The organism is uncultured Clostridium sp., assembly GCF_963527835.1.
Taxonomy (GTDB): domain Bacteria; phylum Bacillota; class Clostridia; order Clostridiales; family Clostridiaceae; genus Clostridium.
Map to the genome: position 1 here is coordinate 1 of NZ_CAURTC010000011.1, position 91,191 is coordinate 91,191.

Sequence of the window (91,191 nt, forward strand, 5' to 3'; positions counted from 1 at the left end):
TCTTTCTTGATGCATTTTCATAAAATAATATCCAGGTGCATTCATTATTGGATAATGTGTTGCTACCACTATATTATTTGCAGTTATATTTCCTCTATTTGTAATTACCAGATTTTCTTTAATTTCCAATGCCATAGTATTTTCATAGATAATTAAATCCTTTGAAATATTTTTTAAAAATTTAAGTGGATTAAACTGTGCCTGATTATTAAATTTAACAGCTCCGTTAATTTCAAAGGGAAGATTAGCCTTTTCTACAAACTCTGCATTAATACCTACTCTATTAGCTGCTTCTACTTCTTCTTTAAGGTTGCCTATTTCATTTAGAGAATAGATATATGCTGGCTTCTCTTCAAAATCACAGTCTATTTTTCTTTCTTCAATAATTTCTTTGTACCTCTTTATAGCAAGTTCATTTGCCTTTGCATATTGCCTAGCCTTTTCTTCTCCAAATTCTGATATTAATTTATGGTAAATTAAGTCATGTTGAGATGTTATCTTTGCAGTAGTATTTTTTGTATTTCCGCTTGCTATTTCAGCTGCATCAATTAAAACTACATCTTTACCATTTTGCTTTAACATATATGCTGTTAATATTCCTGATATTCCAGCTCCAATAATTAAAATATCAGTTTTTATATCTTTATTTAAAACTTCTCTTTTTCTGAATTTACAACTTTCACTCCATACCGATTTCACAAAATCACCTCACTTTTAGTATTCCATTTTAAAAAAAATATATACAATTATATATTTTGCACACTTTCATGAATATACCTAAAAGTTCATAAAACAATTAATGTTACAAATCTTTTATGAGGATTAATTCAACTCATATTATGGTAGTGGTATGAATCATTAAAAATCCAAACATACATATTTCATATGCTATTCTTGGATTATGTCTTCGTATATATTCTTCTATAATTTTTTTATTTCATATGTTGTCACAATTGCACTTATTGTGCCTAGTGTTCCTAAAGCTAATAACACTTTTGATGAAGAAATTCCCCCTATTGTTAGACCTCCCACACCTAGTGTTGTCGATAAAACTCTACTTAATTTTAATCCTGATTTTGTAGGTTTAGGAATATCAATCTCAATACCAACTGCATCATTAACTTTACTAAGTATTGAATTCAATTTTTTAATCATAATTATATCTCCTTCCCAAATAAATTAATTAAAAACCAAATTTATCATTGGGTTAATAAGCAGTAAAAAACTTAAACAAAAAATTCTAATACCATATTTTCTCCTTTTATAAGTTAGATACAATCCAGCAAAAAACAAACCTACAGAAACTATAATTGAAACATAACTTAGAATTCTTAGAATATTATCACTCAAAAGAATAATAGGAATTTGTATTGAAATAGAAAATAGAAAATTGTTTAATAAAGATTTCATTACTAATCTCCTCCAAAATTAATTTATATTAAAAATTTTATTGATTGAACTGTCTAATAAAAATTCAAAAACTTCATATTTGTTATATCCAAAGTCTTTTTCCATAGTCGCTGTAAATAATAATGTACTAAAAACTCCATATGCTTTTTCTTTTGGAATTTTTAACCTTAATCTTGAATTTTCTAAGGCATCACTAAAGAAATTCTCATTATTTTCTTTAAGATACTCAATATTTTCTTTAGGTAATTTATTTAAAAATAAAATATAATCCGTGTTATTAAAATCATATAGTCTAGGATGTTTAGCATATTCTCTGAAGAGCCATTTAAGTGCTTCTTTAAATCCCTTAATCCCTAGATTAGATTGAATAATTTGATTCCACTCCTTTTTTAATTCATCTTGAATCATAGAAAATACTTCAAAAAATAGTTCTTCTTTTGTTTCATATAAACGGTAAAATGAACCTGTGGAAATTCCTACTTCTTTTGTTAGAGAAGCAATACTTGTCATTTTGTAACCATTTGTTCTCCAACTATATTCACAGGTTTTTCTTAAATTATTTTTTAACTGTTTAATATCTTCGTCTGAAAAATTTTTAGCCATTATATATCCCCTTTCATAGTTATGAATATATTTTTATTGCATTCATGAATATAATAAAAATATATTCATGAATAAATATTATATTATATTCACATATATGTCAAGATATTAAAATCCATTAGAAAATTATTCTCTTAAATTTAACTCCCACTTAAAATACATTTAATTAGTATTCAATGTAACGTAGCTTTGATTATCACAACTTTATTCTTGTCACATAAAATTAATTAAATTCTAAGCTTTTTTGAGGTTGAAATTAACATAGGTGCTAAATGTTTCAAACTAAAATTTAAAACAAATGAAAAAAGCACTCCATCCCAGCAAGAATAGTTATGCTTTTTCATAATTAAAATTCTTTAATTAAATATTTCTAGAAAAGTTTTTTAGTCCAGTCCTCACTACCTTTTTCATATTCAAGTTAATATCTTAATTTCATAATTTTAAGACAATAAACTATTTTTTATTAAAATAATTTAACATTATTAAATTCACTCCTAAAGTTAATACTCCTGCAACAAAAAGACCACTTGCTAAATTAGAAACATTCATTATATATAATATACCAGAAATTAGTATGAAAATTGCTCCACAAGTACTTCCTAACTTCCCCCTTTTTATTTTAACTTCTAAAGGTGCTTTAAATATATTATTGTTCTGTGAAATTCTTTCAGAAAACATCATAGCATTTCTTCTCTTTTCTAAGGCAACATTATTCATTGATTTCATTTATTCCAACTCCTTTAAGATTATTTTCAATTTTACCTAATAATTCATTATCTATAACATCAACACCCAATTGTTTCATTGTAAATTGAATAAATTTAAATCTATTTATAGTATCTTCATAGGTCCTATTAAACAAAATAGGATTAAGCCATACATTGCACAATAGAAGTAATATCTCTGCACATTCTTTTGGAAAATCTGTTTTTATTGAGCCATCTTCTATCCCTTCTTTAATTAAAATATAAAATTTAAAAGAATCATAATTTACTGTTTGAATAATACTTTCTATAATAGCTTTGCTATTATTTGATTGATTAATTAGAAACTTATTTGCAATATTTATATCTTCATTACCTGCTAACTGAACCAAGATGTATTTAAGTTTCTCTTTTGCTGTGCATCCATTTGCCTCAATAATTATCTTTTCTAAATATAAATTAGCTTTCTCTTTTTCCTTATTTAAAACTGCATATAATATTTCCTCTTTAGACTTGAAATAATGATAAATTGCTCCTTTAGATAAACCCAATTCATTGATAATATCTTGTACACTTGTTTTTTCATATCCTTTTTGAATAAAAAGATTATATGAAACTTCTATTATTTTATTATATGTTTGTTCTAAAAACTTTTTTCTACTCATGATTATCGCCTCCTCACAAACCAACCGTTGGTATGTTTATTTTAGCATTAATATATTTAAATGTCAATATGCACACTAATGCTATAATTATTCTTTATGACGCTGTTCCTAAAATATCTACTGGATTTAATGGTGAACCAAACATAGAAATGTACGCTTTAATTCCTATCTTAGATCCACCAACTTTTATTGTAACTATTGTTTTTTTATGATTAAACTTCTTACATACATCTATAAATGCTTCTGGACTATCTAATCCTTCAATATATACAGATAAGCATTTAGTATCTTCATCTATTCCTGCATAACTTATAAACTCACAAAAATCTACGTCAGCCTTATTTCCAAGTCCAACAAAGAAACTCATTCCAAAGTGATCATTTTGAGAAGTTCCAAGTGCCGCTAAAAGGTTAGCACCTGATTGTGAAATCATAGCCACTGGCCCCTTGATTGGTAAATAAGATATAACTCAACAATTAAAATTCAAATAAGGACTTCCCATTCCAACAAGATTTGGACATATTAATGGAAGTTCATTATCTCTACAATATTGAGTTAATTCATTTTTAAGATCTCCTTTTCCAATCTATTCAAATTTTTATATTAATATGCTTAAAAAAAGGAATTCAATTCTTATTTAGATTGAATTCCTTTTTTTCATTTACCAATGTGTATCAAAATTGTTTTGATGCAACTCTTTCAATATTCATTACATTAAAAGCACAATTATCAATTTAAAACATAATTTTAAACTAATTAGCCTTTTCTATTGCTTTCTCTGTAATACTTTCCTTTGGTTGTTGATTTTCATCAATTTTTTTATTTTCTTTTACTTCTTGCTTATTATCGTCTTTGTTAATTAAATCGACTTTTTCAACAGATGATTTTGTTGAATCTATATTTTCCTCTACATTTGTTTTTTTATTATCTTGTTTTTCCGAATCTAATTTGTCTGATAATTTTATAGCATTCATATTTTCTTGTGAAACATTTGATTCTTCTTTTTTATTTACATCATCTACTTTTGAATTTGTTACTTCTTTAACTTTTTCTTCATTTAACTTATTTTCATTTACTGTCTTTTCGATTTTAGGTTCTTCCATTAAAATACTTCTAGCTCTCACAACTTTAACATTTAATGTATCTTCTACTACTTTTTCTATTTCTGATTTTGTTAAATTATTTTTCTTTTCTTTTTTAGCTGCTAATATTGCAGTTTTTACTGCTGATGCATTATTTGAATTTACTGTTTTTATTCCTAGTGCTTCATAATAACTTACAGTTGTAGTGCCACTATTTATATAATTAAGCGCATTTTTTATTGTATTTATATTTTCTTGTAATTTCTTTAATGTGCTATTATCTTTTCCTTTTACATACCAATTTACATCTACTAAATTTATATCTGTTACATATGATGCTCCTACTAATTGATAATCTTCTAATGTTCCTTGTCCTGCATTTATTTTTACATATGAACTACTTACATCATTTAATGCTTCTGATACTACTTTTTCTATTTCTACCTTTGTTAAGTTATTTCCTTTTGCTTTTTTAGCTGCTAATATTCTAGCCTTTACTGCTAATGAATTATTTGCATTTACTGTTTTTATTCCTAGTGCTTCATAATAACTCGCAGTTGTAGTACCACCATTTATATAATTAAGCGCATTTTTTATTGTATTTATATTTCCTTGTAATTTGCTTAATGTACTATTATCTTTTCCTTTTACATACCAATTTACATCTACTAAATTTATATCTGTTACATATGATGCTCCTACTAATTGATAATCTTCTAATGTTCCTTGGCCTGCATTTATTTTTACATATGAATTACTTACATTATTTAATGCTTCTAACACTACTTTTTCTATTTCTGCTTTTGTTAAGTTATTTCCTTTTGCTTTTTTAGCTGCTAATATTCCAGTCTTTACTGCTGATTCATTATTTGCGTTTACTGTTGTTATTCCTAATATTTTATAATAACTTGTGTTTGTACTACCATTATTTATATATTTTAATGCGTTAGAAATTGTATTTATATTTCCTTGTAATTTACTTAATGTACTATTGTCTTTTCCATTTACATACCAATTTACATCTACTAAAGTTATGTCTGTTACATTAGATGATCCTACTACTTTGTAGTCATCTAATGTTCCTTGACCTGCATTTATTTTTACATATGAACTACTTACATCATTTAAAGCATCCGATACTACTTTCTCTATTTCTGCTTTTGTTAAATTATTTCCTTTTGCTTTTTTAGCTATTAATATTCCATTTTTTACTGCTGGTGCATTATTTGCGTTTATTGTTGTTATTTCTAATATTTTATAATAGCTTGCACTTGTGTCTCCACCATTTATATATTTTAGTGCATTAAAAATTGTATTTATGTTTCCTTGTAATTTCTTTAATGTACTATTGTCTTTTCCCTTTACGTACCAATTTACATCTATTAAATTTATATCTGTTACATTAGATGCTCCTACTAATTGATAATCTTCTAATGTTCCTTGTCCTGCATTTATTCTTACATATGAACTACTTACATTATTTAAAGCTTCTAATACTACTTTTTCTATCTCTGCCTTTGTTAAATTATTTCCTTTTGCTTTTTTAGCTATTAATATTCCATTTTTCACTGCTGGTGCATTATTTTCATTTACTGTTGTTATTTCTAATGTTTTATAATAACTTGTATTTGTGTTACCATCGTTTATATAATTAAGCGCATTTTTTATTGTATTTATATTTCCTTGTAATTTGCTTAATGTATTATTATCTTTTCCATTTACATACCAATTTACATCTACTAAATTTATGTCTGTTACATATAATGATCCTACTAATTGATAATCTTCTAATGTTCCTTGACCTGCATTTATTTCTTTAAATGCTCCACTTATTATATCAGGTAGTTTAATTATAATATTGTTAATTTCTTCTTTTGTTAAGTCTTGTCCTTTTTTATTCTTTTTTGCCACTATAACTTTACTTAACTCATTAATATTTTTAGAGCTTACTGATGTTATACCTAATATATTATAATTGCTTAAACTAGTATTACCCTCATTTATATATTTTAATGCATTAAAAATTTTATTTATGTTTCCTTGTAATTTATTTAATGTAGTATTGTCTTTTCCTTTTACTCCATCATTTATATCAAGTAAGTTTACCTCTGTTACATTAACTGCTCCAACTAAAAGATAGTCATTTAATTTAGCTTGTCCTTGATTTATTCTTTCATTAGCTTCATCTATATTCTTTAAAGTTGTATTAACAACATTTATTATTTCATCCACAGTTAAATCAGCATTTTTGTTATTTTTTGATTTTATTATTTCAGAATTAATTGATTTTAGAACATCTGATTTTATCTCAATTCCTATTGTTTTGTATGAATTTAAAGTTCCATTTCCTGAATTTATAGTTTTACAAGCATCATTTTCATTTAATTCTTTTTTTATTGAATTTAATATATCAATAGTGGTTTGTTGTACATTTCCTGCATTTAAGTCTTTATCTTTAATCTTGACATTTAATAAATTTAAATTACCAATGCTATCCTTATCAACACCTACAATTGTATAATCACTTAATTTGGCATTACCATTTTTTATTTGTTCAATAGAGTTCTTTATTTTTTCATCTTCAACTACTGGAATATTTACATAAAGAAAATCTTCCTTTTGAATTGGACCCCCAGATATGTTAAAAGGTTTATCTGATTTAACAGAAATTTTATGTTTTCCAGGAGTTAAATTTTTAATTATGATTGTAGTATAATTGCTTTTACCACTTTCTGTATTTTTGTAAAAAATATCTTGATCACTTGATTCTCCAATGAATCTTCCATCCACATTTACATAATAACTACTATAAAAATCACTTGTAAGTTTAGTTATAAGAGCAACTTCTTTAGTTTTCATATCATATGTCTTTCCTGAACCTGACACATCTTGTTTTTGATCAGGGTCACATGTAAATGTATTATTACTTAAGTACATTCTTTTTGCATTTCCTACTGTCATAATTCCAAATCCCCAATTTGATGAATTATCTACAAATGCATATGCATTTTCATATTTTGTAAAGGTTAATCCTATTACAAAAAATAAAATTAATGATATTAATTTTTTTGTATTCTTTTTCATTTTTTCAAATCCTTTCTTATATGCAAAGTATAAATTATTTTTTTGTATTTTATACTTTTTTTTACTTTTTAAATATTAAACTACTAATAATAAAAATTCAAGATAATTATTTATTTTTTTACTATTGAGTTTTTTATTTCCTTTCCGATAATAGTACTATAAATTACTTTTAAAGGAGATTCTTATGGAAATAAATAATAATTTAAACTACAAAAATATAATTAATTCTAATTTTTATAAAAATGATTTATCTGCTTCTGATAATAAAAGTACTGTTAATAATACTACTGATTCAATTGAAATTAATGAAACCAATTTTGATATTATTAACACCAAAAAAGCTCATGATGCTTTTTTGGAGGCTAATCAAGGAGAATTTGGTGATAATTCCTTTTTATATGCTATAATAAAAGATATTATGAAAGATGATGGAATAGATGTACCAGACTTTACTCCAAATAATACAACTGCTTTTCTTCCATTCATAGACAAAATGAAAGAGTATGCTAAAAACTTAATGACTGATCCAAATTTTCATGAAGTAGGTGGAAGTCCCCTTACAGATGAATTTTTAGATTTTTGTGATTTATATAAAGAAAAACTTATTCAATATGATTGTAAATAATAAATATTGGAAATAAAAATAAAGGTTGCAACAAAATCTGTTGCAACCTTTTCTTTATCATTATCAAAGTTTAAATAAGCTATCTATAATTAATCCATTTCCATTTACATCACTACTCATAATCAATGTTTTCTAAATACATATTATAAAATCTAAATTCATGTTTATTTTTTACTATTAAGTTTTTTATTTCCTTATCGATTATAATATCTATAAATTACTTTTAAAGGAGATTCTTATGGAAATAAATGATAATTTAAACTACAAAAATATAATTAATTCTAACTTTTCTAAAAATTACTTACCTGCTTCAGATAATAAAAGTACTGCTAATACTACTACTTATTCAATTGAAATTAATGAAACCAATTTTAACGTTATTAATACTAAAAAAGCTTATGATGCTTTTAAAGAGGCTAATCAAGGAGAAGTTGGTGATAACTCAGTTCTATATGCCATAATAAAAGATATGATGAAAGATGATGGAATAGATGTACCAGACTTCACTCCAAATAATGCAACTGCTTTTCTTCCATTCATAGATAAAATGAAAGAATATTCTAAGAATCTAATGACTGATCCAAATTATCATCAAGTAGGAGCAATGCCTCTTACAGATGAATTTTTAGATTTTTGTGATTTATATAAAGAAAAACTTATTCAATACGATTGTAAATAATTCATATATATAACTAAAGAAAAGGTTACAGCAAAATCTGTTGGAACCTTTTCTTTATCATTATCAAAGTTTAAATAAATATAATTAATTTATCTTATTTACATAACTATTGATAATCGATATTTTTTAATACATATTATAAGCTCTAAATTCATGCTTATTTTTTACTATTAAGTTTTTTATTTCCTTTCCGATAATAGTACTATAAATTACTTTTAAAGGAGATTCTTATGGAAATAAGTAATAATTTAAACTATAAAAATATAATTAATTCTGACTTTTATAAAAATGATTTATCTGCTTCTAATAATAAAAGTACTATTAATGCTACTACTGATTCAATTGAAATTAATGAAACTAATTTTGATATTATTAACACAAAAAAAGCTCATGATGCTTTTTTGGAAGCTAATGAAGGGGAATTTGGTGACATGTCTTTACAATATGTTATAATAAAAGATATTATGAAAAATGATGGGATAGATGTACCAGACTTTACTCCAAATAATACAAATGCTTTTCTTCCATTCATAGACAAGATAAAAGAGTATGCTAAAAACTTAATGACTGATCCAAATTTTCATGAAGTAGGTGGAAGTCCCCTTACAGATGAATTTTTAGATTTTTGTGATTTATATAAAGAAAAACTTATTCAATATGATTGCAAATAATGCATATATTTATTTAATATAAAACAAAGGAGCTATTTTGAAACAGCTCCTTTTTTCTTTACTTTTATAAAATTATTTACTTATAAATTCCTATATCTTTTCTACAATAAGCCCCTTTAAACGTAACTCTATTAATATTAGAATAAGCTTCTTTTCTAGCTTCTTCTACATTTTCTCCGCAACCAATAACTGATAAAACTCTGCCACCACTTGTCTTTAGAATTCCATCTTCGTATTTTGCTCCGGCTAAGAATACCTTATCCTTAACTTTTTCATCTATCTTTATTTCATATCCTTTATTAAATTTATTAGGATATCCATGAGAAGCTAAAACTACATTTATACATACGCCTTTATTCCACTTAATTTCAACTTTATCCAGCTCTTCATTTAGTGCTGCTTCAATAATTTCTAAAAGATCACTTTCCATTAAATAAAGAACTGATTGAGTTTCTGGATCACCCATTCTAACATTGTATTCTAGAAGATATGTTCCTTTTTTAGTTATCATAAGACCAAAGAATATAATCCCCTTAAAGTCAAAGCCTTCTTCTTTTATCCCAACTAATGTTTTGTTCATTATGTTTTCTTTAAAGTCATCTAAAACCCCTTCTGTCACATATGGATTAGGTGCTAAAACGCCCATTCCGCCAGTATTAGGTCCTTTTCCATCATCAAATATTTGCTTATGATCTTTAGCTGATAAAAATGGAATTATAGTTTTCCCATCAGTTATTGAAAGTATAGACGCTTCAACGCCTTCTAAAAATTCTTCAATAACAATCTTTTGCCCTGCACCATTAAATGCATCATCTACCATACATGTATTAACAGCTTCTATTGCTTCTTCTTTATTTTCACAAATTATAACACCTTTTCCTGCCGCAAGACCATCTGCTTTTACAACAGTTGGATAATTACAAGTTTCTAAATATTTTAATGCTTCATTAACGCTAGTGAATGTAGCATACTCTGCTGTTTTTACACCATACTTTTTCATAAAATCTTTTGAAAAACTTTTGCTACCTTCAAGCATTGCTCCATCTTTAGCTGGCCCAAAAATCTTTAAATTTTCTTTCTTAAATTCATCAACTATTCCTTTAGTCAATGGCTCTTCTGGTCCTACTATTGTTATATCAATAGATTCTTTTTTAGCAAAAGCTATTAATTCATCTATATCACTTATATTTACATTTTCACATTTATCATGAGTTGCAGTACCGCCATTACCTGGTGCTACAAATATTTTTTCAACCTTTTGACTCTTTCCAAGCTTCCAAGCTAAAGCATGTTCTCTTCCACCAGATCCAATTAAAAGTAGTTTCATATAACCTTCCTCCCAAACTCTAAATCATATTTGACTATTCTTTATAACAATTGATATTGTAGTATAATTGCGAATTGGCATTTAAATTTACTTTTTAGAACTCTTAATAAAGATTTGTCAAATTATCTGCTTGTCGCAATCTTTGATTGGAGCATGCATTAATTGGACTAAGCTTTATTCTAGAGTTCTTAAAGCAAATTTCTTAGTCCATGGAGCTTTATACTACACTATCAATCCAATTTTAAAATATAATCTAGTGTTTAAAGTGTCTAAATCCTGTAAACACCATTGCTATTCCATGTTCATTGCAAGCATCTATAGACTCTTGATCTCTCATAGAACCACCTGGTTGAATTATTGCTTTAATTCCACCTTCAGCTGCTTTATCAACAACATCCCTGAATGGGAAGAAAGCATCTGAAGCTAATATAGTAGCTCCTTTACCTCTTCTTAATGCATCTTCTGTTGGCCAAATTCTATTTACTTGACCTCCGCCAATACCTAATGCTATTCCATTATGTGCAACAACAATTGCATTAGATTTAACATATTTAACTACCTTCATTCCGAATAATAAATCTTTCATTTCTTCATCACTTGGCTTCTTTTCAGTTACTACTTTAATTTCATCAATAAGTTTATTGTCTTCATCTTGTACAAGCATTGCCCCATCAACTGTTACCATGCACTTCTCAGCCTTTGGAGTATTGTGAAACTTAAGTACTCTTAAATTCTTCTTAGTTTTTAATACTTCTAAAGCATCCTCATCATAATCTGGAGCTGCTATAACTTCTAAGAATATTTTAACCATTTCTTCTGCTGTTTTCTTATCCACTTTTCTATTAAATCCAATAATTCCACCAAATATTGAAGTTGGATCTACTTCATATGCTTTCATATAAGCTTCATAAGAATTTTCACCAGTTGCTACCCCACATGGTGTATTATGTTTTAATGCACAGCATGCTGGTTCATCAAATTCATTGGCACATTTCCATGCTATATCAACATCTTTAAAATTATTGTATGATAATTCCTTACCATTTAAAGTTTCAAAAGTATTCATAGCTCCATCAACCATTGTTGATGAATAAACAGCAGCACTTTGATGAGAGTTTTCACCATATCTTAAGTTTTGCATTTTCTTATATGAAACTGAAAGATATTCTGGATATTCTTCTTCATCAGCTAACATAAAATTTGCAATTGCACCATCATATGCGCTCATAAGATTAAATACTTTACCAGCTAATTTTTTCTTTGTCTTTAAAGATACTTGCCCATCATTTTCTATCTCACTTTTAACAACTTCATAATCATCTATGTTTGAAATTACAACTACATCTTGAAAATTCTTAGCTGCAGCTCTAAGCATTGTAGGACCACCAATATCTATAAATTCAACTTTTTCTTCGAAAGTTAAATCTTCTTTCACTTTTTCAAAGAATGGATAAAGATTAACAACAACATAATCTATTGTGCGAATTTCTCTTTCCTCTAATACTTTCATATGTTCTTTATTATCTCTTATTGCTAAAATTCCAGCATGAACTAATGGATGAAGTGTTTTAACTCTACCATCTAACATTTCTGGGAAATTAGTAACTTCATTAATTTCAATTACATCAATACCATTTTCTTTTAAATATTTATAAGTACCACCAGTTGATACTATTTCAACATCCTTAGAAACTAAAAACTTAGCAAAATCTAAAACTCCATCTTTGTTAAATACACTTATTAAAGCTCTCTTTTTCATAAAAAACCTCCACTTATTAAGTTATATTTGTTGATATATGTACTAGGTAAAGTGACCTAATTACTCAGTCTACCTTTGCTTATACATATAACAACCATATTTTTAAATACAGCCTATTTTTATATCTCAATTACCTTTGTTCTACCATTAATAATTTCTACCCTATCTTCACTGATTAACTTAATTGCTTTTGGCAATAATATATGTTCTTTTTCTAATATTCTTTTTTGAAGAGATTCGGCATCATCTTCAAAATAAACTGGTACAATATCTTGAAGTAGTATTGCACCCCCATCAACTTCAGAATTCACATAATGAACTGTACACCCTGAAAATTTAACTCCACTTTTTATAACTGCCTCATGAACCTTTAATCCATACATTCCTGATCCACAAAAAGCTGGAATTAATGATGGATGAATATTAATTATTTTGTTGTTAAATTCTTTTAATATGTCTCCATCTAATATTGATAAATATCCTGCAAGAACAATTAAATCAACTTTTCCTTTAGTTAATTCTAAAATTTTATTGGAGGATTTATCTTTGTACTCTTTTTTGCTTACAACATAAGTAGGTATATTATGATTTTTAGCTCTTTCTAGCGCATATATTCCATCTTTACTTCCAATGACCATTTTTATGCTACATTCTATTTCTTTATTTTCTACTGCATCGATTATAGATTGAAGGTCTGTTCCACCGCCTGAAACCAAAACTGCTATTTTAAACAAACACCTTCACCTCCAGATGTTACATGACCTATTTCATAAGCTTTTTCACCCATGATAGTTAAAGCTTTTATTATATGCTCAACATCCTCTTCATTTACTGCAAGAACAAATCCAATTCCCATATTAAAAGTATTATACATATGTTCTTTATCTACGCCTTTTTCAATGATTCTTTCAAATATAGCTGGAAGTGGATATGAAGTTTTATTAATTACAGCAGTTAATTCTCTACCATTAAACAGTCTTGGAACATTTTCAATAAATCCTCCACCAGTAACATGTGCCATACCTTTAATATCAAAGTTTTCAAGTAAATTAAGTATAGGCTTAACATAAATCTTAGTTGGAGTAATTAATGTTTTCCAAACTTCCTCACCATTAAAATCTTCATTTAAATCCGTGAAAATTTTTCTTACTAATGAATAACCATTAGAATGTATTCCTGAAGAAGCAATTCCAATTAATTTATCTCCTTCTTTAATATTACTACCATTTATTATCTTGTCTTTATCAACTATTCCTACTGCAAAACCTGCTATATCATATTCGCCTTCATCATAAAATCCTGGCATTTCTGCTGTTTCTCCACCAATTAAAGCACAATCAGATTGAATACATCCATCTGAAATTCCTTTAACTAAATCTGAAGCGACTTCTGCTTCAAGTCTTCCACAAGCTATATAATCTAAGAAAAATAATGGCTTTGCTCCATGACATAAAATATCATTTACACACATAGCGACACAGTCAATTCCAACAGTATCATACTTTTTATTTTTAAAAGCTATTTCTAATTTTGTTCCAACACCATCTGTTCCTGAAACTAGCACTGGTTTTTCATATCCTGATGGAAGTTCAACCATTCCTGCAAAGCTTCCAAGACCATTTAAAACATATTCACTCATAGTCTTAGCTGCATATTCTTTTATTAACTTTACCGATCTATAACCCTCTTCTATGTTAACTCCTGCTTCTTTGTAAGTAATCATATATTAATCCTACCTTTCAAACTCATTTGGCGTTTCAATTGGTGTAGAAACTGGATAAATTCCATTAAAGCATCCCATACAGAATCCTTTTTTACCTCTACAACTTTCTTTTACACCATCTTCACTTAAATATCCTAAGTAATCAGCTCCAATAATATCTCTTATTTCCCCTACCGAATTATTTGCTGCAATAAGTTCACTTCTATAAGGTGTATCTATTCCAAAATAACATGGGTATTTAACACTTGGTGATGCAATCAAAAAGTTTATTTCCTTAACTCCAGCACGCTTAAGTGATTCTATCAAATGCTTTGAAGTTGTCCCTCTTACAATAGAATCATCAATTAAAATCACCTTTTTGCCTTCAATATTTACTTTTAATGGATTTAATTTAACAGCAACGGCTCTCTCTCTAATTTCTTGAGAAGGTGATATAAATGTTCTACCTACGTATCTATTTTTAATAAATCCTGTATCATAAGGAATTCCTGAAGCTCTAGCATATCCTATAGCAGCAGGTATTCCTGAATCTGGAACTGCAATTACTAAATCTGCATCTAGTGGATGTTCTTTATATAATTGTTCACCAGCTCTAACTCTTGAAGTATGAACCTCTAATCCATCAATCTTAGAGTCAGGTCTTGCAAAATAAATATATTCAAAAGCACAAGTTTGACATACTGTGTTTTCAGAATATTTATAAGAATGAATTCCCTCGTCATCTATAATAATAATTTCCCCTGGTTCAATATCTCTTACAAGTTCAGCACCTATTGCATCTAAAGCACAACTTTCTGATGTTAATACATATCCTTCATCAATTTTCCCAAGCGAAAGTGGTCTAATTCCATGAGGATCTCTAGCCCCTATTAATTTATCTTTTGACATAATGGTTAATGCAAATGACCCTCTTATAGCAGATATTGCATCAACTACAGCTTTAGTAAGTCCTTTTTTTGCACTTCTTGCTATAAGGCAAGCTATTACTTCAGAGTCACTTGATGTATGAAAAATTTGCCCAGCATCCTCAAGTAATTCTTTTATAACATCATCATTAACTAAATTACCATTATGAGCCATTGCAATTGAGCCTATTTTAGAAGTAGTAAGTATTGGTTGAGCATTTTCTATTCCTTTGCCGCCAGCTGTTGAATATCTTACATGACCTATAGCTATATGACCTTTTAACTTTTCTAAATCTTCATGCTTAAATGCATCTGTAATTAATCCTAGCCCCTTATGCATTTCTATTTTTTCTCCATCAGCTACTGCAATTCCTGCACTTTCTTGTCCCCTATGTTGAAGTGCATAAAGACCATAATAAGTCATTGAAGCAACATCTAATGGCTTATTGGTATAAACTCCAAAAACTCCACATTCATCTTTAAATTTGTCTAAGCTTGGATCCATAATTAATTCAAACTCTGAATTCGTCATCTACATATTCCTTTCTTAACTTAATTTAAGGCTTTTAATGTAAAATTTATATTACGTTCTAAATAATTTATTTTTATATCAGCATATTTTTAAAGCATTTTTTATTATATGATTTAAGTCTCTATTTTAAATATGTGTTGATATATACAATAAGTAAAGTGGCATTGTAATTGGACTTTGAGAATCCTTAATGAGTATTGTCACATTTACTGCTTGTCTTAATTTTATATTTGGAGCAAGCTAAAATGGGACTATAGTCATTTTAGCATTCCTAAGTTTAATTACTCAGTCCATTTTACTTATGTATATATAAACACGCTGCCAAAACATAGACTAATTTAATAATATTATTTAGATATTCTCTTTAAGATTTCAATATAGGCATCTTCTACATTACCTAAATCTCTTCTAAATCTATCTTTATCTAATTTTTCTCCTGTAGTAGCATCCCAAAATCTACAAGTATCAGGTGAAATCTCATCAGCTAAAACGATAGTTCCACCTGCACATTTACCAAATTCTATTTTAAAATCAATTAAGTTAATATTTTCCTTTGCAAATGCTTCTTTTAATATGTTGTTAATTTTAGCTGTCATCTCTAAAATAGTATCTATTTCTTCAAAAGTTGCAGCTCCAATTGCTACTGCATGGTAACTATTAATTAATGGATCTCCTAATTCATCATCCTTGTAAGAAAATTCAAACACTGTAGTCTTAAGTTCAGTTCCTTCTTCAAGACCTAATCTTTTAGCCATGCTACCTGCTGCAACATTTCTTACAATTACTTCAAGAGGCACTATACTAACTTTTTTACATAATTGTTCTCTATCATTTAATTTCTTAATGAAGTGAGTTTTTATTCCTTGTTTTTCTAATTGTTCAAATAAGATTGAAGTAATCTTATTATTCATTACACCTTTATCTGCAATTTGTCCCTTTTTCTCTCCGTTAAATGCTGTTGCATCATCTTTGTAGTAAATTACTACTTCATCTGCCTTATCTGTTCCATATATTTGTTTTGCTTTTCCCTCATATAACATCTCTAATTTTTCCATTATAGTTCTACCCCTTCCCCATTTTCATCTATAAAATTCTTTTTCATATGATCTCTAAATTCAATTAATTTCTCTTTTAAATTCTCATCTTTTAAAGCTAACATTTGTAATGCTAACATTCCTGCATTATAACTATTATTTATTCCAACAGTTGCAACTGGAATTGATTTAGGCATTTGCACTATTGAATATAGTGCATCTAATCCATTAAGTGCTGCATTAATGGGAACTCCGATTACTGGAAGTATTGTTTTTGATGCAATAACTCCTGGTAGATGTGCTGCAAGTCCTGCTCCTGCAATTATTACTTCACAGCCTTTACTTTCAACCATTTTTATAGTTTCTTCTAATTTTTCTGGAACTCTATGTGCTGAAAGAATAAATGCTTTATAATCAACATTAAATTCTTTTAATGCATTTGCAGCTCCTCTCATAACTTCTGTGTCTGATTTGCTTCCAAAAAATATTGCTACCTTCATAGTTAATCCTCCTAAAATTCTCAATTTTTAATTCTTAAATTCTTAAATTCTTAAATTCTTAAATTCTTAAATTCTTAAATTCTTAAATTCTGGGCATTTTACAATATCAATTTAAATAATGATTAAAATATTAAGCTCTGTTTTAAATGTGTGTTGATATATGCAATGGGTGAAGTGGCATTGTAAATGGACTTTTAGAACTCTTAATGAGTATTGTCACATTTACTGCTTGTCTCAATTTTATATTGGGAGCAAGCTAAAATGGGACTATACTCATTTTAGTGTTCTTAAGTTCAATTACTCCGCCCACTTTGCTTATGCATATATCAACACTCTGCTAAAACATAGCCAAATATTAAAATCAAATTCGCTCTCTTATTTAAAATAATTAACTCCTGATTTAAATATCTTTTGATCAAAGTTTCCTGAAATGTTTCTATATAAATTCTCACCTATTCTTTCTGAGTGAGCCATTTTACCAAGTACTCTTCCATCAGGACTTGTTATTCCTTCAATTCCATACATTGATCCATTTGGATTATATGGCATATTAAGTGCCACTTCACCTTCAAGGTCAACATATTGAGTTGCTACTTGTCCATTTTTTATTAGTTCTTTTATTAAACTTTCTGGTGCAACAAATCTTCCTTCCCCATGTGAAATTGCTATTGAATGTACATCTCCAACATTCACTTCATTAAACCATGGTGATTTATTAGAAACCACTTTAGTTCTAACAATTGAAGACATATGTCTATTTATATTATTGTAAGTTAATGTAGGCATATCTTCTTTTATATCAACAATTTCACCATAAGGTACTAATCCTAATTTGATTAAAGCTTGGAAGCCATTGCAAATTCCTAAGGCTAATCCATCCCTATTCTTTAATAATTCCATTACTGATTCTTTAATCTTCTCATTTCTAAGCACAGTTGCTATAAATTTACCTGATCCATCTGGTTCATCTCCCGCTGAGAATCCTCCTGGAATCATGATTATTTGAGATTTATCTATCTCAGATTTAAGTCTTTCTATGGATTCTACTAATGCTTCTTTTGTAATATTTCTAAATACTACTTCAGATACTTCCGCACCCTCTTTTTCAAAAGCTCTTCTACAGTCATATTCACAATTATTTCCTGGAAATACTGGAATTACAACTCTTGGTTTAGCTAATTTAATAGTTGGCGATGAAATTTCTTTTTTCTCATATAAAACAGTTTCTATCTTTTTCTCTTGTGAAATATCATCAGTTTTTATCTTAAATACACCATTTAACTTTTCTTCATATGCATCTTCTAATTCTTCAATTGCTAATTCAAAATCATATTCTTTAGATCTTATAATTGAAGAATATATTGTATTTCCTACTTCCTTGTATAAGCATTCTTCAAATTCCTTAGCTATATCAATATCTGATTTAACTTCTAATAATACGCTTCCATAGTTAAATCCAAATAGTTCGTCTTTAGTTAAATTATTAAACTCTGCACCGATTCTATTTCCAAGTGACATCTTCGTTAAACATTCAGAAACTCCTCCAAATTTAACTGCAGATGCTGAAATAACTTTTTCTTCTCCTATTAATTTATAAAGAACCTCTAAATTCTTTTTAAACTTATTCATATCTATAGTGCCATCTTCTAACTTTTTAGTTTTAAGTAACACTAATTTTGAATTTACGCCCTTAAATTCTGGAGATATTATTTTGCTAGCCTTTTCAACTCCAACAGTAAATGAAACTAATGTTGGAGGTACATCTAAATCTCCAAAGCTTCCTGACATTGAATCTTTTCCTCCGATTGCTGCAATTCCAAGTTGCATCTGAGCTTCATAAGCTCCAAGTAGCGCTGCAAATGGTTTACCCCATCTTGTTTCATCTTTCCCTAACCTTTCAAAATATTCTTGAAAAGTTAATCTAGCTTTTCTATAATCTCCACCCATAGCTGAAAGTTTTGTTATTGATTCTATTCCTGAGTAATACGCCATATGATATTGACTCCAAGTTCCTAGATATGGATTAAACCCAAAAGTCATTATTGTAGCATCTTTACTTTCTCCACCAAGCACTGGAATTTTAGCTGCCATTCCTTCTGCTGGTGTATTTGAATATTTACCACCAAAAGGCATTAACACTGTTCCTGCTCCAATAGTTGAATCAAATCTTTCAACCAACCCTTTTTGTGATGCTATATTTAAATCTTTTAATTTATTTATCCATGTATCTTTTACATTCACATCTGAAACTTCGTATGGATATTCAGTAGGACCATTAACTTTAACTGATACTCTTTGACTTGCTCCATTTGTATCTAAAAAGCTTCTATCTAAATCTACTATTTTTTTGCCTCTCCAGAATAATCTTAGCTTATCAGTGTCTGTAACATGAGCTACTAATTTTGCTTCTAAATTTTCTTCATTTGAAAGTCTGATGAATTCATCAGCATTTTCTTTTGTTACAACTACTGCCATTCTTTCTTGTGATTCTGAAACTGCAAGCTCTGTTCCGTCTAGCCCCTCATATTTCTTTGTTACTTTATCTAAATTTATATCTAATCCTCTGCATAATTCTCCAATAGCAACTGATACTCCACCTGCTCCAAAATCATTACATCTTTTAATCATCCTAGCTACTTTTGAATTTCTGAATAATCTTTGAATTTTTCTTTCAGTAGGAGCATTACCCTTTTGAACTTCTGCTCCACATTCACTAAGTGAATCTACTGTATGTTCTTTTGATGACCCTGTAGCACCACCAACTCCATCTCTACCAGTTCTTCCACCAAGTAAGATGATTACATCACCTAATTTTGGTTCTTCACGAACAACATTTTCTTTTGGTGCTGCTGCAATAACTGCTCCGACTTCCATTCTTTTAGCTACATAATTAGGATGATATACTTCTTGAACTTGTCCAGTTGCAAGACCTATTTGATTACCATAAGAGCTATATCCATGAGCTGCTCCTAAAGTAATAGTTCTTTGAGGAAGTTTTCCTTTTAAAGTTCTTTCAATTGGAACTGTTGGATCTGATGCACCTGTAACTCTCATTGCTTGATACACATAAGTTCTACCTGATAATGGATCTCTTATTGCTCCACCTAAACAAGTTGCTGCGCCACCAAAAGGTTCAATTTCAGTTGGATGGTTATGTGTTTCATTTTTAAACATAACTAGATAATCTTCTAATCCTTTGTCAGTTTCAACTTTTACATTAATAGAACATGCATTTATCTCTTCTGATATATCTAGATCATCAAGTTTTCCTCTTTTTCTAAGTTCTTTCATTGCTATAACTGCAATATCCATAAGAGTTTTATTTTTTTGTTTTTCTCCATATACATATTCTCTTGATTTTATATAATTTTCATAACTTTTCTTAATTGGTGAAGTGTACTTATTATCTTCAAATTCTATATTTTCTAATATTGTAGAAAATGTAGTATGTCTACAGTGATCTGACCAATAAGTATCTATAACTCTGATTTCAGTGATTGATGGATTTCTATTTTCTTTTTTAAAATAGTCTTTTATCATAACAAGATCTTCAATACTCATGGCAAGACCATAATCTGAATGAAATTCTTGTAACTCTTCTAAATTTTTATCTATAAATCCATTTAATATAAGAACATCTTTAGGTATGTTTGAAGTTGATGTAATGTCTTTACTATTTATATCCACTTCTCTTGAATCGACTGGGTTTATATAATATGATTTTATTTTATTAATTTCTTCTTTCGTAACATTTCCATTTAAAATAATTATTTTAACTGATTTTATATAAGTTTTATCTTCTTCAGTTAATAACGATACGCATTCTGAAGCTGAATCTGCTCTTTGATCATATTGTCCTGGTAAAAATTCTACTGCGAATGCTATTTCATCTTCATTAATAGGCAATTCTGATTCATACACATTATCAACTGTTAACTCTGAAAAAATAGTATGTAGTGCTTTGTTATAGTACTCTTCACTTATATCCGAAATAATATATTTATTTATAAGCCTTACACTTTCTAAATTAGCTACTCCTAAATTTTCTTTAAAATCTCTTAGTAAGCCTTGTGCTTCTACATCAAATCCGCTTTTCTTTTCAACGAATATACTCTTAATATTTAACATTAAAAATTCCTCCAAAATATTAATTTGAGATTTATAATTTTATTAATTGTTATAATTACGAATATTTTTAATTAATTTAAGTTTAACTTTCGTGTCGTTAATTAAAGATTACCATTTAAAATTATCAATGTCAACTTTTATTGTATAAAATCAACACATATTTTTGTTTTTAAGAATATTATTAAAAAAAGAGGTTGATTTTTAATTAATCAACCTCTTTTTTACGTATATTTTATCTTTTTATAATACGAATATTTGTTAATTGATTTCTTTTCCAGTAGAGCTTTGCCATATTTCATACCAATCTTCTCGAGTTAATTTCATCTTTAATGAATCTACCGCTAATTTAACCCTTTCAATTTTTCCCGAACCAACAACTGGAATTATATTTGAAGGATGGTGTAGAAGCCAAGCATATATAACTTCGTCTATAGATGAAATCTTATTTTTTTCTTTTATTTTATTTAAAGTATTCTTTAATCTAACACATCTATCATCTTCTAAATTAAATATCTTACCACCAGCTAAAGGCGACCATGCCATGGGAGTCATTCTATTCTTCAAACAATTATCTAATGTTCCATCTGTAAATGAATCTAAATGCATTGGCGATATTTCAACTTGATTAGTAACAAGAGGAAAATCTAAATATGCTTGAAGCATATCAACTTGTGATGGTTTAAAATTAGATACTCCAAAATTTAATACTTTTCCTTCATTATGTAATTCATTAAAAGCCTCTGCCATTTCTTCTGGATTCATTAAATAATCTGGTCTATGAATTAATAGCAAATCCACATAATCTGTTTGCAATCTTTTCAGCGAACTTTCAACTGAAAATTTTATATGCTCTTTAGTAGAATCATAATGATGGACTTTACAATCCACCAATCTTCCTGGCAACTTTATTCCGCACTTAGTTATTATTTCAACTTTATATCTTAATGACTTCTTTAAATTCATAGCATTTCCTTGTAACTCTTCAGTCATATATATATCTGCAGTATCAAAAGATGTAATTCCAAGCTCAACGCATTCTTGCATAAACTTAAGTAATTCTTTTGGACTTTTATCCCATTTATTTGCTCTCCACATACCTTGAACAATCCTCGAAAGTTCAAAGTTATCATTTAATTTAATTCTATTCACAATATCAACTCCTCAATTTTTCCCTAATGTATATGATAGTTCACTAAATTTTTTATTATAATCTAATTTTTAATAGTATATCATAACATTTGGTCATAATACTACAATCTTAAAAATACATAAAAAAGTGCTAGTAATATAAAATATTACTCAGCACTTCTATTTATAAATTCAGCTTTAAGTTTTGAATAAACTATCTTTTGACTACTATAAAGACTAAAATATCCTGATAGCATATAACTAACACCACAAGCAATAGCAAATAAAATAAGGGCACCAGAACCAAAAAGTTCTATACTTAATATCACAGATGTAATAAGCGTATTAACCACCCCACAAAATAAAGCAACAAGTCCAATTGCAGCTCCCAAGCCTGGATCTAAACCAATTAATTTTCCTACTACGCATCCAAAGGTGGCACCAACAAAGAAAGTAGGAACTATTTCTCCGCCTTTGTATCCAACACTTATAGTAATAGCCGTGAAAATAATCTTTAAAATAAATGCTTCTGGTTTTGCTTGTCCATTAATTGCGTTAGCTATAATGTCCATCCCTGCTCCATTATAATCTCTACATCCTACAATAAATGTAAGTGCAACTATAGCCAATCCACCACAAACTATTCTAAGATAATCATTTTTTATTATATTGCTTAAAAATTTATTAGTTTTGTGTAGAGTTTCGCAAAATACAATACTCACTAAAGCACATAAAGCACCTAATATTGCAACTTTTATTATATTCTCTGTTGAAATATTCGGAATAACGTTTATATTAAAACGAACTGGTTCAAGACCAAAAAACAATGATACTTTATAAGCAACAATTGATGAAACTATACATGGAATAAAACTAGAATAATAAATAACCCCCACACTTATAACTTCCATAGCAAAAAATGTTGCTGTTAATGGTGTACCAAATAATGCAGAAAAAACACCACTCATTCCACACAAAGTAATTAAATGCATATCCTTTTCATCAAGATGCAAAATTTTTCCCACTTGTGAACCAATACTACCTCCAAGTTGCAAAGCTGCCCCTTCTCTACCAGCTGATCCTCCAAAAAGATGAGTTATTACGGTACTTATAAATATAAGAGGAGACATAGAAAAAGGTACTTTTCCGTCTGTTCGAATAGAGTCTATGACTAAATTTGTGCCTATATCACTTCCCAATTTGAATATTTTATATAAACATATTATAAGAGTACCACCAAGTGGTAACATAAATATTATCCAATCATTTTGTATTCTAAAATTAGTAGCATATTCAACACTAAGATGAAAAAGACTTCCTATAAAACCACCTAATAGACCTGTAATTCCAGCAACAACAACCCATAGAAAAAAAGTGCTTATATATCTTTTTATAGATTTGAATTTTGCAATAATTATATTCAATTTTATCCTCCATTTTATTTTATTTAAATAAACATCAAAAAAGCTACTAAAAAATGAATTAAAATCATTTTTTAGTAGCTGCTAATTTCTACTATCTGCTGTTTCTTTGTTGTTTTCTTGCTCTTCTACAATCAGGACATCTTACTGGTTCGTTGTCAAATCCTTTTTCTTTGTAGAATTCTTGTTCCCCAACTGTGAACACAAATTCGTTACCGCAATCTTTACAAAGTATTTTCTTATCTTCCATTATAAAATCCTCCTCTTCATAGATTATAACCTGAATACTAGACTAATCTCTGAAAAAGAGGTAATGTATAGTACTGATTAAATCTTGAATTATATTACTACTTAATAATATCATATAAACTACAATATTTCAAGTAAATTTATTTTATTATTCAAATATTAATCCATCTATAAGTTTTCCTTCATTCATTGAAACTATCCTATCTGAGACTCTTTTTGCAAATTCCATATCATGAGTTATTATCATCATCGCCATTCCATTTTCACTTAAACTTTTTATTAAATTTGCAACCTCTTCTGTAAGTCCTGGATCCAGCGCTGAAGTCGGTTCATCAAAACACATAACTTTTGGTTCTAATGCTAAAGCTCTTCCTATTGCAACTCTTTGCTTTTGTCCTCCTGATAATTCAAAAGGATAATTTTTCGCCTTTTCTTCTAATCCTAAAAAACCTAAAATCTCTTCTGCTTTTTTAATAGCATCTTCTTTACTTAATCCAAGTACTTTTCTAGGTGCTTCTATTAAATTTTCTAACACAGTCATATGTGGAAATAAATTAAAGTTTTGAAATACTAGTCCTATATCTTTTCTTATCTCAGACATAGTTTTCTTATCAACATATTTTCCATTTTCACAAATTGCTCGTCCATTAATTTCAATCTTTCCGTTATCACATTGTTCCAGAGCATTAACACATCTAAGAAGTGTTGTTTTTCCGCCACCTGATGGACCAACAATGACTAATATTTCTCCCGATGCAATATTAAGATTAATTCCCTTTAATACTTCTGTATCTCCAAATTTCTTTTCAACCCCACTAATTCTTAGCATTAAAATCAATCCTCCCTAGTTATAATACTCAAATTTCTTTTCCACTTTTTCCAGTACTTTGCTAAGTATTCCCATTACTATTAAATATACAACCCCAGCTAATATTAACGGAATTAATGTAACATCCCTATTTGATGCTATCTTAGCTATTTTTAGTAACTCATCTAAACCTATTATATAAACTAAAGATGTATCTTTTACTAGAGTTGTAATTTCATTTGCTACTGGTGGAATAACCCTCTTAACTGCTTGTGGTAATATTATTCTGAAGAAAGTATCTTTTGGTGTTAATCCCAACATTTCCGCTGCTTCATATTGACCTTTGTCTATTGATATTATCCCAGCTCTAAATATTTCACCAAAATACGCTGCATAATTTAAAACAAATGCTAATATTGCCGCTGTAAACCTATCAAAAGTTATTCCCATGGTTGGTAAACCAAAAAATATTATTACTATTTGCAATAACAATGGAGTTCCTCTCATTATAAGCACATAAATGCCAGTTAACTTTCTTAGTATCAGAAATTTTGATGTTCTAGCTAGTGCTACAACAATCCCAAGAGGAATAGATAATATTAATGTCAATGCAAAAACTTCTAATGTAACTTTTAAGCCTTCCAATATTTGAGGCATTAGTGATAATATATAATTCAAGGTAACTCCTCCTTCTTATCTAGCTATTATGTCTTCACCAAACCATTTTTCTGATATTTTTGCTCCTGTACCATCTTCTATTACAGAATTTAAAGCATCATTAAATTCTTGAACAAATGATGTATCTCCTTTTCTTATTCCAACAGCATAATCTTCTACCCCAAAATCATCATTTAATATTTTATATTTTTCTTTTCCTCTTTCATTTGTATAATATTTAGCTAATATCTCATCAGCTACAACTACATCTATTCTGCCTGCTTCTAAGTCCATCAATGCATCATTATTAGTCTCAAATGTAATTACATTTTCACCATTAAACTTACTCATCATATCACCATCTGCTTTTATAGCATCCACCGCACTTGATTGATTTTGAGCTCCAACTTTAGCATTAATCAAATCATTTTTACTATTAATTTTAGAATCTGCTAACGTTATAATAACTTGTCTATTATTTAAATAAACTTTAGAAAATTCTACATTCTCTTTTCTTTCATCAGTTATTGAGTATCCATTCCAAATTAAATCTATATTTCCATTATTAAGTTCTGATTCTTTCATACTCCAATCAATTGATTGAAATTTAACTTCTTTATTAAGTTTTTCTCCTACTGCCTTAGCAATATCTACGTCAAAACCTACTGTTTCTCCACTTCCATCTTTAAATCCCATCGGAACAAAAGTATCATCCATTCCGATTATTATTTCATTTTTACTAGACGCACTTTCTTGTTTATTGCTTTTGCATGCTACTAAATTCACCCCAATAGTAGCAACACATGATACTATTAATAATTTTTTTAATAATTTATTCATCATTATAATTCTCCCCCTTGATTGCTTCTCTTATTTATTACTTTATCATAGTAAAGTGATAAAATCAACCCCCTTCTTTCAATTTAATTCTTGATTACAAATTAAATAAATTCTAATAATTATTTAACTTAATAATAGCAGAATTTATTTTTAGCGTTATAAAAAAGTTCATGTCTCAAATTTTACATTTTGAAACATGAACTTTCACACAGTACATTTTATATTTTTATCCTTAAACTTACTTAACACTATCTAAGAAGCGAGTTTCCTTTAAAATTCTACTAACTAATCTCTCCTTATATAAATCTTCTGAATAAAACATAGTATTATTTTACTAAGTATTATAATTTCTATTTTTTCTTAACTTGAACTTGTAAAGTTGTTATAAATTCTTTAATTTCGTTAGTTTCATATATATCAACTTTATATATCTCCATAGGATCTCCTATAATTTCATAATCTTGCTCTTCTGCATATTTAAAAATTTCAGGTAAATATATTTGGTTATTATCATAACTTCCCTTATAAGTACATGTTAAATAAATCCCCTCTGATAATGCAAAATTAAATCTATCACTTTCATCATCTAAAAAAGCTACAACATGCTTATATTTATTTAGTATCCCCTTTTTTAAACTTTCAAAATCAAATATAGAACCTATGTTGTTATTCCCTAACATATAAAAACCTTCTTTTAATTCTTTTCTTAATTTTTGAATTAAAAAATCTATATTTTCATTAACATTTACGTTTCCATCTAAGATTAAAGCTTTTCTTGTTTTATGATGTTCTACTTTTATAACACCAAAATCTTTTTTAGCTATTCCTTTCTCTATAACACATAATCTGTTTTCTATACTTTTCTTTTGTTTTAATAAATCATCTATTTTTTCATTCACTATTTTAATCTCTTCTACTAACATTTCTTGTGTAGACTTTAGATTTCTTTCTTTTAAATATTCCTTTATTTCTTTCATAGGTATATTTAGATTTCTAAGCTCTCTTATTAGGTTTAACTTATATACATCATCTATACTATAATTTCTATAACCATTACTATCTCTTGTAGGTAATAAAATATTAAGCTCTTCATAATATTTAATTGCATCTCTTCCAATATCATATAATTTTGATAATTCCCCAATTCTATAATAACGCTTCACAAACATTCCCCCCTATTTTTTCTAAAAAGCGTTTGACCTGTGTATTATACCATAGCTTATAGTATTGTTTGAACAAGGAGGTAAAATGAGTGAATTTAATATTATCAAAAAACAATAACACTACTTTAAACAAAGATTTTTTTAAGTATGTAATCCCTTCAATTGCTTCTATGTGGATTTCTGCTTTATATATAATGGTAGATGCTATATTCGTAAGTAAAGGGGTAAGCTCTGAAGCATTAGCCGCTGTAAATTTAGCTATGCCATATACAAATTTTATTTTTGGATTATCTGTATTGTTTTCAATCGGATCTTCTACTGTAATTTCTATAGCTTTAGGTAAAGGTGAAAATAAAAAGGCTAAACAGTATTTTTCAATTACAATTGCATTACTCACAATAATATCCAGCATCATTTGCATACTTAGTCTTATATTTTTAGATGAAATATGTTTGTTTCTAGGAGCAACTAATTCTATACTGCCAATGGTTAAAAGCTATTTAGGTGTAATTATACTTTTTATAGTTTTTTACATAGTATCTTACGCCCTAGAAGTGCTTATAAAGACAGATGGTTATCCTCATTTATCTACAATAGGAGTTATCATATCTGCTTTAACTAATATAGTATTAGACTATGTCTTTGTCATGCAATTTAACTGGGGACTTGAAGGTGCCGCTTTAGCAACTGGACTAGCACGTTTATTTTCTTTTGTGTTTTTTATGGTTCACTTTTTAGGGAAAAACTCTAAATTAAAATTTTGTAAGTTTAAATTTGAAATGCCATTTATAAAAAAAATAATGTCAATAGGTTTTTCTGACTGTGCCACTGAGCTTAGTCTTGGAATTATAATATTATTATTTAATCAATGCATATTAATATTTTTAAAAGAAGATGCTTTAATAACTTATAGTGTTATTTCTTATGTAAATACCATGGTTTTATCTACTATGCTAGGAATATCGCAAGGTCTTCAACCATTATGTAGTTATTATTATGGAACACGCGATAAAAAAACTATTAAATATTTATTTTCTCTATCTTTAAAAGTAGTTTTAGTGTCTTCTATATCTATATTTTTAATATGTATATTTTTCACTGAACCTATAGTACTTATGTTTATCGATAAATCAGATATAAGTCTATTTAACTACACCACTCATACTTTTAAGATTTTTTCTATATCATTTTTAATACTAGGTTTTAATGTTGTTACATCCGGATTTTTAGCATCCTTAGAAAAAAGTATTGATGCATGTAAGATTTCTTTAGGAAGAGGATTATTTATTCTTTCTATGTCTTTATTTCTTATGATATTTTTATTTGGCGGAAATGGAATTTGGATTAGCACAATAGTTTCTGAAATTGTAGTTTTAATATTTTCATTATTACTTTTGAGAAAAAATTTAAATGTTTTAGAAAATATTAATCATAAAAATAAGTATGAATTAAATAAAATAGGAGCATAATATAATTAATCCTTACTTATATATGATAAAAATTTAGTCTCTTAAATTAGTACTATTTACTAATTAATTTTTAAAAATACCTATGAAAACAGGGTGTAAGGAAATAATATATATCTATTCCTTATACCCTATTTTTGATAGCATATTTTTTGATTATTAGTTCTGTTTTAAACATGTTTTTATATATATTAACACGCTACTAAAACATATTATAATTTTTATTTCTTTCCAAATCTATCAAGTGCATTTTGTAAATTTTCAACTTGTAATTCAAATTGATCTTTTAAATCTGTTATATCTGTTTTATCAACAATATCCTCATCTTTTTTGTCTTCAATTTTATCTTTAACTTCATCAACATTTTCTTTAAGTTCATCTAATTTATCAGTTATTTCATCGAATTTATCTTTTAGATCTTCACTCTTACCTTCTAGATCAGCTTGATTTAATTTATCTGTTAATTCATCAGCCTTATCTGCGAATTCTTTCATCATTCTTTCTTTATCCTCGTCAAACTCGTCCATTTTATCTGCTATTTTAGATGGACTATCTCTTAATTTGTCTTTTAATTCTTGAATATCATCTGAATCAAATATGTCATCAACTTTTTCAGCAGATGGTGTTTCATCTTCCGATTGCTTTACAGTTAAAACATAATCATCTTGTAAATCACACCCGATTAAACCAAATCCTAAAATAAAAATTAAACCTATTGATATTATTAAACTTCTCTTTTTCATTTATTCACCTCAAACAAAAACTTATAACTTTCATTGTATTTTACTTATGTATCATATTTTAATACTTTTAGATGTTTTATTCAATCTTTTTAGACTAATCAGTACTAATAAATTTAAAGTCAATTCTTTATTTCATAATATTAATTCATAATAATAGTTAATTATTATAAATATTACTATAATCTAAAGTTTTCATTCTTAATTATTCTATATACCATATGACTAAAAATAAGTACCTTGAAATGATTTTGTTATCATTTCAAGGTACTTTATTTCAATATTCGTTTATAAAACTTCTATAATACTTTCATCTATTTCTTCATCTTGACTTTCAAATATTTTTTCATTGAATTCGCCTTCTTGTTTTGCTACTATAGTTGTACAAACAGCATCACCTGTAATATTAACAGCAGTTCTAGTCATATCTAAAATTCTATCTATCCCCATTATTAATGCTATACCTTCTACAGGTAAATTTACTGAATTAAATACCATTGATAATGTAATAAGTCCAACACCTGGTACTCCTGCTGTCCCTATAGATGCCAATGTTGCAGTAAGTATTACTGTTATATAATCACTCACGCCAAGATTTATTCCAAATGCTTGCGCTACAAACACAACAGCAACTCCTTGCATTATTGCGGTTCCATCCATATTTATAGTTGCTCCTAACGGTATAGTAAAAGATGAAATTTTCTTAGATACCCCCATCTTCTTACTTAACGTATCTATTGATAAAGGAATAGTTGCATTTGATGTTGCTGTAGAAAATGCAAAACTCATTACAGGTGCAAATTTCTTAAGGAATGTCAACGGATTAAGATTCGAAAATCCTTTTAGCATTATCATATATGTTCCTAAACACTGTATTGCTAAAGCTAAGAAAACAGCACCCATATATTTTAACATCGGAGTGAATGCATCCCATCCAATAGTTGCAAATGTAGTTGCTATTAAACAAAAAACTCCTATAGGCGCAACTTCCATAACAATCATTGTCATTTTCATCATTATTTCATTACATGCCTTAAAGAAATCAGCTACTATTTCTGTTTTCTTTCCTAAAGTAGCTAAAATAATTCCTACCATCATCGCAAAAAATATTATTTGAAGCATATTCCCTTCTGCTAATGAATTTATTGGGTTTATTGGAATTATATCTAAAATCACATCAGAAAATGCTTTACTTTCAGCTATAGTTGGTTCAGCTATTTGAACGCTAGACATATCAAGACCTATTCCAGGATTTATAAGTTTTCCAACACTAATAGCTATAGTTACAGCAATTGCTGTAGTAGCTATATAAAATACCATTGTCTTTATACCAACTTTTCCAAGCTTCTTAGTATCACCTATTGCCAAACTTCCACATACTAGTGAACAAAATACTAAAGGCACTACAAGCATTTGCATTGCTCTTAAGAATCCTTTTCCTAATATCTTAAATACCCCATCAATTAAAATAACGTCTCTAATAGTTCCTTTTGGAACAAAGTTATATAAAATTATGCCACAAATTGCTCCTAGTATTAATGCAATAAACACCTTCGTAGTCAAGCCTAATTTAACTTTTTTTTCTTTTTTATCTTTCATAAAATCCCCCAATTATATTTAAATGAATTATTTTTTATCATTTCCTGCATTATCTATATTTATATTATATTCTATGCAGTTGCAACTTGTCCACATATTTCTTTATAATTGCTTATTTTGTGTTAATTTGCCACAATAACCTATTTATTCTCTATTACTTTTTATGCATAAATAGTATATAATTTATTCATTTTACATATTTTTTACACAATTGAATTTTACAACAAAAAATAATTCACATCAAAATTGAAAAGATATAAATAGACTTTAAAAATTAAAAATCTAATCTTTCTATTTGCACTTTTAATACCAACTTACCTTCCTCTAAATTTATTCTTACTTAAATTTAAAGATTTATAATTTCATACACACTAAAAAGGCATATTAGGTAACAAACCTAATATGCCTAAAATTAATTTTATAAGTTTTTAGTCATTCTTCTTTTTTGAAAAATCTTTTAATGTGTCTGCAATCGCTGCTATACTTCCAAGTGATGATAAAGTTTCATTTGGTAATATAAGCTTATTTGCTGGATTTAACGCCATTTCTTTAAGAGCTTCAACTTGCTTTAAAGCAATAACTGTTTCATTAGTACCAGATTCAATAATCGCAGTATTAACTTTTCTTATAGCCTCTGATTCTGCAATAGCTATTTGTTCAATAGCTTTAGCTTTACCTTCTGCTTCAAGTAATTGAGATTCCTTTAATCCTTCTGCTCTTCTAATGTTAGCTTCTTTTTCCGCTTCAGCTTTAAGTATTTGAGATTGTTTCTCTCCTTCAGCCTTTTCTATTTGTGATTGTCTAAGACCTTCTGCTTGAAGTATCATAGCTCTCTTATCTCTTTCAGCTCTCATTTGTTTTTCCATAGCTTGTTGAATTTCAGCAGGTGGTATAATATTCTTTATTTCAACACTTAAAATCTTTATACCATATGCATCAGTAACTTCATCTATTATACTTAAAAGGTTTTGATTTATTGAATCTCTACCACTTAAGACTTCATCTAAACTCATATTACCTAGAATATTTCTTATGTTTGTTGTTGCTGAATAAACTATACCAGATGTGTAATCCTCTATGTTGTACACCGCATCTTTAGCATTTAGCATTTTGAAGAATATTACATTATCAACTGAAATTTTTACATTATCTTTAGTAATAACTGATTGTGGTGGTACATCTAAAATTTGTTGTTTTGTTGAAACCTTTTTTCTAGCAAAGTCAACAAAAGGTATTAAGAAATGCCATCCCGGTTCTAGTACTCTACTGAATTGTCCAAATCTTTCTACAACACATAAATACCCTGTATTTACTATTTTTATTGACGAAAATATTGTAAATATTATAAATATTAATATTAGTGGTAATCCTATAAGTCTAAACATTTTTGTTTTCCCCCTCTAATTTTTTAATTCTAAATTTTGCGCCATCAATGCTTGTAATAATGAATCTTTCGCCTGCCTGAATAGTTTCCCCTTCATTAACTACAGTCCAATATATACCATTGATTTTTAAGGTTGCTTTTTGGTCTATATTTTCTTCTGCTGTTATGACTTTACCTATATAAGTTTCTTCCATAAGCGGTACCCTATGTTCTGAATTTTTATATTTCTTTCTTATCCATGGATATCCTATTGATATTGATATTATTCCTACTATTAAAAATATTATTACTTGAAGCAAAAAAGTAGCTTTTAATCCTGCTGCAAAAATTGCCGTAAGCGCTCCTATGGAAAACCATACAAATAAAAAACTGCTAGTAAAAATATCAATCACAAATGCTGCAACTGCAACTATAATCCAGAAGATTATACTTCCCATCACCTTCACCCCCTTTTCTTTTATTTCCTAAACTCTTTAATATTAGTATACCATATAATTAATATGCAATAATTATTTTTTTAATATAACTCTATTATACAGTATTAATTACTTTATTACAATATATATTTTATCTTTTAAAATATTATTTATCATCCCTCATTTTTCTTTAAAATACCATATATACTATTATCGGACATATTCCAATTGATTTTATATAATTTTCAGCATATTATGATTATATATACAAATGCTATTTGGTTATACTAAAAGCATATACTAAAAAATTGGAGTTGATTTAATATGGATTTTATAAAAGTTGCATCTGCATGTCCAAAAACTAAAGTTGGAGATATTGGCTATAATATATCTAATATTTTGAAATGTATAGATGATGCTAAAAATAACAATAGTAAGTTTATAGTTTTTCCAGAACTTTGTGTAACTTCATATACCTGTGGAGATTTATTCTTAAATGATACTTTATTAAACAAATCAATAACTGGAATAAATCAAATATTAAATGCTACAGAAGATTGCGATATGTTGATTGCACTAGGAGCACCATTACTTATAAATAGTGTGCTTTATAATTGTGCTTATTTACTTTTCAAAGGTAAAATATTAGGAATAGTCCCTAAATCATATATACCTAACTATAGTGAATTTTATGAAAAAAGATGGTTTACAGAGGGACTTTCTTTAGAAACACAAGAAATAGATTTACCTATTCAAAAAAATGTACCTTTTGGAATAAATCTTATTTTCTCTTCTCAAATAGCTAATTTTGGAGTTGAAATTTGTGAAGATTTATGGGTAACTATACCACCTAGTTCATACCTTTCTCTACTAGGAGCACATATAATAGGAAATTTATCTGCTTCAAATGAATTGGTAAGCAAAAAAGATTATAGAAAAAGTCTTGTTTCAAACCAAAGTGCTAGATGTCTTTGCAGTTATATATATGCTTCTGCTGGAGTACATGAATCATCTACAGATTTACTATTCAGCGGACATTTAATGATAAGTGAAAATGGTTCTATTTTAAAAGAAAATGAAAGATTCCAAAGAGAAAATGAAGTTATTTACTCTTGTGTAGATATATTTAGACTTAAATCTGAAAGACTAAAAAATCTTAGTTTTAGAGATGCCACTAAATTCACAGGAAAAAAACCGCATATAATAAACTTTAAATTTGGTTGTACTAATATCGACCACTTTGATAGATTTATAAATAAACATCCTTTTGTGCCTTCATCTAAATGTGAACGTGAAGAGAGATGTAAAGAAATATTCAATATCCAAAGTGCTGCTTTAGCAAAAAGATTTGAACATACTGGCTCTAAAAAAGCCGTAATTGGAATCTCTGGAGGACTAGATTCTACCCTTGCTCTTCTTGTTGTAGTTAAAACTTTTGAATTACTTAATTTAGATAAGCATAATATAGTTACTATAACAATGCCTGGGTTTGGTACAACAGATAGAACTTATAATAACGCATTAACTTTATGCAAAGAATTAAATTGTGATTTAAGGGAAATAAATATAGTAGATGCTTCTCTTCAACATTTTAAAGATATAGGGCATGATAAAAATATTCATGACGTTACTTATGAAAATGTTCAAGCAAGAGAAAGAACTCAAATTCTAATGGATTTAGCTAATAAAGAACAAGGTCTTTTAATAGGAACTGGTGATTTATCTGAGCTAGCTCTTGGATGGTGTACTTATAACGGTGATCATATGTCAATGTATTCAGTAAATCCATCTATACCAAAAACATTAGTTAGATATTTGGTTAGATATGTTGCGGAAAAGGAATCTAATTCAGAAGTTAGTAAAACACTTATTGATATCTTAGATACTCCTGTAAGTCCAGAATTACTTCCTAATGATGCAAATGGAGAAATAACACAAAAAACTGAAGATATAGTAGGACCTTATGAATTACATGATTTCTTCTTATATCACTTTATTAAAAATGGATCATCAAAAGATAGAATTTTATTTTTAGCTAAGGAAGCCTTTAAAGATGATTATAGTTATGAAGAAATTGAAAAATGGCTTAATAAATTTATGTGGAGATTTTTCACTCAACAATTTAAAAGAAGCGCCTTACCAGATGGCCCCAAAGTAGGAAGTATCTCTTTAAGCCCCAGAGGTGATTGGAGAATGCCTTCAGATGCAGAGCCTTGGAAATAATTATAAATTTATCAATATTTTTATAATTTTGTTATTGATTCAGTAATAAATATATACTTTTTATGCTCAACTATAGAATTTTTGTTTTAGTAGTGTTAGAATAAAAGGTATTAAGTAAAGGCAATAAGCCTATAGATATGGAGGAATGTAAAATGGGGAAAAAAGTTGATATGGATTGGGGTAAACTAGGATTTAGTTACATAAAAACGGATTATCGTTATATTTCAACTTGGAAAGATGGTAAATGGGATGATGGTAAGCTTGTAGAAGATAATATGCTTAAAATGAGTGAAGCTTCTACTGTTCTTCATTATGGTCAAAGCTCTTTTGAAGGATTAAAAGCTTATACAACAAAAGAAGGAAAAATACAATTATTCAGACCGAATAGAAACGCTGCTCGTATGAATGAAAGTTGTGATAAACTTCTTATGCCAAATATTCCTGAAGAAAAATTTATAGACGCATGTATGCAAGTTGTTAAAGCTAATGAACATTTTGTTCCACCATACGGTACTGGTGCAACTTTATATATTAGACCTGTTATAATGGGAGTTGGAGATAATATAGGCGTAAAACCAGCATCTGAATATATTTTTACAGTATTTTGTATGCCAGTAGGACCTTACTTCTCTGGCGAATTAAAACCTTGCAACTTTATCGTTCAAGCTGAATTTGATAGAGCTGCTCCACACGGTACTGGAAAACAAAAAGTTGGTGGTAATTATGCAGCCTCTCTTGAAGCTCATAAAAAAGCTACTGATGCTGGATATGCAGATTGTATTTATTTAGATCCTACTACCCACACAAAAATTGATGAAGTTGGAGCTGCAAACTTTATAGGAATAACTAAAAAAGGTGAATTTGTAACACCTAAGTCTTCATCAATATTACCTAGTATAACAAAATATTCTTTACTTTATATAGCTGAACATTATTTAAATATGCCAGTATATGAAAGAGAAGTTTTTGTTGATCAATTAGATGAATTTGCAGAAGCTGGTGCTTGTGGTACTGCTGCTGTAATAACTCCAATTGGAGCTATAGATTACAACGGAAAGAGATTTGTGTTCCATAGCGAAACTGAAGTTGGAGCTACAATAAAGAAATTATATGAAATACTTTCTGGAATCCAAATGGGTGATGTAGAAGCTCCTGAAGGATGGATATACGAAGTTAAATAGATTTTTAATTTATACTATATTTTAAACAAGTTTTGATATTATAGTATAAAACTCTTAAAATAAAGAAGCTTATTTTAAGAATAATAAAATACAATTAAAACAAAAAGCAAGGTAGTATAAAAAATATTAATTAAAATTTTTTTATCTACCTTGCTTTTTATAATGTTCAATTTATATTATCCAGTATTTATCATCATGTTTTAAATATGTGTTGATATATGCAATAGGTAAAGTGGCATTGTAATTGGAATTTGAGAATTCTTAATGAGTATTGTCTCATTTACTGCTTGTCTCAATTTTATATTGGGAGCAAGCTAAAATGGGACTATAGTCATTTTAGTATTCCTAAGTTCAATTACTTAGTCCACTTTACTTATGCATATATCAACGCACTTCTAAAACACAGTCTATTATTTAAATATATCCACCATCAGCTCTTATAATTTGACCTGTTATATAAGAAGAATCATCACTACATAAAAATGAAACTATTTTTCCAATTTCATTTGGATTTCCAAATCTCATCATTGGAATTTCTTCTTCTAATGCTTTTTTATCATCGTCTTGTAAAAAAGCATTCATTTGTGTATCTATAACTCCTGGTGCAACACAATTTACTCTTATATTAGATGCTGCTACTTCTTTTGCTAATGATTTTGTAAATAGATTTAATCCACCTTTTGTAGTAGAATAAACCACTTCACACGAAGCCCCTACTTCTCCCCACATAGATGAAATATTCACGATTGATCCACATTGCCTTGATATCATATCTTTAATAACGTGCTTCGTTAAATACATAGCTCCTATTAAATTTGTATTTAATAAATTATCAATATCTTCTTTAGTTAAATCTATGAATAATCCTATATTACTTCTTCCTGCATTATTAATTAAGATATCTACCTTTCCAAACTTGTCTATAGTATGTTGTACTAATTTTTCACTTTCTTCATAAGAAGATATGTTGCACTTATACAGTGCACCATATCCACCAACATCTTTTATTTCTTTCAGTGTTTCATTTGCGCCATCATCATCTTTAGAATAATTTATAATAACGCTTGCTCCTTCTTTTGCTAATTCTATAGCAATTCCTCTTCCAATTCCTCTTGAAGAACCAGTTACAATTGCTATTTTCCCAACTAATTTTCCCACTTTTTTTCTCCTCATCTTATCTATTATCTATTTTAATACTCAGTATCTTATTTTTAAAATTATCAATTTATTCAATCATGTTTTAATTATAGCCCTATATTTTTAGTATGTGTAATACAATCAGTAAGTAAAATAGTTTTGCAATTTTAATATTCTTAGATTTAATCACTATAATCTACTCAATTTTACTTATACATCTATTAACACTTTCCCAAAACATCTCCTAATATAAAGTCTATTTTAACACATCATTAAAAACTCTTTTAACATTTTTGTAGAAGATTTTTTCTACATCATTTTCTGTGAATCCATTTTTCTTAAGAACATCATATAGCTTATAAAACTCTGAGCAATTTTGTATTTCAACCTCATTATCTATTCCATCAAAATCACTACCAAGAGCTATAACATCGATTCCACCAATATTTCTTATATGCTTTATATGCGTTAGCATTTCTTCTATAGATGATATTTCTTCATTTCCTAAAAAGCTAGAACAAAAATTTATTCCCATTACTCCACCTTTATCTGATAATAATTTTATCATTTCATCAGTAAGATTTCTAGGATGGTTAGTTATTTCACGTGCATTGGAATGTGAGGCTATAAATGGCTTTTTGCATAACTTAACTAAATCATAAAATCCACCATCAGATAAGTGTGATACATCTGGTATAATTCCTAAGTTTTCAATTTCTCTTAATATTTCTTTTCCTAAATCAGTTAATCCATTTTCTTTAAAAATATAGTTTGCATTTGGAAATCCTAATTTATTTTCATAATTCCAAGTAAGAGTAATTATTCTAATTCCAAGTTTATAAACCTCTTTTAATTTTTCAACACTACCTTCTATAACCTCTCCTTCTTCTATAGATAAAAATGCTCCTATTTTGTTATTCTTATTGCACTCTTCTAGCTGTTTTATATTAGTTACAATCTCTATTTCACTAAAATTATTATCTAATTCTTCCTTAAAATTATTATAAAGCTTTAAAAATTCTTCAAAGGGAGTTTTAGTGCTATCTTGATCTATAAAAAAAGCAAATACTTGCGCTAAAGCCTCTCCTTTTTTTAATTTATCTAAAGTAACCTTGCAAACATCATTTTTTATGTTTAATTTATCATAGTATATTTTACTTGCAGTATCACAATGCAAATCTATAAAATTCATTTATTTTTCCTCCAAATAATATCTTTCATTTTACAATCTTTTTGCATAATCTAGATATTTTCCAATTTTCTCAGGTCCACCTATTATACTCCTTTTTATATATAAACTGTTTTTTTCATCAACTTCTACACTCCATTTTATCAAATATATTTCTCCATTCACTATTTCAATTGTAGTTATTGTTGACGGAAATACACAACATCCATCATTAAAATAAAGGCCCTTTCCCGCTTCTGGAAAAACATCATGATGGGTATGCCCACAAATAAGCATTCTTTTTTCTTTTCTTGCGGTCATCTCTAAAATTTCATCAATTTTACTTCCTTTTCCATAGTTATTAGCTGGACTCACTGGAGCCTTGAATCCTGCAAAACCTTCTAAAATTCTCCAAACATATCTAACTAAAAACCTACTTATTTTCCATAACTCACAATTCATAAAATCTACTTGATGACCATGGAAAACTAATATATCTTTGTTCATTGGAGTATATCTCAAAACAAGACCTTCATGAAATTGTATATTATTATAAAGTTTAACTAACTCTTTACCAAAATTATATCCTATTTGAGCAAGTAATTTTTCTTGTTTAGGTATAAAATTAGGTTTAGCTTTTACCATATCATGATTACCATAAAGTAAGTATAATCTTTTTTTATCATTAAATTTATTTAATATTTTAAATATATCATCATAATTGTAAGCTATATCTATGCAATTCTTATTTTTCCATAATTCATCCCCATCACCTATTTCAATTAAGTTAAATTCTTCCTTTAAATAATATCCAAGAGCTGCTTTGTATATATTTTTATTAGGCCTTAATGAATCCGCATTTCCACCATCACCTCTATGCATATCGCTTATAAGAACTATTTTAGAATTTTTATCGAATTCTAATACTGGACTATCTTTTGATATTCTCTTAATAAATTTACTATTCATTATAAAACCCTATTTAAAATTAATTCTATCTATTATATGCATACATTAAAACTCTGGTTAATTATATAAGGTTCTGTTTTAAATATGTGTTGATATATACAATAGGTAAAGTGGTATGTATATATCAATACTCTACTAAAACACATCCTTATATAAAAAAGAAAGCTGTTCAAAACAGAAATTATATTTCTATTTTGAGACAGCTTATCTTAAATAATTAAATTCAACTATTATTTATATAAAGGATAGTTTTTACATAAAGCTTCTACTCTTTGCTTATATTGTTCTAAATCTTTATCTCTATTAATGATTGTTTCATTGATTATATCTGCTATTTCTTCCATGTCTTTTCTTTCAAATCCTCTAGTTGTAATAGCAGCTGTACCTATTCTAACTCCTGAAGTTACAAAAGGACTTCTAGTTTCATTTGGTACTGTATTTTTATTAAGAGTAATTCCTACTTCATCTAATAATTTTTCAGCATCTTTTCCTGTAATATCTTTGTTATTTAAATCTACAAGAATTAAATGATTGTCTGTTCCATTAGATACTAGCTTAAATCCTCTTTTTACTAGTTGTTCACCTAGCTCTTTACAGTTTTCTACAACTCTTGCCATATATTCTTTAAAACTTGGATCTAAAGCTTCCTTAAAGCATACTGCTTTCGCTGCTATAATATGCATTAATGGACCGCCTTGCATTCCTGGGAATATATTTTTATCTAAATCCTTAGCGTATTTTTCCTTACAAAGTATTAATCCACCTCTTGGACCTCTTAAAGTTTTGTGTGTTGTAGATGTAACGAAATCTGCATATGGTACTGGTGATGGATGTAATCCTGCTGCTACAAGTCCAGCAATATGAGCCATATCAACCATTAAGTATGCTCCAATTTCATCACAAATTTCTCTAAACTTTTTAAAATCTATTATTCTTGAATATGCACTTGCACCTGCAACTATTAACTTAGGTTTGTGCTTTATAGCTAATTCTCTTACTACATCATAATTTATTTCTTCTGTTTCCTTATCTACTCCATATGATACAAAGTTAAATAATTTTCCTGAAAAATTAACTGGTGAACCATGAGTTAAATGACCGCCATGGCTTAAATCCATACCTAACACAGTATCTCCATGTTCTAAAATTGTAAAATAAACAGCCATATTAGCTTGTGAGCCAGAATGTGGTTGAACATTTGCATGTTCTGCACCAAATAACTCCTTAGCTCTTTCACGTGCTATTTCCTCAACGCCATCTACTACATAACATCCACCATAGTATCTCTTACCTGGATATCCTTCAGCATATTTATTTGTTAAATAGGAACCCATAGCCTCCATTACAGCTTCACTTGCGACATTTTCTGAAGCTATTAGCTCAATTCCATTTTGTTGTCTTTCTAATTCCTTTTCAATTAAAGCATAAATTTCATTATCTTCTCTGCTTATGTGTTCAAAATTCATTTTATCACCCCAATATTTTTTTACAAAGTTTTCTTATAATTTAACATATTTTAGTATGTTAAATTATTATTATATTAAATTATAAGTTCTCCGACCAAATTTATCAACTATTTTTTTCTTTTAATTATAAATTACTTCAAATTCTTCACAAACTACCAACATATCTTCTGAGAATTCTTTATTAAAATTTTTTAATCCTCTATTAAAAAAATCAATATGTCCTGTTCTCCAATATTCTAAAGATTTATCTCCTTCTCCTTCTTTAAATGCAAATTCAGCTTTAACCTTAGAAAAAGGTAATACATTAACATGTTTAGTTTCTATTATACATTTTGCATTGCCAGAAAAATCTGTAACAATTGCTAACTGTTCTTCTTTAGGCAACACTTCATTTTCTAGTTCATATAAACAATAAAGTGATGTAGTTGCTGTTTTTTCTCCGCTTAAAACTAGTTCTACTAATTCATTTGCTAAATATTTATTATCACCAAAGCTCAATGAATTATATTCTAATTTTGTAGTAAACTCATCTTCTCCAATTAAATTTAAATAATTTTTCCACATTTTATTTATGCTACTATGTTCATTACTCATAATTCTTCCCCCAAACAATACATATTATTTAAATACTATTATATAACTATATTTAATATAAAATTAAATATCATATTTTATTTTTATATCTTGAGCATATCATAGCATTCAATCTAATTCCTTACTCTAAGAGACCTCCTTAACTTCCAAGTCATAATATGACATTATTCTACTTTGACATCGCATATTAATAAAGGTATACTAAGTACATAAGTTAGCTAAGGCAACTTGCAAAACATAATATCGCGGGATGGAGCAGCTGGTAGCTCGTTGGGCTCATAACCCAAAGGTCGTAGGTTCAAGTCCTGCTCCCGCAACCATAAAAACAAACTCTTATAGTTATTATAAGAGTTTGTTTTTTTATATACAATTTCTTTATTTTATAATCTCATATTCATTATTTAGTAATATTTTTATTACTTTGTTAATCTACATACTCCATATTTTTCTTTTAATAATTATGCTGTTTAGGGTTCTTAACATTTATATTCCATAGATAGTTAGTTTTTATGATTCTTTAACACTCTTATATAGTGATTAGCTTCTCTTAGCACATGATCAGCAAGAAGTGGTAATATTATAGATTTTATTTTACATTCAATTATCCCTTCAGTACCTGCTTTCTTAAAATCTCTTAATTTAATTGTTTCTAATAATGTATCATTTATGCATGTGCTCATTGACGTATCAGTTATATTTCCTGACTTTTTAATTAAATCACTATATTCTTTTGCAAACTTATTTGAAGTGTTTATTAATTCATCCTCACTAGGATCAAGTAATCCTCTAATAAACAAAGCATGTTCCATCATAATCTGATCCCAAAACAATTGGACTTCTCCAATATCCTCTTTACCAATATCCTCTTCATTCTCAAGCGCATATATATATGAATGATACAACTTAGCTTCATGTATTATATGTTCAATAAGCAGAGGATAATTTAATGTAAACAATTCACAACTCAACATTTTTTCTAATATTTTCATTTTAAAGTCTATAAGGCCATTAAGTAACTTTATAGCCCTATTATTAAGTTTTTTCACACAATTTACTGTTCTACTATCAATATGTTTTTTATTTTCACACTCCAACTCCTTCTCCATTTCGGTTATCTTAGAATTTATATTTATTCCTGTATAATACTGTGTCTTTTTTTCTGTGCTTAAAGTATAATCGGTAAAAATTTCTCCAGAATCTATTACAAATTGTCTAACTCTTCCATTGCTTAACTTAACTGTATCTAATAAAAGCTTTTCAAACTCCATTTTATAATTTTCGGCTTCCTTAGAAAGTTTAGTGTTTTTAGGCGTAAATCCTGCCTCTAAAAACAAAGAATGTTCCTTCATAATTCGTCCAAAAAAAAGATGTAATTCTAATGATAAAGTGACATACTTTTGACTACTTAGCATAGTTCTCCTCCAAAAAAAATTTTATTATATTATACTCTTAAAGAAACCTTTTTGTTCATCTTATCCTAATTACTTTTCCATAGAATAGTTTTCTTTTATATACTCAATCCATTTATTTTCTAAATCTTTTTCTGTAATACCAAAAATATTTTCATAGTCACTAGGTGACTTTGCCTCTTTGGAATAAGTCTCTAAATTATAAGCACAACTTTGCACTTAAAATATGTTATAATTCATAATACAAACTAATACTTTATTAGTACTAACTCAAGGAGATAAACTATGCGAATAATACTAGAAAACAACTTATGTGAAAATAGACCTTACATTAATTTAAAGAAGTTATCAGTAAAAACTTCACTAAGAGTAGCTTCAGCTAATGGACTTGGCTTTAAAGGTACTTATATAATAAATCAAAATACTCAATCTTTATCTAAAAATAATAATTACACTTCAGAATATAATAAAGGCATTGAAAAAATAACATTTTATACGGAAGATTTACATGAAATGTTATTAGTTGATGTTAATTATTCATTTAGAAGTGATGCTTCTTCTGCTAAATTTAAAGTTTATGTTATTTTAAATAATATTAAATATGCTCTACCATTTAATTATTTTGAAGATGTTTATGTAAATTGTATGGCTATATTAAATAGAGAATTAAGTTATAATGAAAATTTACCTTACATAAAAGAAGGTTTTAACAATTTAAAAAAGGAAGAAATTTCAATAGATCTCAATTTAAATTTAGAAAGATTATCAGAATTTAAAGATAATGTGAATTATAAAAGAAATGTTAATTATTTTGTAATTAATAATATAACTTCATCCATTTCAAAATATGATATAAATAATAAAAATAATAAAATAGAAATAACCGATAGAGTAAAGGTTCTTAGACATGATTATAAGACTAGACTTTACAAATTTGTAAATCCTAGTGATAATGATAATACAGTATTTTTAAATGAAACTGATATTATTTGTGATTTAGGTGATGAAAATAATTTTCCAACTGTTAATATATATACTAAATATGGCCTTGGAAAATTATTAGACATTAAAAACAATGTTATTCCAACAACTAATACCTTATCATTATTTGCTAATATATTAGATTTAGGCTTAAATGTTCTTAATTAGTTTCAATAATTTATGTCTACAAAACACCTGCACTTTTTAGTAAGTGCAGGTGTTTCATTTATCCATCCCATTAAATATAAACAGGTCACAATTCCCAATTATCTCCCCATTATGATAACAAATATAAGAATTCACACACCCATCCTAGATAACTCCACCTCAGAATTAAAGCTAGTTATTTTAGACACATTAATCATAGGGCCTAAAATTATATGTGACTATTTGAACATCATTATCTAAGGTTGTTAATGTTAAATATTTAGATAATGATGCTAATCTTTGTCCTTGTTCCGTCTCTAACACTCTCCCCTACTAACTTATAATTTTATGAAATTCTTCTCATTAAAATTACTGATTAAATTGCTAATAATACCTCCCATTATTGCTGGTATAACCCAATTGAATCCTAAGCTAGCAAAAGGAAGACTATGTACAAAACTTATGTTAACACCTAAACTATCAATAACAGTAATAATACTTATAACTAAAGTTGCATATGCTGCACCCTTATAAGTAGAATCCTTAGTAAATATCTTTTTAAATGATACCATTAAAACCAATACAAGAGTCACCGGATAAAGTACAGTTAGTATAGGCGCAGCTATAGAAATTATTTTATCAACACCTAAATTAGAAATAATAGCACTAAACAGGCAAATGAATATAACTATATTTTCATATTTAACCTTTTTGTTAGTGACATCCTCAAAATACCTAGCAGTAACAGACGTTAGTCCTATTGATGTAGTAAGGCAAGCAAAAGCAACAACTAAACTTAATATAATTGCACCTTTGTCTCCTAATAATTGCTTTGTTATACTAATTAATAATGTAGTTTGAGATATATTTGCATCATACATATTAGATACAGTAGCTCCTAAGTATGTTAAACCACCATATACTATTATAAGTCCAATCCCTGCAACTAGAGAGGCTTTTGCAGTAAGCTTTACAACTTCACTTTTATCTTTATAACCTTTTGCTAAAAATGTGGCCATAATAAGTGTAGCAATTCCTCCTGCCCCAAGAGCATCCATAGTTTGGTATCCTTGAGCAAGTCCATTTGCAAATAATAATTCTGAGTCAATGTCATTACTTAACTCACCTAAAGGTGAAACCACTCCTTTTATTATTAATATAGCTAAAGCAATTAAAAGTATAGGAGTTAAAAATTTTCCTATAACATCCACAACCTTAGTTGGCTTTATTGTTAAAATAAATGTCAAACCAAAAAATAAAATTGAGAATATAATGGGATTAACCGAATGAACTAATGGATTAATACTCATTTCTAAAGTTGTTGCACCAGTTCTTGGAATAATAAGAATTGGACCTAAACAAAGCATTATAATAAACTCCAACCAAAACCCAAATTTCTTACCTGCTCTCCCTAAAATTGCTTGATAAGAACCAGCCTTTGCAATAGCATTAATTGATAATAGTATCATACCTACATCTGAAATAATAAATCCCAAGAAACTTGTCAACCATCCATTCCCCGAAGTCATTCCTATATATGGTGGAAATATTAAATTCCCTGCTCCAAAAAACATTGAAAATATTGCAAAACCAATAATAATAATTTCTGTATTTTTCTTCATAAACATCCCTCTTTCATTTTTGATATATAAAAAAGCCACATAATATCTCTACGTGACTTTTCTTTATCTAGAATAAAAAAGCCACATAGCATCAATCTATGTGGCTCAAATAACGAATTGATTTACAACAAGTTAAACTTAGCCATCATAGATACAAAACCTACGGTTCGTATCTATGATGATTATCTTATCATACATACAAACCTAACTAAAATAGCTAAACTCAAAATAGATATTTAATTTTAAACCATTAGTTACGTTTATATTAGTTGTCATAAAAAACTCCTTGTAATTCATGTTTATATTATCTTGTATTATATATACATAATACAGCTTTGTCAACTACAGATATAATCCTTTAAATTCTTGAACTACTATACAATTTTAGTAGTCCAGTCCTCACATATAGTTCCATAATCATAATTATCTTTATGCTCGTAAATACTATCTACTCACTATCAATATCGCTATTATCATGCTCTGAAACATAAAAACAAATAGGAACATGCCTTTCATAACAACTTTCGCACATTTCCTTTAAACATTCTGGACATTCTGTCATATCCTCTTCATTGAAATACTCTTCACATAACTGACATTCTATCATGTATTTTAACCTCCAACATACATTATAAAATTATACCATATCTCTGTGGAAAAATTTACTTTCTTTGTACTACAAAAATTTAATATTAACTTTTTTATGGAACTACTATATAATTTTCAGAGTCCAATCCTCACAATTCCAAACTTCAGTAATAACATCTCTATAGAATTCTGGTTCATGGGATACTAATAGTATTGAACCTTTATATTCTTTTAATGCTCTCTTTAATTCTTCTTTAGCTTCTACATCTAAGTGGTTTGTAGGTTCGTCTAATATTAATATATTTGTTTCATTATTTAATATTTTACAAAGTCTAACCTTGGCAGCTTCTCCACCTGATAAAACTCTTATTTGAGATTCTAATTGTTTTGTTGTAAGTCCACACTTAGCAAGTGCTGCTCTTATTTCATATTGAGTAAATCCAGGGAACTCTTGCCAAACTTCGTCTATACATGTATTTCTATTATCAGTTCTATCTTCTTGTTCAAAGTATCCTATGTATTGATAATCTCCTAAATTAGCTTCACCACTTAATGGTTTCACAATTCCAAGTAAGCTCTTTAGAAGTGTTGATTTTCCAAGTCCATTAGCTCCAACTAGTGCAACTTTTTGTCCTCTTTCCATATATAAGTTTAATGGTTTTGTAAGAGGTGAATCATATCCTATAACTAAATCTTTAGTTTCAAAAATAACTTTACCTGAAGCTCTAGCAGCTTTAAAGTTAAATTCTGGCTTTGGTTTTTCTTTTGATAATTCAATTACATCCATTTTATCTAATTTCTTTTGTCTAGATTTAGCCATATTGGCTGTAGCAACATTAGCTTTATTTCTAGCAACAAAATCTTCTAATCGCGCTATTTCTTTTTGTTGTTTTTCATATGCAGCTTCTAACTTTCTCTTATTTTCTTCATAAAGTCTTTGGAATTCATCATAATCTCCAACGTATCTAGTTAATTTTCTATCTTCTACATGATAAATTAAATTAACTACAGAATTTAAGAATGGAATATCATGTGAAATTAATATAAAAGCATTTTCATAGTTTAACAGGTATCTCTTAAGCCATGCTATATGTTCCTCATCAAGATAGTTAGTAGGCTCATCTAAAAGTAAGATATCAGGAGTTTCTAATAATAATTTACCTAAAAGTATCTTAGTTCTTTGTCCTCCAGATAAATCATCTACATCTCTATCAAGACCTAAATCTAAAAGACCAAGACCTTTTGCAACTTCTTCTACTTTTGGATCAATAACATAGAATCCATTATGATCAAGCATATCTTGAATTACAGCAGTTCTTTCAAGCATTTTATTTAATTCATCTTCAGTACAATCACCCATTTTTTCATATAATGAATTCATTTCTGCTTCTAAATCAAAAAGATATTTAAATGCATCTCTTAATGCATCTCTTATACTTTGACCTTTAGTTAATGCCGCATGTTGATCCATATATCCAACTCTAACATTATTTGACCAGCTCACTTTACCTTCATCTGGTTGAAGTTTTCCTGTTACTATATTCATGAAAGTTGATTTACCTTCACCATTAGCACCAATAAGTCCAACGTGCTCTCCTTTTAATAATCTAAATGATACATCTTCAAATATAGCTCTATCTCCAAAGCCATGATTCATCTCTTTTACAATAAGTACGCTCATTTATCTTTAATTACTGAAAACTTATAAAAGCTTTTGCCTATGTTTTAAATATGTATTAGTATATAAAATATGTAAAGTAAAATTAAAACATAACCTTTATTTTCATTTGTTCTTTTATAATGTTACCTGCTTTTCAGTAACTTTCTCCTTCCTTATTTATTAAGTATTCAATTTATACTTAACGCTGTAACTTGCGTTTTATTTTAGTTATCCAAATTAACATCTTTAAATAGTTTAAGTGATACAAACCCTCTATGTCAAAGGAAATTATATTTATTATATAAATATAACTTTTTATATAACTAAAAACAGTGTGTATTTTAACAAAATTTTTATGTATTTAAAAGCTATAAAAAAATAAAATATTGATATATAAATAATACATGTATTACAATATAACTATTTATATGAAGAGAAAGGAACAAAAGAATGAATTATATTATATTGTTAATTGGCTTTGCCTTATTAATAAAAGGCGCTGATATTTTTGTAGATGGAGCCTCGGTAATAGCTAAAAAATTAGGAATACCAGCAGTTATAGTAGGACTTACTATTGTATCATTAGGGACAAGTGCTCCAGAACTTGCAGTAAGCTTAATTTCAAGTCTTAATGGCAGTAATGAAATTGCAATTGGAAATGTTATTGGATCTAATATTTTTAATACTCTTATGGTACTAGGGATTACTGCTATAGTTTTACCTCTTATAATTAAGAAATCAACAGTAAAAAATGACTTTTTAGTAAATACTTCAGTGACTATATTACTATTTCTATTTACATTTGATAGTTTGTTTATATCTGACACTAATATAATCTCTAGATTAGATGGATTTATCTTAATTTTAATATGTATATTTTATGTTGTAGTTTTAATAAAGAAAGCTAAAAAAATACCTAATGAAGAGCTAAAAAAAGACAATGATAAACCAGAAAATTCTTTAGTAGATTCCTATGTTGATGTTAATATTTTACATAAAATAATATTTATGATAATAGGTGTTGCTGGTATAATTAGTGGAGGGAATTTAGTTGTAGAGTCAGCTACTAATATTGCTTATTCACTTGGAATGAGTGAAAAATTAGTTGGATTAACTATAGTAGCTGCTGGTACATCACTTCCTGAACTTGTAACCTCTATTGTAGCAGCATTAAAAGGTGAAAATGATATAGCATTAGGTAATGTATTAGGTTCAAATATATTTAATATATTACTTATACTAGGTTTATCATCATTAATAAGCCCTATTCATGTTTCACAAGTCTTAATGACAGATTTTATTTACTTAATAGTTATTAATTTATTACTGATAGGATTAGTTTTCTTTAGCAAAGCAAAAGAAAAAAAATTAACAAGAATTGAAGGATTTTTATTAGTAGGATTATACCTAAGTTATATGGCTTACATAATAATAAGAAATTAAAATAAAAAGTTCATGTTTTCTAAATGTTATCTTAGAATCATAAACTTTATTTTTTATAAACTCTGTTTTAAATATGTGTTAATATATGAAATATGTAAAGTGGCATTGTAATTGGATTTTGAGAATACTTAATAAGTATAGTCCCATTTACTGCTTGTCTCAATTTTATATTTGGAACAAGCTAAAATGGGACTATACTTGTTTTAGTATTCCTAAGTTCAATTACTCAGTCCACTTTGCTTATACATCTATTAACATACTACTAAAACATAACTTTTTATAAAACTTTCTTTTCTATAAATGGATTAACGTGAACCATGCAGTGTTTCACGTCTTTATTTTCTTCAATTATGTTATGAACATTCATAGCAATCTTATGACCTTCTTCAACTGAAATATCTGATTCTACAGAAATTTCAACATCTACGTAAACTTTATTAGCATGAAGTCTAGTTTTTAAATTATCTATATTTTTAACTCCATCAATTGAATGTATTGCTACATTCATTTTTTTTATTGCATTATCACCAACAGATGTATCCATTAACTGATTTATACTTTGTTTTAAAATATCATAACTTACTTTTATTATTATAATACTTATTACTAATGCTATTGCCGGATCTAACATAGGAAATCCCATTCTAGCACCAATTATTCCTATCAAAGCTCCAATTGAAGAGAATGAATCACTTCTATGATGCCAAGCATCTGCTTTTAATGATGTACTATTTATCTTTTCTGCATATTTTAATGTATACCAGTACATTGCTTCCTTTGATACAATAGATATTACTGCAGCAAATATAGCTAAACTTCCCGGAATTGAGTAATTACCATATATTAAATTTTTTATTCCTGAAAATCCAATTCCTAATGAAACTAACAAAAGCATAATTCCTAAGAAAACAGAAGTTAAACTTTCAAATTTTTCATGACCATAAGGATGTTCTTTGTCAGCTTTTTTACTTGATAATTTTAAACCTATTATAACGCCTATAGTACTAAATACATCAGACAAAGAATGGACACCATCAGCAATCATTGCCTTACTAGAAGCAATAATTCCAATTCCTATCTTTATAATAGATAAAAAAATATTTCCTACTATCGTCACTGTACTTACTCTGTATCCAATCTTTAAGCGTTCATTACTATTTAATTCTTTCATTTAAATATCCTCCACTTATTTTCAATTGAAAATAAAATAAATGTCTTATTTATTCGAATTAATATATAGTACGCTAAAATTTAAGTAAATGTTAATTATTTAAACAAATATTTTTTAATTTTTATCAATTGATAATCACTTCCATAATTATATTTTATTACAAAACAACTCAAAGCATGAAATATAAAAAATATATGTATAATACATAAAAATTTATTTTAGTTAATATATAATAAACATATAAACTTATAGTTAAATCTATTATTATAGGAGGATTAGTATATGAGAATTTGCCCAAATTGTAAAAAAGAATTCCACTATCCACTAAAAGCTAGAATCTTTACAGGTAAAGTTTATAAATTAAGGTGTGATAAATGCAATACAGTAATTAAAGAAAGTAAAAAAACAACAGGAATCAATAGTATTATATCTTCAATACCATTAATTCCTGTTATATTATATTTTGATGAATTATTTAATTTTTTAGATAATTTAACTTCCAATCATAGTATCAGCATTTTTTATCAGTTATTACTTTAATTATATGGAACTTTTTCATATTTAATTTTAATTTTCCATGGACTAAATATGAAATAGATGATTCAATTTAACAATTATTAATTATTTTTTTATTTTCTAAACGCATTTTTTTTATTCTTCTAAAATTAGTAATTTGGCGAGTTATAGTTGACACAAAAATCACACCTAGTGCTAACATTCCTGCACTAGCTAAAGTACTCATTCCCACTTCTAGCGCCCCCATAATATTACCAGTTATTGTTTCATACATTGTATAATACATTCCTGCACCTGGAACCAATGGGATTAACGCACAAATAACTATTGTTGTAACTGGTGTTTTTAATATTCTTGCACAAATTTCAGAATAAATACTAAAAACAACTGATGAGATAAACAATGATAAAACATTACTTACATTTAATTTTAAAAATAAAGAATAAACAAACCAACTTAAACCGCCACCAATTGCGGCAAAAACTAATTTCTTACCTTTTATATTAAACATAATCCCAAACCCAAATGAAGCTACAAATGAAACTAAGGTTTCTTTAATCATCTACATTCCTCCCAATGCATTTATAAAAATGCTTAGAATACCACCTGTACCAACTGCTATTGAAACAGCTACTAAAAATGCTTCAAGAGCTTTTGTCATACCAGATAGTAAATCTCCTGCAATTGTATCTCTAATAGCATTGGTAATAGTTAATCCAGGTACAAGTAACATTATAGAACCTATTATTATTTTATCTAAATTAGATCCTATATTAATTTTAATAAATATTAGCGCTAAAAATGCACATATTGCACCACATAATGAATTTATAAAAAATTCGTTAATACTAAGCTTTTGACAAATAGTAATTACTATTTTTATTATCAATCCAACTAGAGTCGCTGCTATAAAGTCTTTTCCATTTCCACCAAATAACATAGCAAAAGATCCTGCAGAAATAGCTGACCAAAAAAAAGTATAAGGATTAGAATATCTCTCTCCTTTAGATATCTCTATAAGTTGTTTATAAAACTCATCTATACTTAACAGTTCAATTTGTGTTTTTCTTGCTAAATCATTTATTTTATCTATCTTATTTAAATCTACTCCTCTAGATGTAACCCTTTTTACTAATGAAGCAACTTCATTTTCATGTGAAATAGATACCATGATACCTGTCGGAATAACAAAACTATCTGCTTGTTCTACGCCAAAGGAAGTACAAATTTTACAAATAGTTTCTTCAACTCTATAAGTTTCAGCTCCGCTTTCTAACATTATTTTTCCTGCAAATGTAGATACTTTAAGTAATTTATTTAAATCCATTTTTATACCCTCATGTAAAAATTATTATACATTTTATTATGCCCATTTTAAGCTAGTAAATGATATATATTTTTAGTATAAAATAACTGCTGAGAGTATTATATCACAAAGAATTTTCTTATTATATAAGCAATCATTTAAATTATAATAGTTTTATTTTTATATATTTAAAATTATTTAAAGTTAAATATATAACGTTTTTATTAATAGTATATTAAAAATATCAGCTTTTTTTTCTTACTTGACATTAATTTTTCAAGTGTTATTATAAAAATATCAAATGCCATATTTTATTAAATATACATTTAAAAGGGGGTTATATAAAATATGATGACATTAGAAAAATTTGAACAAGCATATGAAACAGTACAAAAAGTAATATTACAAACGAAATTAGTTTATAGTGATTATTATTCTGATTATACTGGAAATAAAGTATACTTGAAACCTGAAAATTTACAAAAAACTGGGGCTTATAAAATTAGAGGTGCTTATTATAAAATTAGTACTCTTACTGATGAAGAAAGAAACAAAGGCTTAATAACAGCATCTGCTGGTAATCATGCTCAAGGTGTTGCATATGCTGCTCAATTATACAATGCTAATGCTGTAATTGTAATGCCAACTACTACTCCACTTATAAAAGTAAATCGTACAAAATCATATGGTGCTGAAGTAATATTATATGGTGATGTTTATGATGAGGCTTGTAATTATGCTTTAGAGCTTGCAAAAGAAAAAGGATATACATTTATTCATCCTTTTGATGATTTAGATGTTGCAACTGGTCAAGGTTCTATTGCCATGGAAATATTAAAAGAATTACCTACAGTTGATATAATTTTAGTTCCAATTGGTGGTGGTGGACTTGCGACTGGTGTTTCTACCTTAGCTAAACTTCTTAATCCTAATATTAAGGTTATAGGGGTTGAACCTTATGGTGCTAATTGCATGGAAGCTTCATTAAAAGCTGGACATGTTGTAACTCTTCCAAAAGTTGATACTATAGCAGATGGTACTGCGGTAAAAACTCCTGGAACTGATATTTTCCCATATATCCAAGAAAATATTGATGATATTATAACTATTAAAGATCATGAATTAATAGTTGCATTCTTGGATATGTTGGAAAATCATAAAATGCTTGCAGAAAATTCTGGCTTATTAACAGTTGCTGCACTAAAACATTTAAATGTAAAAGATAAAAAGATTGTATTAATTATAAGCGGTGGAAATATGGATGTAATAACTTTTGCATCTTTAGTACAACATGGTTTAATAGAACGAGAACGTATATGCACCTTGTCTGTTTTACTTCCTGATAAGCCTGGTGAGCTAACAAATGTATCTAAAGTAATCGCTGAAGCTCAAGGAAATATCATAAGACTTGATCATAATCAATTTGTCAGTATAAATAGAAATAGTGCTGTTGAACTTGAAATAACTATGGAAACTTTTGGTCCTGAACATAAAAATTCAATAATAAAAGCCTTAAAAGATAATGGATATGATCCTAACGTTTTAAAGCCTAAGAATATTTATCAATAAGTATTTTTTTAATCTTGTATAATTAATTAGTAAAACTCTAACCAAATTTAATTGATTAGAGTTTTAAGCTGTTATTATTCTTTTATATATTCCTTAAGTTTTTTATCTGTTAGAAAATTTATTTCTTGATGACAATGATTTAATTCATTTAACTCTCCCGTTTTTATAAAAAGTATCTCTTCTGCAATTTCAGAACACTTGCATAAAAAATCATCATAATTATTAGCACCTAAACTTTCTAATTTATCATTTATTGGTTTTGGAATATGTAATTCACTTGTATCTTCAAATCCATATAGCTCATAAGCTTCTAATTTATCAACTAAATCCATAACAATTGCTATTATTTCACTTATTGTAAATATATCTATTTTCATAAAAATCCCCTTATTTTTCAACACATTAAATGTTTTTAATACCTTATCTTCAAGTATTATTTTAACACGTTATCTTTTATTGTATATGTTTATTTCTCGATTTAATAAATATATAAAAGTAATTATCTAAAATTTATATTTATACGCATAAACTTTTGGTGATGTCTTATAGTTGTTTATTAAATTTACTTAGAACGTTCGCATTAGTTAAGTCTTATTCTGAAATCTAATTCACAATTTCTATACTATTAATATAATCTTATTTTAAAAATATAAATTATAATATCTATCTATTTTTTTCTTAATTTCTTCAACACTAGCATATTTTGATTCTCTAAAAACTTCTTTTCCATCAATAAAAAATATCATTATAGGTACAGAATATACATCAAAAGCTGCTGCAACATCAATTGATTCATCGCCTAGAACTTCACATATTTTAATATTTCTATATTCATAAAGTAATTCTTTGATTTTTTCTTTTAAAATAACACATGCTCCACAAGTATTAGCAGAAAAATATACTACAGCCATATTGTTTTCTTTTATAAACTCTTCAACTTCTATTTTACTTTTTAATATTTTCATTTTTCATCACCATTTCTAAAATTATAGATTATTTTTAATTTTATAACTCATTTTAACTTAACCTTTATATTAATTCAAAATTTAATTCATAAAAATAAACATATTAATAAATGTTATTAAAATTAAGAGTAGTAAAACACTAAAAATATTTTACTACTCTTATAATTATATTTTAAATTTTAATATCATACTCTCAAGCTTCTCCACCAATTTATTTAAATCTTCTGAAGTATTTTTAACATGATTTACTGAACTTAATTGTTCATGTATTGTTGCTGAAACCTGTTCTGTAGCTGCTGCTGATTCCTCACAAATAGCTGTTATCCCTTGTATTGCACTTACCACTGTTTCCTTGCTATTGTCAACCCTATTAATATTTTCTACTAGATTGTCCATTTGGTTAGTCATAACTTCAAATGAATCTTTTATATCGCTAAAGGATTTTTTTGAATCACTCATAAATTCATTTGCTTCAAAAATATTTTCTACTTCTTCAGATAGTTCTATTAATTATTTATTTTATATATGTTGAAATATATCTAGCATTTTTATCTGTTATAATATCACCAATTCTTGTATATATACCTGAAAACTTATCATTTGTTATGTAAACACCTAAAATAGGAAATTGATATTTATTTTCTTTAGTGATTACTGAATATAAATCTACAGAAATTGGTTTTATATTAACTCTATCTTGAAATATTACATCTTCATTTTCACTATCTGCATATTCATAATCCAAGCATATGCCGTCCCCTTCTCGTGATAAATATGGCTTGATTAAATAATCATATGCAAGCTTTTTGTCCTTTTCCAAAGATGTATATGGTATATATTTCATTATGAAATTTTCTTCTTCTTCAGAAATAATTCCTTTATTAATAATCTCATATAAAACTGCAAAAAATGCTTTTGACTGAGTTATAAGAGTATGACCTGCATTAATTAAATACTCTTCATTACTTAAAGGCTCTATTAACTTTTGCATTTCTTCATCATAATAAAACCAATCTAATGGATAATGTCTATATATAGCATGCACTTCTTCTCCATAAAGATATATCTTATCATCTTGAACAGCTAAATCATATATATTTCCGAATATAATATTGTAATTATCTAATTCTTTTAAAATTTCACCTATTATATTTGTTGTGTATATATCTTCATAATGCCAAGACGTTACTACTGCAATATTCTTAACTTTCTTATATTGCTTTATTTCCTCTATAATATAATTTAATGTATTTCTTATATGATTTTTTAAATTTTCATTTGGATTAATATAATTTAAATGAAATTTCTCTTGTATCATTGGATTTATTCCTACAGATTCTACTATTCCTGCCGGTGTTTCTGAATTAAACTCCAAGATCTTTAAATCTCCATAATTATCTAATCCGAAATCAATCCTACCTAATGCACAAAGAGTAGATGTATATGATTGAGATACTACTTTATATAATGCTTCAGGTATACCTAATATTGGTCCAAAAAGTTCAATATTTTTTTGAATATACGGATATATCTTTTTTAATATTTCACGAAAAGTAGCACTTGATACTATTATTTCATCATATAATTTTTTATTTAACGTCATTATATCTAAAGAAATATACTGATTAATATTAGAATATGCTCCAGTAAAATTATAATTAAATGAAAGTTCCTCATTTAACTCTTCATATATTTCAGTTCTATTTTCTTCCTTTATAAAATTATTTTTTTCTATTTTTATCTGGCTATCACTTTTTCCTAATGGTGACATCCAAGTATAATTATCATCTGTTAAAAATTCTTTACTCCACCTTACTAAAAATCCTTTAACTTTTTTATCTATTATATAAACTCCAAAATTCCCATATGCCAATATAGGGATATTAGTATTTTTAAAATCCGGAGCATATGTATATTCCTGTCTAATATTAATTAACTTTTGCACTATATGAAGTTTATCTTTGTTAAAAATATTATTTACTTCTTCTTTCCATGCATTATTTTCATAAGACTTTCCAATATAAACTTCTTGACTATATCTTCCTAGTGAAGATTTAACTACATAATCATCTTTATTAACTATAGTATTTACTAAATTTATAGTTTTAAGTATTTCAGTATATGGTATACTTTTTCTTATTATATTTTTATCTTTTTCACAAATAAGGTTAGAATTATCTTTTACTAAATCCCACAAATAAGCAAAAAAACCTTTTGCCTGAATTGCAATTATTCTAGGATCATTTATTATCAAAACTTTACCTTCGTTAAAAGAATCTAATATCTCTTCTATACTATTAATTTCATAAAAGAATTCTGTTGGAAATAATCTTAAGATAATTTCTAATTTTATTTCAGAGTATCCATATACATAACCGTCTTTAACACTTAAATTGTTATTTCCTACCTGAACTATGTTTATATTTGTGTCTTTTAAAATATCCTTAAAGTAATAACTGTGATATAGCTCTTCATAATGACAAGAATCAATTAAAAATCCAATATTAATCTTTTTATTTGCATTACAATATTCATCACTTATTTTAAGCAATGTATTCACTAATGTCTTAATAAATCCTTTATTTAAATTTCCATCAAAATCACATTTTTCTGCTAGATGAATTTCTTTTTGTCCACAAGGCTTATCATAATTAAACTCTGCAAAATAAACATCATTATTAATATCTATAAACGTATCATATCTGCTCCAATACATTGGTGATATAGGACACTTTAAATTAAATATCTTATTCTTAAAAGGAAAATCATCAAAATACTCTAAAAGTTTTTTATGCTTTCCATTAATATTATTTAATACATCTAATGCAATGTGATTAATTTTCTCACTATAAAAAATCATATTTTCACATATATTATCTTCAATAAAAAATGGAATTTGTGAATGAACATATTCTTCTCCTAAAGAGCTAACCATATAATTATTGAATAAAACATCTTCAGTATATTTTAATTGATTTTTCATATTATTTACCATCCTATTTTTTAACTTGAAGAACTTCCACCCTTCACACCAGAATATCCTGAAGATTTAGATGACTTAGTCGCACTGCTTTTTTTATTACTAGATGAACTGTCACTACGAAAAGAATGCCAAACATGTGAACTATGTGTTGTTGATCCAGATGTTTCATTTTCATCCTCTTCATCATCCTGCTTATCTTGATTAAAATTATTACATCCTAATAATATATTTGGTGCTGTAACCATAAATGTAGCTGCTATTGCCATTGATAACGCTCTTTTTTTATTTTTCTTAACTATCTCTTTAAAGTCATCCATTATCTATCCACCCTTACCAACTTTACGTTAAATTCATCATTAAAATAATCAATATAACTTTTTAAATCTTCTTTTATTTTACTTTTTGTAAAAACTATTGCCCCTTTGTATCCTAATTTTTTTAAAACATCCTGACTTGGTAGATCATCATCCCCAACAGCATATTGATTATTTAATTTATCATATATTTTTTTCACGTCCACTTCTTCATTGTATCTATCATAAGGAATAAACATAATGTATTTTTTACTTTTTATCTTATTTAGTTTTATCCCATTATTTATTAGCTTACTTATATTTTTTCTGTTTCCCACAAGACCAAATGGATGAAATAACAAATTAATATTTAATATTGGATTTATAAAATAATTATTATTTAGTTCTAAAGACAAATCTAAAATTTCATCTAAAGGTAAATCAACAATAATAAAATATTCATCTTTATATTCATCTAGTATTTTATCAACTATTTCTTTTTTGATCTCATTTTTATAATCGTCCAAAATTAAATCATCATAAGTTTGTAGAGAAACAAAAGGTGTGCTTCTAATAAAACATCTAAATTCCCTTGAATTACTTTTCCACATTCTATAGATGCTTCTTAAATCAACTTCTTTTAAATTCATATTTTTACCTTTCATAAGTTACTGCATATATCCCATCAAGTGAGATATGATGCTTATATCCATCTTCATTTATAAATACAAAATTATTTGTTCCACACTCTTCTTCACATACTTGACCATTAAAATTAATATCCGGATTGGATTTTTTCCATGAAGTAACATCAAAATAAAAATTTATCTCTACGCCACATGCTAAAAATCCGTAGGATAGCTTATAAAGTATTGCAAAATTATTTTTAGTAGAAAATAATTGCCTATAATTTTTATTATCTATTACTGTATCAACTGCTATAAGTCCATTATATAAATTGGTAACAGTGCCTTCTAAAACTTCTGTCTGTTTATCTTTATACCATTCATCAAGTGTTTTATATATATAAACCTCCACATGTTCCTCCCAAATATAATATTATATGCAATATTATACCTTATCTATTAAAAAAAAATATAGAATATATTAATATATATCCTATATTTTTAAAATTATTATGACTTAAACTTCCATATTTTTAGCTGTGTTTTAAAATCACATATAATCTTTTGTATGTATTTTTAAACCTTTTCTCTTTAAATTCCCTTCTACTATTTCTTTTATAATAGAATATACTACCGCAAATAAAGGTACACCTATAATCATTCCAATTAACCCAAGAAATTTACCTGCAACTAATATTGAAAATAATATCCAAAAAGCAGATATTCCTATAGAATCTCCTAAAATTTTAGGTCCAATAATATTTCCGTCAATTTGTTGAATTACTAATATTATTACTAAGAACCATAATGCTTTTACTGGGGATACAAATAGAATTATTATAAATGATGGAATTGCACCAATAAATGGTCCAAAGAATGGAATGATATTAGTTATACCAACTATTACTGATATTAATATAGCATATGGCATTCTAAATACAGTTAGTATTATAAATGTCAATATTCCTATAATAAAAGAATCTAATATTTTTCCCATTAAAAACTTTCCAAATGTATCATTACTTCTGTGAGTTATTTCTATAATTTTTTCCGCAGCATTTTTGTAAAAAACAGCATATGTTACTTTTTTACTCATTGCACAGAATTTTTCTTTGTCAATTAATAAGTATATTGATATTATTATTCCTAAAACAATATTCCAAATACTAGATGCTATCCTAGTAACAAAACTCCCCAAAACAGGTAATAAATTAGTTGCAATTTTTATTATGTAATTAATAAACTCATTAAAATTATCATTTATTAGAGGAAGATATTCTTCTGAAATATTTAAATCTAACATTAACTTATTAATAAATTTTGTTGATTCACTAATAAATTTAGGAACATCATTCACTAGACCTATTATACTTTGTATCAATTGTGGTAAAACAAATTGTATAAAAAGTCCTATTAATAACATAGCTGTAATATATGTAAATACTAATCCTAATCCTCTCTTAGATTTTAATTTACTGTGTACATTTAATTTATTTTCATAAAATTTTAATATAAAATTCAATATATATGCTATTGAAAACCCTATTATAAATGGCTGTAATATAACTATTGCTCCACTTATTTTACCTAATAATAATCCAAGTTGAGATATTGATAAGTAGAATACAATACTTGCACTTACCACTATAAAAAAATAAACCGACATAGTGTTATATTTTTCATTCCAATTAATTTTCATTTTTACCTCTCTTTTAATAGTTATTTAAATAATACTATTTATTAATTATTATAAATTCTTTGTATGTAGCTTTCAACTAAATTATCAATAACTTAATTATCATTATAAACTAAATATAAAATATAATACATAATTTAATTTATAATTTACATAACTTAACTTTATTTATATAAGTATATTTAATAATTCCTTTAGATCTTTAGCTATATACGTTGCACCTGCTTCTTTTAATTCATCACAATTTCCATATCCATATAGTACCCCAATACTATCAATATTAAATTCCTTTGCTCCAATAATATCATGTTCTCTATCCCCTATCATAACAACATTTGATAAATCAGTAATATTATTTTCTAATAAAACGTATTCTATAACTTCACTCTTTTTAGAACGAGTTTCATCCATATTACTACCGCCAATAAAAGTAAAGTATTTTGCTAAACCAAAATGGTCAAGTATTTGTTCTGCAAAAAACTTAGGTTTTGATGTTGCAACCATAAGAGTTTTCCCACTATCTTTTAATAATTTCAAAAACTCTTCCATACCTTCATATACATTATTTTCAAAAAGTCCAACACTTGCAAATCTTTCTCTAAACTTCTCTATAGCCTCCACTGTTTGTTTCTCATTAAAACCATAATACAAATTAAAAGTATCTTTTAATGGTGGACCTATAAATTTAGTTAATGTGCTTATATCTTCAACATTGATTCCAAAATGTTTTAATGAATATTGTATTGATTTTGTTATTCCAATCATAGGGTCAGTTATTGTTCCATCTAAATCCATAAAAATATAATCGTATTTTTTATTCAAAGCCATCCCTCCAAAGTAATATACTATCTAGAATATTATATTAAAAATTTATCAATAGTACAAAATAAAACTAGTATTATTTATATTTTTTTTGTTATTATAATATATAGGTAATTTTTTACTATATAAAGATAGGAGCGCTTTTTATGATTGATTTATGTGTTTTAGGAACAACGGGTGGAATGCCTATGGTTGATAAATACTTATCTGCTACTTTGATAAACATAAATGGTAGAAAAATTTTGATTGATTGTGGTGAAGGTACACAAGTTGCTATGAGAAAAATAGGTTGGGGATTTAAATCAATAGATTTAATTTGTATAACACACTCACATGGAGATCACACAATCGGACTACCTGGATTACTTTCTACAATGGGTAATTCCGGCAGAACTGAAAAAGTTACAATAGTTGGACCAAAAGGAATAAAAAAAATTGTTAATGGACTAAATGTCATAAATCCTTATCTTCCCTATGAATTAGAAACTATTGAATTAGAGAATGATGATTTAAAATTTATAATAGATAAAAATAATATGTCTTTATGTGAAGATAATAATAAATGCAATCTTATATTATCTTCATTAGAAGTTGAACATTCTGCTAAATGTTTAAGTTATAGTTTTTATATAAAAAGACGACCTAGATTTTCAGTAGAGAAAGCATCTAAAAATAATGTTCCTAAACTTTTATGGAGTAAACTACAAAATCAAGAAATTATAAATTATGATAATAAAATATATACTCCTGATTTAGTTCTTGATAATGCTCGTAAAGGTATTAAAATATCATATGTAACTGATACTAGACCAACTAGTGCTATTCCTCAATTTATAAAATATAGTGACTTGTTTATTTGTGAAGGAACTTATGGTAGCGACGAGGATATAGACAAAGCTATAAAAAACAAACATATGACATTTAGAGAAAGTGCAACATTAGCACTAAATGGAGAATGTAAAGAATTAATTTTAACTCATTTTAGTCCTGCACTATCTGAACCTGAAAGTTTTGTAGATAATGCAAAAGAAGTTTTTTATAATTCTAATGTTGCTTATGATGGTCTGATTAAAACCTTAAAATTTATAGATTAGTTCGCATGAAATACTTAACAAGTTTTAAGGTTTATTTTTAATTTTACTTTTACTTTATTAAAATATATAATATGTAAATATAAGAACATAATTACTTTTTTTATTTCGAAGGAGAGATATGTGTGAATGGTATAAATATGCTTATCGAATTAATTGGGGGCTTGGGGCTATTTCTCTTTGGTATGAAGCTCATGGGAGATGGGCTTGAAAACGTTGCAGGTGAAAAATTAAAAAGTATTTTAGAAAAAGTAACAAATAATAAATACATGGGAGTTTTTATTGGAGCTCTTGTAACTGCTGTAATCCAAAGTTCTAGTGCTACAACAGTAATGGTTGTTAGCTTTGTAAATGCTGGTCTTATAAATCTTATGCAGGCTACTGGCCTTATAATGGGTGCAAATGTCGGGACAACTATAACAGCACAATTGATTTCTTGTAAATTAGATAATATTGCACCTTTATTTGTAGGTATAGGTTCAATTTCACTGTTAATAACAAGTAAGAAAAAGCATAGAGATATATCTTCCATAATATTAGGATTTGGTATATTGTTTCTTGGCATGAATTTTATGTCCAGTGCTATGAAACCGTTAGCTGAATCAGCAATTTTTTCTCAAGTTTTAGTTTTAGTTGGCAACAATAAACTATTGGGAGTGTTATGTGGACTTTTAATGACTGCAGTAGTACAAAGTTCCTCGGCTACAACTGGTATATTAATAGCACTTGCTACAACTGGAGCTATTGATATGAATGTTGCATTACCTATTATATTCGGATGTAATATTGGAACTTGTGTTACAGCACTTTTAGCATCTGCTAGTGGAAATAAAACTGCTAAAAAAGCTGGATTAATACATCTCTTTTTTAACGTTATAGGTGTGTTAATATTTATCCCATTTGTAAATCCACTAATTTCATTTATAAAAACTATTAATCCTACAGATGTTGCTAGACAAGTTGCAAATGCTCATACTATTTTTAACGTTACTAGTACTATAATTTTGCTTCCTTTGTCAAGATATCTTGTTTTATTAGCAAATAAAATATTACCAGGCAATGATTCTTTAGAAACAGAAGGGGCAATTTATTTAGATAAAAATTTGCTAGATACCCCCATTGTAGCCACTGGACAAGTTGTTAATGAAACAATTAGAATGGGTAAAATTGCACAAAAAAATATAGAATTAGCTATGAAGGCTTTTTTGATTGAAAATGAAGAATACATAAAGCAAGTATATAGTAATGAAAAAATAATAAATACTTTAGAAAAAGAGATAACAGATTATTTAGTTCTATTATCAAATTATGAATTGCCAGATACTGATAGTAAAATTTTAAGTACAAGCTTTCATATAATTAATGACATAGAAAGAATTGGTGATCATGCAAAAAACATAGTAGAATTGGCCACTGAAAAAATTGATGATCATATTATAATCCCACAAGATGCTATTGAAGAACTTATAAGTATGTATGAACAAACTCTTAATGCTTTAACTTTAGCTTTAAAATGTTATGAGAATAGCGATTATGCTAACGCTAAACATGTAAAGGAAATTGAATTGAAAATAGATACTTGTGAAAAAACTCTTAGAGAAAGTAACATTAAAAGATTAAATCAAAAAAAATGTTCAGCCAATTCTAGTACAATATTTTTAGATCTAATTAGTAATCTTGAACGAATCGGTGATCACTCTACTAATATTGCAGAGAGAGTACTTTAATATTTATTACTATATATCTTTCCCCTAATTTCAAAACCTATATCTATACTTTTAGTTTCTAAATTACTATGATATACTATTTAAGTATTTTTACGATTAAATTTGGAGGGGTTATTTAACTATGACACGTATTTTAATAACAATATTATTTTTAACTTTAATTGGTGGACTTATAGGTTGGATTACTAATATATTAGCTATAAAATTATTGTTCAGACCAATAAAACCTATAAAAATACCTATATTTAATATAGAAATTGTAGGTCTTATACCAAAAAGGCAAAAAGAGATTGCTAAAAACATTGGGGAAGTTATTGCAAACGAATTGCTGACAGTAGATGATTTATTTAATGAGATAATAAGAGAAGATGATAAAGAAAATTTAAATGAATACATAAAAAGTAAAATAGTAAATATAATATCTGAAAAAATCAATTTCATTCCTGCCCCATTTAATGTAATGATTAAAAGCTATATTGATGAAATGATTAATAATGAATTAAATACTATTATTAACGATATATACAATACTATTATAACTAAATCTAAAGAAAAAATAGATATTCAAAAAATTGTAGAAGAAAAAATCAATCTTCTTGATTTAAATAAGTTAGAAAGCATAATAATATCTGTTGCTAAAAAAGAACTTAAACATATTGAAATACTAGGCTTTATTTTAGGAGGTTTCATTGGCATAATTCAATCTTTAATAATAATTTTTATAAAATAATATTAATTATTAGATTTTGTTTTAGCACAATATTTATGTATGCATAAATAAATCTAAATATAGTAATTGAAAGACCCAATTACAGTGTCACTTCATATATTGCATATATAACATATTTAAAATAGATGAAATTATTAAAGAGCAGATGTTAAAAATTTATTATTTAACATCTGCTCTTTAATATATGTATTGTAAATATTTATTAATATTTTTTAAATAAAGCTACGTATTCTTTCTAATAACATACTAAGCGCAACTGTATTACATCCACCCTCTGGAATTATAATATCTGCTCGCTTTTTACTAGGATCTACAAATTCTTCATGCATAGGTTTTACAGTAGTAAGATATTGATTAATAACAGAATCAAGATCTCTTCCTCTTTCTTGTACATCTCTTAACAATCTTCTAATAATTCTTACATCAGCATCTGTATCTACAAATACTTTAATATCCATTAAGTCACATAATTCTTGATTTTCAAAAATTAATATACCCTCAACAATTATTACTTTAGAAGGCTTAATCATAACTGTTTCATTTGTTCTAGTATGTTCAACAAATGAATATACTGGATGATTAATAGTCTCTCCATTCCTTAACATCTTAAGATGTTCTATTAGAAGATCAGTTTCAAATGAATTCGGATGATCATAATTTAACTTTTTTCGTTCTTCTAATGATATATTATCATTTGATCTATAGTAATAATCATGTGAAAGTATTACTACATCATCACCAAATTCTTCTTTAATATTTAATGATAAAGTAGTTTTTCCTGATCCTGTTCCTCCAGCTATCCCTATTACCATTATATCTTGCATAATATAATTTCCTCCATATCGATTATGTTTAATTTATATTTAATATAAAATATTCTTATAAATTCATATATTTTTTCCTATATAATAATAGCATAGCTATTATTATTTATCCATATCAAATTGTTTGTTTAAAAAAAATAAGGGATAAAACCCTAATAGAATTATTGAGTTATTTTATTTTTAAGTAATTATTTTTACAGTGGTATATGCAAAAATCTAATCTTGGAAGTGTTTCTTTTACTCTTTGCATGTTTTGTCTTTGTTTACAAAATAACCTATTAATCAATTTATCCTTAGATTTAATATTTTTATAAACTTATAAATAACAAAAGAAGTAATCCTTAAAGAACTACTTCTATAAACAACATATATATTAATTTTTATTAATAATTTTTAGCAAGTATTGCAAAATATGCTTGTGGATGACTGCATACTGGACAAACCTTTGGTGCTTCTTCACCCTCATAAATGTATCCACAGTTAGAGCATTGCCATGTAGATTTTTCATCTTTTTTAAATACTTTTTCTTCATTAAGATTTTTAAGAAGTTGTAAATATCTTTGTTCATGTTCTTTTTCTATTTGACCAACGCCTTCAAAAAGCTCTGCTATTTTATCAAATCCTTCAGCTTTAGCTTCTTTAGCAAATTTATCATACATATCTGTCCATTCATAATTTTCACCTGATGCTGCTGCTTTTAAATTTTCTATAGTATTGCCTATTCCATCATTTAAAAGTTTAAACCAAAGTTTTGCATGTTCTTTTTCATTATTAGCAGTTTCTATAAAAATACTTGCTATTTGTTCATATCCCTCTTTTTTAGCTTTAGATGCAAAATAAGTATATTTATTTCTAGCTTCTGATTCCCCTGCAAAAGCAGCCATTAGATTCTTTTCTGTTTGAGATCCTTTTAAGCTTTTCATAATTAATCCTCCCATAATTTCAAATTTTTAATTATACACACAAAAAACAATAAATAATCTTATTTATTATATAACAATTATACTATATAATTGTTTTCTTACAAATATTATATGATTAATCTGTATATTTTTAAAATACAGAGGATTTTTTGTAGAAATATACAGTTAATTTATTATCATCTTTAGATACGACTGCTCTTTCTTTGCCTTTTTCATTTATATTTTCATCATCTTCAAAAAATTCTATTGCTCTATTAATTGATTTTACATCCAAACTATTTTCTACTTCTTTTCTATACAAAACAGCTAGTTTATTATTAAAGTTATTATCAAATGATGATACATAATTTATTATTCTATTATTACTAATATTTGTGTTAAATTTATTTTTAAAATTATCATTATTATTTTTATTGTATTTATTTTTTTTAATTTCTTCTTTTCTTAAATTTATGTTCTTTAAGTAATACGATACATCCTCTATTTCTAAATTACTTAAATCATTGGCTAAGTTTATACCGCATTCTTTAAAAGAATTAACTGCGTTTTTTAATTGAACATATTCCTTTACTTCACTCCCATAACCTTTACCAAATTTTTTCAATAATTCATTTACTCTTTCTTCATTATATAAATTAGTAAATGATATCTCTTTGCTTATGTTATCTGCTATTAAGGATGCTCTTTTATACCTTATATTATTAAAAGCTTGTACACTACAATAAAATGATATTATGGTACATGAAATTAAAACTGTTAAGTTTTTTCTCAAAATAAAAGCTAAAATTAAAAACCACCAAAAAAATACTCTAGAAGTTTTATATTTACTTATTCCTTTACTCAAATTTTCATCTCTACTAATTATTTCATTAACTATTATTCTTTTATTTTTCAACTTATTTTTTCGTTCTTGTATTCCTTTAATAAAAGAGTTTAAATTTAATTTTTTCTTTTTAAATATCCATAATTGTTTCTGTCTTTTTATATCTCCATTTTGTCCATAAACTATTAATCTCTTTTTATTTAGTGATATATTATTATCTTTGTATTTAGTTATAATAGTTATATTTCCATTGGTAGATATTTTTACTTTTATGTTTTCACCTAGTCTAAAATTTCTTTTATATTTAATTCTCATTCCAATAGCCACCTTTTCTTTAAAATATTTCAGGCTTTAATCTCAATGACTTAATTGTAAATTTTTGTAATTATTTACCTTAATTTTACACTAGCTTTCAAAAATAATCAAGAGGCTATCATTTATTTGTTAATCAATGGTTTCCAATTACATATTAATATCTATTAACTAATATATAGAGAATAAATATTAGGCTATGTTTTAAATATGTGTTGATATATACAATAGTGTAATTGGACTTTAAGAATTCTCAATGAGTATTGTCACATTTACTGCTTGTCTCAATTTTATATTGGGAGCAAGCTAAAATGGGATTATAATCATTTTAGTATTCCTAAGTTCAATTACTCAGTCCACTTTGCTTATGTATATATCAACACTCTACCAAAACATAGCCAAATATTAATATATTATAAAATATATTATATAAGATTAAATAATTAGCTTTGTGCTTACTTTAACTATGACTTCAATAACATATTTTACAAATATGGATTAAATTTCATCAATTGTGTTATAATATAAATATATAGATAATAGGAGGTGTTTTTGTGTTTAATGTTGGTGATAAAGTTGTTTATCCCATGCAAGGAATAGGAATAGTTCAAAGAATTGAGGAAAAACTTTTCTGCGGTAAGAAAAAAAAATATTGTATAATACAAATGTTAAAAAATAATTTAGAAATAATGATACCTATTGATAGGATACCTAACTCTAAGTTACGTATGATTAACGATATTAACACTTTAGAAGACATACTAAATAGTATTCGAGACACATCTAATCCGGAAGAGGTAAATCTTCCTTCTAAGCAAAGATATGAAATAAATTTAAATAAAATAAAGTCTGGCTTATTAGAAGATAGCCTAGATGTATTTTATAACTTAACTCTTGTCAACAAAATCAAAGCTCTCAACTCAACAGAAAAACAAATATTAAATACAGCACAAAAATTCTTAATAGATGAAATAAGAGTGATTAAAGACATAAGCGAAAATGAAGCTACAAAAATATTAAAATCTAGTATTAATTAATTTAATACTTTTAATTTATTTTTTAATTTATGAGAATAACTGATAGCTTTCTTAAGATAAGGTTATTACTCATAATTTTTATTTAAATTACATAAACAATATTCTACATCTTAATTACAATGAAAAAGCTATATTGCTTATCTTAGCAATATAGCTTAATTTTTTTACAAATATAAATTATTCTTGAGTTTTTTCTACTTCTTTGTTTGCTTCACTATTACTTAATGATACATTTTCAAAATAATTGGTTATTACATACTTGCTATTTCCAACATTGATATATTTTACTGAAACTGAATCTCCAACACTTGTTAAAGCTACTTCTCTTGACATTTCAGTAGAAATTGAAAATATATTATCTACGCCTTTTAACTTAATGTCATATATACTTATGCCCTCTTTAACTACTACACCAATTCTTTCAACCTCACCTAAAATAGTTTCTTCTTTATTTCCGCCTTCTAGAGAAATATTAGTATTAGTTAATCCCTCTAAGTATTTATTAAGAGTTGATTGAAGTGTATCTCCAACACCAACTGTATTATAATTTTTCACATTAACCATAGCATATTGTTTTACGAGTCCGCTTGAATCCTTTAGTGTCATAAAATATGTAGGTTCATTTTGAATATTTATTAAATACGGAAATGTTGCAGTATAACCATATTGTTGTACTTTACCTTCTGCTGATTTCATGCTTGCAGATTCTGTTGCCCCTGCTGTTTTATATAATTTAGTCTCACCATTTCTTGTATTTGTTAAAGTAAAACCTACTAAACTTTCATCACTTCCTACTGACGTTATTCCTGTATAGTAATAACATGTATCGTTATTATAAATAACATTCATACCAGAAGTTGATTTTAATTTATCCTTATCACTAAAATTAGCTATTCCATGAACCAATTCTCCCCACTTGTCTATATATCTCTTTATATAAGTTGATGGCTGAATCCTGTCTACCCAACTTGGTAAATTATCAATATCATAAATTTCTGATTCTCCACTTTGTGCATCCATTATTAATGCTCCAATTGCTTTTGTTTCTGATATTCCAATAGCATTATCATATCTAGTTATAACCCAATAAGGTTTTCCATTATCATCTAATTCAAATTTATAATCTGTATGCCCAGCTTTCATATCTCTAAAAAATGCTGCTCTCTTTAAGTCACTAAATAAATAAGATGAATCTAAATATTTTATTTTTAGATTTTTTCCATCAAGTTCTGTTACTAATTGAACATCATTTTGATTTGTTGCGCTTACCTTTATATATCCTTCTGTACCTTCCCTATTAGTAAACCACTTAAATGTTGAAGAATGCTCTAATGGGGCTATATAATATAGCTCACCATTTACACTTTGTAAATCTAAATTTCCAACATAAACTTGACTACCAAGGCTTGCAATTTCACCCAACTTTTTATCTGCTAATTTTTCTGCTAATTCTTTATCTATAGTTGGTAACTGATTTAAATCAATGTATTGTATTTCGCTTGAAAAATTCACTTCATGAATATTTCCTATTAAATTTCTATGAGAACTATAACTAATTATAGGACTGCATACTACTGCTAAAATAATATATATTATTGCTACTATTCCACCTGTCATAATAATCTTTTTATTTTTGTGAAGTACCCCATATACTACTGAACATAGTACAAATATTCCTGTAATTAATACTGAATTTAAACTTAAATCAAAAATTAAATTATTAGTTAGTAAAAGCACTGTTCCTATACATATATATGCTCCTAATAGTAATTTTAAAAAACTAAATGATTTTTTATTGTCCATTTTATCTCTCCACCTCAATCGTTTATTATGGTTAATATTATATCATAATAAGTTTTTAAATACCACTTTTAAAATTTGTTTTAATAATATATTCCAAAAATTAATTAGCATAATATTTTTTAAAAACATTAGATTATTATAATACAATAAATCTTTCATTAAATTTAAGAAGAGATAGAAAATCTAAAAATCAGACTTTCTATCTCTTTATAACAATACTAAAGTAAAATTTCTATTAAAAATTTTATAAAAAATAATCACCATAATTTCACTAATTATTTTTTATTATTATCTACCTCTTCATATTCAACATCAATTATATCGCCAACTAAATCATCATTTGAATCATATGTAAATTCCTTGTTATTCTCATATACATTTTTATTTTTTCTTACATTTTCATTTAATTTATCTTTTCTTCCTTTAATAAATGATATTAACTTTATTAAAAGATAAGCTATTAATCCGACTAATAATATATACGGTAGTATACTTAAAAATAATGATATTATTAAAATTACTATACATGTACCACCAATAAAGTATAGTGTATTTCTAAAATTGCCTCTCATAATATACTCCTTTGTGCTATTAATTTAATTTAATTTATATTATATTATATTATATATTAATTTTATATGCAACACAACAAGAGATAATTTTTATTCTATTAAAGGTTCTATATAACCTTATTATATATTTTTATTTATTTTTTCCATTTCTCGCGATATTAGGCAATATTAATCCTAATCCTAATAATATAAATGGTGTAATTATATTAAGTGCAAGTGTGAAAATCCATTCTGGAGAATAAGCTTCTACTCCTTGTGGGAACATTCCCATTATACATGCAAAGGCTGTAAATATGAAACACCATACACCTACTATTAACGCAAATTTATCATTCTTAACAAATTTATAGCTTGAATTATATTTTTCACTAGCTTTCTTAATACCGATGAAAGCTAAAAATACCCATAGATATCTCATTGGCATTACAACTGCATTTAATCTTAAAAGCCAGTTATATAAATCAGTCATATCACCTATTCCTAACGCTGGAACAATTATTAGTATTCCAACTAATACAGTAGTCATTATATATCCATTTACAGGCACACCTTTATCATTCATCTTACTTAAAGATTTTGGAACCAAGTTATCATCCGCATCTCCTAATAATACTTTTAAAGGTGCATCAATAGATATAACTAAAGCTGATATTTGAGCTATCATATTAGCTAATGCATATAATATTAATAATGAATTTCCCAAACCATAATATTCTCCTAGCTTTTTAAATGCATAATATTGGCCATTCATCATAAGATCTTTTGGTATATTGTTTGCATCAAACATTATTGACATAGCTATAGAGCCTAGTATCGCTGATATAGTTACCATAATAGCTAAAATTATCATTCCAAGTGGAAATTCTTTTTTAGAATTCTTAGTATTATTTACATACGGAGAAATTTTTTCAGCACCTCCTACTGCAAATACTAGCATTGATAGCGTTGTAAAATAAGAAAAATCAAATTTAGGTACTAATGCTTTAACTGATAAATCAGTTGTTGCAACTTCAATTCCTTTTAATGCAGGTGCTGTAACAACTAATACAACATATAATAATGACATTATAAAAACTGCAGTTCCTGCTACTGTACCTATTCTATTTAAAGATTTAATTCCTTTAGATGCCACCCATAAGAAAAAGAAAAATATTAATAGCGTTATGCTTTGAGCTACTAAAGGAGCCATATCATTTAATAAAGTTCCATCACCTTTAATTACCCATCCTAACGCAATTAAAACTGCTTGTGGTTTTTGAGCTAAATATGGAATATGTACTACCCAATAAGTCCATCCTGCTAAATACGCCAATTTAACGCCATAAGTTGATCTTACCCACGAACTAACTCCACCCTTTTCATCTTTAAAAATTGTTCCTAATTCTCCAACCATTAAAGCATATGGTATAAAATATAAGCCTATAATTAATATCCAAGAAACTATAACTTGTAATCCTTGGTTTGCAAAATTATTAACAACATTTCCAAATCCCCAAACGGATACAAAAGATATTAGTGCCAGATTGTACCACCTAAGTTGTTTATGTTCATTTTCCATTTTTCATCCTCCTATTAGTTTTTCTTTTAAGCTTAAGATAATAAAATTTGATATGAAGAGTATAATTTTTATAATACTATAAATTTAAATTATATCAAAATACCTCTATAGTATTCTTTTATTATTTGATGATATTTATGTAAGTTTTTGTTGAAAATTAAGAAAAAAAGTAGTATTAGTTTTAACAAATTAAACTAATACTACTTGAAATTTTATTATATTAAATTATTTTCTTAAGAATTCATTTACTTTTAATCCACTATTTATTCCTTCACTAATAGCTGTAACAACTAATGATTGACCTCTTCTGGCATCTCCAGTTGCAAATACTTTAGGAATATTAGTTTGAAAATCTACTGAATTTGCATTTATATTATTTCTTGAATCAAATTCTATTCCAAATGACTCTTTAATATAATCTTCTGATCCAGTAAAACCCATCGCAAGTAAAACTAAGTCTGCTTCATAAGTTTTTTCAGAGCCTTTAATTGAAATTGGACACATTCTTCCATTATTATCTTTATTCCATTCTACTTTTACAGTATCAACGCTTCTAAGATTACCATCATTATCTACATTAATTCCTGTAACTGTAGTTAAATATTCTCTTGGATCTTTTCCATATAAATCAATAAATTCTTCTTGGCCATAATCAACTTTTAATACTTTAGGCCATTCTGGCCAAGGATTATTTTCATTTCTTTCATTTGATGGCTTAGACATTATTTCAAGTTGAACTAATGATTTGCATCCATGTCTAAGGCAAGTTCCAACGCAATCAGTTCCTGTATCTCCTCCCCCTATTACAATTACATTCTTATCTTTTGCAGATATATAATTATTATCTTCATGATTAGAATCTAAAAGACTTTTAGTATTTGCTTTTAAAAAGTCTACTGCAAAGTGAATTCCTTGAGCTTTATCTTTTCCACCAACATTTAAATCTCTTGCCTTAGATGCTCCTGTTGCTAAAACAATTGCATCATATTTATCAATTAAATCATTAGCATTATAATTTTCTCCAATATTTGCATTGGTTATAAATTTTATACCCTCTTCTGCCATGATTCTAATTCTTCTTAAAATCACTTCTTTATCCAGTTTCATATTAGGAATTCCATACATTAATAATCCACCTGATCTATCATTTCTTTCATAAACTGTGACTTTGTGACCACATTTATTTAATGTATTAGCTGCTGCAAGTCCTGCTGGACCTGAACCTATTATAGCTACTTTTTTTCCTGTTCTTTTTATTGGTGCATTGGCTACAACTTTACCATTATTAAATGCAGTATCAATAATAGCTCTCTCATTTTCTTTTATAGTAACTGCTGGGCCGTTTAATCCTACTGTGCATCCTGCTTCGCAAGGTGCTGGACAAACCCTACCTGTGAATTCTGGAAAAGGATTCGTTTTGCTTAATCTTTCATATGCTAAATCCCATTTCCCATTATATACTAGGTCATTCCATTCAGGAATTAAGTTGTGAAGAGGACAACCTGAAACCATTCCTGAAAATAATATACCTGATTGACAAAATGGTACACCGCAATCCATGCATCTAGCACCTTGAATAGACTGCTTTTCTAAAGAAAGACTTTTATGAAATTCATCATAATCCTTTAACCTTTCCTTTGGGTCTCTACTTAAACCTACTTCTCTGTCATATTCTAAAAAACCAGTTGGTTTACCCACTTTTAATCCCCCTATCTTCCTTTTATTTCTTGGAATGTTTTTATTAAAGCTTCCTCTTCTTTAAATCCAAGATTCTTATACTTTTCTACTGTTTTCAATACCTTTTTATACTCTTTAGGTATTACCTTTATGAAATTAGATTTGTCATTTTCAAAGTTAGATAATATTTTATTACCCTTAGGAGATCCTGTAACTTCAACATGTTCTTCTAATAAATCTTTTAAATCTTCTTCATCTTCTAAACTTAATTCTTCTAAAAGAATCATCTCTTCATTTATATTAATCTTGAAATTGTCATCTTCTTTATAAAGATAAGCAACTCCTCCACTCATTCCTGCCGCAAAATTGATTCCTGTCTTTCCTAATACAACAACCTTTCCTCCAGTCATGTATTCACATCCATGTGCTCCAACGCCTTCAACAACAGCTGTTGCACCTGAATTTCTTACACAGAATCTTTCACCTGCAATACCATTTATAAACACCTTACCTGATGTTGCACCGTATAAAGCAACATTTCCAATAAGTATATTTTCTTCTGCTATAAAAGTAGCTTTCTTTGGTGGATATACTATAAGCTTACCTCCTGATAATCCTTTTCCAAAATAATCGTTAGCGTCGCCTTCAACTTCAAGCGTTAATCCCTTTGGAATAAACGAACCAAAGCTTTGACCTGCTCCACCATTACACTTAATAGTAATAGAATCTTCTGGCAATCCATTACTTCCATTTACTTTTGTTATTTCAGATCCAAGTATTGTTCCAAGAGTTCTATCAGTATTTGTTATATCTACTTCAAATCTTATCTTTTCATTGCCATTTATAGCATCTTTACACTTCTTAACAAACATTGTTTCATCTATTACTTCATTTAATTTGTGATCAGATTTGTTTGCTTCATCAAATTTAATAACTTTACCTTTAAATTTATCTGGAGTATAAAGTATAGAACTTAAATCAATATTTTTAGCTTTCCAGCCATGTATATTTTCTTTTTGTTTAAGTCTATCTACTCTACCTATCATTTCATCAATCTTTCTAAATCCAAGCTTTGCCATGATTTCTCTTAATTCTTGTGCTATAAAATACATGAAATTCACTACATATTCTGGTTTTCCCTTGAATCTTTTTCTAAGTTCTTCATTTTGTGTTGCTATTCCTACAGGACAAGTATCTAGATTACAAACTCTCATCATAACGCATCCAAGTGATACTAAAGGTGCTGTTGCAAATCCAAATTCCTCTGCTCCAAGAAGTGCTGCAATTGCAACATCTCTACCTGTCATAAGCTTTCCATCAACCTCTACTGTTACTCTGTCTCTTAGTTCATTAAGTAATAATGTTTGATGAGCTTCTGCAAGTCCAAGCTCCCATGGAAGGCCTGCATTTTTTATTGAATTCTTAGGTGATGCCCCTGTTCCGCCATCATATCCTGAAATCAATATTACATCAGCTCCACCTTTAGCAACTCCAGCTGCAACAGTTCCTACTCCACATTCTGAAACTAATTTAACAGATATTCTTGCATCCATATTTACATTTTTTAAATCATAAATTAATTGTGCTAAATCTTCTATTGAATATATATCATGGTGTGGTGGTGGTGATATAAGTCCAACACCAGTAGTTGAGTGTCTAGTCTTAGCAACCCATGGATAAACTTTAGTAGCTGGTAATTGACCACCTTCACCAGGTTTTGCTCCTTGTGCAAGTTTTATTTGAAGTTCATCAGCATTTACTAAATATTCAGATGTAACTCCGAATCTACCAGAAGCAATTTGTTTTATTGAAGATCTTCTTGAATCACCATTTTTATCTGTAATCCATCTTTCGCTATCTTCTCCGCCTTCACCTGTATTAGATTTTCCGCCAATTCTATTCATTGCAATAGCCAATGCTTCGTGAGCTTCTTTGGAAATTGATCCGTAAGACATAGCTCCTGTTTTAAATCTTTTAACTATTTCAGAAATAGGTTCAACTTCATCTAATGGAATTTTTGATGAATTATAATTAAACTCTAATAATCCTCTTAATGTTATTTCTGCTTCTTCATCATTGATTAAATATGCATATTCTTTAAATAATTCATAATCTCCAGTTTTAGTAGCTTTTTGTAACTTATGTATAGTATTAGGATTATATAGATGTTCTTCTTTTTCTTCTCCTGATCTTAATTTTTCATATCCAGGTGAATCTAATTGAAAATCTGCTACATAAGTTTTATCTTTAAAACCTTTTTCATGATTTATTTCAGCTTCTTTTTGAATTTCTTCTAATCCTATTCCGCCAATTCTGCTTACTGTATTAGTAAAATATCTATCTATAACTTTTTTACCTATACCTACTGCTTCAAAAATTTGAGCACCTTGATAAGATTGGATAGTTGATATTCCCATTTTAGAAAGTATCTTAATTATTCCTTTAACTACTGCTTTATTATAATTATACACAGCCTTATCATATTCAATTTCAAGTAATCCCTCTTCAATCAGTTCTCTTAAAGATTCATATGCCATATATGGATTTACAGCTGATGCTCCAAAACCAATTAATGTTGCAAAATGATGAATTTCTCTTGGTTCTCCACTTTCAAGTATTAATCCTACGGATGTTCTAGTACCCTTTTTAACTAAATATTGATGAAGTGCTGAAACTGCAAGTAATGATGGTATTGGTACTTTAGTTGAGCATACATTTCTATCAGATAAAATAAGTAAAGTATATCCTTTTTCATAGGCTTCTTGTGCTTTATCAAACATTTCATCTATGGCGTCTTCTAAAGAATTTCCCTTATCAAATACTATATCTATAACTTTTGTTTTTAGTTCTCCCTTATTAAGTGCTTTTATTTTTGATAATTCTTCATTATTTATTATTGGAGACTCAAGCTTAAGTAGCTCACAATTTAAAGATTTATCTTCTAAAATATTTCCTTCTGGTCCTAAATAAATATTAGAAGCTGTAACTATTTCTTCTCTTATTGCATCTATAGGTGGATTAGTTACTTGTGCAAACAACTGTTTGAAATAGTTAAATAAAGGTTGTGCTTCTTTAGATAATGGAGCTATTGGAACATCTATTCCCATTGCAGCAAGTGGTTCTTCACCATTTTCAGCCATAGGAAGAATTGTTGTTTTCACTTCTTCATAAGTATATCCAAAAGTTTTTTCTAATCTTTTTCTCGTATCTTTATCATATTCTATTTTCAAAGTCTTTCCATCATTAATTTTATCTAAAGTAACTAATTTTTCTTCAAGCCATTCCTCATAAGGATGTTCTGTAGCATAAGTATGCTTTAGTTCTTCATCATCAATAACTTCTTTTTTAACTGTATCAACAATAAGCATTCTGCCCGGTCTTAATCTATCTTTTTTCTCAATTATCTCTGATGGAATATCTAGTGCACCTACTTCTGAAGATAAAATTAATCTTCTATCTTTAGTTATATAATATCTTGATGGTCTTAAACCATTTCTATCTAACACTGCACCTACTTTTTCACCATCAGTAAATACTATTGCAGCAGGACCATCCCATGGTTCCATCAATGTAGCATTATATTCGTAAAAGGCTTTTTTCTCTTTGCTCATAGTTTTACTTTTTTGCCATGGTTCTGGAATTGCCATCATTACAGCTCTAGTTAAATCCATTCCATTCATATATAAAAATTCCAAATTATTATCTAAAATTGCTGAATCTGATCCTTCTTTATTTATAATAGGTAATACTCTATTTAGATCTTTTCCAAGTGCTCTTGATTTTACATTAGTTTCTCTTGAATAAACCTTATTTACATTTCCTCTTAATGTATTTATTTCACCATTATGAATCATGAATCTATTTGGATGAGCTCTTTCCCAACTTGGAAATGTATTAGTACTATATCTAGAATGTACTAATGCAAGTGATGTTTCTACTCTCTCATCTTCTAAATCTTTATAAAATTCTCTTAATTGAGTAGAAAGTAACATTCCTTTATATACTATTGTCTTTGATGAAAAAGAAGCTATGTAAAATACTTCATTTAAAAATTTACTTATCCAACTAGCTCTTTTTTCTATATTTCTTCTAATAATATATAATTTTCTTTCAAATGCAGTACCTTTCTTTATTCCAGTTCTTTTTACAAAAATTTGTTTTATTACAGGCATAGCTTCTAATGAAGCTTTTCCTAAAATTGAAGGATTACTTGGAACTTCTCTCCAACCTAATACTTCTAATCCTTCTTCTTTACATATATCTTCAATAAGGCTTTCTGCTTCTTTTCTTGCTTTCTCTTCTTGAGGTAAAAAAATCATACCAACAGCATAATCACCTTCATTACCTAAAACAATGCCTTTTGATTTTAGCTCTTCAGTAAAAAATTTATGGGGTATATTTAATAGAACACCTGCACCATCACCTGTATTTTCATCAGCACCAGTTCCACCTCTATGTTTTAATTTTTCTAATATAGTTAAACAATCCGATAAAATATCATGAGATTTTTCACCATCGATATTTACGATTGTACCTATGCCACAAGCATCATGTTCAAAATATGGGTCATATAATCCCTGTTTTTTTGGAGTAAATTTATCCATTTCTGTTCCCCCTTACAATAATATATTCATAAGTAGCAAAATAACGAGTAAAAATACCTTTTTTCGATATTATTACTCGTATATTTTACTACAATAAGCGATTTTGTACAGCTTAATTAAAAAAAATTATAAATTATTCTCTAATATTAGAGCAGCAACGTCACTCATTTTTTTTCCTAAATCCATACTTAATTTTTGAATATATCTAAAAGCTTCATTTTCACTCATATTTTTATCTTCCATGATATTTCCCTTAGCTTTCTCAATTAACTTTCTATCTTCTAATGTATTCTCTAAATTTTGCACTTGTTGTTGCAATTTTAATATTCTTTTCTTTCCTTGAAATATAATATCAATAGAATTCTTTAAAAGTACATTAGAAATTTTGGTTCCTATACAATATATATCAGTATCTTCTTCTATAAAAGAACGATAGGGTTCATTAACTAATGCTAAAAAACTTGTAAAATCATATATTGCTTCATATACATCTAGTAAACTCATATCCTTAAATTTATAGCCTACTAAAACTAAATCTGGTGAATATTGTATAACTATTCTGATTAATTCATTTCCTGATGTACATAAGGCTAAAACATCATACTCTTCTTGCATCAATAAACATTTTAGCTTCTTATTAGTTTCCATATTACTTAATGCTATAATTATTTTGCCTCGAGATTCCATCATCGCAACCCCACCTTAAACTTTACTAATATTTATTAAGATAATTTTCTATTTCCCAATCATGAACTTTAGTTCTATAATCATCCCATTCAGCAGCTTTAGCTGAAACATAAGTCTTATATATATGTTCTCCTAAAGCTTCTTTTGCAAGATTACTTTCTTTCATAAAATTAACTGCCTCATATAAATTATTTGGTAAATTATCTATTTCTTCAGCTTTTCTTTCCTCATCGTTCATAGCAAAGATATTTGCCTCTATTCCTGCTGGTGGTTGTAAATTATTTTTAATTCCATCTAATCCTGCTTGTAAAAGACATGCTAATACTAAGTATGGATTTGAACTTGGATCTGGACATCTTAATTCTACTCTAGTTCCTGCTCCCCTAGCTGCTGGAACCCTAATTAATGCTGTTCTATTTTTACATGACCAAGCTAAATAAACAGGTGCTTCATATCCTGGAACTAATCTCTTATATGAATTAACCAATGGATTTGTAATAGCTGCAAGTCCCTTTATATTTTTTAATAATCCAGCAATAAAATTATATGCCACTTTACTTAATCCATTTGGATCATTTTCATCAACAAATACATTCTTACCATCTTTAAATAATGACATATTAACATGCATTCCTGAACCATTAATACCAAAGACAGGTTTTGGCATAAAAGATGCATATAATCCATGCCTTTGTGCTATTGATTTAACTACTAATTTGAATGTCATTATATTATCTGCAGTAGTTAATGCATCTCCATATTTAAAATCTATTTCATTTTGTCCTTCTGCTACTTCATGATGAGAAGCTTCTATTTCAAATCCCATATCCTCTAGTACTAAAGTCATATCCCTTCTAGCATTTTCTCCTAAATCAGTAGGCGCTAAATCAAAATATCCTGCACTATCTTGTGTTTTGGTTGTTGGTTTGCCATGCTCATCAGTTTCAAATAAAAAGAATTCACATTCTGGTCCAACATTCATTTCATATCCTAATTTAGCTGCTTCTGAAATAGCTTGTTTTAATACATACCTTGGATCGCCTTCGAACGGCGTACCATCTACTTTGTATACATCACATATTAATCTTGCAACTTTTCCTTGTTGAGGTCTCCATGGAAATATTGAAAAGCTATCTAAATTAGGTCTTAAATTCATATCTGATTCTTCAATTCTAACAAAACCATCAATAGATGATCCATCAAACATACATTCATTATTCAATGCTTTTTCTAATTGCTTATCTGTTATTGCTACGTTTTTTAATGCCCCGAACATATCAGTGAACTGTAATCTTATAAATCTAACACCATTTTCCTTTACTAAGTTCATGATATCCTCTTTAGTATACTTTGCCATTTTAAAATTCCCCCTTTAATATAAAAAGACGTACAATGGATGTATACTTAATACACATATCCATTGAACGCCTTTGCCCAATAATTTATTTATATTATTATATATCACTTTTTTATATAATTCAATACATTTTTGAATTTTTTTTATTTTTTTTAAGTATAAATACTAATATATTAGTTATATTGATATTTTTTTAATGAAATGGCAATTTATCATTTCGTTAAAACAACCACTACATATTTATATAAATACTTTGTAAATCCACATAACTACTTTTTATTCTATTCTCTTCTAAATCAATTATGAAATATAAATATTAGTTTATATATATTTATATATAAAATTGTTGAATATTGCATAATAAATTGTTACAATTTATTATGTATAAAACTATATAAATAAATATAAATTTGGTAATCTTGTATCAATAATACTCATACAAGTACGTTATCAAAATATATATTTTTATTTTTTTGGGGGGCTATAAAAAATGAATACTATTATAACAAAATTTGGCGGAAGTTCATTAGCTGATGCTGTGCAATTTAGAAAGGTCAAAGAGATAATCATATCAAATGACGCTAGAAAATATGTTGTGCCATCAGCACCGGGGAAAAGAACTTCTAAGGATTCTAAAATAACAGATTTACTTTATCTTTGCCATGCTCATGTCAATGCTGGTATATCTTTAAATGATGTTTTTGAGCACATTAGAAATAGATATGTTGGAATAGTAAATGATTTAGAATTAGATATTAATATACAATATTACTTAGATATTATAAAAAAGGATTTAGAAGAAGGTGCTTCTAATGATTATGCTGCTAGTAGAGGTGAATATTTAAATGCTATAATCCTTAGCAACTATTTAGGATTTGAATTTGTTGATGCTAAAGATGTAATTAAATTTAATACTGATGGGTGTTTAAATTATGATGAGACATTAACACTATTAAAAGAAAAACTTTCTTCAATTGATAAAGCTGTTATTCCAGGATTTTATGGTTCTGATAGCAATGAAGATATTATTACTTTTTCAAGGGGTGGATCAGATGTTACTGGAGCTTTAGTTACTGCAAGTTTAAATGCTGATCTTTATGAAAATTGGACAGATGTTTCTGGCTTTTTAATGGCTGATCCTAGAATAATTTCTAATCCAAAGCCTATAAGTACAATAACTTATACTGAGCTTAGAGAACTCTCTTACATGGGTGCTACCGTTTTACATGAAGAAGCTATTTTTCCAGTAAGACAAGCAGGTATTCCTATTAATATAAAAAACACTAATAAACCAGAAGATAAAGGAACTTTCATAGTAGAAGATTTTTTAAGTGATGATTCACAAATTATAACTGGTATAGCAGGAAAAAAAGATTTCACTGTAATTTCAATTGCAAAAGCTTTAATGAATTCTGAATTAGGTTTTTGTAGAAAAATACTATCAATACTTGAACAGCACAATGTTTCATTTGAAAATATGCCTTCAGGTATAGATACTGTATGTTTGGTAATTTCAGATTCTCAATTAAAAAATAAAACTGCTTTAATTGTAGAAGAAATTAAAAGAACTTGCAATCCTGATACAATAGAGATTCACCCTAACATGGCATTAATCGCTACTGTTGGTAAAGGTATGGCTAAGCAAAAAGGTGTAGCATCAAAAGTATTTACAGCATTATCAGAAGCTAATGTAAATATAAGAATGATTGATCAAGGATCTAGCGAAATTAACATATTAGTTGGTATCGAAAATGATAATTTTGAAAAAGCAATAGCTGCTATTTATAATGCTTTTAATTAATATTGAACATCATTTTAAAACAGTATTTTATATTATAATATAAATTAGATTGATAATTATAAATGTAAATGTCCTTTGACAAAAAATCACTTTAAAAACGCTAACAATAAAATTTATATAAAAAAATGGATTCGTAATTTACACGAGTCTATTTTTTATACTATAAAACACAATAAAAATAGGCTATCTTTTAAATATGTGTTGATATATGCAATAGGTGAAGTGGCATTGTAATTGGACTTTTAGAATACTTAATGAGTATTGTCCCATTTACCGCTTGTCTCAATTTTATATTGGGAGCAAGCTAAAATGGGACTATACTGATTTTAGTGTTCTTAAGTTTAATTACTTAGTCCAGCTTTACTTATGCATATACCAACATTTTCTTAAAACATATCCTAAATAAAATAGTGCACCAAATTTTGGTGCACTATTTGTATTGATATTAGATTGCTTTCATATTTCTAGCAGCTACAATATCAACGCCTGTTCCTAATACATCTTTAACTATAACATCTCCAATTTTAACTGGTGCTTGTAATTCTACTCCAGCTAAAACTTCCATACATTTGAAGTTAAGACCCTTTGGAATTGCTCCGTTAGTCTTTACAGGTATAACTGGAAGTTGGCCTCCCTTTACTTTGACAGTTGAAGTTATTACTCTAACTGGATTAGTAACTTCGTTTATACCGTATTCTGCACCTCTTTTACAAGTGTTACCTGTTACAGTATTGTTTTCTGCATCTACTTTTAAATGACAACCCATTGGGCAGCTTATACAAATTAATTCTTTTATCATCTTATTCACCATCCTCTAATGATATTGTAATATCACCTTTAACTTTTTCTAATAAAGGCTTACTTAAAATAACCTTTTCCATTTCTGATGGTGCTAAGTGAGTTCTCTTAAACTTAGCAATTTCTTCACCATTACATCTTACAACTAAAGCCTTATTATGATAAATGTTATTAACTCTCATGAATACAGTTAATTTATCGTCTACTGCTTCTACATCAAGTTTTTGAGGTACTGTATAATTAATATTTTGTCCATTAATTATATTTACATAACTACCTTTTTTAAGTTCTTTTTTAATGTATTTAGCAGCTGCTTGTCCAGCATGTTTTGACTCTTGAGTAACAAAGTCAACTAAGTCATGAACATGCACTACGTTACCACAAGCAAATATTCCATCCATTGAAGTTTCCATGTTTTCTGTTACTATTAAACCATTAGTTCTGTTATCTTTTTGAATACCAGCATTTGTTGATAATTCATTTTCTGGTATAAGACCTACTGATAATAATAATGTATCAACAGTAAATTCTTTTTCAGTTCCTTTAATTGGTTTTCTATCTGGACCAACTTCAGCGATTACAACTTTTTCTACTCTTGTATCTCCTACTATATCAATTATAGTGTGTGATAAATATAGAGGAATATCATAATCATTTAAACATTGAACAATGTTTCTGTTTAATCCATTAGAGTATGGACATAATTCAACAACAGCTTTAACTTTAGCACCTTCAAGTGTCATTCTTCTAGCCATTATTAATCCGATATCTCCAGATCCAAGTATTAATACTTCTTTACCTGGCATATATCCTTCCATGTTTATATATCTTTGAGCAGCACCTGCTGTAAATACGCCTGCTGGTCTATCTCCAGGAGTGTTTATAGCTCCTCTAGTTCTTTCTCTACAACCCATTGCAAGAATTACTGCATCTGTCTTTAAAGTCATGTAACCTTCTTCAGAATTCATTGCATGTACAGTTTTATCTTCGTCTATATTTAATACCATTGTATCTAATTTAACTTCTACATTTGTATCTTGTAGCATATCGATAAATCTGCTAGCGTATTCAGGACCTGTTAACTCTTCTTTGAAAGTATGAAGCCCAAATCCGTTATGTATGCATTGATTTAGGATTCCTCCAAGTTCTTTGTCTCTTTCTAAGATTAATATATTCTTGATTCCATTAGTATATGCTTCGTGTGCTGCTGCAAGTCCTGCTGGACCTCCACCAATTACTATTAATTCATAACTCATAATTAAAGCCTCCTACTTAGTTTTTCCTGTTAAAATGTAAGAACCGTCTTTTTCTTGTACTACTTCTTCTAATTTAACACCACATTCTCTTGCTATTATTTCTTGAACTCTTGGTCCACAGAATCCACCTTGGCATCTTCCCATTCCTGGTCTACATCTTCTCTTAACACCATCTAGAGAAAGTGTTCCAAATGATTTCTTTATAGAATCAACTATTTCACCTTCAGTGATACTTTCACATCTACAGATCATTCTACCGTATTGTGGGTTTTTCTTAATCATTTCAGCTTTTTCTTCAGCTGATAATTCCATAAAGTGAACTTGATGTCTCTTAGCTATGAAGTTATCTTTCTTAGTTAATTGAAGACCTGCATTTCCTAAGATTTCTACTACTGCTTCAGCTACAGCTGGTGCAGAAGTTAATCCTGGTGATTTCATACCAGCAGCATCAACAAATCCTTTAACTTCATCATTTTCTTCAACTATGAAGTCTCCTGTACTTGGTGTTGCTCTTAATCCTGCAAAGTTTCTTATACTTTCTCTGAAATTAATCTTTGTAGTAGTATGCATAGCAGATTCTCTTATAGCATCTAGTCCTTCGCCATTTGTTCCTAAATCTGTTTTATCTTCGATATCTATAGCATCTGGTCCTATGATAAGGTTACCATGTATTGTTGGACTAACTAATATACCTTTACCCATCTTAGAAGGACAAGGGAATATTGTATGAGATACTATTTTACCTTGAGATTTATCCATTACATAATATTCACCAGTTCTTGGAGTAATATTAAATGTTTCTTTACAGATCATATTGTGTACTTTATCTGCGAAAAGACCAGCAGCATTTACTATGTATTTAGCTTCTATCTTTTCTCCATCAGTAGTTTCTATTGTAAAGATTCCATTTTCTTTTTTGATTGAAGAAACTTCTTTTTTAAGTTTAATTTCTCCACCATTAGTTACACCGTTTTCACATAATGCAATTGTAAATTCAAATGGTCCTACTATTCCACCAGTTGGTGCATATAAAGCTCCATGAACTTCATCTGTAAGATTTGGTTCCATTTTTAATAATTCTTCTTTATCTATAACTCTTAGGTTTCTAACACCTATTTTAGTACCATTTTCACAAAGTTCTTTTACTGTTTGCATTTCTTCATCTGAATGAGCTACAACTAATGAACCATTTCTTTTAAATGGAACGTCTAACTCTTTACAAAGATCTTCATACATTTCATTTCCTTTTACGTTGTACTTAGCCATTAAAGTACCTATCTTTGGATCAAATCCAGCATGTACTATTGCTGAATTAGCCTTTGTAGTACCCATTGATACATCCTTTTCTTTCTCTAAAACAGCTACTTTTAAGTTATATTTAGTTAATTCTCTAAATATAGAAGCTCCAATGACACCAGCTCCAATTATTGCTACATCATACATATTTTATCCTCCTTTTATATAACAAAAAAGCCAATCACAAACACAAATTACAAATAAGAAGTAATCTGCCTTTGTGCTTGACTCTAATTCTCTAAGCACTTTTTATTTACTTTATATTTATATTATAACATAAATGTTTAGGTTTGTCTACTATTCTGCCCAACCTTTAACTCTTGAAACTGCATTTTTCCATCCTTTGTTTAGCTTTTCTCTCTTAGCGCTTTCAAAAGTTGGTCCATAGCTCTTACTAATAGCCCATTTAGTTGCAATTTCTTCTTTAGATTCCCAGAATCCAACTGCAAGACCTGCTAAGTAAGCAGCTCCTAATGCTGTAGTTTCAGTGATGATTGGTCTAAGAACTTTAGTGTTTGAAATATCTGCTTGGAATTGCATTAATAAATCATTTCTACTAGCTCCCCCATCAACTCTAAGTGATGCTAATTTGCATCCAGCATCTTCTGCCATAGCAGTTAATAAATCATTAGTTTGATAAGCTATTGATTCTAATGCTGCTCTAATTATATGATTTCTATTAGCTCCTCTAGTTAATCCAAAGATAGCTCCTCTAGCATACATATCCCAATATGGTGCTCCTAGTCCAACGAATGCTGGTACTACATAAACTCCACCATTATCTTCTACTTTTTTTGCAAAGTATTCTGAATCTGCTGCATCATGAATGAATTGAAGTTCATCTCTTATCCATTGAATTACAGCTCCACCTACGAATACTGAACCTTCTAAAGCATATTCAACTTTATCGTTTATACCAACAGCAATTGTAGTTACAAGACCATTTTTACTAAGAACCATATCTTCACCAGTGTTCATAAGTAAGAAACATCCAGTTCCGTAAGTGTTTTTAGCACTACCTTTTTCGAAACAAGTTTGTCCAAATAATGCACATTGTTGGTCTCCTGCCATACCAGATATTGGAACTCTAACACCACCAACACCGCCAAGATTAGTATGTCCATAAACTTCTGAAGAATTCTTAACTTCTGGTAACATAGAAGTTGGTATTCCTAATTTATTGATGATTTTTTCATCCCATCTTAATTCTTTTATATTATATAGCATAGTTCTAGAAGCATTAGTGTAGTCGGTTACATGAACCTTACCATTTGTTAGCTTCCAAACTAGCCATGTATCAACTGTACCAAATAATAAATCGCCTTTTTCAGCTTTTTCTCTTGCACCTTCAACATTATCTAAAATCCATTTGATTTTAGTTCCTGAGAAGTAAGCATCTAATAATAATCCGGTATTTGCTTTTACATATTCAGCAAATTCTTCGTCTTTCTTTAATTCATCTACTATACCAGCAGTTCTTCTACATTGCCATACTATAGCATTGTAAACCGGTTCACCTGTATTTTTATCCCATACTATTGTAGTTTCTCTTTGATTTGTTATACCTATAGCTGATATTTCATCAGCAGTAATGTTAGTCTTTGCTAATACTTCTTGAAGTACTCCATATTGGCTTGACCATATTTCTAGTGGATTATGTTCTACCCAACCTTCATGTGGATATATTTGTGTAAACTCTTTTTGGCTTACACCTACTATATTTTGTTCCTTGTCGAAAATAATAGCTCTTGAACTTGTAGTTCCTTGATCTAACGCTACAATATATTTACCCATTTAATTCACCAATCCTCTCAATAAATAAATAAATTTTATAAATAAAGTCACATAAAGTTTTTTTCTTTATAAGACTATACTAACTAAATCTAAAGTCTACATATTCCATATTTCATTTCTAGTTGTTGAGACACATGTTGCACCTGAACTTAGGGCTAACATAACATCTTCCTTAGTTTCAATAAGACCGCCTGCAACAACCGGTGCATTTGATTTTTTTGAGATAATTTCTATAACTTTTGGAATAACTCCTGGTAATACTTCTAATGCATCGCAATCTACTACTAAATGATTTTCCGCATTCTTTAATGATAGCGTATCAAATATAAATACTCTTTGTATTGCTACTAATCCATAATTTTTTGCTATCTTTACTACCTGAGGTTTTGTACTAATAATTCCTTTAAATTTAGTTTCTTGTTTTAAGAACTTTATAACAACTTCTCTATTCGTAAAACCTTCTACTAAATCAATGTGAATCACGCCTACTTTACCTTTGGAAACTATTAATTCACTAATTGCTTTAATGTTCATTACGTCTCCAAATAATACAAAAATTATTTCAGCTGAGGATTCTAATGCTACGTTTAATTGCTTCATATCTTTTACTGCTGCTATTATTGGATTTTCTTCTAGTAATTCTTTAATATTATTCATTGTTCACCCTCTATACAAACGTTTTCTTTGATATTTTTATTATTACACACTTGCATAAACTTGTCAAGATTGTTATTTTTTTAACTTTGTTGATATCACTCGCTCTATATCTATTCTTATGCCTATTCACTCTTCTTTATTGATAAATTGTTAATTAAAAAATTTTTTTAAAGAAGTGAGATTTACAATTTATAATAAGTATTATTTTTATCATTCTTTCATTTATATGTTCTTAAAACATAACCTTTATTTAAAAAGAACAAAATCGCCAAGGCGACTTTAGAGCCGTCGATTTTTTTAGCCATGCACCCTTTCCAAACGCAGTGCAGGAATAATGGTGCGGCATATGATTATTTTTTATTCTTTAGAGATACTCATCATACCTTTAAAACACGGTATTCTAGAAATTATCCACAGATTTAATATTTTTATAATTTCCTAAAGAATAAAAAAACCAGCAATATAAAGCTGGTTTTTTAATCTACTCTTTAAAATCCTCTATTCTTATTATATTATCTATTTTATTTACAGAGCTTAGATTAGATATTTCATTGCAAGAACTATATATTTGAGCTTGAGTTGTCTTGTGTGTAACTAAAACTATCGTTACTTGACCTTTTTCATTTTCTTCACCTTTTTGAATAACTGATCTTAAACTAACATTATGTTTCCCTAAAATAGCAGTTATTTCTCCTAAGACTCCTGATTCATCTAATACAGTTGCTCTAATATAAAATTTACTTTCAACATCTTTAATATCCGATATTTCTCTATCCCACAAATTATTTTTTACCACTGAATTATAATTTTCTAAATCAACATTACTTCTTAACATAGAAATAACATCACTGACTACGGCACTACCTGTTGGTAAATCGCCTGCCCCTCTACCATAAAACATTAAATCACCAACTGCATTTCCCTTTACAAATACAGCATTAAATGAATCATATACATTAGCTAGTGGATGTTTTTTAGGTATCATAGTTGGATGAACTCTTAATTCAAGCTTTCCATTCACTTCTTTTACAATTGCAAGCAATTTAATAACCATTTTAAATTCTTTTGCATATTCCATATCTATAGGATTTATATTAGTTATTCCTTCTCTATAAACATTATCTACATCAATTTTTGTTCCAAATGCTAATGATGAAAGTATTGCTAATTTATATTGAGCATCATAACCATCTATATCAGATGTAGGATCGGCTTCTGCATAACCTTTTTTCTGTGCTTCCTTTAAAGCTTCATCAAATCCAAATCCATCACATTCCATTTTAGTTAAAATATAATTTGTAGTACCATTTATAATTCCATATAATTCTTTTATTTTGTTTGCAGTCAAACTTTCATCTATACCGTTTATTATTGGAATTCCGCCCGCCACACTTGCCTCATATTTAAACATTACTCCATTGCTATCAGCATTTTCAAAAAGTTCATCTCCATGCGTGGCAATTAGCATCTTATTTGCTGTTACAATATGTTTTCCTGCATTCATACACTTTATCATATATTCTTTAGCTGGATCTATTCCACCCATAATTTCAAGTACTATTTTAATAGAATCATCTTTTAATATTTCATCAAAATGTGTAGTTATGAGTTCTTCCGAAACTTCCACCCCTCTTGCTTTACTTGTATCTCTTACAAGAATTTTAGCAATTTCAACTTCATAACCTGAACGTTTCATTATTTCCTCTTTATTAGAATTTAAAATCATACAAACACCACGACCAACATTCCCCAATCCTAGTAGTGCTATTCTAACTTTTTTCATTTTTATTCCCCCTTATTGCATATAATTGCTAATAATACTATTCTCTTTCATTATATTATAATGTTTCTATGTAACTTTTACCATATGATTTTTATTTTTTATATTATTAGGAAAAGCATACGGTTTAATATATAACATATTTAATTTGTCTAAATATAATTTATAAATTTATATGAAGTTAATAAATTATAACAATCGAGTAGGAGCTAAATAATTATTTTATTTAGCGTCCTCTCACACCACC

General features: G+C 27.7%; 79 protein-coding genes and 1 tRNA gene. 16 read left to right on the top strand and 64 right to left on the bottom strand.

Annotated elements, in window-relative coordinates; translation table 11 throughout:
* The 7 genes from RYM86_RS07585 to RYM86_RS07615 form a co-directional block, all read right to left on the bottom strand.
* Window positions 1-699, bottom strand: a 699-nt coding sequence (locus tag RYM86_RS07585) for an FAD-binding oxidoreductase (protein WP_315079225.1), incomplete at its 3' end; no start/stop codon positions are given.
* Window positions 700-921: 222 nt separating this feature from the next.
* Entirely contained in the window at window positions 922-1,155 is a 234-nt protein-coding gene (locus RYM86_RS07590) for a hypothetical protein (protein WP_315079227.1), read from the bottom strand.
* A 273-nt stretch (window positions 1,156-1,428) separates the two neighbouring features.
* Window positions 1,429-2,013 carry a TetR/AcrR family transcriptional regulator gene (locus RYM86_RS07595; protein WP_315079228.1) on the bottom strand — a complete coding sequence of 195 codons (585 nt, stop codon included), beginning with the start codon at window positions 2,011-2,013 and terminating at the stop codon, window positions 1,429-1,431.
* A 453-nt stretch (window positions 2,014-2,466) separates the two neighbouring features.
* Window positions 2,467-2,739, bottom strand: a complete 273-nt coding sequence (locus RYM86_RS07600; protein ID WP_315079229.1) for a hypothetical protein — start codon at window positions 2,737-2,739, stop codon at window positions 2,467-2,469.
* Complete coding sequence (locus tag RYM86_RS07605) at window positions 2,723-3,382, bottom strand: TetR/AcrR family transcriptional regulator (protein ID WP_315079231.1); 660 nt, start codon at window positions 3,380-3,382, stop codon at window positions 2,723-2,725. Before RYM86_RS07605 ends, RYM86_RS07600 begins: the two co-directional genes overlap by 17 nt.
* A gap of 94 nt (window positions 3,383-3,476) precedes the next feature.
* On the bottom strand, window positions 3,477-3,821 hold the full coding sequence (locus RYM86_RS07610) for a hypothetical protein (RefSeq protein ID WP_399547442.1): 345 nt from the start codon (window positions 3,819-3,821) through the stop codon (window positions 3,477-3,479).
* Between the two features lie 313 nt (window positions 3,822-4,134).
* Window positions 4,135-7,548 (bottom strand): hypothetical protein, encoded by a 3,414-nt coding sequence (locus RYM86_RS07615; RefSeq protein ID WP_315079233.1) that lies wholly within the window; start codon window positions 7,546-7,548, stop codon window positions 4,135-4,137.
* A gap of 184 nt (window positions 7,549-7,732) precedes the next feature.
* Between RYM86_RS07615 and RYM86_RS07620 the strand changes: the two genes are divergently transcribed.
* The 3 genes from RYM86_RS07620 to RYM86_RS07630 all read left to right on the top strand — a co-directional run bounded on the left by RYM86_RS07620 (window position 7,733) and on the right by RYM86_RS07630 (window position 9,523).
* Window positions 7,733-8,173: a hypothetical protein gene (locus RYM86_RS07620; protein ID WP_315079234.1), complete on the top strand. Its 441-nt coding sequence runs from the start codon at window positions 7,733-7,735 to the stop codon at window positions 8,171-8,173.
* A 238-nt stretch (window positions 8,174-8,411) separates the two neighbouring features.
* Complete coding sequence (locus RYM86_RS07625) at window positions 8,412-8,852, top strand: hypothetical protein (protein ID WP_315079235.1); 441 nt, start codon at window positions 8,412-8,414, stop codon at window positions 8,850-8,852.
* 230 nt (window positions 8,853-9,082) lie between these two features.
* On the top strand, window positions 9,083-9,523 hold the full coding sequence (locus tag RYM86_RS07630; RefSeq protein ID WP_315079237.1) for a hypothetical protein: 441 nt from the start codon (window positions 9,083-9,085) through the stop codon (window positions 9,521-9,523).
* Window positions 9,524-9,599: 76 nt separating this feature from the next.
* On the opposite strand, the gene purD is transcribed toward RYM86_RS07630, so the two are convergent.
* The 15 genes from purD to RYM86_RS07705 all read right to left on the bottom strand — a co-directional run bounded on the left by purD (window position 9,600) and on the right by RYM86_RS07705 (window position 27,697).
* Window positions 9,600-10,850 carry a phosphoribosylamine--glycine ligase gene (purD, locus tag RYM86_RS07635; protein ID WP_315079238.1) on the bottom strand — a complete coding sequence of 417 codons (1,251 nt, stop codon included), beginning with the start codon at window positions 10,848-10,850 and terminating at the stop codon, window positions 9,600-9,602.
* 253 nt (window positions 10,851-11,103) lie between these two features.
* Window positions 11,104-12,609 (bottom strand): bifunctional phosphoribosylaminoimidazolecarboxamide formyltransferase/IMP cyclohydrolase, encoded by a 1,506-nt coding sequence (gene purH, locus RYM86_RS07640; RefSeq protein WP_315079240.1) that lies wholly within the window; start codon window positions 12,607-12,609, stop codon window positions 11,104-11,106.
* Between the two features lie 119 nt (window positions 12,610-12,728).
* Entirely contained in the window at window positions 12,729-13,343 is a 615-nt protein-coding gene (purN, locus tag RYM86_RS07645) for a phosphoribosylglycinamide formyltransferase (RefSeq protein WP_315079242.1), read from the bottom strand.
* On the bottom strand, window positions 13,331-14,332 hold the full coding sequence (purM, locus tag RYM86_RS07650) for a phosphoribosylformylglycinamidine cyclo-ligase (RefSeq protein WP_315079243.1): 1,002 nt from the start codon (window positions 14,330-14,332) through the stop codon (window positions 13,331-13,333). Before purM ends, purN begins: the two co-directional genes overlap by 13 nt.
* 9 nt (window positions 14,333-14,341) lie before the next feature.
* Window positions 14,342-15,769 (bottom strand): amidophosphoribosyltransferase, encoded by a 1,428-nt coding sequence (gene purF / locus RYM86_RS07655; RefSeq protein ID WP_315079245.1) that lies wholly within the window; start codon window positions 15,767-15,769, stop codon window positions 14,342-14,344.
* A gap of 347 nt (window positions 15,770-16,116) precedes the next feature.
* Window positions 16,117-16,824 (bottom strand): phosphoribosylaminoimidazolesuccinocarboxamide synthase, encoded by a 708-nt coding sequence (gene purC, locus RYM86_RS07660; RefSeq protein ID WP_315079247.1) that lies wholly within the window; start codon window positions 16,822-16,824, stop codon window positions 16,117-16,119.
* Window positions 16,824-17,303 (bottom strand): 5-(carboxyamino)imidazole ribonucleotide mutase, encoded by a 480-nt coding sequence (gene purE, locus RYM86_RS07665; protein ID WP_315079251.1) that lies wholly within the window; start codon window positions 17,301-17,303, stop codon window positions 16,824-16,826. Before purE ends, purC begins: the two co-directional genes overlap by 1 nt.
* Window positions 17,304-17,678: 375 nt before the next feature.
* On the bottom strand, window positions 17,679-21,431 hold the full coding sequence (locus RYM86_RS07670; protein WP_315079252.1) for a phosphoribosylformylglycinamidine synthase: 3,753 nt from the start codon (window positions 21,429-21,431) through the stop codon (window positions 17,679-17,681).
* 258 nt (window positions 21,432-21,689) lie between these two features.
* On the bottom strand, window positions 21,690-22,580 hold the full coding sequence (locus tag RYM86_RS07675; RefSeq protein ID WP_315079253.1) for an aldo/keto reductase: 891 nt from the start codon (window positions 22,578-22,580) through the stop codon (window positions 21,690-21,692).
* 146 nt (window positions 22,581-22,726) lie between these two features.
* Window positions 22,727-23,983, bottom strand: a complete 1,257-nt coding sequence (locus tag RYM86_RS07680; RefSeq protein WP_315079254.1) for a chloride channel protein — start codon at window positions 23,981-23,983, stop codon at window positions 22,727-22,729.
* A 91-nt stretch (window positions 23,984-24,074) separates the two neighbouring features.
* Entirely contained in the window at window positions 24,075-24,230 is a 156-nt protein-coding gene (locus tag RYM86_RS07685) for a zinc-ribbon domain-containing protein (protein WP_315079255.1), read from the bottom strand.
* A gap of 147 nt (window positions 24,231-24,377) precedes the next feature.
* On the bottom strand, window positions 24,378-25,058 hold the full coding sequence (locus tag RYM86_RS07690) for an amino acid ABC transporter ATP-binding protein (protein ID WP_315079256.1): 681 nt from the start codon (window positions 25,056-25,058) through the stop codon (window positions 24,378-24,380).
* Between the two features lie 15 nt (window positions 25,059-25,073).
* Window positions 25,074-25,715, bottom strand: coding sequence for an amino acid ABC transporter permease (locus RYM86_RS07695; RefSeq protein ID WP_315079258.1), 642 nt, complete (start codon window positions 25,713-25,715; stop codon window positions 25,074-25,076).
* Window positions 25,716-25,730: 15 nt separating this feature from the next.
* Window positions 25,731-26,537 (bottom strand): amino acid ABC transporter substrate-binding protein, encoded by an 807-nt coding sequence (locus RYM86_RS07700; RefSeq protein ID WP_315079260.1) that lies wholly within the window; start codon window positions 26,535-26,537, stop codon window positions 25,731-25,733.
* Window positions 26,538-26,884: 347 nt separating this feature from the next.
* Window positions 26,885-27,697: a MerR family transcriptional regulator gene (locus RYM86_RS07705; RefSeq protein ID WP_315079262.1), complete on the bottom strand. Its 813-nt coding sequence runs from the start codon at window positions 27,695-27,697 to the stop codon at window positions 26,885-26,887.
* Window positions 27,698-27,786: 89 nt separating this feature from the next.
* Here RYM86_RS07705 and RYM86_RS07710 point away from each other — a divergent pair, with 89 nt between their 5' ends.
* On the top strand, window positions 27,787-29,166 hold the full coding sequence (locus RYM86_RS07710) for an MATE family efflux transporter (protein ID WP_315079263.1): 1,380 nt from the start codon (window positions 27,787-27,789) through the stop codon (window positions 29,164-29,166).
* Between the two features lie 218 nt (window positions 29,167-29,384).
* Here the strand turns inward: RYM86_RS07710 and RYM86_RS07715 are convergent, their stop codons facing one another.
* From RYM86_RS07715 to RYM86_RS07730, 4 genes are all read right to left on the bottom strand, one after another.
* Entirely contained in the window at window positions 29,385-29,906 is a 522-nt protein-coding gene (locus RYM86_RS07715; protein ID WP_315079265.1) for a hypothetical protein, read from the bottom strand.
* Window positions 29,907-30,191: 285 nt separating this feature from the next.
* Window positions 30,192-31,502: a dicarboxylate/amino acid:cation symporter gene (locus RYM86_RS07720; RefSeq protein ID WP_315079268.1), complete on the bottom strand. Its 1,311-nt coding sequence runs from the start codon at window positions 31,500-31,502 to the stop codon at window positions 30,192-30,194.
* A gap of 428 nt (window positions 31,503-31,930) precedes the next feature.
* The gene (locus RYM86_RS07725) at window positions 31,931-32,887 is read right to left on the bottom strand and encodes an SPFH domain-containing protein (RefSeq protein WP_315079269.1); all 957 of its coding nucleotides are present in this window, start codon (window positions 32,885-32,887) and stop codon (window positions 31,931-31,933) included.
* Complete coding sequence (locus tag RYM86_RS07730; RefSeq protein ID WP_315079271.1) at window positions 32,880-33,323, bottom strand: NfeD family protein; 444 nt, start codon at window positions 33,321-33,323, stop codon at window positions 32,880-32,882. Before RYM86_RS07730 ends, RYM86_RS07725 begins: the two co-directional genes overlap by 8 nt.
* 303 nt (window positions 33,324-33,626) lie before the next feature.
* Between RYM86_RS07730 and RYM86_RS07735 the strand changes: the two genes are divergently transcribed.
* Complete coding sequence (locus tag RYM86_RS07735; RefSeq protein ID WP_315079273.1) at window positions 33,627-35,525, top strand: NAD(+) synthase; 1,899 nt, start codon at window positions 33,627-33,629, stop codon at window positions 35,523-35,525.
* 152 nt (window positions 35,526-35,677) lie between these two features.
* Window positions 35,678-36,706 carry a branched-chain amino acid aminotransferase gene (locus tag RYM86_RS07740; protein ID WP_315079274.1) on the top strand — a complete coding sequence of 343 codons (1,029 nt, stop codon included), beginning with the start codon at window positions 35,678-35,680 and terminating at the stop codon, window positions 36,704-36,706.
* Between the two features lie 414 nt (window positions 36,707-37,120).
* Here the strand turns inward: RYM86_RS07740 and ymfI are convergent, their stop codons facing one another.
* From ymfI to RYM86_RS07765, 5 genes are all read right to left on the bottom strand, one after another.
* Complete coding sequence (gene ymfI / locus RYM86_RS07745) at window positions 37,121-37,864, bottom strand: elongation factor P 5-aminopentanone reductase (protein WP_315079276.1); 744 nt, start codon at window positions 37,862-37,864, stop codon at window positions 37,121-37,123.
* A 235-nt stretch (window positions 37,865-38,099) separates the two neighbouring features.
* Window positions 38,100-39,035: a dipeptidase gene (locus tag RYM86_RS07750; RefSeq protein ID WP_315079279.1), complete on the bottom strand. Its 936-nt coding sequence runs from the start codon at window positions 39,033-39,035 to the stop codon at window positions 38,100-38,102.
* Window positions 39,036-39,065: 30 nt separating this feature from the next.
* The gene (locus RYM86_RS07755; protein WP_315079281.1) at window positions 39,066-39,980 is read right to left on the bottom strand and encodes a metallophosphoesterase; all 915 of its coding nucleotides are present in this window, start codon (window positions 39,978-39,980) and stop codon (window positions 39,066-39,068) included.
* A 230-nt stretch (window positions 39,981-40,210) separates the two neighbouring features.
* Window positions 40,211-41,446, bottom strand: a complete 1,236-nt coding sequence (gene glyA, locus RYM86_RS07760) for a serine hydroxymethyltransferase (RefSeq protein ID WP_315079285.1) — start codon at window positions 41,444-41,446, stop codon at window positions 40,211-40,213.
* A 120-nt stretch (window positions 41,447-41,566) separates the two neighbouring features.
* A complete protein-coding gene (locus RYM86_RS07765) occupies window positions 41,567-42,040 on the bottom strand; it encodes an ASCH domain-containing protein (protein WP_315079287.1) in 474 nt (157 codons plus the stop codon).
* A gap of 244 nt (window positions 42,041-42,284) precedes the next feature.
* Here RYM86_RS07765 and RYM86_RS07770 point away from each other — a divergent pair.
* Window positions 42,285-42,360: transfer RNA gene (locus tag RYM86_RS07770), tRNA-Met, on the top strand.
* A gap of 180 nt (window positions 42,361-42,540) precedes the next feature.
* On the opposite strand, the gene RYM86_RS07775 is transcribed toward RYM86_RS07770, so the two are convergent.
* Entirely contained in the window at window positions 42,541-43,452 is a 912-nt protein-coding gene (locus RYM86_RS07775) for a DUF2935 domain-containing protein (protein WP_315079289.1), read from the bottom strand.
* 69 nt (window positions 43,453-43,521) lie between these two features.
* Complete coding sequence (locus RYM86_RS07780) at window positions 43,522-43,668, bottom strand: hypothetical protein (protein WP_315079291.1); 147 nt, start codon at window positions 43,666-43,668, stop codon at window positions 43,522-43,524.
* Window positions 43,669-43,734: 66 nt separating this feature from the next.
* Here RYM86_RS07780 and RYM86_RS07785 point away from each other — a divergent pair, with 66 nt between their 5' ends.
* Window positions 43,735-44,598, top strand: coding sequence for a hypothetical protein (locus RYM86_RS07785; RefSeq protein ID WP_315079293.1), 864 nt, complete (start codon window positions 43,735-43,737; stop codon window positions 44,596-44,598).
* A 317-nt stretch (window positions 44,599-44,915) separates the two neighbouring features.
* Here RYM86_RS07785 and brnQ read toward each other — a convergent pair whose 3' ends face one another.
* The 3 genes from brnQ to RYM86_RS07800 form a co-directional block, all read right to left on the bottom strand.
* Window positions 44,916-46,199 carry a branched-chain amino acid transport system II carrier protein gene (gene brnQ / locus RYM86_RS07790; RefSeq protein ID WP_315079295.1) on the bottom strand — a complete coding sequence of 428 codons (1,284 nt, stop codon included), beginning with the start codon at window positions 46,197-46,199 and terminating at the stop codon, window positions 44,916-44,918.
* Between the two features lie 448 nt (window positions 46,200-46,647).
* On the bottom strand, window positions 46,648-46,806 hold the full coding sequence (locus RYM86_RS07795; RefSeq protein ID WP_177199459.1) for a hypothetical protein: 159 nt from the start codon (window positions 46,804-46,806) through the stop codon (window positions 46,648-46,650).
* A 105-nt stretch (window positions 46,807-46,911) separates the two neighbouring features.
* Window positions 46,912-48,468, bottom strand: coding sequence for an ABC-F family ATP-binding cassette domain-containing protein (locus tag RYM86_RS07800; protein WP_315079298.1), 1,557 nt, complete (start codon window positions 48,466-48,468; stop codon window positions 46,912-46,914).
* Window positions 48,469-48,897: 429 nt separating this feature from the next.
* On the opposite strand from RYM86_RS07800, the gene RYM86_RS07805 reads away from it, so the two are divergent.
* Window positions 48,898-49,890, top strand: a complete 993-nt coding sequence (locus RYM86_RS07805; RefSeq protein ID WP_315079301.1) for a calcium/sodium antiporter — start codon at window positions 48,898-48,900, stop codon at window positions 49,888-49,890.
* A gap of 277 nt (window positions 49,891-50,167) precedes the next feature.
* Here RYM86_RS07805 and RYM86_RS07810 read toward each other — a convergent pair whose 3' ends face one another.
* Window positions 50,168-51,061: a cation diffusion facilitator family transporter gene (locus RYM86_RS07810; protein WP_315079303.1), complete on the bottom strand. Its 894-nt coding sequence runs from the start codon at window positions 51,059-51,061 to the stop codon at window positions 50,168-50,170.
* Between the two features lie 282 nt (window positions 51,062-51,343).
* Between RYM86_RS07810 and RYM86_RS07815 the strand changes: the two genes are divergently transcribed.
* Window positions 51,344-51,601 (top strand): hypothetical protein, encoded by a 258-nt coding sequence (locus RYM86_RS07815; RefSeq protein WP_315079306.1) that lies wholly within the window; start codon window positions 51,344-51,346, stop codon window positions 51,599-51,601.
* 67 nt (window positions 51,602-51,668) lie between these two features.
* Here RYM86_RS07815 and RYM86_RS07820 read toward each other — a convergent pair whose 3' ends face one another.
* Together RYM86_RS07820 and RYM86_RS07825 are read right to left on the bottom strand one after the other, a co-directional pair.
* Window positions 51,669-52,139: a threonine/serine exporter family protein gene (locus RYM86_RS07820; RefSeq protein ID WP_315079307.1), complete on the bottom strand. Its 471-nt coding sequence runs from the start codon at window positions 52,137-52,139 to the stop codon at window positions 51,669-51,671.
* Window positions 52,140-52,904, bottom strand: coding sequence for a threonine/serine exporter family protein (locus tag RYM86_RS07825; protein ID WP_315079309.1), 765 nt, complete (start codon window positions 52,902-52,904; stop codon window positions 52,140-52,142). It lies immediately after the preceding gene.
* A 327-nt stretch (window positions 52,905-53,231) separates the two neighbouring features.
* Here RYM86_RS07825 and ilvA point away from each other — a divergent pair, with 327 nt between their 5' ends.
* Complete coding sequence (gene ilvA, locus RYM86_RS07830; protein WP_315079311.1) at window positions 53,232-54,452, top strand: threonine ammonia-lyase; 1,221 nt, start codon at window positions 53,232-53,234, stop codon at window positions 54,450-54,452.
* Window positions 54,453-54,526: 74 nt separating this feature from the next.
* On the opposite strand, the gene RYM86_RS07835 is transcribed toward ilvA, so the two are convergent.
* The 9 genes from RYM86_RS07835 to RYM86_RS07875 form a co-directional block, all read right to left on the bottom strand.
* Window positions 54,527-54,829 carry a hypothetical protein gene (locus RYM86_RS07835; RefSeq protein WP_315079313.1) on the bottom strand — a complete coding sequence of 101 codons (303 nt, stop codon included), beginning with the start codon at window positions 54,827-54,829 and terminating at the stop codon, window positions 54,527-54,529.
* Between the two features lie 264 nt (window positions 54,830-55,093).
* A complete protein-coding gene (locus RYM86_RS07840; protein WP_315079316.1) occupies window positions 55,094-55,417 on the bottom strand; it encodes a thioredoxin family protein in 324 nt (107 codons plus the stop codon).
* Window positions 55,418-55,582: 165 nt separating this feature from the next.
* Window positions 55,583-55,876 (bottom strand): methyl-accepting chemotaxis protein, encoded by a 294-nt coding sequence (locus RYM86_RS07845; RefSeq protein WP_315079318.1) that lies wholly within the window; start codon window positions 55,874-55,876, stop codon window positions 55,583-55,585.
* 55 nt (window positions 55,877-55,931) lie between these two features.
* Complete coding sequence (locus RYM86_RS07850) at window positions 55,932-58,400, bottom strand: glutathionylspermidine synthase family protein (RefSeq protein ID WP_315079321.1); 2,469 nt, start codon at window positions 58,398-58,400, stop codon at window positions 55,932-55,934.
* A 20-nt stretch (window positions 58,401-58,420) separates the two neighbouring features.
* Window positions 58,421-58,717 (bottom strand): hypothetical protein, encoded by a 297-nt coding sequence (locus RYM86_RS07855; RefSeq protein WP_315079324.1) that lies wholly within the window; start codon window positions 58,715-58,717, stop codon window positions 58,421-58,423.
* Window positions 58,717-59,358 carry a normocyte-binding protein gene (locus tag RYM86_RS07860; protein WP_315079326.1) on the bottom strand — a complete coding sequence of 214 codons (642 nt, stop codon included), beginning with the start codon at window positions 59,356-59,358 and terminating at the stop codon, window positions 58,717-58,719. Before RYM86_RS07860 ends, RYM86_RS07855 begins: the two co-directional genes overlap by 1 nt.
* A complete protein-coding gene (locus RYM86_RS07865; protein ID WP_315079328.1) occupies window positions 59,348-59,731 on the bottom strand; it encodes a hypothetical protein in 384 nt (127 codons plus the stop codon). The genes RYM86_RS07860 and RYM86_RS07865 overlap by 11 nt, the downstream gene beginning before the upstream one ends.
* A 138-nt stretch (window positions 59,732-59,869) precedes the next feature.
* On the bottom strand, window positions 59,870-61,018 hold the full coding sequence (locus RYM86_RS07870; RefSeq protein WP_315079331.1) for an AI-2E family transporter: 1,149 nt from the start codon (window positions 61,016-61,018) through the stop codon (window positions 59,870-59,872).
* A gap of 165 nt (window positions 61,019-61,183) precedes the next feature.
* Window positions 61,184-61,837: an HAD family hydrolase gene (locus tag RYM86_RS07875; protein WP_315079334.1), complete on the bottom strand. Its 654-nt coding sequence runs from the start codon at window positions 61,835-61,837 to the stop codon at window positions 61,184-61,186.
* Between the two features lie 146 nt (window positions 61,838-61,983).
* On the opposite strand from RYM86_RS07875, the gene RYM86_RS07880 reads away from it, so the two are divergent.
* The 3 genes from RYM86_RS07880 (at window position 61,984) to RYM86_RS07890 (ending at window position 65,385) form a co-directional block, all read left to right on the top strand.
* Window positions 61,984-62,931, top strand: a complete 948-nt coding sequence (locus RYM86_RS07880; protein WP_315079337.1) for a ribonuclease Z — start codon at window positions 61,984-61,986, stop codon at window positions 62,929-62,931.
* A gap of 122 nt (window positions 62,932-63,053) precedes the next feature.
* Window positions 63,054-64,655 carry a Na/Pi cotransporter family protein gene (locus RYM86_RS07885; RefSeq protein ID WP_315079339.1) on the top strand — a complete coding sequence of 534 codons (1,602 nt, stop codon included), beginning with the start codon at window positions 63,054-63,056 and terminating at the stop codon, window positions 64,653-64,655.
* Window positions 64,656-64,776: 121 nt separating this feature from the next.
* Window positions 64,777-65,385: a DUF445 family protein gene (locus RYM86_RS07890; protein ID WP_315079341.1), complete on the top strand. Its 609-nt coding sequence runs from the start codon at window positions 64,777-64,779 to the stop codon at window positions 65,383-65,385.
* A gap of 212 nt (window positions 65,386-65,597) precedes the next feature.
* Here RYM86_RS07890 and udk read toward each other — a convergent pair whose 3' ends face one another.
* The 3 genes from udk to RYM86_RS07905 all read right to left on the bottom strand — a co-directional run bounded on the left by udk (window position 65,598) and on the right by RYM86_RS07905 (window position 68,270).
* On the bottom strand, window positions 65,598-66,209 hold the full coding sequence (gene udk / locus RYM86_RS07895; protein ID WP_315079343.1) for a uridine kinase: 612 nt from the start codon (window positions 66,207-66,209) through the stop codon (window positions 65,598-65,600).
* Window positions 66,210-66,592: 383 nt separating this feature from the next.
* Window positions 66,593-67,132 carry a rubrerythrin gene (rbr, locus tag RYM86_RS07900; protein ID WP_315079345.1) on the bottom strand — a complete coding sequence of 180 codons (540 nt, stop codon included), beginning with the start codon at window positions 67,130-67,132 and terminating at the stop codon, window positions 66,593-66,595.
* 130 nt (window positions 67,133-67,262) lie between these two features.
* The gene (locus RYM86_RS07905) at window positions 67,263-68,270 is read right to left on the bottom strand and encodes a hypothetical protein (protein ID WP_315079347.1); all 1,008 of its coding nucleotides are present in this window, start codon (window positions 68,268-68,270) and stop codon (window positions 67,263-67,265) included.
* A 551-nt stretch (window positions 68,271-68,821) separates the two neighbouring features.
* Between RYM86_RS07905 and RYM86_RS07910 the strand changes: the two genes are divergently transcribed.
* Window positions 68,822-69,304, top strand: a complete 483-nt coding sequence (locus tag RYM86_RS07910; protein ID WP_315079348.1) for a CarD family transcriptional regulator — start codon at window positions 68,822-68,824, stop codon at window positions 69,302-69,304.
* Window positions 69,305-69,481: 177 nt separating this feature from the next.
* Here the strand turns inward: RYM86_RS07910 and RYM86_RS07915 are convergent, their stop codons facing one another.
* The 7 genes from RYM86_RS07915 to glnA all read right to left on the bottom strand — a co-directional run bounded on the left by RYM86_RS07915 (window position 69,482) and on the right by glnA (window position 81,562).
* Window positions 69,482-71,107, bottom strand: coding sequence for a cell shape-determining protein (locus tag RYM86_RS07915; protein ID WP_315079349.1), 1,626 nt, complete (start codon window positions 71,105-71,107; stop codon window positions 69,482-69,484).
* A 275-nt stretch (window positions 71,108-71,382) separates the two neighbouring features.
* Window positions 71,383-71,679 (bottom strand): hypothetical protein, encoded by a 297-nt coding sequence (locus RYM86_RS07920; protein ID WP_315079351.1) that lies wholly within the window; start codon window positions 71,677-71,679, stop codon window positions 71,383-71,385.
* A 130-nt stretch (window positions 71,680-71,809) separates the two neighbouring features.
* A complete protein-coding gene (locus RYM86_RS07925) occupies window positions 71,810-73,237 on the bottom strand; it encodes an amino acid permease (protein ID WP_315079352.1) in 1,428 nt (475 codons plus the stop codon).
* Window positions 73,238-73,462: 225 nt separating this feature from the next.
* The gene (locus tag RYM86_RS07930) at window positions 73,463-74,935 is read right to left on the bottom strand and encodes a glutamate synthase subunit beta (protein ID WP_315079354.1); all 1,473 of its coding nucleotides are present in this window, start codon (window positions 74,933-74,935) and stop codon (window positions 73,463-73,465) included.
* Window positions 74,936-74,946: 11 nt separating this feature from the next.
* Window positions 74,947-79,518: a glutamate synthase large subunit gene (gltB, locus tag RYM86_RS07935; protein ID WP_315079355.1), complete on the bottom strand. Its 4,572-nt coding sequence runs from the start codon at window positions 79,516-79,518 to the stop codon at window positions 74,947-74,949.
* A 126-nt stretch (window positions 79,519-79,644) separates the two neighbouring features.
* On the bottom strand, window positions 79,645-80,205 hold the full coding sequence (locus RYM86_RS07940) for an ANTAR domain-containing protein (RefSeq protein WP_315079371.1): 561 nt from the start codon (window positions 80,203-80,205) through the stop codon (window positions 79,645-79,647).
* 25 nt (window positions 80,206-80,230) lie between these two features.
* Window positions 80,231-81,562 (bottom strand): type I glutamate--ammonia ligase, encoded by a 1,332-nt coding sequence (gene glnA, locus RYM86_RS07945; protein WP_315079357.1) that lies wholly within the window; start codon window positions 81,560-81,562, stop codon window positions 80,231-80,233.
* Window positions 81,563-82,052: 490 nt separating this feature from the next.
* Here glnA and RYM86_RS07950 point away from each other — a divergent pair, with 490 nt between their 5' ends.
* A complete protein-coding gene (locus RYM86_RS07950; RefSeq protein ID WP_315079358.1) occupies window positions 82,053-83,363 on the top strand; it encodes an aspartate kinase in 1,311 nt (436 codons plus the stop codon).
* 445 nt (window positions 83,364-83,808) lie between these two features.
* Here the strand turns inward: RYM86_RS07950 and RYM86_RS07955 are convergent, their stop codons facing one another.
* The 6 genes from RYM86_RS07955 to RYM86_RS07980 all read right to left on the bottom strand — a co-directional run bounded on the left by RYM86_RS07955 (window position 83,809) and on the right by RYM86_RS07980 (window position 90,947).
* Window positions 83,809-84,162 (bottom strand): DUF1667 domain-containing protein, encoded by a 354-nt coding sequence (locus tag RYM86_RS07955; protein ID WP_315079359.1) that lies wholly within the window; start codon window positions 84,160-84,162, stop codon window positions 83,809-83,811.
* A 1-nt stretch (window position 84,163) separates the two neighbouring features.
* Window positions 84,164-85,417, bottom strand: coding sequence for an NAD(P)/FAD-dependent oxidoreductase (locus RYM86_RS07960; RefSeq protein ID WP_315079361.1), 1,254 nt, complete (start codon window positions 85,415-85,417; stop codon window positions 84,164-84,166).
* A gap of 12 nt (window positions 85,418-85,429) precedes the next feature.
* Window positions 85,430-86,860, bottom strand: coding sequence for an NAD(P)/FAD-dependent oxidoreductase (locus RYM86_RS07965; RefSeq protein WP_315079364.1), 1,431 nt, complete (start codon window positions 86,858-86,860; stop codon window positions 85,430-85,432).
* 150 nt (window positions 86,861-87,010) lie between these two features.
* Window positions 87,011-88,507, bottom strand: coding sequence for a glycerol kinase GlpK (glpK, locus tag RYM86_RS07970; protein WP_315079365.1), 1,497 nt, complete (start codon window positions 88,505-88,507; stop codon window positions 87,011-87,013).
* 96 nt (window positions 88,508-88,603) lie between these two features.
* On the bottom strand, window positions 88,604-89,164 hold the full coding sequence (locus RYM86_RS07975; RefSeq protein ID WP_315079367.1) for a glycerol-3-phosphate responsive antiterminator: 561 nt from the start codon (window positions 89,162-89,164) through the stop codon (window positions 88,604-88,606).
* A gap of 481 nt (window positions 89,165-89,645) precedes the next feature.
* Window positions 89,646-90,947, bottom strand: a complete 1,302-nt coding sequence (locus tag RYM86_RS07980; protein ID WP_315079369.1) for a homoserine dehydrogenase — start codon at window positions 90,945-90,947, stop codon at window positions 89,646-89,648.
* Window positions 90,948-91,191 lie beyond the last annotated feature (244 nt).

Coding starts and splice junctions, on each gene's coding strand:
- purF (WP_315079245.1), bottom strand. CDS start 15,769: ATGACGAATTCAGAGTTTGAATTAATTATGGATCCAAGCTTAGACAAA.
- RYM86_RS07820 (WP_315079307.1), bottom strand. CDS start 52,139: ATGATTAAAGAAACCTTAGTTTCATTTGTAGCTTCATTTGGGTTTGGG.
- RYM86_RS07840 (WP_315079316.1), bottom strand. CDS start 55,417: ATGAAAATATTAAAAAGTAAAATAGAAGTTGAAGAGTTTATAAAAGAA.
- RYM86_RS07810 (WP_315079303.1), bottom strand. CDS start 51,061: ATGAAAGAATTAAATAGTAATGAACGCTTAAAGATTGGATACAGAGTA.
- RYM86_RS07950 (WP_315079358.1), top strand. CDS start 82,053: ATGAATACTATTATAACAAAATTTGGCGGAAGTTCATTAGCTGATGCT.
- RYM86_RS07750 (WP_315079279.1), bottom strand. CDS start 39,035: ATGAATTTTATAGATTTGCATTGTGATACTGCAAGTAAAATATACTAT.
- RYM86_RS07720 (WP_315079268.1), bottom strand. CDS start 31,502: ATGAAAGATAAAAAAGAAAAAAAAGTTAAATTAGGCTTGACTACGAAG.
- RYM86_RS07740 (WP_315079274.1), top strand. CDS start 35,678: ATGGGGAAAAAAGTTGATATGGATTGGGGTAAACTAGGATTTAGTTAC.
- RYM86_RS07670 (WP_315079252.1), bottom strand. CDS start 21,431: ATGTTAAATATTAAGAGTATATTCGTTGAAAAGAAAAGCGGATTTGAT.
- RYM86_RS07890 (WP_315079341.1), top strand. CDS start 64,777: ATGACACGTATTTTAATAACAATATTATTTTTAACTTTAATTGGTGGA.
- ilvA (WP_315079311.1), top strand. CDS start 53,232: ATGATGACATTAGAAAAATTTGAACAAGCATATGAAACAGTACAAAAA.
- RYM86_RS07870 (WP_315079331.1), bottom strand. CDS start 61,018: ATGAAAATTAATTGGAATGAAAAATATAACACTATGTCGGTTTATTTT.
- RYM86_RS07620 (WP_315079234.1), top strand. CDS start 7,733: ATGGAAATAAATAATAATTTAAACTACAAAAATATAATTAATTCTAAT.
- RYM86_RS07960 (WP_315079361.1), bottom strand. CDS start 85,417: ATGAGTTATGAATTAATAGTAATTGGTGGAGGTCCAGCAGGACTTGCA.
- RYM86_RS07980 (WP_315079369.1), bottom strand. CDS start 90,947: ATGAAAAAAGTTAGAATAGCACTACTAGGATTGGGGAATGTTGGTCGT.
- RYM86_RS07595 (WP_315079228.1), bottom strand. CDS start 2,013: ATGGCTAAAAATTTTTCAGACGAAGATATTAAACAGTTAAAAAATAAT.
- RYM86_RS07815 (WP_315079306.1), top strand. CDS start 51,344: ATGAGAATTTGCCCAAATTGTAAAAAAGAATTCCACTATCCACTAAAA.
- glnA (WP_315079357.1), bottom strand. CDS start 81,562: ATGGCAAAGTATACTAAAGAGGATATCATGAACTTAGTAAAGGAAAAT.
- RYM86_RS07765 (WP_315079287.1), bottom strand. CDS start 42,040: ATGAGTAATGAACATAGTAGCATAAATAAAATGTGGAAAAATTATTTA.
- RYM86_RS07835 (WP_315079313.1), bottom strand. CDS start 54,829: ATGAAAATAGATATATTTACAATAAGTGAAATAATAGCAATTGTTATG.
- RYM86_RS07625 (WP_315079235.1), top strand. CDS start 8,412: ATGGAAATAAATGATAATTTAAACTACAAAAATATAATTAATTCTAAC.
- gltB (WP_315079355.1), bottom strand. CDS start 79,518: ATGGATAAATTTACTCCAAAAAAACAGGGATTATATGACCCATATTTT.
- purE (WP_315079251.1), bottom strand. CDS start 17,303: ATGAAGGTAGCAATATTTTTTGGAAGCAAATCAGACACAGAAGTTATG.
- RYM86_RS07690 (WP_315079256.1), bottom strand. CDS start 25,058: ATGCTAAGAATTAGTGGGGTTGAAAAGAAATTTGGAGATACAGAAGTA.
- purC (WP_315079247.1), bottom strand. CDS start 16,824: ATGGAAAAATTAGAGATGTTATATGAGGGAAAAGCAAAACAAATATAT.
- purH (WP_315079240.1), bottom strand. CDS start 12,609: ATGAAAAAGAGAGCTTTAATAAGTGTATTTAACAAAGATGGAGTTTTA.
- RYM86_RS07755 (WP_315079281.1), bottom strand. CDS start 39,980: ATGAATAGTAAATTTATTAAGAGAATATCAAAAGATAGTCCAGTATTA.
- RYM86_RS07855 (WP_315079324.1), bottom strand. CDS start 58,717: ATGGATGACTTTAAAGAGATAGTTAAGAAAAATAAAAAAAGAGCGTTA.
- RYM86_RS07905 (WP_315079347.1), bottom strand. CDS start 68,270: ATGAGAATTAAATATAAAAGAAATTTTAGACTAGGTGAAAACATAAAA.
- glpK (WP_315079365.1), bottom strand. CDS start 88,507: ATGGGTAAATATATTGTAGCGTTAGATCAAGGAACTACAAGTTCAAGA.
- RYM86_RS07965 (WP_315079364.1), bottom strand. CDS start 86,860: ATGTATGATGTAGCAATAATTGGAGCTGGTGTCATTGGAGCTTCTATA.
- RYM86_RS07920 (WP_315079351.1), bottom strand. CDS start 71,679: ATGAGAGGCAATTTTAGAAATACACTATACTTTATTGGTGGTACATGT.
- RYM86_RS07955 (WP_315079359.1), bottom strand. CDS start 84,162: ATGATAAAAGAATTAATTTGTATAAGCTGCCCAATGGGTTGTCATTTA.
- glyA (WP_315079285.1), bottom strand. CDS start 41,446: ATGAATTTTGAACACATAAGCAGAGAAGATAATGAAATTTATGCTTTA.
- RYM86_RS07805 (WP_315079301.1), top strand. CDS start 48,898: ATGAATTATATTATATTGTTAATTGGCTTTGCCTTATTAATAAAAGGC.
- RYM86_RS07785 (WP_315079293.1), top strand. CDS start 43,735: ATGCGAATAATACTAGAAAACAACTTATGTGAAAATAGACCTTACATT.
- RYM86_RS07800 (WP_315079298.1), bottom strand. CDS start 48,468: ATGAGCGTACTTATTGTAAAAGAGATGAATCATGGCTTTGGAGATAGA.
- rbr (WP_315079345.1), bottom strand. CDS start 67,132: ATGAAAAGCTTAAAAGGATCTCAAACAGAAAAGAATCTAATGGCTGCT.
- udk (WP_315079343.1), bottom strand. CDS start 66,209: ATGCAAGATATAATGGTAATAGGGATAGCTGGAGGAACAGGATCAGGA.
- brnQ (WP_315079295.1), bottom strand. CDS start 46,199: ATGAAGAAAAATACAGAAATTATTATTATTGGTTTTGCAATATTTTCA.
- RYM86_RS07730 (WP_315079271.1), bottom strand. CDS start 33,323: ATGGGAAGTATAATCTTCTGGATTATAGTTGCAGTTGCAGCATTTGTG.
- purM (WP_315079243.1), bottom strand. CDS start 14,332: ATGATTACTTACAAAGAAGCAGGAGTTAACATAGAAGAGGGTTATAGA.
- RYM86_RS07715 (WP_315079265.1), bottom strand. CDS start 29,906: ATGAAAAAGAGAAGTTTAATAATATCAATAGGTTTAATTTTTATTTTA.
- RYM86_RS07925 (WP_315079352.1), bottom strand. CDS start 73,237: ATGGAAAATGAACATAAACAACTTAGGTGGTACAATCTGGCACTAATA.
- RYM86_RS07700 (WP_315079260.1), bottom strand. CDS start 26,537: ATGATGAATAAATTATTAAAAAAATTATTAATAGTATCATGTGTTGCT.
- RYM86_RS07630 (WP_315079237.1), top strand. CDS start 9,083: ATGGAAATAAGTAATAATTTAAACTATAAAAATATAATTAATTCTGAC.
- RYM86_RS07880 (WP_315079337.1), top strand. CDS start 61,984: ATGATTGATTTATGTGTTTTAGGAACAACGGGTGGAATGCCTATGGTT.
- RYM86_RS07975 (WP_315079367.1), bottom strand. CDS start 89,164: ATGAATAATATTAAAGAATTACTAGAAGAAAATCCAATAATAGCAGCA.
- RYM86_RS07725 (WP_315079269.1), bottom strand. CDS start 32,887: ATGTTTAGACTTATAGGATTACCACTAATATTAATATTTATAATATTT.
- RYM86_RS07850 (WP_315079321.1), bottom strand. CDS start 58,400: ATGAAAAATCAATTAAAATATACTGAAGATGTTTTATTCAATAATTAT.
- RYM86_RS07860 (WP_315079326.1), bottom strand. CDS start 59,358: ATGAAAGGTAAAAATATGAATTTAAAAGAAGTTGATTTAAGAAGCATC.
- RYM86_RS07600 (WP_315079229.1), bottom strand. CDS start 2,739: ATGAAATCAATGAATAATGTTGCCTTAGAAAAGAGAAGAAATGCTATG.
- RYM86_RS07825 (WP_315079309.1), bottom strand. CDS start 52,904: ATGGATTTAAATAAATTACTTAAAGTATCTACATTTGCAGGAAAAATA.
- RYM86_RS07915 (WP_315079349.1), bottom strand. CDS start 71,107: ATGGACAATAAAAAATCATTTAGTTTTTTAAAATTACTATTAGGAGCA.
- RYM86_RS07605 (WP_315079231.1), bottom strand. CDS start 3,382: ATGAGTAGAAAAAAGTTTTTAGAACAAACATATAATAAAATAATAGAA.
- RYM86_RS07795 (WP_177199459.1), bottom strand. CDS start 46,806: ATGATAGAATGTCAGTTATGTGAAGAGTATTTCAATGAAGAGGATATG.
- RYM86_RS07735 (WP_315079273.1), top strand. CDS start 33,627: ATGGATTTTATAAAAGTTGCATCTGCATGTCCAAAAACTAAAGTTGGA.
- RYM86_RS07775 (WP_315079289.1), bottom strand. CDS start 43,452: ATGCTAAGTAGTCAAAAGTATGTCACTTTATCATTAGAATTACATCTT.
- RYM86_RS07940 (WP_315079371.1), bottom strand. CDS start 80,205: ATGGAATCTCGAGGCAAAATAATTATAGCATTAAGTAATATGGAAACT.
- RYM86_RS07685 (WP_315079255.1), bottom strand. CDS start 24,230: ATGGAAGATAAGAAAATACTTTGTAAAGATTGCGGTAACGAATTTGTG.
- RYM86_RS07615 (WP_315079233.1), bottom strand. CDS start 7,548: ATGAAAAAGAATACAAAAAAATTAATATCATTAATTTTATTTTTTGTA.
- purD (WP_315079238.1), bottom strand. CDS start 10,850: ATGAAACTACTTTTAATTGGATCTGGTGGAAGAGAACATGCTTTAGCT.
- RYM86_RS07590 (WP_315079227.1), bottom strand. CDS start 1,155: ATGATTAAAAAATTGAATTCAATACTTAGTAAAGTTAATGATGCAGTT.
- RYM86_RS07845 (WP_315079318.1), bottom strand. CDS start 55,876: ATGAGTGATTCAAAAAAATCCTTTAGCGATATAAAAGATTCATTTGAA.